Below are 115,094 nucleotides of genomic sequence, written 5' to 3'. Positions count from 1 at the left end.
CTTCCTTAGGTAGCATCCTTGCAGTACTTACTAATCTTACGGTTATCCTTCTTACCATAAAATCACTTGGGATAAAAGGTGTGGCTCTTGGCACCTCTTTTTCTCTGGTTTTGCAGTGTTTGTTTTTGCTGACGGTTGGGGCCATGATTTTAAAAAACCTGCCTTTAAGGTTTTTGCTAAAAAGCCTTTTTACCTTGGGGATAGCCCTTTTAGCCTTGGTCGGGGTTTTGTTTCTCTTAAAAACCTTAGGGCTAAAAAGCTGGAGCTACTTAATCACAGCCATACCGACAGGGGCGGTGGTGTTTTTAGGGGTTTGTAAGGTTTTAGGACCTGAAGAAACTTATCTTTTTTGGGTTAAACTAATAAGAAGATAAAAAAACTGCAAGGAGGCTGAGACATGAAGGCAAGTCCTTATATTTTTCGAGAGTATGATATTAGAGGTAAGGTAGGGCAGGATTTTACCGAAGAGGTGGTAAGGGAAATCGGCAGAGCCTATGGGACGATGGTTAGACGTAATGGAGGAAAAAGAGTGGTTTCTGGAAGAGACGGTAGGCTTTCTTCTCCTGTCCTTCAGGAGGCTTTGATAGAGGGTATTTTGTCCACAGGGGTAGAGGTGTTAAACATAGGGCTTACCCCTACACCGGTTATGTATTTTTCCCTTTTCCGTTTGCCAGAGGTAGACGGAGGAATACAGGTTACCGGTTCCCACAACCCCCCAGAGTTTAACGGGCTTAAAATCTGCTTAGGTAAAGATACCCTTTTTGGAAAACAAATCCAGGCTTTAAAAGAATTGGTAGAAAAGGAAGATTATGAAAAAGGGACAGGAAAGGTAGAAACTATAGAGGTCCTTCCTGATTACATAGACTATGTTTGTGCTAACATAGACCTTGCAAGACCGGTTAAGGTTTGTCTTGACCCTGGAAACGGGGTGTGTGCCTTAACCGCCCCAGAGATTTTTAAACGTCTAAACTGCGAGGTTGAGTGCCTTTTTTGCGAAATAGACGGAAATTTTCCTCATCATTTTCCAGACCCTGTGGTTCCAGAAAACCTTAAATGGTTAAAAGAAAAGGTGGTGTCTGAAGGGTATGAGGCAGGGTTTGGTTATGACGGAGACGGAGACAGGTTAGGGGTAATAGACGAAAAGGGTGAGATCATCTGGGGGGATAGACTGCTTTATGTTTTTGCCAAGTTTTTACTGAAAAAACACCCAGGGGCTAAGGTTATCGCTGAGGTTAAGTGTTCTCGGACCTTTTTTGAAGGGATAAAAAAACTGGGAGGCCTTCCTATCATGTGGAAAACAGGCCATTCCTTGATAAAGAGCAAGATGAAAGAAGAAAAGGCTCTTCTGGCAGGAGAGATGAGCGGACACATGTTTTTTGCAGACAAATGGTTTGGGTTTGACGACGGGGTTTATGCCTCGCTTAGGCTGGCTGAAATCCTTTCTCAGATAGACCAACCCCTTTCTGAGGTTCTCAAAGAATTGCCTTCTATGTATGCTACCCCAGAAATAAGGGTTGAATGCCCTGATGAGGTTAAGTTTAAGGTAGTTGAAAGGCTGGTGGCTAAGTTTAAGCAGGAAGGATTAAACGTAATAGATATAGATGGAGCAAGGATTGAATTTCCTCAGGGATGGGCTTTGGTTAGAGCCTCTAACACTCAACCAGTGCTGGTTTTAAGGTTTGAAGCTGAAACCGAAGAATTCCTCGAAGGCCTAAAGCAAAAGGTTAATCAAGCTTTAGACGAGGTTTTAAAGGAGACAAAACCATAAAAATTACCATAAACCGAGGCGGTTATGGAAAATTTTGAGCACCTCATAAACCTTCTTCCCATTCCTCCTAAGACTAAAAAGGCTATCTGGGCTTTAAAACTGGTTAAATCTTTATGGACCAAAATCTTAGACCAAGAGCTGGTTTTATGCTCAAATCCAGTAAGATATGAAGAAGGAACCTTGATAGTAGAGGTTCCAGACTATTATCGTCTTCAAATCCTTCAGCTAAAAAGCAAAGACCTTTTGCAAGAGCTGGAAAAAAATGTTCCTGAAGAGTATAAACCTATGTTTCTTGACCTCAAACTGGTTATAAACCCTAAACTTTTAGAAGGATTATCCAGAAAAACCAAGTCTATAAACAAATACAAAAAAGACATTTTGGATAAACAGCTTAAAAGCTTAGAAAATATTTTAAAGAATATAGGAGACCCTGAACTTGCTAAGCTTTTTAAAGGTTTATTAAAGAGACATTTTGAAGTAAAAATACAAAACTCAGCTGAATAAAGTTTGCAAGTTTTACAAATACCCCTGGGTTTTACCCCAGGGGGTTTAAGGTTTAAGAAATTTTACTTATTTTCAGGAGCGGCTGCAGGAGCAGCTTCTTTCTTTTCTTCTTTTTTGGCGGCTTTTTTAGCCTTTTTAGCTTTCTTTACTTCTTTCTTTTCAGCTTTTTTCTCAGCTGCAGGGGCAGCAGCCTTTTCAGCTGCAGGAGCAGCCTGCTCAGCTGCAAAAACAGGAGATACTAAAAGAGCTAAAGCAGCAACTAAACCTAATACCTTTTTCATAACCTACCTCCCTCCTTAAGAGTTTTTTTGTTTGGGAAAATTAAAAGCAAGAAACATGCCTAAAATTAAAAAGCTTAACTTTTGGGTTTAAGCAAGGAAATTAGAGAAAGGGTTTAAGAAAAAGGGGGTGCTTATGCAAAAATTGCACAAGTTTTTTTTTGCAAAAATTACATAAGGGTTAGTCTTGTAAGGTAGGGTCTTCCTTTTCTCCGGTAAGGATGGCTATCAAGTCTTTTACGCTGATAATCCCTTGTTTTTTCAAACGATAACCGTTGGCTCCGCTTATAAAGATGCCTTCTTCGTAGTTGCCCAGCCAAGCGGCGCTAAGCTTTTCAGCTATACAAAAGCCTACTTGGGAGGCCTTTTCCCCTTTTTTGCAAGGGGTTAAACAGTTAGACACGCATCCTTTAAAATCTTTATATCCTGCTAAGAATTTTTCTATAAAAGGGGTTTTTACCACCCTTAAAGGATAGCCTACAGGAGAGGTTATCAAGATTATGTCTTCTGGTTTAGCCTTAAGTAAGACTTCTTTATAGATCTGAGGGGCGTCGCATTCGTAGGTGCAGATAAACCTGGTGGCTATCTGTACTCCTGCTGCCCCCATTTCTATATACCTTTTGATGTCCTGATAGCTCCACACCCCACCGGCTACGATAACCTTAAGGTCTCCCCAGTTTTTAGCCTCTTCTAACACCTCTGGCAAAAGGCTTTCTAACTGAAAGCCCTTTTTAAAACAGTCTTCTTTATGAAATCCCTGATGGCCTCCTGAAAGAGGTCCTTCTAAAACCACCGCGTCAGGTAGTCTTTGATAGCGTTTTTCCCAGGTCTGACAAATAAGTTTTAAAGCCCTGGCAGAGGATATGATAGGGATTAAGGCTATGTCTTTGCCTTTTACGTATTCTGGAAGTTTGAGCGGAAGTCCTGCCCCAGAGATGATGGCATCAGCCCCTGCTTCAACGGCGTCTCTTACCATCCTTCCATAGTCTGTAATCGCACAAAGGATGTTTACCCCTATAGCACCTCTTCCTTGGGAGATCTCTTTTGCCTTTTTGATAATCCTGGTTAGGGCTTCTTTGCTATGGGTATTTTCAGGACCTATAGGTCTTCCAAATTTATCTGTTTTGACAAGCTCTGGAAACCTGTAGCCTGTTCCTACTGCAGAGACCACCCCCATCGCCCCTTCTTTAGCCACAGCACCTGCTAAGTTTTCCCAAGAGATACCTACCCCCATTCCTCCTTGGATTATAGGCACATCTAACGTAATCTTTCCTATGGTAAGTTTAGGTAAAGCCATCTTAAGTTTCTCCTTTTTAGACTATTTCTAACATCCTTTTTACGGCGTTGTAAGCCTTGACCCTTATCTCTTCGTCCACTACCACCTCAAACTCAAGGTTTTCAAGCGAGGCTAAAAGGTTTTCCAACGTGATTTTTTTCATCGAAGGACAAACCATTTTTTCTGGGGCAGGGTGATAAAACCTTTTTTCAGGGTTTTGTTTAGACAAGGGATAAAGTAAGCCTACCTCGGTTCCGATGATAAATTCTTGGTTGGGAAGTTCTCTTGCTAACCTAAGCATTCCGCTGGTTGAGGCTACCCTGTCTGCTAAGTCTATTACCTCTGGCCTACATTCTGGGTGGGCGATAAACAAAGCCTCAGGATGGGCTTTTTTTGCCTTTAAAACCTCTTCAGGGGTGAGAAGATGATGAAAAGGGCAAAAGCCTTCAAAGTAGACGATTTCTTTATCTGGATAAAACCTCTGGGTGTATTGGGCTAAGTTCATGTCAGGAAGCATGATGATTTGTTTTTGGGGAAAGGTACCTACTACTTTTACGGCGTTGGCTGAGGTGCAACATACATCACTTAAAGCCTTTACCTCTGCGGTAGAGTTTACATAGGTGACAACCGGTGCGTCTGGATATGTTTCTTTTAACCTGATTACGTCTTGAGGGGTTATCATGTCTGCCATCTCACAACAGGCACTTCCTACAGGAAGAAGGACCTTTTTTTGGGGGGAGACTATCTTAGCGGTCTCTGCCATAAAATAAACCCCACAAAAAACGATAACCTCGGCATCGGTTTTACTGGCTTTAAGGCTAAGCTCTAAAGAATCTCCCCTTAAGTCTGCTATGTCTTGTATCTCAGGAGGTTGATAGTTATGGGCCAAGATGATAGCTTTTCTCTTTTGTTTTAACTCCAAGATGCGTTCTATGAGCTTTTGTTTTTCCATCCACCCCTCCTAAGGGTTTAAACATAGATTTTTTAGTAGAAATATATAGTTTTATCGTTGTTTTTCAAGCAGGTTTTTTAGGTTTTCGTAGCAGGAAAAAGGCACATTAAGGTTGTTTCGTCCTTTTCCCAGCTTAATGTCAGGTTTGTTGGCTCCATGAAAGTCGCTTCCTCCGGTAACGATAAGGTCAAGTTTCTGGGCGGTTTCTAACAAAAACTGGGTAAACTCTTTGGTATGTTCGGTATAGTAAGCCTCAATTCCCATCAAACCTAAATCTTTTAAAAATTTAAGATAGTTATAGAGGTCTGCATAGGAGAGGTTGAGGCTAAAAGGATGGGCTAAAACCGGGATACCTCTGGCCTGTTTGATTTTAGTTATGGCTTCTTCAGGAGAAAGTAAGGACTTAGGGACATAGGCTAAAGCCCCTTTTTTAAGGTATTTTTGAAAGGCCTCTTCAAAGGTTTGGACTATCCCTTTTTTAATCAAAAGTTTGGCGATGTGAAGCCGTCCTAATTCTCCTTGGTTTATAGTTTTTAATTCTTCTAAGGTTATGTCTATCCCTGCTTGTTGGAGTTTTTCTATCATCTTTTGGTTGCGCTGTTCTCGGGCTTGCTGTAAAACCTCTAAGGTGGCTTGTATTTCAGGCACTTCAGGGTCTAAAAAATAACCTAACAGATGAAAATTCCCTGGTCCTTCAATCTTAACGCTTATTTCTACTCCGCAGATAAAGGGAAGGTCTACCTCTTTAGCGGTAAGATAAGCTTCTTTCAGTCCTTGGGTAGTGTCGTGGTCTGTAAGGGCTAAGGCTTGTAATCCCTCTTTTTTAGCCAGCAATACCAATTCCTTAGGGGATAAAGTTCCGTCAGAGGCGGTAGAGTGAGTATGAAGGTCAACCAAGGTCTACCTCCTTTCTTTTTTCTTGTATTCATAAGAAGCTTTGATAAAAGACGTAAAAAGAGGATGAGGGGCTATAGGTTTAGACTTAAACTCAGGATGGAACTGTACACCTACAAACCATGGATGGTCGGCTATTTCTACTATCTCTACCAATTGTTCGTCTGGAGAGGTTCCTGTTATCTTTAAGCCTGCTTTTTCTAAAGCCTCTCGATACTGGTTGTTAAACTCATAACGATGTCTATGTCTTTCAAAGACCAATTCTTGTTGATAGGCCTCCCAGGCTTTAGAACCTTTTAAGAGCTTACAAGGATAAGCCCCAAGACGCATCGTCCCACCCAAATCACACCCTTCCTCTCTTATCTCAACCTTACCTGTGCGGTAGTTGTACCATTCTTTCATCAGATAGATCACTGGATAAGGGGTTTGGGGGTCAAACTCTGTAGAGTTAGCCTCTTTCCATCCTAACACGTTTCTCGCAAAATCTATGACCGAAAGCTGCATTCCTAAGCAAATTCCAAAAAAGGGAACCCCCTTTTCTCGAGCATATTTTATGGCTAAAAGTTTGCCTTCAATTCCCCTTACTCCAAAGCCCCCTGGCACAAGGATACCATCAACATCTCTAAGGAATGAGTCCACGTTTTCTTCGGTAAGCTCGTCAGAGTTTACAAACTTTAGGTTTACCTTTAAACTATTACCCAATCCTCCATGCACTAAGGCTTCGTTAAGGGATTTATAAGAATCCTTAAGATTTACGTATTTACCAATTATCGCTATGGTTACCTCATCTTCTGGATTTTTGTAGATGTTTACTATGTTTTCCCAAAGAGAAAGGTCTGGTTCTCTGGTCCACATGTTAAGATATTCTACGATTTTTTTATCAAGGCCTTCTTGATGAAATACCAAAGGTATTTCATAGATGCAGTCTACGTCTTTGGCGGTGATTACCGCATCGTCTTCTACATTACAAAAAAGGGCTATCTTTTTTTTGATGTCAGGAGGTAAAAACCGGTCGGTCCTACAAAGAAGGATGTCAGGCTGGATTCCTATGGCCCTAAGCTCTTTTACGCTATGCTGGGTAGGTTTGGTTTTTAACTCTCCTGCGGTTTTTATGTAAGGCACATAGGTGAGATGTATAAAAAGGGCGTTGTCTCTTCCAAGTTCATAACCTAACTGTCTTATAGCCTCAAGAAAGGGAAGGCTTTCGATGTCTCCTACTGTTCCACCTATTTCTATTATCGCTACGTCTACGTTGTCTTCAGCCAAACTTAGGATAGCCTGTTTGATTTCATCGGTTACATGAGGGATGATTTGAACCGTGCCACCTAAGTAGGCCCCTTTTCTTTCTTTGGTGATGACCGAATAGTAGATTTTACCTGAGGTGTAGTTGTTTTTACTTCCCATCTGAGCCTGGGTAAACCTCTCGTAATGCCCAAGGTCAAGGTCTGTTTCTGAACCGTCTTCAGTAACGTAAACCTCTCCGTGCTGAAAAGGGTTCATCGTGCCAGGGTCTACGTTGATGTAAGGGTCAAGTTTCTGAAAGGTAACCCTTAACCCTCGGGCTTCAAGCAAGGCACCTATGGCAGCAGCAGCAAGACCCTTTCCCAAAGAAGAAAGCACCCCTCCTGTAATAAAGATAAACTTGGTATGCACGTTTATTCTGTTTCTGGGTTTTCTCATAGTTTCTACACCCCTTTTAATATTTTCCATTTGGTTGAGGTAGTGGTTAAACTTTGCAACCCCTCTTTGGTAACTAAAAAGGTTTCTTCTACCCCTATAACCCCAAGCCCAGGGAAATGAAACTTAGGTTCTAAGGCTATTACCATGTTTTCTTGTAAAACCATTTTTTGTTTTTTTCCTAAAACAGGTGGTTCATCTATCTGTAGCCCAACTCCATGACCTACAAACCCAAGGTCTCCGTCAGAGTTCATAAAATAATGGCCTAACCCTGTTTTTTCAGCCAACTCCTTGGCTTTAGCAAAAACCTCTTCCCCGTTAAGCCCTGGTTTGATAAAAAACTTTAATTCGTTTAGGATAAAAAGACTTGCCTGAAAGACTTCTTGGGCATAGGGAAGTTTTTTAAAACTAACCATCCTGGTTTGGTCTATGTAGTATCCTTGATGATAACCGCTAAAGTCTAACAAAATAGGTTCATCTTGTTTGAGACGTTTTTTTAAGGTTGCACCTCCTGGAAAACCTTCAACCCCCTTACCTCCTTCTCCGGTGTAATAATGGGTAGCCTCAAGCCCCTCTTTACCAGAGATAAGATATCCATAGGTAAGCTCAAACCCATTTAAAGACCTGGTTAGTCCAGGATGACCTAAAAGCCTCAACTCTTTTTCTAAGATAGCACTGGCATCTATTTCTTTCATGCCTGGTTTAAGTTGAGGCAGAGCTCTTTTTAAGGCTTTATCAAGCATTTTGCCTGCCTTTTTGATACACTCTATCTCATAAGCACTTTTCACCGCCCTTACTTCTAAAATAAACCTGTCTATACCGACAAACGTATATCCCCCAAGTAACTCTTGATACCTTAGAAAATCTCTTAAGCTTATTTTCTCTTTTTCTATGCCTATTTTCCCTTTAAGACAGAAAGCGGTTATGTGTAGAGGAAGGTCTTTTAAGGTTTTTAATGGTTCGCAAGGGACCAAGGCCTCTTTTTTAGCCCTTTCCCAAGGCCGGTTGACTAAGAGTTTAACTTCCTTAAGACTTACCAACAAAAAACCTTTAACCAACGTTCCGGTAAAATAAAAGAGGTTTATGGGGTTGGAGATTAGGGCTAAGTCAATCTGGTTTTTAGCAAGTAAAGCTTGAAGTCTTTGAAGGCGGTCCTTTACTTCATCGATTTTTAGGTTCATCTTTGTTTTCTTGTTCCTTTTGTTCTGTTTGACTGGAAACTTCTTGGTCTGTTTTTTTTAACTTTTCGGCAATAGCCAAAACGGTGTTAGCATATGGTTCGCTAATGTTATATTTCATGATGACCGATTTTTTCTGTTCAAGAGTTCCGTTAAGGTTGTATCCTTCTTTTTTAAGATAGTTGGCTATACTGGCTAAGGCATCTTCCATTTTAAAAAGGTCTACCTTGCCGTCTCCATCCCAATCATACCCATAGATTACATAGCTTTTGGGAACAAACTGAGGATATCCAAAGGCTCCGAAAATAGACCCTCTTATAGAAAAGGGGTCCCATTTGTTTTGATAACATATGGTAAGAAAGTATAAAAGTTCGTTGTAGGCCCAGTTGCTTCTTTTGGCGATGATGTTTGAATTTCTTTCGTCGTCAAGAGAAAGGTTTTCGTCATACACAAAATTTTTAAGCAGGTCTTTGTTTCCTGAAAGGGTAAGGCTAAAGAAAACGTTAAAAACAGGAAACTTACCGGTGTTTTGACCTAGGTTGGTTTCAACCAAAAAAATACCTACGATAACCTCTTTGTCAACCCCAAAGATTTTTTCAAGCTCTTCTAAAAAGGTAAGGTTTTCTTGGAGAAAATTTCTTGCTCGTTCAATCCTCTGGTTTTCTAAGAATTGATGATAGGGAAGTTTGGTTTCTTTCCAAGTAAGTCTTTTGATCATCAGGTTAGGCAAGTAGGCAAGCTCAGGAGAGGAAAAAACCTCTTCTATATAGTCTTCAGGCACCTTACCTTTCAGGTCGTTTTTAACCCTATTTTTAAGGTCCTCTACATAGGGTTTAAGCAAAGGGTCATTAGCTAAAACCTTCACAGGTTTTATGGCAGGATGAAAAAGGGTAGCTAAAAGTCCTAAAACCAAACCTAAGATAAGCAAAGAAAAGGTCCAGACTACCCTTCTTTGGCTAAATTGAGTAAAGAGCCCTTTAAAATGCATTCTCTCTCCCTTTCTGTAAGCTCGGCCAATGCCCAAACCTCACCTTTACCTTTAATGACTATTTTAATCCTTTTTTCTCCTTTTTCTATTAGGTTTCTAATGTTTTCTATGATAAAAACATCCCCTTGGGAGATTTTTTCGTAATCTGCTGGATTTTCAAACACTAAAGGAAGGATACCAAAATTAATCAGGTTGCTTCTGTGGATCCTGGCAAAGCTTTTAGCTATCTTTACTCTTACTCCTAAATATCTTGGGGCTAAAGCTGCATGCTCTCTTGAGGACCCTTGACCGTAGTTTTCTCCTCCGACGATCCCCACAGCCTTTCCCTTTTCTTTTAATTCCAAGGCTTGCTTAGCAAACTCTGGGTCTACGTTTTTATAGACAAACTGACTTATCGCAGGAAGGTTGCTTCTCAAGGGCAGAATTTGAGCCCCGGCAGGCATGATGTGGTCGGTAGTAATGTTGTCTCCAACCTTTAACACAAAAACCCCTTCTAAGGTTTCAGGAAGAGGGTCAAAAGGCGGGAGAGGAGCTATGTTTGGTCCTCTTATGATTTCTACCTTTTTAGCCTCTTCTTCTGGTAGCGGAGGTATCAATAAGGTATCGTTGATAAGGAATTTTTCAGGAAGGGTTACCTCTGGATATTCCCCTAATTCTCGAGGGTCGGTGATAACTCCTTTGATGGCAGAAGCTACCGCAGTTTCAGGAGAGACCAAATAAACAAAATCAGGGTTTGTGCCTGAGCGTCCTGGGAAGTTTCTGGTAAAGGTTCTGAGGGAGATAGAGTTGGTCGGAGGGGCCTGTCCCATTCCAATACAGCCTAAACATCCACTTTGATGAAGCCTCGCTCCTCCTTCTAACAAGGATTTTAACCCAGAAAGCACCACCAAGTTTTCAAGCACCTGAAGGGACCCAGGATTTACCTCAAAACTTACGTCAGGATGGACCCTGTGCTTTTCAAGTACCTTAGCTACCACGAGTAGATCTTTTAGTGAGGAGTTGGCGCAAGAACCGATGATTACTTGAGCAACCGGTTTCCCTGCTTCGTCGGCTACTCTTTTTACGTTGTCTGGAGAGGAAGGACAGGCACAAAGAGGTTCTAATTTAGAAAGGTCAACTTCGATAATCTCATCGTATTGGGCGTCTTCATCAGGTAAAAGCTCTACAAAGTCTTGTTCTCTTCCTTGGGCTATCAGCCATTTAAGGGTGACCTCATCTGAAGGAAAAATGCTGGTAGTTGCCCCCATTTCAGTTCCTAAATTACAGATGGTAGCTCTTTCGGGAACGGTTAACTGTTTTATGCCAGGGCCAAAATATTCTAAAATCTTGCCTAAGCCTCCTTTAACCGTAAGTTTAGAAAGGAGATAAAGGGCGATGTCTCTTGCGGTTACCCAGGGCTGAAGTTTTCCTTCTAAATACACCCCTACGATTTTTGGGGTTCTAAGATAAAAAGGTTTCCCTGCCATAGCCATGGCTACATCAAGACCACCGGCACCTATCGCTATCATTCCGCATCCGCCTGCGGTAGGGGTATGGCTGTCAGAGCCTAACAAAGTTTTACCTGGCTTAGTAAAACGTTCTAGGTGGACCTGATGACAAATTCCGTTTCCTGGCTTAGAAAACCAGATACCATAACGTTTGGCGATGCTTTGTAGAAACCTATGGTCGTCTGCGTTTTTAAAATCGCTCTGTAAAATGTTGTGGTCTACATAAGAAACAGAAAGCTCGGTTTTAACCCGGTCTATCCCTATGGCTTCAAACTCAAGATAAGCCATCGTACCGGTTGCGTCTTGGGTAAGGGTTTGGTCTATCTTAATAGCGATTTCTTCCCCTGGGATTAGACGCCCAGATACCAGATGGTTTTCTAAGATTTTGTAAGCCAATGTTTTTCCCATCTTGTCCTCCTAAGAGATTTTACTAAAAGTTTTTTAAATTTCTCCAAAACATTCAGGAAAAAGGGCTTTAAGCCTTTCTAAGATTTTTTCTACCTCGTCTTTTATAGATTTAAACCTTTCTATCTTTAATGAGAAAAGGAAAAATTCAGAAATAGAGAAGGAGGTATAAAGAGAAAGGCCTGTAGAAGGGTGGTCTAAAATAAAGAAAAAGTTGGGAAGAAAAGGAGTGATTTTGAGTAGGTCTTCACAGGCACCTTCTATTTTTACGGTAAACAGGATGTGTTTAGCCTTTAAAAAAGCAGGAAGATAGGCTTTTTCTTTTGTGGTTAAAATTTCTAACAACACGTCTTGAGAAACAAGGATAGAATGTTTAGGCAAAACGTCTTTCAAAAATTCAGAAGGAATTTCTTTTGAGAGGAACAGATAAAGATTTTTAACCAATTTTAGGTCTATGTGTTGAGAAATCAGCTCTCTTAGGGTATACCCAGAAAGGGTAAGTAAAAACTCTCTTTTTCCGATTTCATCAAACTTTATACCTGTAGGGGTGCGCTCTAAGAACTTATAGATAGGACTATCGCTCGAAGCCTTCACCCTTAAGGTAAGATAAAAAAGTTTAAAAGCTTCTTCTAAAGGCAGTTTAAACTGATTTTTTACCGTTAATAAAAACTCTTTCGGTTCCTCTGGTAAACTTCCTATCCAATTAAACTTCATCGGAAAAAACCAGCCTTATATAGAGATTTTTTTAACGTAATGTTTCTATTTTACAATCGATTAACTTTTCTGCAAGGATTAAGTCTTCCTTAAACGTAATCTTAAGGTTTAGCCAAGACCCTTCTACTACATAGACAGGATAGCCAAAATGGTTTAGAAGGGAGCTTTCATCTGAAAAATCCAACCCTTCGGTTAAAGCCCTTTCTAAACAGTTTAACAGAAGTTCTGCCTTTATCCCTTGAGGGGTTTGGATGTGAAAAAGGTTTTTTCTGGGGATGTTGGTTTTTACCAACCGGTTTTCTACCAAGTTTAGGGTGTCTCTTACAGGAATAGCAGGAACGGCTGCACCATAAGAAAGAGTAGCTTTTATTACTTCGTAAATAAGAGATTCAGAGACAAAGGGCCTTACGGCATCATGCACAAGAAAAACCTTAGTTTCTAAAGGAGCAACTTTAACCGCCTTATATACAGATTTTTGTCTCGTTTCTCCTCCTTCTACAACGTTTAAAACTTTTTTTAAGTTAAATTTTTGTATCAACTTTTTAGTATGGTCTAAGTAAGCCTGATGGGTAGCTATGATTATTCCATCTACATGGGAACACTTTTCAAAGGTTAAAAGGGTCCTGATTAAAAGGGGTACCTCTTTTATGTCTAAAAACTGTTTAGGTAAGGCCTCTCCAAGCCTTTCTCCTTTACCTGCAGCAGGTATGACTGCAATTATCATAAGCCTTCTTTAGTTTTTTTCTTTTTAGGGTTAGAATTATAATAGACAAAAAGAGAAAATAAAGGGGAAAAAGATGGCAGGTAATAGTTTTGGAGTTTTTTTTAGGGTGACCACTTTTGGGGAATCTCACGGAAGGGCTTTAGGGGCGATCGTAGAGGGTTGTCCACCAGGTTTAACCCTTACAGAGGAATACATCCAACAAGAGTTAGACAAAAGACGGTCGAAAGAGTTTATCGGACAAACCCCAAGAAAAGAAAAAGACCGGGTAGAGATACTATCTGGGGTTTTTGAGGGATATACTACAGGCACCCCTATAGCCCTGATAGTCTATAACGCCGACGTTAAGTCCTCAGCCTATCAAAACCTAAGGGAGGTTTTTAGACCAGGGCATGCAGATTTTACCTACCATATGAAATATGGAGGCTTTAGAGATTACCGAGGAGGAGGAAGAAGTAGTGGGAGAGAAACGGTAGCGCGAGTGGCTGCTGGAGCGATAGCTAAAAGGATGCTTGAAGAATATGGAATTTCTGTGATAGCTTATACGATAGCCTTAGGTGGGGTAGTGGCTGAAAAAAGAGACCTTTCTGTGGTATACCAAAACCATCTTTATTGTCCTGATGAAGAGGCTTATGTTAAGATGTGTGAAAAGATAGAAGAGGCGCTTAAAGAGGGGGATTCCTTAGGAGGGGTGGTAGAGGTTTTAGCCAAGGGAGTGCCTTCAGGTCTTGGAGAACCTGTGTTTGACAAACTTGAGGCAGATTTGGCTAAGGGATTGATGAGTATAGGTGCGGTAAAGGGGGTAGAGGTTGGGGCAGGCTTTAAGGCTGCAGGACTTAAAGGCTCAGAAAATAACGACCCCATTTCTTCCCAAGGTTTTTTAAAAAACGATGCAGGAGGGATTTTAGGGGGGATTTCCTCTGGACAGGATATTATCTTTAGGGTAGCTGTCAAGCCTATACCCAGTATAAGAAAACCTCAAAAAACGATCAACCTTCAAAAGGAAGAGGTAGACCTTATCATAGAAGGAAGACATGATGTTTCTGCTATACCAAGGATTGTGCCTGTAGTAGAGGCTATGGTAAGAATAGTCCTTGCCGACCATCTTTTAAGACAGCTTGCCTATCTTGCTTTTCAACAAAGATTGCCTTTCCCTAAGTTTTTTGAGTAGTCAGTTTTAACCTAAAAATTTTCGTAAATAACCAGCTTCTATTATCAGGTTGGTGGTTTGAGAAGAAAGCCCAGCTTTTAAGTTTTTTAACATGGCAGAGGTTACCTCTTTATGCTCTTCGTTAGAGTCGTAGTTAAGGCTTAAAGTGTTTAGCAGGTTTAATGTTTTTATGAGTTTAGTTTTTACGTCTTCAGGCATAAGGTCTAAACATTTAGGGTTAAAGTATTGTAGGGCCTTAGACAGGTCGAATTCTAAGTTTTGATAATAATTTTTAAGCTCCTGTAATTCCTCTTTGGTTAAAGCACTTAAACCAAAAATTTCAGGAGGAAGGCCTATAGAGTAGCAGGCAGCACAAAAGCTTATAACCCTGGGAAGGACTATCCCATGCAGACTTCTGGAATAACCAAAAAGTCCTATGTGAAGCTTTCTCATCCTCCGTTTAGGTACATATTTAGCTATCTCGTTTATTGCAGGGGCAAGAGGTGCTATGGTAGCCCTATACTCTTCTGAAATCTTTTGGATGAGCCTTTCACAAAAAGCTACATCTATTTCTGGGATAGGATGCCTTATAAAGGTCTTTACTTTCTTAACCGCTGCGATGACATCTTCTACCGGAAAGTCGTACTTAAAGGCAGACTGAACGGTAAAGGTCTCTACCGAAGAATATTCAGAAAGTACCTTCTCAACGGTATAAGGAGAAAAATTACCTCTAAAAACAGGAGTTCCTACCCCTAAGATAGGATAAATTTCTACCTCGCGGTTAAGAGAAAGTTTTTCCAGCTTTTTTAAGGCTACCTTTACCCCTAACACCGCACTTACCAGTCCATAGTTTAAAGCTGGGTCAGAACGGGCTAAAAATACCCTAAGATAATTAAAATTTTTATCTTTTAAGTATTCTTCTAAAATTTGGTCGACCCCGAAAAAGGATTCTATGTTTTCAAAAAGGGGGATAACGTTGATGGTTTCCGGTAAAAACTCTCCTACCCATTCGGCTATGGTAATGTCTCCTGGATAGATAGGATGATGTTGCAGTCCTGCAATAAAATTTTTATAGTAATAATAAATCCGATTAAGCTCTTTGGCAGAGGTGGTCATCGGAAGGATGACTTCAAAAATAGGAGGGGGATGGTCTTTTAAAAACACCCGAGCTGCATCCATAGATCGAGGGATGCTTTCTAAGGCCTCAACCAAGATTTTAGCTTCGTCTTTTTCTACGGTTGGATTGGGAACCCTCAGGGTGATAAAGCAGTCTCTTCCTAATAGGTGTTTCTTAAAAAAGGTTGGGTATTTACTGTAGAGTTTTTTTACGACAAAGTCGTCTACCTCTTTTCCTTCACTGTCCCACATCTGTTCATCACAACCTAAGTGAGAAAAGGCGTAGTAAGCCTCTTGGATTTCGTCTTCACCTGACATGTCAGGATGTTCTGCAAAAAAAGGCATGGAAACATTGTCAGGATGTTGGGTAGACATAACCCTTGGAATTTTCATAAAACCCCCGTTCTAAAGGAGTTTAGTTAAACAAGACTAACAGAGGTTTCTAATATTTCAAGACTAAGGTCCTCTTTAAGAACCTCAAAAAGGTCCTGAATAAAGACCAGATTTTTAGGGTGAAAATAAATTTTAACCAACCCGGCTTTTGCATCTAAGATGGTAAGACTTGCTAAATGGTCATATCCTTCAAGGATAAACTTGAAAAAGGCAATTTTACAAGGATTGATTTTAAAAAGAAAATACGCACTACGCATGTTTAAAAAGGGAGGGGGGACCTCCCTTTTAGTGGTTTAAAACTAAACTTATGGTTTATTCGCTTTTAGGTGATCTTCCTGGATTTCCTCCGTTAATGACCTTTACTTTTGAAGCCTGTTCGCCTTTTGGACCTTGCACTACTTCAAACTCAACGATCTGACCTTCTTTAAGGGTTTTAAACCCGGACATGTCGATGGCAGAGTAGTGAACAAATACATCTCCGCCATCATCCTTGGAAATGAAACCATAACCCTTCTTCTCATCAAACCACTTAACCTTACCTCTAAACATGTTACTTAAACCTCCTTTAAGTTTTTCTTATGAAAGAAACTTAACCTCAAAAAATTCATTTGTAAAGGGGTAAATTTTAAAATTTTAAAAATTTTTAAAAATACTTAAAAATTGCTAAATTTAAAAGAAAAATGGATGAAAGCACTTTGCTGCTGCTGCTATCACAAAAAATCACAAGTATAAAAGGTATTTTGTTTTACTTTTGGAGGTTGCTAAAGGTTTTTGGTAAGGATAAGATTGCTAATTTTTTCCAAAAGATTAAAATAAAATAAATGGAACTTCGGTTTAAGTCTTTGTTTAATTTTTTAGACCTTTCGGAAAATCCGATTAGAATAAAAAATTTTAGGTATTTTATCTTAGGTCATTTTATTTCTTTTACTGGGTCATGGGCTTATAATACGGCTATCATTTGGCTGGTCTATGAGCTTACTCGTTCTTCGTTTTATTTAGGTATCTTTAGTTTGTTTAACTCTTTACCTATTTTCCTTTTTAGTCTTTTAGCAGGTTTAATCATAGACCGGTTTAACCGCAGAAAACTTTTAACTTTGGTTATTTTTTTAGGTATTTTGCCTTCTTTTCTGTTAGGGTTTGTGGCTCAGGAGGGAAGATTAACCTTTTGGTTAGTAGTGGCGATTAACATGATAGCGGTAAGTCTTTCGGCGGTTGATACACCTTTAAGGCAGGTTTTTATCAGTGAAATAGTTCCTACCAATTATCTTACCAAAGCTATCTCTTTTCAAGCCCTTTCATTTAACACGGCACGTATGATAGGTCCACTTTTAGCCGGACTTATCATTTCTTACGGAAAGCTTTATCAATGTTTCTACTTGAATGCCTTGTCTTACTTACCCTTTTTAGTTTTTCTTTTGTTTTTTATTAAATATGAAGAAACTTACCCAAGAGAACCGATAGAAGGAAGAGGACTGATTGGGGAGTTTAAAGAGGTTTTTTTCTTTTTTAGACAAAACCCAAACATCCCTGCGGTCTTAGGCACTGTCTTTAGTTTTACTTTTTTTGGGGCTTCTATCATCATCCTTTTTCCGGTAATCGTAGATAAAATTTTTGGGGGAGGAGGAAAAGAGTTCGGACATCTTTCTTCTATGGTGGGTATAGGAGCCATCCTGGGTTCTTTCTATGTCATTTTGGGAAAGGTAAAAGATAAACTTAATAAACTTTGGGTTTCAACCTGTGTGTTTGCCTTAGGTGCCTTAGGGGTGGTGTGGTCTAAAGTTTGGTGGTTAACCCTTTTTTGCTGTCTAATGTTAGGTTTTGCCTTTACCAACTTTTATCCGATAGCTAACTCTTATATTCAGGAAAATACCCCTTCAGAGATAAGAGGTAGGGTGGTTAGCTTTTTTACTTTTTCTTTTTTAGGGGTCCATCCCTTAGGTAGTTTTTTAGCAGGGATTTTGACAGAAAAGATAGGGCTGGGTTGGTTAGTATGCAGTTATATGGTCTTTTTGGTTTTAGGTAATTTTTTACTTATTAACATTGCTAAATTAAGAAAATAGATTAATTTTTAGATCAAAAGCTACAAAAAGAGGTTGTTATGTTAGAGGTTGATAAGATTTTAGAAAGAATAAATATTGTGGAATGTGTACAAGATTTAGGTCTTTATGTGCTTGCACTTTCTCAAGATAAGGTCGTCTACCTAAACAAGGTAGCAGAAGAAAAGCTTGGTTATCCTAAGGAAGAGGTTTTAGGTAAAGGGATAAGTTTCTTGTTGTTTTCTTCACCTGAACTGTTATCCGAGCTTAAGACTAACTTGTTAAAAAAACATAAGTTTAAAACGATGGTTAAGTTTTTAAACCAACAAGGTAAGATTATTAACTTGGAGGCTCATTTCTATAAGCTGGACTTAGACCAAGAGGAAAGTATCGTTTTGATGATAGGCAAAGATACAGAAGAGTTGGTAGAAATAAAAGAAAAAGTAGAAAATCTTTACAAAAACCAAAGCTTTACCGAGTTTTTAAGAAGCTTGGTGCATGATTTTAATAACATCCTTCAAAACACCTTGAAATATCTAAAAAGCATTGAAGAAAATATAGATAAACCAGAAGAAGTAAAGAGGTATAAATTTTTAGCCGAAAAAACTTTAAAGTCGTGGATTGACCTTAACAGGCTTCTTATAGACTATACCAAAGGAATAAAAGATATAGTTTCTTCTCAAGTAGAAATGGTTTCTTTTTTGAAAAACAACTTAGATATTTTTCAGATAATCGCCGGTCCTAAAATTCAGGTTCAACTATCCTTAGGCTGCTTATCTAAAGTTTTTGTCCCTGGGGAAGAAACCTTTTGGAGATATATTTTTTTAAACTTTATCAGTAATGCTAAAGAGGCTATTAAAGACGAAGGAACGATAGAAATAAGTCTTTCCTTAAAAACCATAGACAAAAGATACTTAGTTATCAAGATCAGGGACACCGGTTGTGGAATACCTGAAGAAAACTTAGAAAAGATTTTTCAGCCGTTTTTTACCACTAAAAAAGAAAGCAGTGGTTTAGGTCTTTTTTTGGTAAAAAATCATATCGTTAGTTTAGGTGGAAAAATAGAGGTAGAAAGCAAGGTAAACTTAGGGACTACCTTTAAAGTTTTTGTTCCGGTTTTAAGTGCAAACCTTTTAACTCCATCTAAAAAGGTAGAGACAAAAAGACTTAGGATTATCCTTTTAGAGGATGAACCTGAAGTAAGGGCAAGTTTACAAGAGATATTAGAGAGAGAAGGACATCAAGTCTGGGCCTTTCCCAACTACGAAGAATTAGAACAAAAGCTTGATGAGGTCTATTCGCCTGACCTTCTTATCACTGACTATTATATGCCAGGGATAAAAGGTTTTGAGGTTTATCAGATTTTAAAACAGAGGTTTCCTGAACTAAAGGTGTTGTTTTTGACGGGGGATTTATTAAACCTGGCAGAACTGCCTAATTTTAATCTGCTGTTAAAGCCTTTTACTGCAGAAGAGTTGTTGTCTAAACTTAAAGAAATAATGTTATGAACCTATGGTTAGAAGAGTTTTTAAGACATCTAACAGTTGCTAAAAACTATTCCTTACAGACCATAAAGGCCTATAAAAAAGATTTAGAAGGATTTTTAAACCACTGCAAGCATTTAAACATAGAAAATCCTAAGGATTTACAACCCTTTCATCTAAGAACCTATTTAGCAACCCTTAAAAACCTAAAAAAAGAACCTGCAACTCTTGCAAGAAAGGTAAGCTCTTTAAGAAGTTTTTTTAAGTTCCTTTATCAAAAAGGAGTAATAACTAAAAACTTGGCTCTTTATCTGTCCACCCCTCGGGTGTCAAAAAAAATTCCCCGCGTTCCCACAGAAGAGGAGATAAACCGTCTAATAGACGGGTTAAAAGGAGAAAAATTTTTAACCCTTAGAAACAAGGTAATTTTAGAACTTGGGTATGGTTGCGGTTTAAGGGTAGGAGAACTTACCAGCCTAACGATTAAGAACCTAAACCTTGAGCTTAAGTTTTTAAGGGTGTTAGGAAAAGGAAACAAGGAAAGGATAGTTCCCTTTGGGGAAAAGGCCAAACATCTTTTAGAGGTTTATCTAAAGGTAAGGGAAAGGGTGCTTTTAGGCTTAGGTAAAAACCATGAATTTGTTCTTATAAATGCTAAAGGCGACAGACTGACCGACCGTGGGGTTAGATATCTACTTAAAAATTTGGGAAAAACCTATGGTATGGAGTATCTCCATCCTCATACCTTAAGACATTCTTTTGCTACTCATCTTTTAAACGCAGGGGCTGACCTAAGGACCATCCAAGAACTTTTAGGACATGCCTCCCTTCTTACTACAGAAATCTACACCAAGGTTAACTACGAACATCTACTTAGGGTTTATCTTAAGGCCCATCCTCGTGCTAAAAAAGACTAATTTTTCTTGATTTAGATCAAGGAATTTAGGGTGGAGTTTATTATAAAATTTTTGTAAGTGGAAATCTCCTTGGGAGGTTTTATGAAAGTTAGGTTTTTGGGAATGTCTTTGATTTTGGGTGGGATTTTGTTGTTAGTTTTATTTTTAGGTATGCCTAAACTGGTGGCCTATACTAGTAAAAACACTTATTGTGCAAGTTGTCATGTAATGGAAGACCAGTATGTTTCTTTAAGAAAAGCTGGAATACACAATCAACTTAACTGTGTAGACTGTCATCTTCCTCAGGATAACAAAATTAGGCATTATTTTTGGAAAGGGGTTGATGGAACCAAGGATTTGGTAAAGTTTCATTTTAATTTAGTGCCAGAAGAAATAACCATTTCTTCTCATGGTAAAAAAATTGTCCAAGAAAACTGTATAAGGTGTCATCAAGACATGGTTTCCATGATAAATGTGAAGGATAGATATTGTTGGGAGTGTCACGTTAAAGTAAGACACAAAACCAGTGCAAGTTTAGAAACTTTAGAAAAATAAAAGAGGGGAGGCAAGGATGAAAGTAAAGTCTTTATGGGTCGGGGTAGCCGTTTTAAGTTTAGTATCTTTGATAGTCGGGTGTAAACCTCCTGAAAAAACCAAAGCCTTTCGTCAGGAGGCTTTTAAAATAGCTGAAAATGAGATAGACCCAGAGGTTTGGGGAAAGGCCTTCCCCCTGCACTATGAAATGTGGAAAAGACAGTCTGAACCCACCCCTGTAGGGTTAAGTAAATATAAAAAGGGGTGGGACACAGATAAGGTGGTCTACGATAAACTTTCTGAATTTCCGTTTTTAGGTGTGCTTTATAACGGATGGGGGTTTGGTATAGAGTACAATGAGCCGAGAGGTCATTATTATATGATGATAGATCTTCAAGAAATCGACCCATCAAGGACTAAACCCGGAGGGGTTTGTTTAACCTGTAAGACTCCTTATGCTACTGACCTTGAAAAACAATATGGTCCTAAATATTATCATACACCTTTTAAAGAAGCCTTAGGTTGGATACCAGAAAAGCACAGAAATCTTGGGGTAGTTTGTATAGATTGTCATGAACCTAAAACGATGGACCTTCATATAAGAAGGTCTTTTACTTTAGGTAAGGCTTTAAAAGATATCGGGGTAGAAGAAAAAGGTTTAACCCATCAGCAGATGAGAAGTTTAGTTTGTGCCCAATGCCATGTTACCTATGTTGTCCCAAGAGACCAAGACATGAAACCTACAGGAATCTTTTTCCCTTGGCAAGGAAGTAAATGGGGAGATATTAGCATAGAAAACATAATCAAGGTTTTAAAAAGTAATCCAGCTTATGCAGAATGGAAGCAGGCGGTTACAGGTTTTAAATTAGCTTTTATCAGACATCCTGAGTTTGAACTTTATTCAAGAAATTCAGTCCACTGGAACGCAGGGGTTTCTTGTGCTGATTGCCATATGCCATATAAAAGAGAGGGAAGCTATAAGGTAAGTGAGCATAGGGTAATGAGTCCTCTTAAAGATAACATGAGGTCTTGTAAACAGTGCCATCCACAAAGTGCTGAATGGTTAAAACAGCAGGTTATAGCCATTCAAGACAGAACCATTTCTGCTTATCTAAGGGCTGGATATCAAACCGCGGTAGTAGCCAAACTGTTTGAAAAGGTCCATTTAGCCCAATCACAAGGTAAAACCATAGACCAGACCCTTTACAATAAAGCTAAGGACCTTTATCTTGAGGCTATATATAGGGTAATTTTTTTAGGGGCAGAAAACTCGGTTGGTTTTCACAATCCTACCGAGTCTATGAGGATTTTAACAGACGCTTTAGCTTTTGCTTCTAAATCTGAGGCTCTTTTGCGAACCGCCCTTGCAAAAGCAGGGATAGAAGTGCCTACCAAGATAGACCTTGAACTTAATAAATACCTAAACAACAGAGGAGAGAAAAAGCTTAATTTTAAGCCAGAACAAGAGTTTAAAGACCCCTTTGGGATTCAGCAACTTTTTGAAGGGATGCTTTAAGTTTGAGACAGGAGGGGGAGCCCCCTCCTGTTATTATATGGTTTAAGGTTCTATCTTTGTTCCTAAGAGTTCGAGAAATTTAGCCATCCACCAGGGATGGGCTGTCCAAGCAGGAGCGGTTACTATATTCCCATCTACACAAACGTTAGTAAACGTTTCGTTTACTTCGCACCAGATACCACCTGCCAGTATTATCTCAGCTTTGACCGCTGGATAAGCGGTAAGTTTCTTCCCTCTTATTACGTCGGCAGCGGTAAGAAGTTGTGGTCCATGGCATATAGCCGCGATGGGTTTATTTTTTTCGGCAAAATGTTTAACTATCTGAATAACCTTTTCGTTTAACCTTAAGTATTCAGGAGCCCTTCCTCCAGGGATGACCAGACCATCATAATCTTCGGGGTTTATCTGATCAAAGTCAGAGGTTATCCTAAAGTTGTGCCCTCTTCTTTCTACGTATGTTTGGTCACCCTCAAAATCATGGACAGCTGTTTTTACCACATCTCCTGGTTTTTTCCCAGGACAAACAGCGTCTACCTGATGTCCTACCATCTGAAGCATTTGGAAAGGCACCATGGCTTCATAATCCTCTACAAAATCTCCAACCAACATAAGAATTTTTTTTACACCCATGGTCTGACCTCCTAAGGGATTTTTAAACAAAAATAAATTTAGAAAAAACTTTTTCAAGGTCTTTGTATAAACACCTTCTAACTTTAAACCCATTTCCTATTTTAAAAATCGCAAAAAGGTTATAAAATATAAAAGATGAAGACTTTTTTTCGTTATCAGGTAAAGGAATATCTTTTTTATACAACTTTATTTTTTTTGCTCTTTAGTTTTATTATCACCCTGGTTAAAGGGATTTTTGGTCTTCAAAAACTTTTTGAACTTAACCCGTCTTTAAAAGAGGTTTTTCTATATTTTGGGCTCCTTTTTCTTCAATTAATTTCTTTTACTCTGCCTCTTGCAGCTTTTTTGGGGGTGATGTTTGCCGTTCATAGGTTTAAGGAAGAACGAGAACTCTTGGGATTTTTTAGTCTTGGTTTTAGGGTTAAAGATTTTTTAAAGCCACTTCTTTTTTTTATTTGTTTTGTTTTTTTATTGCTTTTTTTATCCTATTTTTATATGGTCCCTTATGTTAAAAAACTACAAAAAATTATGAAGTTTGAGCTTACCAAAAGGCAGTTTGAAGAGCCTTTGACAGAAAAAAAAGCGGTTCCTATAGGAGAAAGTTACGTCATCTATGTAGAAAAGACTAAAAAAGAGAAAGATGTTCAGGAGTTTGAAAGGGTTGTTTTGTTGGAAAAGGGTCTTGAGAAAAAACAGGTTTTTTTGGCAGAAAAGGGAAGGTTATACCCTAAGGAGGGGATATTTACCCTATATCAAGGAGAAGGTTTTTCCTTGTCTAAGGACAAAAGCGTTGAGGTTTTAAAGTTTGGGGAGTATCAGTTTGCTTTGGTTATAAAGGGGGTTTCTCAAGCCCTTGAATTTGGTAGAGGAGAGCTTAGTTTTGTAGAACTTAAGGACAAGCTAAAGGAGGTTAAAACAAATCGTGGACAATGGTTTAGGTATCTTACCGAGTACTGGGATAGAGTTTTTTATCCGTTAAGCGTATTTCTGGTGGTTTTTCAAGGTTTTTTAACCGCACTTTTTATAAAATCGCATAACCGGATTTTTTTATTTCTTACGGCTGTTGCCCTTTATGTGGTATTTTATGTAGGGTATCAGTTTTGTCAATCTTTAGCGGAAAACGGAAAGGTTTATCCTCCGTTAAATTTTGGGCTTTTTTATGTTTCCGTGGGTGTTTTATTGCTGATAGAGACTTGGTTTTTGTTTAAAAAGAGACATTATAGAATTTATCTATGAGACTTAAGCCTAAAATTTATCAAATCTATATTTGGCAGGAGTTTTTAAAGGTTTCGTTGGTTCTATCGTTTGTTTTTGTTGGGTTTTATCTGGTGATAGATTTTTTTGAGAAATTAGGAGATTTTTTAAAGTTCGGTAAGTCTTTTTATCTATTTCTAACCTATATTTTTTGGAAAAATTGGATTAATTTTTACGAGATTTTCCCGTTTGTATTAGGGCTTTCTGGGGTATTGACCTTGTTTTTTTGGGCGAAGACTAACGAACTGCTTGGTTTTCTTTCTTTAGGATTAGCTAAAGGGGTATTACTTTGTGAAATAGGGAAGGCTCTTTTGTTTTTTGGGGTTTTAGGTGGGGTGGTCCTTAATTTGGTCCTTCCTACGGCTACGTTTAAATCTCTTTATACCTGGGAATACAAGATTGTAGGAAAAAAGAAACAACAAGTAGTTTTTGGAGACCAGATTTTTTTGGCAGGAGAAGACTGTTATTTGGTAGCTAAGCCTCTTGAGCAAAAAGGGGAATACTTAGGAGAGATTACGGTGGTGGTGTATGATAAGGATAGAAAGGTTTCTGAGGTGGTGTGGGCAGAAAGTGGGCATTATGTTAAAGGAACCTGGGAGCTTAAGGAGGTTGTGCGACAAAAAAGGGAAAAAGACTTTGCCCCAGAGTTTTTATCTAAGGTTTCTTACCGGTTTTCTTTTGAGCCTGATACCTTAACTATAGTAAAAAAGCCGATCTATTTTCTTTCTATTCCTGAATTGATAGAAAGAGCAAGGTTTTTAGCTAAAGTCAACAGTCCTTTTGAAGAGGTTATCTCTGAGTTGTTTCTTAAGGGGCTTTATCTTTTGCTACCTTTTTTACTTGCTATTTTACCGGTTTTTGTTTTTTTAAGGTTTTATGTGCCTAACGATTGGAAAAAAGGTGCTCTTTTTAGTGTAGGAATTTTTTTTGTAAACTTGATGTATTTTTTGTTTTTTCAAACCCTTTTAAGAAAAGGTTTTATGGTTGGTATCCCTGCACTTGCAGCCTGGGGGATAGGGATGATAATCTGGTATTTTTGGCAAGGTTATCTTGTTTTTTTTAAAAAATCTGGTAAAAATTAGAGAAAATCTTGGTAATAGGGGGTTTTTATGTCTGTAGAAGAAAAGGTTATCGACATCATCGCTCAAAAACTTAATCTTTCTAAGGATCAGGTCAAGCCAGAGGCGTCTTTTATTGAAGACCTTGGTGCTGATTCTTTAGACTTAGTAGAGTTGGTTATGGCTATGGAAGAAGCCTTTGGGATGGAAGTGCCTGACGAAGACGCAGAAAAATTAAGAACCGTCCAAGATGTTATAGACTATGTAAAGTCTAAAGTAGGAAACTAAGGGGATAGAGGTTTTGTCGTGAAAAGACGAGTAGTGGTTACTGGTCTGGGGACGGTTAATCCTCTTGGCATAGGGGTTGAAGAAACCTGGAAAAACATCAAGGCAGGCAAATCTGGTATCGGAAGGATTACTAAGTTTGACCCTTCTTCCCTTCCAAGCCAGATAGCAGGAGAGGTCAAGAATTTTAAACCAGAAGAGTTTATGTCTTCAAAGTTGATATCTCGTATAGATACTTTTATTCAGTATGCCTTAGCTTCAGCTAAGATGGCTTTGGAAGACGCAGGCCTTCCTTTGCAGGACTTGGGTCCTGAAGTTGGCTCAGTGGTTGGGGTTGGGATGGGTGGTGTAGGACAGGTTGAATATTATACTAAGATTTTTGATGAAAAAGGTTATAAGAGGGTAAGTCCTTTTTTTATTCCGATGATTATTCCCAACATGGCAGCAGGGCAGATAGCCATCAACTTTGGGGCCAAAGGTCCCAATCTTGCGGTATGCACGGCTTGTGCGGCAGGTAATCATGCTATAGGAGAGGCCTATCGATTGATAAGAGAAGGACTTGCAAACATCATGATCTGCGGTGGAACAGAAAGTATGATAACACCTTTAACCATAGCCGGTTTTTCGGTTATAAAGGCGCTTTCTACCAGAAACGACGAACCTGAAAAGGCTTCTCGTCCTTTTGATGAGAAAAGAGACGGGTTTGTGATAGCAGAAGGATGTGGCATTTTGATTCTTGAAGAACTTGAACATGCCTTAAAAAGAGGGGCTAAAATATATGCAGAGTTGATAGGCTACGGTTTTAATGCAGATGCCTATCATATGACCGCACCTGCTCCAGACGGAGAAGGAGCGGCAAGGTGTATGGAACTTGCGTTAAAAGATGCAGGGATTTCTCCTCAAGAGGTTGATTATATCAACGCCCATGGCACAAGCACCCCTCTTAACGATGTGGCAGAGACTAAAGCCATTAAGACAGTTTTTGGGGAGCATGCGTATAAGTTGATGGTGTCTTCTACCAAGTCTATGACCGGACATCTTCTTGGTGGTGCTGGTGGGCTTGAAGCGGTTTTAACAGTTATGGCCATCTATGATGGTGTGGTACCTCCTACGATAAATTTAGAGACCCCAGACCCAGAATGCGACCTCGATTATGTGCCCAATCAGGCAAGAAAGGTAGACATCAAGATAGCCATGTCAAACGCCTTTGGTTTTGGAGGCACCAACGCTACGTTGGTGTTTAAAAAATGGGAGGGCAAATAATTTATGAAAATTGTGATAGCTTCAGACCATGCAGGATATTTTCTTAAAGAAAAAATAAAGGATTTTTTGGTCAAAGAGGGGTATGAGATAGTAGATGTAGGTTGTTATTCTCACGTAGCGGTTGATTATCCTGAATATGGGGTTAAGGCTGTAGAAAAGATTTTACAAGGAGACGTAGAAAGAGGTATTCTTATCTGTGGTACAGGGATAGGGATGAGTATCGTAGCTAATAGATTTGCAGGAATAAGAGCGGCTCTATGTCATGAGCCTTTTTCAGCTAAGATGGCAAGACTTCATAACAACGCCAACGTACTTGTGCTTGGCGGAAGGATGATCGGAGACGGGATGGCGGTAGAGATAGTTAAAACCTTTCTGGAAACACCTTTTGAAGGAGGGAGGCACGAGCGTAGGCTCGAACTAATAGAAAAACTTAAAAACTTTAGATGAATGTAATTGGTATAGGAGTAGATTTAGTATATTTACCTAAAATTAAAAGAATTTATTCTATTTATCAAAACCGGTTTTTAGTTAAAGTTTTTCATCCTAAAGAGGTTTCTCTTGCCCTAAAACGCAAAGAACCCTCTGTCTATTTAGCTTCTTCTTTTGCTGCCAAAGAGGCCTTTTATAAGGCTTTAGGGGGTTATCAACCTTTTATCTGGAAGGAAATAAGTCTACTTAGAGACCTAAACTCAGGAAAACCTTTGATAGAAATAGAAGGTAGGGCTTTAGAGGTGTTTAAAAAAAGAGGAGGAAAGGAATGTTGGGTTAGCCTTTCTCATGAAAAGGATTATGTGGTATGCATGTTGGTAATAACCGGATGTGAGGAGGAGTTGGTATGCAGGTAGTAAAGGCCTCTGAGATGAAGGAACTCGATAGATGGTTTATCCAGGAGGTAGGGCTTCCTGCCGAGGTTTTGATGGAAAGAGCAGGGTTGGCTGTGGCTGAAGCCATTCAAGAAGCCTACCCGGTTGATAACTTTTCCCATGTTTTAGTGGTTTGTGGACCTGGAAATAATGGCGGAGATGGAATGGTATGTGCAAGATATCTTGCTAACTTTGGATATGAAGTAGAGGTGGTCTTGGTTTCAGGAAAAGAAACCTATCAGGGAGAGGCCTTGACCAACCTTAAGGTACTTGAGAATTTAGGTTTTATGCCTGAAGAGGTAGGTTATATCGTTGAGTTTAGAAAGATTCTTTATGATTTTTCTCCTGAAATAATAGTAGACGCTATTTTTGGGACAGGACTAAAAAGGCCTATCGAAGGCAACTTAGCTATCATGGTAGAAGAGATCAATTTTTATAGGAAGAATAGAGGATGTAAGGTAGTAGCGGTAGACATGCCTTCTGGAGTTTGTGCTGATACAGGTCAAGTGCTGGGAACAGCGGTTAAGGCCGACCTTACGGTTACCTTTGAGCTTCCCAAGGTAGGGCAGTTTGTCTATCCGGGTAAGGAGCATGTAGGCATCCTTAAAGTTTGTCCTATAGGTTTTTTTAAACCATTGTTAGAAAAAAAAGGACCAAAAAGGTATCTTATCGATTTAAACTGGGCTAAAAAAGTTTTTAAACCAAGAAAGGGCTATACCCATAAAGGGCTTTTTGGCCATCTGCTTGTCTTAGCAGGAAGCAAGGGAAAAAGCGGGGCTGGATTACTTTCTGCGATAGGAGCTTTAAGAGGCGGGGCTGGGCTGGTAACCTTAGCCTCTACTAAAAGTCTTCAACCGGTATATGCATCTATGTTGCCTGAGGTCCTAACCTCAGGTCTTGAGGAAAACCAAAGAGGAGAGGTTAGCTATACAAACCTTGAGTATTTAGTCAGTCTTTGCGAAAATAAAACTGCATTAGTAATCGGTCCTGGACTTGGGTTAAGTGAAGAGGTAAAAAAGCTTTTTTGGGGATTATTAGAGAAGGTCGTGGTTCCTGTGGTGATAGATGCAGACGGTCTAACCATAGCTTCTGAAAACCCAGAAAGACTTAAAGAGATTTCTTGTCCAAAGATACTTACTCCTCATCCTGGTGAGGCAGAAAGGCTGCTTAAGGTATCTAAAAAGGAAATCTTAAGAGACCCCCTTTCTTCGGCTAAGAGGCTTTCTGAAATAACAGGAGCGGTGGTGGTGCTAAAAGGTCCTCATACGGTAATTTCCTCCCCAGACGGAAGGGAAGGTATTTCAGTAGTTGATGTTCCTGGTCTTTCTCAGGGAGGCACTGGAGATGTGCTTTCTGGGTTGATAGGGGCATTGCTTGCCCAGAGGTATGAAATTTTTGAGGCAGCTTGCTTAGGGGTGTTTTTACACGGATGGGCAGGAAATAGACTTTCTTCTGAGAAAGGACCTTTTGGTTATTTAGCTTCAGAGGTAGCTCACAAAATTCCAGAAGTTTTAAAGGAGATAAGTTATGATAGACCTTAGAAGGTTTCCACGGTGTCCTACCAGGCTTAAAGCTTATTTTCCTGGGGATGAAGATGTTTATGAGGTAGTTAACATTTCTTACAAAGGTTGTTTTGTTCGTGGGAAAAAAAACATTTCTGTAAGGAAGATGGTTTTCTTCGAGATAGAAATCCCAGAAATAGGGGTAATTCCTGTATATGGGTTGGTGGTTCATCATGGCACTGAAAAAGAGCCAGGTTTGGGTATAGAGATATTAGAGATAGAAAGACAACTCCTGCCTGTTTGGAATTACTATCTTAAGGCGCTTTTAAACATAGAAGAAGCCAAAAAGGTTTATCAGAAATACTTAGAAACCGCTAAAGAACTCCAGGAAAATTCTTCTGAGAAGGATTGATGTCGTCCTTTTGGGTGGTTGTAGTCTTAGGGATTTTTGGTTTAGTTTTAGGTAGTTTTTTTAATGTGGTTATCTATCGCTGGTCTGAAGGTTTGTCCATAATAAGTCCTATTAGGTCCTATTGCCCTGTTTGTAAAACCGAGCTTAAGTGGTACTACAACATTCCGATTTTGTCTTATGTTTTTTTAAAAGGAAGATGTGCTTACTGTAAAACCCCTATCTCTTTAAGATATCCTTTGGTAGAGCTATTAACCGCCCTTATAGGGATAACTATTTATTTTAAGTTTAAGCCTGTTTATGGGTGGGCAACCTTTTGGGTTTTTTGGTTTTTTTTGTGTATGCTTTTGGTAATAAGCTTTATAGACTTAAGGATTAAAGAAATACCAGACCGGCTTAGTTTGGGGTTGATGTTAATAGGGGTGGTAGCCTCTTTGTTAGGGTTAAATCCTTGGGTTGGGTTCGAAGAAAGTTTAGTATCTATGTTGGCTGGGATAGGGCTTCTTTTTTTGATCAACGAAGTTTATTATCATTTGGCTAAGCGAGACGGCCTTGGTATGGGTGATTTTAAGCTGATGGGTGGTATAGGTGCCTTTTTAGGTTATAAAAGTTTTTACTGGGTACTTTTGATAGCTTCTTTCTCAGGGATACTAATTTTCTTGTTAGTGGTTTTTTGGTATAGGTTCAAAGGGGTTTATAAGGATTTAGACCTAAAAACAGAGATTCCGTTTGGGCCCTTTTTAGCCTTTGGGGCTGCTTTTTATACCTTTTTCTTAGAGTGGTTGTCTCTCCTTTTCTTCTAAAGCATTTCTTTGAACAGGCAGTTTGATGATAATCGAGGTGCCCTTTTCTTCTTTTTTGCAGAGGTTGATGTATCCTTTATGTAGGTTGATGATAGAATATACCATGATAAGACCTGTACCTAAGTCTTTTAAACTTAAAAGGTCTCCTTGGTTTATCTTCTCTGTAATTTCCCAAGGTACACCTTCTCCGGTGTCTTCTATTTTAATAAGTATCCAGTCTTTTTCTCGGTTGATAGAAACAAAGATTTCTCCTTTTTCATGCATAGCCTTGATGGAGTTATCTAAGAGATTAACCCAAACGCGTTTTAACTGAAAATGGTCAAAAAGGCACTGTCCCTCGTCCTCTACTTTAAGATGAAATTTTACTTCAGGATAGGCGATTTCATAAAGAGAAACCACCTCTAAGATGCTTTCTAAAATAGTACCCTTCTCTAAGTTAAGTACAGGATTTTTGGTAAAATAATGAAAATCCGTAGCCAGTTTGCGTAGTTCTTCTATGTACTTTTCTATGATGTTGGTGGTGCGCAGCAAAACCTCTTTTTTTTCTCCTTCTAAAGTTTTTTCAAGCTGTCTTTTTAATCTTTCTACCGAAAGTTTAATAGGGGTTAAAGGATTTTTTATCTCATGGGATACCCTTAAGGCTACCTCTTTCCAGAAAGAAAGCCTTTTTAGACGCTCCTTTTCTTCTAAGTTTTCAAAGATTAATAGATATTCAAGGTTTTTTAGAAACTCCAGCTTAAGAAGGGTAATCCCTAAGCTAACTTCTTTTTCTTCTTTAGACCAAGAAAGGGTGGTGTAAAAAGGTTTAGTAAGGTCTATTTGGGATAAAAGGGTAGGAAGGTTAAGTCTTTCTATTAGTTCTTCGAGGGTTGAGAAACCATAGATTTCTATTAACCTTTTAAGGTTTTGGTTGGAAAATTTGACTTTTAGGTCAGGGGTAAGGACTAAAATCCCTACAGGTAAATGGTCAAGCACAGAGAGTAGATAACGGTTGTAATTTTGTACCTCCTCTTCATATTCTTTAATTTTTTTAGTCATTTCATTAAAGGCTTTTATAAGCCTTCCGACTTCATCGTCTGAAGGGGCGTTGACTTTAATCTCTTCAAGATTAAAATCTTTTTTAGAAATTTTTTGAGCAGCCACCACCAAGTTTTGCAAAGGTTCTGTTAGGTTCCTTCCTATTTTACTTCCTACCCATACTCCTACAAACACTACCAAAAGAAGGACCAGTGTTCCTGCAGCCATCAAAAATTGTTTAAAAGTTTTAAAATATCTTTTTTCTACTATTTCTTTTTCTCCTGTAAAGTCTTCTATTTTTAAAAATTTACCGATGGCTAATAAAAGGGGTTTGCCTGTTTGGTCATAAAAAGGTATAAAGACCCTTAGATAAGGGTTTGAATTAACCAAGGAGACTTCAGAAAGAGGACCTTGAGAGGCTTTTAGTTTCTCTAAAAAAGAAGGGGCGATACCGATTTTTTGGGAAATCTCAGAGGAATAGGTTTTTTTTACCAGGGTGCCTTTCCAGTCAAAAACCTCTATTGAGTCTACCCGCATAAAATAACGATACCTTTCTCTTAAGACCGAACTTTTGATTTCTTCGGTTTGGGTAAGATATTCTTGGATAATTTTTTGTCCTTTAGAAAGAAGGTCTCTTTCGATGTCTTTAATATAGTCTTCAGGTTTTAAGATAACGGTTAAAACCTTTTCTTCTAAGAATTCTTTAAGCCAGTAATCTAAGGTTTTCTTAAAGAAAAAGAAACTACCAAGCACCAACACCAAAGAGGGAAATACAATCGAAATGAAATAGATAAGAAAGAGTTTTATTTTTAAGCTTTTAGAAATTTTTTTTATTCGGATTTCATAAAAAATTTTGATGATATACCGAAAAATGAAGTAGAGGAGAAGAAGGATTAATATGAGGTTTATTTGAAACAGAAGAAAAAGAATAAGGTTCTTTTGAGTAAGGGTAAAAAAGGAAAAGTCAAAGAGATTAAACTCAATCCATAAGGAAAAAAATAGCCCGACTAAAAGTCCTATAAATATCTTATGTTTTTTTAAAAAATCTTTAATTTTGGTTACTAATCTCATCGAGAGAAAAGATTTTTTCTGCTTTTAGACGTATTTTTCGTTCTTTTTTTGTAAATCTTAGGTCTTTAGAAAGGTGGGTTTGATAGCTAATCTCTAAATTAGTTTTGAGATAAAGGGTTGAAAGGTTGTTTTTAACCTGAAACCTTAGAGGATAGGAGTCTAAAGAAAGGATTTGAAGGACAAGTTCCTCTGGGCTTTCAAAACTTTTCAGTCCAAAGTTGTCTTCTAAAAAATAAAGGTTTACTTCTGGGTCATAATAAAGTTTTTGCGTGTATAATTCTTTATGGATAAGCACATCACTTAAAAGAAAACGTTTTTTGAAAAACTCAAAGGAAAAGTTCAGGTAAACAGGATGTTTTTGCTCTTTTAAAGCAAGAACTATTTCTTGAACTGGAAAATTTTTAAAAAAAAGACTTAGAATAAGTTGACTGTGGGATCGGTATATTTTGGCTTGTTTTATCTCTAAAGCCAGAGAAGAACTAAAAAAGAGAAAAAACAAAAAAAGGCTTAAGCAAAGTTTTTTCATAGGTCTAAATCATATCGGGCATGTTTTCTTACGATTTCTTTTTGAGTAAAAAGGACTTCGTAGTCCTTAATCTCAAACTCTTCTGCAATACCTTTAATCATAGACAAAACCTCTTCTCTTGATTTTCCGTGGACCATGGTATATAGATTGTATGGCCAGTCTGGATAGGTTTTACGTAGGTAGCAGTGGGATATATAAGGCCTTTGAGCCAAAAGTTTTCCTATCTCTTCTGCCTTTTCTTCATCTACCTTCCAGGCAACCATCGCATTCCCTTCTATGCCTGCAAGGTTGTGTCTTAAGGTTATGCCAAGCCTGGTGATAACTTTCTTTTTAAAAAGGCTTTTTATTACCTCAAGGACCTCTTCTTGAGAAAGATGGTGTTTTTTAGCTATTTCTAAAAAGGGTTTCTCACAAAAAGGAAGCCCTTTTATTAAATCTTTTAAAACCAGCCATTCTTTTTCAGACAAAACTTCTTTTTTCAAAGGAAAAATACCTTTTTTGTTTTTTAAGATAGCATCTAACTACAATTTTTCAACCAGAGCCTTATATAGGGTGTTTACAAGTTTAAAAGGTCATGTTTAGATCCCTAATCTGAAAGGAGGCCTTAGACTACCTTTTAAGCTCTTGGTCTAAGTTATAGTGATGCCTTGAGGCCCATAACCCTTTTAAGTTTAAGAATAAACTAAGCGATAGGCATTGAAGATAATCTTAGTTATGAGGGGGTATGTTAAGTTTTTAGGAAAAGAAGAGTTTTATAAATCAGAAAAATAGAAGGACTTAATCAATGAGAATAACAAGATTTTTGGGTTAGTTGCTATGGGAGATGATGCAGAAGAAGGGTTGAGACAGAAGTTTTCTCGGGCTTGAGTAGAAATTTTTGTAAATTCCTGGCTTGACATCTTTAAATTTGTTATTATATTATAAATCAATTGATAAGATCGCGGGGTGGAGCAGTCTGGTAGCTCGTCGGGCTCATAACCCGAAGGTCGTGGGTTCAAATCCCACCCCCGCAACCAATTTGCTTCTCTATCTTAAATAATCTTTTTTGAGGTTAAAAGCCTTACATAAAATCTCTTTCGGGAGTAAACTTTTTAAGAGGATTAAAAAGTGAAAAACTTAGAGCGTATTAAAAGGCAAATCTTAAGAACCTTGGCTAAAGATAAGGCTTCTTTTTGGGAGTTGGTAAATTATCAAGATGCCCATTTGGTAGATTTTTTAGAGGCGATAAAGCAACTTCTTGAAGACGGAACAATAAAGTATGAAAAACCTTATTTTTATCTTGCAGTAGGTAGTTTACAAATTTTACCTTATCAAAGTCCAGGATGTCTTTTTTGCTCTCCTTTTGAACAAAATCCTTTTTGGAAACAAATTTTAGAAAGGTTTATAGAGATCACTAAAGACCGTCCTTTACCGACAAGCGACTTTGATCAAGGGTTTATTTTCCCAAAAGATACGGTTAAAAGGACTGCTTTTATATATGAAAGGGGAGACCTTGAAGGTGCTGAGGTTTTTATTTTAGGGGATGACGACTTGATATCTTTAAGTATGGCTCTTACTAAATTACCAAAAAAAATAGTGGTAGTAGAAATAGACGAAAGGATTAATCAATTTATTAAAGAAAAGGCTCAACTTATCGGTTATTCAAACATAGAAGTTTACAGTTACAACGTGATAGAAAAGCTCCCTTCGGAGCTTTATCAAAAGTTTGATGTTTTTGTTACTGATCCAGTAGAAACCCAAAAAGGTTTAAAGCTCTTTGTTTACAGATGTATTCAGGCCTTAAAAGGGGAGGGATCTGCTGGTTATATAGGTTTTACTCACCGAGAGGCCTCTTTGAATAAGTGGTATGATTTTCAGAGGTTTATTTTAGATTCAGGGTTTGTGTTAACCGATATTCTAAGGGATTTTACTACTTATCCTGAAGAGGAAAATCAATGGGAAGATTTTTATAGAACCTATAGGATTATGAAAGAGTTTGATCTGTCGATGCCTGATGTGGACTGGTATAAATCTTGTTTTATCAGGTTTGAGGCGGTAGAGAAACCTAAGGTTTTAAACATAGAAGTTCCTTCCAACGTTGAAGAGCTTTATTTTGACGATGAATCTTGGGCTACACCTTTACCTTCTTATTTAGAAAAAAACATCAAAGAGGGATAAGGCCATGGCTTACAGCACATCAGACTTTAAGAGAGGTTTAAAAATAGAGTGGGATGGAAAGCCATATGAAATTTTAGAGTTTCAGCATGTAAAGGTTTCTAAAAATCAGCCTACGGTTAGAACCAGATTAAAAGATTTAACCACCGGTAGGGTTTTTGAGGTTAACTTTCGTGCAGGAGAAAAGTTTGAAAAACCTGACCTTCAAGAAAAAGAGATGCAGTTTTTGTATAAAGAAAAGGGACAGTATGTATTTATGGATTTAGAAGATTACGACCAAGTTTATGTTAGAGAAGAAGAAGTAGGAGAAGCAGGCAAGTTTTTAAAGGAAAATTTAACCGTTTACATCATCTATTACCGTGGAAAGGTTATAGGGATAGACCTTCCTAACATCGTGGAGTTAGAGGTAGTGGAAACCGAGCCAGGGGTTAGAGGAGACACCGTAGGTTCTGCTACTAAACCAGCTACCCTTGAGACCGGGGCAGTCATACAGGTGCCACTTTTTATTAATAAAGGAGACCGGATTAAAGTAGATACTAGAACAGGAGAATACCTCGAGAGGGCTGGTTAAGTTGGTTACCCTTAAAAAATTGCAACAGTTTAAGGAATATTTAGAAAGTGGTGCCTTTATAGAAGATTTTGAAATGCGGCCTAAGGATGGCCAAGAAGAGATGTTAGATATGATAGAGACTATTTTTCAAATTTGTGAGATAGCAGACGAGGTTATCACCAAACATTTTTACAGAAAATGGGGAGAAGAGGTTTTCAAAAAAACTTCTGAATAAAGAATGGTTTATTTTATCAGGGCAAGAAGCTATTTTAAGTATGTCCAAGACCTTTTAAAAGACTTACATCTTTATAAAACCAAACCAGAGGAGTTTAGAAAAAAGGCTCGAGAAATCTTCCAAACAGGGCTTAAAGCCCTCTGGTCCCTCTCTCAAATAACCCCTCCAGACCATCCACCCTCTTTTCAAGAAATTTGGCAAAAGGCCTTAGAATCAGTCGATCCTGAAGACCAAGAGGTGCTTTTAGAGGCTAAAAAGATAGTCTTTTCCGAAGATAAAGAAATAGACGAAGTTTTTAACACCTTAAAAAACTTTTCTTCAGTCATCCAAAAAACCCTAAAACCCATCCTTTAGTCAGGTTTTGTATTTTTATCTTGTTTTTTGGTGGTTATGTATTATTAATTCATGTATGAAAAAATTATTATTTTATAAGTCTTATGGTGTTATTTTAGGGTTGATTTTTTGGGGTTGGATTTTAGGGATAGGGGTTCTTTATAATAACTTTTCATCACAAAAACAGACTATTCTTGAAAACAATTTAAACGACCGTATTGTCATGTATAATTCTACGATTAATTCTATAAAAAGGCTAACCCAACTTTATGTTACAGGGATAGTAGCGTCTCAAAGTATACAAAACCTTTTTAAAAGTTATAAAGGAGATGAAGAAGTCTTAAGAAATAGGCTTTACCAGTTTCTTTTACCTTTTATTCAGAAATTTCCTGATTTAGGGTTAGACTTGCATTTTCACACCTCTGATGGAAGAAGTCTTTTAAGGATCTATAATCCTTCTGTTTATGGAGACGACCTTACGAGGGAGAGAGAGGATTTAAGATATGTGATGAAACATAAAAGACCGGTTTTTGGGTTTGCATCAGGAAAGGTTTTAAGTGGGTTTAGATACACCGTGCCTTTGATGGATGAGAAGGAAGAATATTTAGGAAGTGCAGATTTTGTGGTTTCGGTTGGCCATTTTGAAAGGTTGGTCAAAGAACTGAGTCCAGACCTATGTTGTAGGTTTATTTTTAAGAAAAAAGAAACGGTAGACAAACTTTTAGAACCTTATAAAAAGCAGTTTTCTCTAAGTTTTTTAGGGGAGGATTGGGTAGAATACCAAGCAAGTTCAAAAAATGAAATCTTTTATAAAGATATTCTAAAAAAGTTATCTCAAGAACCGGCTTTTAAAAAGGCTTTGTATTTAGAAAAAAATCAGGTTTTTGAGTTTAGGCCTAAAAAGGGAGAGGTTTATGAGGTAGTTCTTATTCCTATTACGGACTTTAAGGGGGATACGGTAGGGTTTTTGTTGAATATAAGGCAAGCAAAAGAGCTTGAAGCCTTATATAAAGATTTTTATAAAAACTTCTGGGGGTATACCTTTTTATTGATTTTGATACTGCTTGTTTCTTTTTATACCAATAAGAAGGCAAGGGAGGTATTCTTAGAAAGAAAAAGATTAAACGTGGTTCTTAATTTTATGGAAATCTCGGTTTATACGGTAAAGGATTTTAAAATTACCCTGGTTAATCCTAAACTTCTTAAACTTTTAGGTTATTCGGAAAAGGAGTTGATAGGGAAAAGGGACCATGAGGTTTTTGTAGAGCTGTTAGAACATAAATGTTTGATATGTGAGGCTATAGCTAAGGGAGAGGACTGGGAAGGTGATTTGGTTTTGAAGAGGAAGGACGGTAGTTATTTGATAGCCAACGTTAAGGTGTCTCAGGTAAAAGATGAATCAGGAAAGGTTATAGAGTCTATCGTTTGTTTTTGGGATATAACTTTAAGGAAAAAGTTGGAAGACGCACTTTATTTAGAATCTATTACCGACCCACTTACCAAGTTGTTTAATCGAAGGTTTGTGTCTACTGTGTTAGAAAGTCTTAAACAAAAAGCTGAGGAAACCAAACAACCTTTTTCTGTGATAATGATAGACATAGACAATTTTAAGAGGGTAAACGACATCTATGGTCATGATGTAGGGGATGAGGTTTTAAAAGCTTTGGCTGAGACTTTTAAAAATAACCTTAGGGAACAAGATGTAGTTGGCCGTTGGGGGGGAGAAGAGTTTATCGTAGTTTTACCAGAAACAGACCTGAAAAACGCCGTGATGGTAGCAGAAAAATTAAGAACCGCGGTAGAAGAATTAGAGATAGGGGTTAATAAGATTAAAGTTACCATAAGCTTAGGGGTAAGTGAGTACCTTTTAACCGAAGAGGTTTCAGAACTAATTAAAAGGGCAGACTCAGCCCTTTATTTGGCTAAAAGGTCAGGGAAAAATTGCGTAAAAATTGAAACATGATATTATATAAGACATGGACCAAGAAAGAATTAAAGTTTATTTAGAAGTGCTTGCTTGCCCTAAGTGCAAAGGCGATTTAGAGTTTTTAAACTTTAAAGACAAAGAAGGGTTTTATTGTAAGGTTTGCAAGCTTTTTTATCCGGTAATAGAGGACATTCCGGTGATGTTGGTTGAAGAGGCTTTAAAAATAGAAAACTTAACCTCTTGACATGAGTCATCCAAGACAACCTGCTCCTGTTTGTTTTTTTATAGCTTTAACCACTCAAGACCTTTTTTTGGGAGAACAAGCTCTTACTCATTTGACCTCGCATCTGGGACCGATGTTTTTTTCTTCTGAACCCTTTGATTTTTCTTCTTTTACCTCTTATTACGAAAAAGAGATGGGAAAAGACTTGAAAAAAAGATTTTATTTTTTTGAAAACCTAAAAAGCCCTGATTTTTTGGTAGATTTAAAACACCTTTGTTATCAAATAGAGCTTAGTTATACTACTGAGTCTGGGAAAAGGAGTATAAACCTTGACCCAGGGTATATAGAGCTTTCTAAGGTAGTGCTTTCAACCTTTAAAGACTATGCCCATAGGGTTTACTTAGGTCGAAGTGTTTTTGCTGAGGTGACGTTGATTTATAGAGATAAAAGTTTCGTGCCTCTTCCTTGGACCTATCCAGATTATCAGGCTTTTATCCCGGTTTTTAACCAGGCAAGAGATGTTTATAAGGAGTTAAGAAAGAGAAAAGGATGTTGATAGACCCTTTTGGAAGAAAGATAGAATACCTTAGGATATCGGTAACCGACAAATGTAATTTCAGGTGTATCTATTGCTTTACTCATAAAAATTGGAAATGGTTACCCCATCAGGAAATACTTAGGTTGGAAGAGATAGAAGAGGTGGTAAGGGTAGGGGCTAAGCTTGGGGTTAAAAGGGTAAGACTTACTGGGGGAGAACCTTTGATTAGAAAAAACATAGAAGTTTTAGTAGAAAGGATTGCTTCTATAACCGGGATAGAAGATTTAAGCCTTACGACAAACGGATATTTTCTTGAGGAGTTAGGAGAAAAGCTTAAAAAAGCAGGTTTAAAAAGGTTAAACCTTAGTTTAGATACCCTTAATCCAGAAAAGTTTCGAAAAATTACAGGGGTTGATGGTTTTGAAAAGGTGATAAGAAGTTTAGACTTAGCTTTAGAACTTGGTTTTTCACCGGTTAAGGTTAACGTGGTGGTTATAAGAGGATTCAACGACGAAGAGGTTTTAGACTTAGCTAAGCTAACCATAGAAAAGCCCATAGAGGTAAGGTTTATTGAATTTATGCCTATAGGTGGAAATTCTCTTTGGGATGAGAGCCATATAGTAGAGGTGGTAGAGATTAAAAAGATTTTAGAGGCATACCAACCACTTTTACCTGCTAATTCGGTAGGAGGGGGGCCTGCAAAGGTTTTTAGATGGAAGGGTGCTAAAGGGAAAATAGGACTTATTTCACCAATTTCTGAGCATTTTTGTCATAGATGCAACCGATTTAGGATTACGGCTGATGGTAGGTTAAGGACTTGTCTTTTTTCAGACTTTGAGATAAACTTAAAAACCGCTTTAAGGGAAAAAAAGGTTTCATTAGAGGAGCTTTTTATTCAAGCTCTAAAGGTAAAGCCTGAAAGGCATAATCTAAACTCTACTTTAAAACCTATGAGAGCTATCGGAGGTTAGATGGAAAATAAAGAAGTTCAAGTTTGGTTGAGTGCTGGGACTTTAAAACAGGGATATCCTGATATGGCAGTAAAACTTACTAAGCCCCTTTCTAAAGGTACCTATGTGCTGGCAGAGATGCCCGACGGAAGAAACGAAGTTTTGCTACTTACCGAAGTTTCTTACAAGATTCCTTTTGATGTAGAAGGAATACCTGTGGTTTTGCGAAAGGCTACTTTAAAAGAAATCAGGGAGTTTGAAAAAAAATTAGAAATAGAAGAAAAGGGTAGGGAGTTTTGTCTTCAGTTTGCTAAGGAACTTGGACTTGAGATGAAGTTGGTTAGGGTAGATTGTTTTTTTGACCGAAGCAAAATCATATTTTTTTATACCGCAGATGGGAGGATTGATTTTAGACAGTTGGTAAAGGAGTTAGCCAGAGCTTTAAGGATGAGAATAGAAATGAGGCAGATAGGGGTAAGAAATGAAACCGCCCTTTTGGGAGGTATAGGATATTGTGGAAAGGAGTTTTGTTGTGCTAAGTTTTTAAAATCCTTTGTACCCCTTTCTATCAAGTTTGCCAAAGAACAAGGTCTTATCCTTGACCCTAACAAGATATCTGGTCCTTGTGGAAGGTTATTATGTTGTCTTAGTTATGAGATGGAAGTTTATCGGGAATTTTTAGATAACCTTCCTAAATTGGGAAGTAAAATCAAGATTAACGAGGAATCCTATCGTGTAGTAAAGTACCATCTTTTTCAAAAGTTGGTTTATTTAGAAACAAAAGATGGACAACTGATTACTGTGCCGGTTGAAGATTTAAAGTCTTATATTGTCGAGCATACCGAAGATTTTATCCCTGAAGGTCAACTTAAGACCCTTGAAGAGGAGGAGGCTTGATGCTTATCTATCTTACTACCCCGATTTATTATGTAAACTCCTTTCCCCATTTAGGTCATGCTTATACCACCTTGTTAGTAGATGGGTTTGCCAGGTTTTACAGACTTAAAAATTGGCAGGTTTTTTTCCTTACAGGAACAGATGAGCACGGAGACAAAATTCAAAAAACCGCAAAAGATAAAGGTCTTTCCCCTCAGGCTTTAGTAGATGAAATAAGCCAAATTTTTAAAACAACTTGGGATTATTTTGGGGTTTCTTATAATCGGTTTATTAGAACTACCGAAGAAAAACATAAAAAGGTAGTGCAAGCAGTCCTTCAGCAGCTTTACGAAAAAGGAGAAATCTATCAAGACGAATATGAAGGACTTTATTGCGTAGGTTGTGAAAGATTTTTAACCGCTAAAGAACTTGACGAACAAGGAAGGTGTAGGGACCATCAAAAAACCCCTGAATTGATTAGAGAAAAAAACTACTTTTTTAATTTAGAAAAATATCGCACCTGGCTAAAAGAGTATATTCTGCAAAATGAGCTTATTTATCCTCAATTTTATCGAGAAGAAGTGCTTAACATGTTAGAGGAAGAGCTACCTCCGCTTTGTATCTCTCGTCCCAAAAAAAGGCTTGAGTGGGGTATTGAACTTCCTTTTGATAAAGATTATGTAACCTATGTATGGTTTGATGCCCTTTTAAACTATTTAACAGGAATAGGGTATCCAGAAGACCCAAAATGGGAGGGTTGGTGGAAAGAGGCCCATCATTTTATAGCTAAAGACATCTTGAAACCTCATGCGGTTTATTGGCCTATTATGTTAAAAGCTTTAGGCCTACCGGTATACAAAAAACTTTTGGTGCATGGCTATTGGTTGGTTGATAAGCTAAAGATGTCTAAGTCATTGGGAAACATCGTAGACCCGATTACTTTAAGTAAAACCTATGGTAAAGACCGACTAAGATATTTTTTGTTTAGAGAAATGGCCTTTGGTTATGACGCAGAGTTTAGTTTGGAATCCTTTATAACCAGGATAAACGCGGACCTTGCTAATGATTACGGAAACCTTATTTACCGTACCTTAAACCTAACGGAAAAATACTTTAAATCTCAAATTCCTCCTTTAAGTGAGATTAAAGAGGAAGACCAAGCCTACTTAGACTTAGTAAAAAGAGCTTTAGAGGAATATCACCAACTTTTTGCTGAGCTTCAGTTTCATCGCGCTTTAGAAAGGTTGTGGGAGGCAATCAGAGAAGGAAACGTTTACATAGACAGACAGGCCCCGTGGAGTCTTATTAAAAAAGGAGAACTAAACAGGGCAGGAACGGTGCTTAGGATTTTGCTTGAGGTTATTAAAAGTTTTGCTATAGCCCTTTCTCCGATAATGCCTGAAACTTCATCGGTTTTACTCCAAAACCTTTCTTATAAAGGCCCCTTAACTTGGGAAGAGGTTTTTAACTTTAAGGGATTAAAAGAAGGGACAGAAGCTAAAAAAGGTAGTCCTCTTTTTCCAAGAATAGAAGAAAAGCCAAAGGAGGAAACGGTGTCAGAGCAAAAAACCGAAGAGAAGAGTTTTATTTCCATAGAGGAGTTCAAAAAACTTGACTTAAGGGTAGGAAAAATAGTGGCTGCAGAAAAAATTCCTAATACAGATAAGCTTTTAAAATTGGAGGTTCTCTGCCCAGAAAAAAGACAGATCGTTTCAGGAATAGCTCAATATTATAAACCAGAAGAGTTGATAGGAAAAGAAGTAGTCATTATAGCCAACCTAAAGCCATCTAAAATAAAAGGAGTTCTTTCTGAAGGAATGCTCCTTGCAGCTAAGGATGATAAAGGGCTATGCTTGGTTGCCCCTGAGAAAGAAATAGCCCCAGGGGCTAAAGTAAGTTAAATTTTTAAAATTATCCTGGAGGCCAACCCATACCTCTACCGGCAAGCACATGAAAATGCAGATGAAACACCGTCTGTCCTGCCTCTTCTTTACAGTTTACTACTACCCTGTATCCCCTTTCAGCAAACCCTAAATCCTTAGCGATTTGATTGATAACCAGATATATGTGCCCTATCAGTTCTTTATCCTCTTCGGTGAGTTCTAACAAAGTAGAAAGATGTTTTTTTGGAATTACTAATATATGATAAGGGGCTTGAGGGTTGATGTCATGAAAGGCTATCACCTTTTCGTCTTCATACACCACCTTAGCAGGTATCTCTTGAGTAGCTATTTTACAGAAAATACAACTCATATTCCCTCCCTCTAAACAAGGGTTTTTTAAAAAAATTTATAAAACTTTTGTCTTAAAAATCAAGGGCTAATGGGGCAATTTTTCTATGTTGGTCTCTCCTGTATTTCCTGAATTAGTGTTTTCTAAGGGCTTAAGCACAAAGAGTAGTTGCCCTTCTTCTACCATTTGATTAAGTTTCACACAAATTTCTACGATTTGGGCGTCAAAGGGTGCTAAAACAGGGTTTTCCATTTTCATCGATTCTAAGTTAGCGATTTCTTCTCCTTTATGGACGATGTCTCCTACCTTAAGCGTTCCTCTTTTTGGATTACCTATCCTCCAAACTGTTCCGCTGATAGGTGCTCCTATTTCATCAGGTCTTACTGCCTTTTTGACCTCTTCTTTTTTAGCTCTTGGGGTTTTCACCTCAAACACCCTGGTTTTATTGTTTACCTTTAAGACTACATGTATTACACCGTCGTTTTCGACACCTATAGAGACTAATTCTATGCAATAGGGTTTTCCTTCATAGATAAATTCAACTTTATCTCCTGGTTTTTTGAGCCCTTCTCTCCATACTCTGGTAGGAAGAACTAAAGGAGCATCTCCGTATTTTTCTCTAAATCTTATAAAATCTAAAGCATCTTTAGGGTGCATCAGATATAGGATAAACTCTTCTTCAGTAGCCTTTCTCCCAAGTTCATTTTCTAAATTTTTTCTTAAAGCTTCTATGTCTTCGTCAGGAATAGCCTCCACAGGTGAGGTTTCTTTTCTCTCTTTTATTTTGTTTTCCCAATCATCTCCAAAGGTACTTTTATACACCCAGTCAGCAGGCCAACCTACGGGCATCCTTCCGTAATGACCAAGGATAAGATTTTTGAAGTCTCCTGGAGCGTGTTTAAACAATTGTAAAAGTTCTTCTTGTTCCCAAGGTTCCATCGCTGAAAAATCTTGGTTCTTTTCTTCTACAAATTTTTTAAGAAGTTTTATTACGTGTTTAACCCCTTCTTCTCCCATTTCTTTAGCGTATCTGTTAACGATACCGCTACAGGTTACCCAAGTGATTTGTGACCCTGGAGTAACATCAAAATATTTTACTATTTGGTTGTAAAGGGACATGACTTGAAGGATATAAGGCATGAGGTTTAGGAATCCCCCTTTTTCTGCCTGTTCAAAGGAGCTTGGGAAGGCTCCTCCTGGCATCTTATGTCTGGTGACCATGTGGTCAAAACCTTTGAAAGGAGATTCAGCCCATTCATAATCTCTTATCCATTCTCTTACTTTTTCTACAGCTTGTTCTGAAGCCTTTCTGTTAAGGTTGACAGGAATACCTTCTTCTCTGAAAATAGCCTCAACCGCTAAGATAGGAGAATGGCCGTAAAACCTTACCAAAGTATCCTCTTCTACATCTATGATCTTAGCTCCTGCTTTAGCAGCGGCTAAAAGCACAGGAATAGCAAGACCGTCGGTGATATGACGATGGTAGTTGATTACCAAATCAGGGTATTTTTGTTTTATGGCATCTATAAGCTCGGTAATCGAAGAGACTGTTCCTACTCCAGCCATGTCTTTAATACATAATACTATTTCATCTACCCCACCGCAGAGGTCTACTATCTCATCTACTACCTTAAGGTAATACTTGGTATCAAACCAAGGGGCTACTGTGTAGGAAATGGCAGGTTCAAAGAGCCTCCCTCTTTTCATCACCACTTCAGCTACAGGACGCATGTTTCTTATATCGTTTAAGAAGGAAAAACACCTCCATACATCTATATCTACTACTTCTACTACATATTCTATGATGTTTTTAGGATAAGGTCTATAACCCCACATGTTGGTTTCTCTTATAAGGGTTTGTAAGAGGACGTTAGGCATAAGTTCTCTTAGAATGGCTATCTCTTCAAAAGGGCTTTCTCTTCTATTCATAATACCTACATGCCATCTTGCCCCTCCATGGCATTCTGCCGCAAAAAGTCCCATTTCATTATAGTAAGGAGCAAGAGTTTTTAAGTCATATATCCTTAATCTGTTTTTATAGTCAGACTGTCCTGCATCTCTCATTCCTACAGAAACAAAACATACTCCAGGCAATTCTCTTACTTTTTGAACTATCTCTCTTGGGCTCATCCCCGGTTTTACAAACACGTAATCCATTTTTTACCCCCATGTGTGGAATGTAATTTTACATCCAATCTTGAGGCCCTAAGGCTGAAATTTCTGCTACATACCTAGCAATTTTTAAAACTTCATCGTCTGCTGTTTTTTCTTTTACCATAGAAAGAAGCTCTTCGTGCCTTTCCTCTATAAACCTGGTAGAAAATTTACCTTCTATGAAGTCAGGATGTCTGATGATGCTTAAAAGCAACGGGGCGATGGTTTTTATTCCCTCTACCCTTAATCCTCGGCTTAAAGCTCTGTCCATTACTCTGATAGCTTCTGTTCTGTCTGCCCCGGCTGACATAACCAACATGATAAGCGAGTCGTAATAGGGAGGAACATCTGCTCCTTCATAAACTCCAGAGGCAACCCTTATCCCTGGACCTTGAGGAATTTCAAGTCTGGTGATGGTACCAAAAGAAGGATTAAAGGTTTTAGGGTCTTCGGCGTTAATTCTTACTTCTATGGCATGACGGTTAGGATGTATGTCGTCTTGTTCAAATGGAAGGGGATGACCTTCAGCGATAGAGAACATCAGGCTTACTAAATCAAGTCCGGTAATTAATTCAGTAACACCATGCTCTACTTGAAGCCTAGTGTTAACCTCAAGAAAATAAAATTTGTTGGTTTTAGGGTCTAACAGAAATTCTACCGTTCCTACTGAGTGATAACCTATTTCTCTCATCAACCTTACGGCTGTAAAACATATTTCTTGTCTTAAGTCATCGGAGATGCTTGGGGAAGGTGCTTCTTCTAAGATTTTTTGATTTCTTCTTTGCAAGGTGCATTCTCTTTCAAAAAGATGTACTACATGTCCGTGCTTGTCGGCACAAACTTGGACCTCTATATGTCTACCGCTTTTAATATACTTTTCTACTAAAAGGGTCTCATCTCCAAAGGCTTTTTTAGCTTCCGATTTTGCCTTTTCAAGGGCTATAGGTAATTCTTCTGCGCTTTCAACCCTTACCATTCCTTTTCCGCCACCACCAGAGGCGGCTTTTATCATGATGGGAAAATCTACTTCGTCTTCTTGCATCCATTTTAAAATGTCTTCTACTGTTTTTACGTTTAAAAGTCCGGGAATGGTAGGCACGTTTGCCCTTTGGGCTATCTTCTTTGCCCTGATTTTATCTCCCATAAGCCTTATGACCTCAGGAGGAGGGCCTATCCATACAAGGCCAGCCTGTTCTACCAGTTCGGCAAAGTCAGCGTTTTCTGCTAAAAAGCCCCATCCAGGATGTATTGCATCACATTTCGTTTCTAAGGCAACTTTTATAATTTTTTCCATGTTTAAATAAGAATCATGAGGAGGTGCCTCTCCAATATGTACCGCTTCATCAGCTAAAAATACATGGTAGGCCAGTCTGTCAGGCGTACTATAGATAGCAACAGTTTTAATCTTTTTATCTCTGCAGGTATTCATCACCCTTACTGCAGGAACTCCCCGGTTGGCTATCAACACTTTATTGATCTTTCTCATAAGTCCCTCCTAGATAATTTTTAAAGTTTATAATTGACATCATCATTCTTAAAAAAAATTCAATAAAAACAAATAATCTATTTTTGGTAAAAATCAATCATTTTGATAAAAATTTTCTATAAAAGCTATAATAACCCAACATGCGATCGATGATGATAGAGGCTGCAGAACGTACAGAAAGATGGTTGTAAGGGTCAAGTCTACCCCAAATAGGTTCTAAGAAATAATCACATTTTTCTAAAAATTCCTCTGTGAGGCCCCAGGCTGTTCCTAAAACGATAATTATCGGTTTTTCCCATAAAAAATTTCTTAGTTCTTCAAACGAGATGGGGTTCCTTTTAGGTGAAGCATCAGTTCCTACTAATAAAGGTTTTTCTCCTTCTATTTCTTGGACGTTAGTCAAAGCTTCTTCGAAGGTTGAAAAAATTTTTAATAGTTTTAAAGCCTCTTTGCGTAGAGGGTTATAGTTAGCACCTCCACCTTCAAGCCAAAAAGTTAAAAGCTCTTGAGCTAATTGTCTTTGGTCTTCAAGGGGTTGGACTAAGTAAATTCCCCTTAATCCATAGGTTCTTCCAAGTCTTGCTAAATCGTGAAGGTCAATGTTAGCGACAGCTGAGGCTACAACTTCTTTTCTTTTATTATAAACAGGATAATGAAGAAGAAAGAGATATACCCTTTGTTTTTTTAAAAGCTCAGCCAGAAATTGCAAGTCTTCTTTTGAAAGTTGAGCCTCTTTTAAAAGCTGAGGTCTTTTTTTAAGGGTCAATTCTAAAGATTTTTGTCTTCTATAGGCTTCTATGGCTGCATGGTTTCCGCTTAGAAGTACTTCTGGGACCTTTAACCCCATAAACTCACTTGGCCTGGTATAACAGGGATATTTTAAAAGTCCAGAAGAAAAAGATTCTCTTTCTACCGAGTCTTTTTTCCCTACCACTCCCGGTATTAGCCTGGCTACACATTCAATTAAGACTAAACTTGCTACTTCACCGCCAAAAACCACATAATCTCCTATAGAGATTTCTTGGTCTACCAAGCAGTCTTTTATCCTTTCATCTATCCCTTCATACCTTCCACAAACAAGTATTAAATGTTTTTTCCGAGCAAGGTCTTCGGCTATTTTTTGGTTTAACAATTCTCCTTGTGGAGAGAGATAAATCACCCAAGGATTAGGACTTTTTTCTTTAAGAAAATTTATAGCTCGGTAAAGAGGCTCTGGTTTAAAAACCATTCCCTCTCCACCACCAAAGGGTTCGTCGTCAACCACACGATGTTTGTCTTGACAAAAATCTCGTAAGTTAAACAGGTTAACCTCTAAAAGTCCTTTTTTTAAAGCCTTTCCTAAAAGACCAACTTTTAAAGGGCTTTCAAAATATTCGGGAAAGATGGTAATGATGTCTATTCTCATGATTATTATTAAAAACTAAGGTTTTTGAGCTTCTACCAAATCTTCTATGTTTTGCACCAAGATACTTTGGTTAGAAAAGTCTAGTTCTATTACATATTCTCCCACCAGAGGCACATAAAATTCAAAACCTTCTTTAGTTTTGACCAACAAAAGGTCATATTCTCCCATCGGCATAACTTCTTTTACTTTACCCCAAACCTTACCTGAAAGATCTTTTACTGAAAAACCTTCAATCTGATAATAATAAAATTCGTCTTCTAAAGGTTGAGGCAAGTCTTCTAAACTTACATAAAGCTTTTGGTTGGTAAGGGTTTTTGCTTTTTCATAGTCTATGTCTTTAAACTTTACTATAAAAACATTAAAACCAGGACCTTTTTTAATAGATTCGACCCATAGTTCTTCATAAGAAGCTTCAGATAAATAGAATTTTTCAATTTGAAAAATAAGCTCAGAAGATAAGACCAAGGGAGAGACTTTTACCTCTCCCTTAAGTCCATGGGTGTTTAAGATTTTAGCAAAGGGGACTTTCACTATTCGATGATTTCTAACACAACTCTTTTACGAAGTTTACTGCCTGCAGCCCCTAAGATGGTTCTAATAGCTTTAGCAGTGCGACCCTCTTTGCCTATGATTTTACCAAGGTCTTCTTTGGCAACCCTTAATTCAATAACAGAGGTTTGTTCCCCTTCTATTTCGTTAATCTGAACTGACTCTGGCTTATCAACCAGCACTTTAGCGATGTTCTCCACTAAATCTTTGAGTTTGCTCATCTTCTACCCTCCTATCTCCTAGCAGTTTGGATTTGCGCGTTATTTGTCTACCTTTATCCCTATCCTCTTCAGAAGGGCTCTTACCGTCTCTGTAGGTTCAGCTCCTCTTTCAAGCCAAGTTTTAACCTTTTCTTCGTTTATTTTAAACTCATAAGGTTGTTTTAAAGGGTCATAATATCCCAAGATGTCTAAAAACTTTCCGTCTCTGGGAGAACGAGAGTCTGCTGCCACTACCCTATAAAAAGGCTTCTTTTTTCTTCCAAATCTCATAAGTCTTATCCTGACTGGCACTTTTCCCCTACCTCCTTAAAAAATTTTTAGCTTTAATATTTTAACACCTATTTTATTTTTTACAATTGTTTTAAGCCCCAAACATTCTTCTAAAGACTTGCTGCAATCTTCCTGGTGTTTTCATTTGTTTTAAAAGTTTAAGCATTTCTTCATAACTTCTTAGCAGTTTGTTTACGTCTTGGACGGTGGTTCCACTACCTTTGGCTATTCTTCTTTTTCTGCTTGCATTGATAATTTTAGGATTTTTTCTTTCTTGTTTAGTCATAGAGTTGATGATGGCTTCCATCCTTAAAATCTCTTTTTCGTCAAACTCAAGCTGGTTTAATTTTTTACCAACCCCTGGTAAAAAGCCAAGGATATCTCTCACAGAGCCTAATTTTTTAATCTGCCTAAGTTGTTCTCTTAGGTCTTCTAAATCAAACTCAAGTTTTTTAATTTTCTTTTCAAGCTCCTTAGCCTTCTTAAGGTCAAAGGTTTCCTGAGCTTTTTCTATTAAGGTTAGAACATCTCCCATTCCAAGGATCCTACCTGCAAGCCTTTCAGGATGAAAGACCTCTAAGGCATCTACTTTTTCTCCTACTCCCAAAAATTTGATAGGACAACCGGTTATTTCCTTTATAGAAAGAGCAGCACCACCTCTTGCGTCTCCTTCCATCTTGGTAAGAATAATACCTGTTACCCCTACCTTTTCTTGAAAAGTTTTAGCAACGTTTACCGCATCTTGTCCCATCATAGCGTCAGCTACCAATAGCACCTCTGAAGGATTAAAGGCTTTTTTAAGCTCGATCAACTCTTCCATCAATCTTTCGTCTATATGCAATCTACCAGCCGTATCTATAATGACTACATCTCTTCCTTCTTTTTTAGCCATTTCTATGGCATTTTTGACGATTTCTATAGGTGTTTCCCCAGGTTTGGCTTCATAAAAAGGTACTTCTATCTTTTGAGAAAGGACCTTAAGTTGCTCTATAGCTGCAGGACGATAAATGTCAGCAGACACAAGTAAAGGGTGATGGCCTTTCTTTTTTAAATATCTTGCTAGTTTAGCCGCGGTGGTAGTTTTTCCAGAACCTTGAAGACCAGCCAGTAAAATTCTGGCTGGCTTAGGTCCGCCAAGGTCAAGCCCTTTGGCCTCTTCTCCAAGGGTTTTAACCAGTTCTTCATAAACGATTTTTACCACTTGCTGAAAGGGGGTAAGACTTTCGGTTACCTCAGAAGAAAGACACCTTGCCTCAACCCTTCCTATAAAATCTTTTACTACCTTATAATTAACGTCTGCCTCAAGCAAAGCCAGACGTATTTCTCTCAATCCTTTTTTTATCTCATCAGGACTAAGTTTTCCTTTATCTTTAAACTTATTTAAAGCCTCTTCCAACCTTTGACTTAATCCTTCAAGCATCTTCTACCCCTCTTTTTTTAACAATGTTTTGATATGTTTTTAAAGTTTAATCATTATTTCCTTTAGGTCAACGGCTTCTATCCTATCCAAAATCTTGGTCTTCCTATGTCTAAATGGACAAACCTTCCAGGATAATATCCTACCCCTCCTAACCCCAGGTTTAAAGCAACCTTTACTATATTTTCTAAAGGTATCTCCGGTAGAAAGCAGTCCACCGCTTTTCCTACCGTATGTAGGCTGTTCTGAACCACCCCTGAAGTGGTTTTTCTTAAAAATTCGTTGGTTTCGGGAGCCCTATAGCCTGAAACTAAACATATGGGAGTATCAATCTCAAGGTTTTGAGTTATTAAAAACAAAAGGTCAAAAAGCTTTATGTCTATAGGATAAACCTCTCCGGTCCGGTGATCCCTAAAAATATAAAAAAGAAGCGAGACCTCTTTTCCCCGATAATCTCCGTTAATCCAGTAAGTGGCTTCAATCGCTTCTTTAGTATGTATATTGTAAACCTTAAGAGTTCTTTCCGGAAACAGCCAAAGATCCCCAAAAGATAAGACAGGTTTTACTAAAAACAATCCTAAAGTTTTAAGAAAAGTCCTTCTAGTAAACATTTGAGGTTTAATGTGAATTTAGAAGTTGGGCTAATTTTTGGTCGTATCCATAGAGGTCTTCAAAGTAATAGATATAAGGTTTTTTAACAGAGACGGTAAAATAGACCAGATAAACAGGTATAGGAGGGTTAAGAGAAATATAGATGGTTTGGTTGGTTTTTAAGGCATTAATAAATCTCTTTTGGTCCCATCCTTTTACATAACCCATTGATATCAAAAAATTGGCTAATTCAACCGCTTTTTGAACCCTTACGCAACCTGAGCTAAAGTCTCTTTTTGAATATTTAAAAAGATTTTTTTTTGGGGTGTCGTGAAGGTAAACATCAAATGGATTAGAAAATAGAAATTTAACCTTTCCTAAAGCATTACCATTTCCTGGAGGTTGAACCAATTGAAAAGGTAATTTAGAAGGTTTTAAGGTTTCCCATTTTATTTGAAAAGGGTCTATTTCTGTTCCGTTAGCATAGACTTTTATCCCTTGTTTTAAAAGAAACTCAGGGTCTTTGGTAAGTTTAGGAAAAAAATCTTTTTTGTATACGTTAGGTGGAATATTCCAAGGAGGGTTTAATACCATATGGGTTATTTGGCTATAAAGCACCGGGGTTGGTCTGAAATCTTTGGAATTGCTTTTCCCTATGATAACAGGACTATAAAACACCACCTTTCCGTTGTTTACCAAAAAAAGGTCAAAAGAAGGAAGGTTTACCCAAACATATACGGTTTCTGGTCTTTTCGTAGGTAACCATCTAAATTTCTCTAAGTTTAGACTAATCTGAACAACCCGCTTCTTAGGTAAAAGGGTTAATAACCTCACGGTTTTACTGTCTATTATCCCGTTTGGTTTTAGCTGTTGCGCCCTTTGAAACCTTTTTACTGCTTCCTTAAGTTCATGATCATAGACTTCGTTTTCATTAAAACTATCTAAATATCCAAGTAAATAAAGCCTTCTTCTTATCTCCGGAATCAACGAACTTTGTTCTCCTAATGTAAGTGATTTATTGAGCTTAAGCTCTACCGATTGGGTTGCCTCTATAATTTCTTGATACCGTCTTAAATAGTCTTTTAACACTTGATATTCTTCAAACTCAGGGGCTAAGGCTGTAAAAAGGTCTTCTAATTTATCTTCGTTTAAAAGGGTAACTAAAGTATCTACTACTATATCTTTTTTCTTAGAAAAACTAACCAGAGCCAAAACTTTATTAGGGTTAACTTTTCCATAATAGATATGATAGGCGAGTTTAATCAAGGTATCTGTAAGTTTTAATTCTTGTTCTATAGAAAATTTTTCTGTTTTTTCTAAAAGGTCTATCTGATAATCCTTGGGGTTTAATCCTTCGCGCATAGAATTAACGATTAAGTTTTCGAGTTTCTTTTTGTTGGTTTCATTCCAAATAGGGTTAAAACCTAACTTTTGGTAGAGGTTTATTATCTGAGAAGGATAATTAAGAGAAGCTTGATAAGCCTTTATATTTTCAAGGCTGAACTCTTGGGCATAGTTTATTCCGGTAAAATAAAACAAACACCCAAAAATAAAAAATAGAAACTTTTTCATATAAATGAAAACTTTCCTAAAAAATTTTTCAAAAATTTAAAATATAGCATAAAAAAACTACTTAACAACTAAAAAAGGGGTCAAAAATGTTTCGTTATATAACATAGTGTCCCTTTTATTACGTAAAAATTTTACCGGGAAAGGTATGTTAGTTCACAAATTCAATCTCATTAAATCCTCTTAATTAACCTCCTTAAGTTCATCCTCTCATTCATCTCTTTCAAGATCAAGTATAATAATCTTTCAGGAAGTAGGAAGGCACGAAAAGTAAATCTCTGGTATAAAAACCGTTTGCATAGTCTTTTTGTTTAGAAATTCTTTTATAGGTTGGTTTTTGTTTAAGTTTTGTTAAAATAATGGTATCAAATCTTTAGAGGAGAAAAGGATGGGATATTATTTGGTTACAGGTGCAGCAGGGTTTATAGGATGGAGGGTAAGTGAGTTTTTATTAAGGGATGGAGAAAAGGTATTAGGGGTAGATAACTTAAACCAGGCTTATGATGTTAAGTTAAAGGAATGGAGGCTTTCTCAGTTAAAAAGTTTTGAAGGGTTTAGGTTTCACAGGCTTGACCTGGCTAACTTTGAGGCGGTAAGATTACTCTTTGAGACCTATCCGATTAAAGGGGTTATTCATTTAGCCGCAAGGGCAGGGGTAAGGGCAAGTTTAATCGACCCTTGGGTATATGTAGAAAGTAACGTTAAGGCCACTTTAAACCTTCTTGAGGCTATGAAGGAGTTTGGTGTTAATAAGATGGTGTTAGCCTCTACTTCTTCTCTTTATGCTGGGCTTAATCCACCTTTTGATGAAGAATTAAAAGTTAATAAACCTCTTTCTCCTTATGCAGCAACCAAAGGCTCTGCCGAGCTTTTAGCTTATACTTACCATCATCTTTATGGATTAGATATTACCGTTACCAGATATTTTACGGTTTATGGCCCAGCAGGAAGACCTGACATGAGTATTTTTAGGTTTATAAAATGGATTTACGAAGAAAAACCTATAGTCGTTTATGGAGACGGCACTCAAGCAAGAGATTTTACTTATATAGATGATATAGCTAAAGGAACCCTTCTTGCTTTAAAACCCTTAGGCTATGAAATAATCAATTTAGGGGGGGGAAAAAATCCTATTTCTATAAATCAGATTATAGAGTTGCTTGAAGGCTTATTAGGGAAAAAAGCCAAGATAGAATATCGTTCCTTTCATAAGGCAGATATGAAGGTAACCTGGGCAGAGATAGGTAAGGCTAAGAGGCTTTTAGGGTGGGAGCCTGAAATTTCTATAGAAGAAGGGCTGAGAAGGACGGTTGATTGGAGTCTTAAAAACATAGACCTTATAAAGGCGGTAAAACTTGAGGCAGAATAGTCGTGAAGCCCTGATTTTTTATGCCAGAATTTTAGCAGAAAAAGGGTTGGTAGTAGGGTCTGAAGGTAATTTTTCCGTGAAAGCTAAATATGGGTTTTGGATAACCCCCTCTGGAAGGATAAAACAAAACTTAACCCCAAAAGATTTGGTTTTTGTAGGTTGGGACCAAAGTTTTATCAATGGATGCCCATCTTCTGAATGGGGGATGCATTATTTGATCTATCAAAAAAATTTTAAAGCCAACGCGGTTATACATACCCATTCTCTATACACCTTGATTATGAGTGCAAAAGGATTTGATTTTTATGGTTTTAGTCTGAAAGAGGCGGAACTTTTGTTAAAAAAAATGGCTAAAGTCCCCTTTCTATCTCCTGGTTCTAAAGAACTTTGGGAAAGGGTAGGGGAGGCCTCATTGACAAGTAAAGTCCTTCTTTTAGAAGGACACGGAGTGGTTGCTTGGGGAGAAACGATAGAGGAAGCGGTTAGTTTGTGTGAAGTTTTAGAAAAGTTATCTAAGTTTGAATTTTTTAAAAATTTAGGTTAAAAGGGAGGATTTTATGGAAAGGATTAGGTCTAAGCTCTTTTATCAAAGAGCTTTAGAGGTTATCCCTGGAGGGGTAAACAGTCCTGTTAGGGCTTGTAAGGCTGTAAAGTCAGACCCGGTTTTTTTTGAAAGAGGAGAAGGGGCTTATCTGATAGATGTTGATGGCAATAGATATATAGACTATGTAGGGTCTTGGGGACCTCTTATCTTAGGACATTCCCATCCAGAGGTAATCGCAGGGGTTTATTTTGCTTCTAAAAGAGGAACAAGCTTTGGGGCTCCAACTTGGCAGGAAGTAGAGCTTGCTGAGTTGATAAAAAACGTCGTGCCTTCTATTGAAAAAATCCGTTTGGTTAATTCAGGCACTGAGGCTACGATGAGTGCCATAAGGCTTGCCAGAGCCTATACTAATAGGAAAAAAATCATTAAGTTTGAAGGCTGTTATCATGGCCACGTAGACGCCCTGTTAGTAAAGGCTGGTTCTGGGCTTGCTACCTTTGGTATCCCCGCAAGTCCAGGAGTCCCTGAAGAGCTTGCTTCTCATACCCTAAACCTACCATTCAATCACTTTGATAAGGTAGAAGAGGCTTTTGAAAAGTTTGGAGAAGAAATAGCCGCTGTGATCGTTGAGCCTGTACCTGCTAACATGGGAGTTATCCCTCCTAAAGAAGGTTTTCTTAAGTTTTTAAGAGATATAACTAAACAATATGGAGCTTTACTTATTTTTGATGAGGTTATAACTGGTTTTAGGTTAGCCCTTGGAGGGGCTCAAGAGGTTTACAAGATTACCCCTGACCTTACCTGTTTAGGAAAAATTATAGGAGGCGGCCTTCCTGTAGGTGCCTATGGAGGAAGGGCTGAAATCATGAGTATGGTGGCTCCTGAAGGACCGGTTTATCAAGCCGGAACCCTTTCTGGTAATCCTATAGCTGTGGCTGCAGGCCTTGCGACCCTAAAAGAACTTTTAAAACCTGGGACTTATGAAAGACTTAATCTTATGGCAGAACGCTTAGAAAAAGGTATAAAAGAGTCTTTAGAAGACCTTGAACTTAATTATCGTTTACACAGGGTTGGGTCTATGCTTACCCTCTTTTTTACCGAAAAAGAGGTCGTCGATTTTAATACAGCCCTTAATTGTGATACCGAGCTTTTTGCGGTCTTTTGGCAAAAGATGTTAGAAAAAGGCGTTTATCTTCCTCCTTCTCAGTTTGAAGCCTGGTTTGTTTCTTTAGCCCATGGAGAAAAAGAGATAGAACATACCGTAGAGGCAGTATACAAGGTGCTTAAAAAATTAAAAAAGGATTAAAGAATAAGGGTTGCATCCCCATAAGAATAGAAACGGTATTTACGTGAGATGGCTTCCTGATAGGCTTTAAAGATGAGGTCTCTTCCTGCAAAAGCACAAACCAAGAGAAGTAAAGAAGATTTAGGAAGATGGAAATTAGTAATCATGGCAGAAACTACTTGAAAGGTAAACCCTGGACAGATGTAAAGGTCGCATAACCCTTTATAGGAAATTAATCCTTTTTGAGCGATAAACTCTAAGGTTCTAACCGTAGTTGTGCCTACGGCAAAAATTCTTCTTTTTTCTTTTAAGGATTTTTTTATCTCTTCTACTACCTCTTCTTCTACTTCTATATATTCAGGTGCTACTTGGTGCTTTCTTATGTCTTGGACTTTTATTGGGGCAAAGGTGCCATAGCCTACATGCAGGGTGATAAAGTTTATTTTTACCCCTTTTTCTTTAAGCTGGTTTAGAAGGATGGTATCAAAGTGAAACCCTGCGGTAGGTGCTGCAATAGCCCCCTCTTTTTGGGCATAAACAGTTTGGTATCTTAATAAGTCTAAATCTGTAGGGTCTCTTTTAATGTAGGGAGGTAAAGGAGCTTTTCCATATTTATAGATTAGGGTTTCTAAAGGCTTGTCTGCTTTGAGCTCAACCAAAAACCTTCCACCTTCTAAAGGTTCTATTACTTTTATGATAATTTCTTGAGCCGTGATTTGCGTTCCTTTTCTTATTCGTTTCCCTTTGATGAGGGCTAAAGTTTGAAAAGAGAGCCCTTGAGGTTTTTCAAAAAGAAGAACCTCAGCCTCCCCCCCTGTAGGTTTTATACCTTTAAGCCTGGCAGGGAATACCTTTGTGTTATTAAGTATTAAAAGGTCTCCCTTTTTAAAATATTTTTCTATCTCAGCGAAAGTTTGATGGAAAAAAAACTTTTGGTTCTTCCTGTCTATAACTAATAGACGAGAACTTTTTCGGTCTTCTGAAGGAAAATAGGCTATTAACTCCTCAGGAAGAGGATAATCGTAATAATCTAACCTAAACTCCTCAGGAATAAACCCCATATTATTTTTATACCAAAAACTTTAGACTGTAGAGCCTAATTAAAGATAGATCGCAGGAACACTCTCAGGGGCTAACAAGTCTTCTATGGTTTCTCTTCTTCTTGTGATAAAGAATCTATCCCCATCTACCAAAACTTCAGGTACTCTAAGACGAGAGTTATAGTTAGAACTCATCACAAATCCATAAGCTCCAGCACTCATGATAGCAAGCAAATCTCCTCTTCTAAGTTTTGGCATCTTTCTATCTTTAGCAAAAAAGTCGCTGCTTTCACATATTGGACCTACGATGTCTACTACCACCTCTTCTACATCTTTTTTTTCTTCTAACGGCACTATTTTATGATAGGCTTGATAAAAAGCAGGTCTTATTAGGTCGTTCATTCCGGCATCTACGATAACAAACTTTTTCTCTATGTTTTCTTTGTTGTAAAGGACTTTGGTAACCAATATTCCTGCATTACCAACGATTACCCTTCCAGGTTCTAAAATAAGGGTTGCTTTAAGGTCTTTGGCTTCTTTTATGATAGCTTCAGCGTATTCTTCTGGTAAGGGAGGTTCTTCGTTGTTATAGATAATGCCAAGACCTCCTCCTAAATCTAAGTATTTAAGCTCTATTCCTAAGGAGGTAATTTCTTCCCAAATTTTTTTAAGACGATACAGAGCATCTTTAAAAGGAGCGATAGAAGTTATCTGAGACCCTATGTGGGCATCAAGCCCTATCGGATTTAAAAAGGGATGGTCTTTAGCCTTTTTGTAAGCTTCTACTACCATTTCTTCAGGTATACCAAATTTATTTTTTTTAAGCCCTGTTGAGATATAAGGGTGGGTTTGTGGGTCCACATCAGGGTTTACCCTTAAGGCAAAAGGAGCTGGTTTGCCAAGTTTTTTAGCAACCTCTCCTAAGACCTCAAGCTCCTCTAAACTTTCTACATTAAACATAAGTATGCCTGCAGAAAGAGCCATCTCCATTTCTTTTTCGGTCTTTCCTACCCCTGAAAAAACTATCTTCTGAGGAGGAATTCCTGCCTTTAAGGCCCTTTGAAGTTCTCCGCCAGAAACTATATCAGCCCCTGAGCCTAAGCTTCTTAATAGAGAAAGGATAGCTAAGTTAGAATTGGCTTTCACTGAATAACAGATAATATGATCTACCGAAAGAAAAGAATTTTCAAAAACCTTAAAATGTCTTTTTATCGTTTGAGCAGAATAAATATAAACCGGGGTTCCTACTTCTTCTACAATTTTTTTGATAGGCACCTCTTCACAAAATAGCTCCCCATTTTTATACCCAAAATAATGCATGATTCTAACCTCTTTTAAAATTTTTTAAAATTTTTTTAAATATACATAAACCCTGGTTGTTTGTCAATCTTTTTGTGGTTACTATGTGGTTACTATTTTGAAATGTCACATTGGTAAAATATCCTCCAGAAGAAATTATTAAAAAATAAGAAATGAAAAGAGTATGGATAAACTTAGAGATATACACGGCGGTTTTAAGCTTAGCTATGAAAATTTACATCAGAGACTAATAAAAGAAGGGCTTTATTAGCAGAGAAGGAAGCGGAAGGTTTATAGGAGATGTAGAAGGATGCCGAAGGATGGTATGTTTGAAGAGACTGGACTCTTTTCAATATAGATGGATTAAAAACATTCATGAACCTTGGTGTTAGTTGTCATGATAGATGATGCTGAAGGATATGTTTTGAGAAGAAGGAAGGTGAAAAAGAGAGATGGAGAACATCAAAAGATCATCCTTGGAGGAAGACTATAAAACTTTGACGTTTTAAACTGGGAAGAAATTATGACATTGACATTAGTAATGACAGCCAAATTGAGGGTTTTAAAATTTGGTCTTTGCATACTAAAAGGTTTGGTTTCAAAGTAAAGGGTGAGAAGTTTTTAATACCTAAAAGTTTAGATAGGTTGGAAAAAGTAAAATTCGTAATAAAATAGTGCTGAAGTTTACAAAGGGAGGGAAAATAAATGTTAGAGGAAAGTCAGGTTATTAAGGTTAGGTTTGAAAAACTGGAGAAACTTGAGTCTATGGGAATAAAGGCTTATCCTAACGATTTTCGTCCGAAGGATAAGGCAAAATATATAAAAGAAATTTACGAAGGGTTAAGTCCTGAAGAAATAGAAAAAAAGACCCAAGAATTTGTAGTAGCAGGAAGAATAATGGCAAGAAGAGAGATGGGGAAACTTGTTTTTGCCCATCTACAGGATGATACAGATAAAATTCAAATTTTAATCGCTAAAAATGAGCTTCCTCAAGAAGATTTTGAGTTTTTTAAAAAGTTTATAGACATAGGCGATATCATCGGTGTTAGAGGAAGGATTCTCAAAACCAAGACTGGTGAAATTACCATCTTAGTAAAAAATTTCAAGCTTTTAACCAAGGCTCTTAGGCCTTTACCTGAAAAATATCATGGGCTTAAAGATACTGAATTAAGGTACCGTATGAGATATGTAGACCTTATCATGAACCCTAAGGTCAGAGAGATTTTTAGGACAAGAACTCAAGTTATACATTATATAAGAGACTATTTTATTTCTCAGGGGTTTTTAGAGGTAGAAACCCCGATGATGCATCCTATTGCAGGAGGAGCGGCAGCTAAACCTTTTATTACCTACCATAATGCCCTGGACATGAACCTTTATCTCAGGATAGCCCCTGAGCTTTATCTTAAAAGGCTTGTCGTAGGTGGTTTTAACAAGGTTTTTGAGCTTAACAGAAATTTTAGAAATGAAGGGGTGTCAAGTAGACACAATCCTGAATTTACCATGCTTGAGTTTTACGAGGCCTATGCCACCTATGAAGACCTTATGAAAAGGACTGAAGAATTGTTTTATGGACTGGCTTTAGACATAAAGGGTAGTTCTAAAATTGTTTATCAAGGACAAGAAATAGATTTTACTCCTCCATGGCAAAGGATTGAATTTTTGAAATCACTTATAGAGTTAGGAGGAGTCCCTGAAGAAGTACTTTTTGACAGAGAAAAGCTTATCAAGTTTGCTAAAGAAAAAGGTATAGAGTTGAACCTAAAGGACCCACGTATAGGCAAATGGTGGACTAAGCTTTTTGAAGAGTTGGTAGAGCCTAAACTTATTCAGCCTACCTTTGTGGTCAAGTTTCCTGTAGAGGTTTCTCCTTTAGCCAGAAGAAGTGATGAAAATCCTGATTTTGCAGAAAGGTTTGAACTTTACATTGCAGGAAAAGAAGTAGCTAACGCCTTTTCAGAGTTAAACGACCCCAGAGATCAAAGAAAGAGGTTTGAAGAACAGCTAAAATTAAAAGACATAGATGAAGAAATACCGCCAGAGATAGACGAAGATTTTATTCGGGCGCTGGAGTATGGTATGCCACCATGTGCAGGAGAAGGTATTGGGATAGACCGAGTGGTGATGCTTTTTACCGACAGCCCTTCGATAAGAGAGGTTATTCTTTTCCCTCATCTTAGGCGTAAAGAAGACCTTTAGAGAGCTTCGAATGAGGTTTTCTAATAACTGGAGGGTGTGGTTAGCTTTTAAATATGTTTTTTCTCGGAAAAGAGAACGTTTTACAGGTATCATAGCGATTATTTCGATTTTAGGAGTAGCCCTTAGCGTTGGTGCTTTAACCGTAGTAAACGCGGTGATAACCGGGTTTAAAGAAGCGGTAGCTGAAAAGATTTTAAGCCTAAACCCTCATATTACCATCACCTTTTGGAACCCAGACCTGGCCTTAAAAATTAAAACTTTAGTAGAAAAAGAAATACCTAAAAATGAACTGATAAGCCTTCAGGAAACCTCTTCTGTTCAGGGATTGATTATTGCTCGTTCCCATCCCATAGGGGTAGTTCTTAAAGCCTCTAATTTTAGTGGTTTACAAAGAGAAAGAGGTTTTAAAGTTTTCTATGTAGAAAAAAAACTTTTAAACAGTCAGATACCCCAAGGAAGCCTTCCGATAGTGGTGGGTAAAAAACTAAAAGATCGTCTGGGATTGGAAGTGGGTGACGTTTTAAATTTTATGAGTGCTGAGGGTATGTTTACCCCCTTTGGTTTTGTCCCCAAAATAATAAACCTTAAGATAGTAGGGTGGTTTGAAACCGGGGTCTATGACTTTGACTTAAGCTTAGTATTTGCTCCTTCTGAGGTCTTTTTTGCTTACTTAAACCCTGTTAATAGGTCTTTAGAGGTTAAACTAAAAGACCCTTTTAAATCACAAATATATAAAGAAAGATTGGTTGCTTCTTTAGGTTTTGAGGCTCAAATCCTTGATTGGCAGGAATGGAACAGAAATCTTTTTGCTGCCCTTAAGATGGAAAAACTTGGTCTTTTTGTGGTATTAAGCCTTATGATTGCCGTTTCCCTTTTTACGATAATCGCCGCGATGGTTATGCTTGTTTCTGAAAAAAAGATGGATATAGCCATTTTAAGAGCACTTGGCGCTTCTTCGAAGGATGTGATGACCTTGTTTTTTTATAGCGGATTTTTGTTTGCCTTTATAGGTGTGGTTTTGGGATTAGTTTTAGGAAGTAGCCTTTGTATACTGCTTTCTAAATACCCTGTGGTTAAACTACCGAGTGATGTTTACCCGGTAGAATATATGCCTGTTTCTCTAAAATTTTTTGACATAGTAGTCATCGTTTTTGTTTCTATGTTTATAAGTTTGGTAGCCTGCCTTTATCCTGCCAAAAAGGCTTCTGAAATCATGCCTGCAGAGGTCTTACGTCATGGATAACCTTCTGGTTTTAGCCTTAAAATCGGTTTCTAAAAAATATAAGTATATAAACGAGGAGATTGAAATTTTAAAAAAAATAGACTTAGAGGTTTACCAAGGAGACCTTATCGCGGTAGTAGGACCTTCTGGAGTAGGAAAGACAACTTTATTAAACCTTATGGGAACCCTTGATCAACCTACTGGTGGAGAGATATATTTTTTAGGGAAAAAAATAGATTATAGTCAAGAAGATGCCCTTCTCCAGATAAGAAAAAAGATCGGATTTGTTTTTCAACTACACCATCTTTTACCAGAGTTTACGGTTCTTGAAAACGTTATTCTTCCTGGGTTAATCGCTAATTTAAAAAAAGAGGAATGCAAAACCAAAGCAGAAAACCTTTTAAAAAAATTGGGAATTTTTCATAGAAAAGACCATAAACCTTCTACCCTTTCTGGAGGAGAAAGACAAAGGACGGCTATTGCAAGAGCTCTTTTTTTAAACCCTGTAGTGGTGCTGGCAGATGAACCTACCGGTAACCTTGACCCGGTAAGTTCAGAAGAGGTAATAAATGCTTTTCTAACCCTTAATCAAGAGTTTAATACCGCAGTAGTAATGGTGACCCATAACTGGGAGCTTGCTAAAAGGATGAAAAAAATCTTTTTGCTAAAAAACGGTTTTCTGGTAAAATGGGAAAGAGGAACTTTTTAAAAAGGCTTGAGGCTTTGAAAAAGACGCTTTTGCTTTTTATTTTATTATTTGGATGGTGGATAACCCCACTGCTTTGTGCTCAAACTAACTTCCTTATTTATTCAACCAAATCCTTAGGAGAACCTAATAGCAGTCAGGTTTTGGAAGCTTACCTTAAAGACCTAAAAGAGGCTTTACAAGAAGAAGGGTTTCTTTTAGAAAAAAAGTCCCTTTACGAAAAAGAAGCTAAAGCCTTTTTAAAAACAGGTATTTATGAAGGAATAGCTGAGATTAAATGCTTTTTAATAGGAAATAATGTAAGTTTGGAATGGAAGCTTCTTTTGCCAGGTGAGAAAAGACAATATTTTAACGTAGTAGGTGAGGTTGGGAACTTAGAGCACCTTATCTCCCAAACGATTATCTATCTAAAGAGCATTTTTGAGAAAAAAGAATTGATAGAAGAAATAAGATTAATCGGGAATATGAGAATTAAGGAAGACCTGCTTTATCCTAACATTGCTACCAAACCCGGAGATATCTTAGATTATAAAAAATTAAACACAGACCTTAGAAATCTATATAAAATGGGCTATTTTGAAAACATAGAAATTAAGTTAGAAAAAGGGATAAAGGGTGTAATAGTGATTTTTGAGTTTAAAGAAAATCCCTCTCTCAAAGAGATGGTGTTTAAAGGAAATAAACAGATAAAAACAGAAGACCTTTTAAAGATTATTGACTTTAAAGAAGGCCAGGTGCTTACCTCCAAAGATTTAGATAAAGTTATCGAAACCGTTAAGGCTTATTATGAGCAGTTAGGCTACAGCGGAACAGAAGTAAACCTAAATTTAGAAAAGGTTTCTCAAGCCCAAGTAAAACTGATAGTTGAGGTAAAAGAGGGCAAGAAAAAGTATATTAAAAAGATAGATTTTGTTGGAAACAAAGCTATTGCGGAAAAGGAGTTAAAAGGCTTCCTTTCTGTATCCGAAAAATCGGTGTTTTCTCCTATCAAAAAGGCAACTCAGTATTTAAGAACCTTAACTACCCCTGAACCCTTAGCTGAACCAGGGGTCTATAATTTAGCTTTTCTTTATCGAGATTTAGGAAAAATAGAAAGTTTTTATAAAAATCGTGGTTTTATTGACGTAAAGGTGGGAGAGCCTATTATTAAAGAAGAGGAAGACGGGGTAGTGATCAAAATTCCTATAGAGGAAGGAGAACAGTATAAGGTAGGAAAGGTTGAGATAAAACAGGACCTTTTCCCAGAGGATAAAATTTATCAGAAGTTAAAAACCTTGCCTGGCAAGGTTTTTAGTTTAGAAAACCTAAAACAAGATGAAAGCATTCTTACCCATCTTTTTGCAGATTATGGATATGCCTATACTAAGGTAACCACTGATTTTGACAAAGACCCTAAGGCTAAGGTTATTAACATAAGTTTTAAAGTAGATAAAGGTCCAGTGGTTTATGTTAATAGGATCGAGATAGAAGGAAACACTAAAACCAGGGACAAGGTTATTAGAAGACAAGTTGCGATAGCCGAAGGTTGGCCTTACAGCGAAAAGAGGATAGAAGAAAGCGAGGTAAGGATAAGAAGGTTAGGGTTTTTTGAGGACATAAAAATAGAAAAAGAAAAGGCTGCTAAGGAAGAGGAAGTCAATCTTAAAGTAAAAGTAAAAGAGATGCTTACCGGGTCTTTTGGTATTGGTGGTGGTTATAGTTCCTATGATAAGTTTATGCTGATGTTAGATGTAACCGAAAGAAACTTCTTAGGTAAAGGCCAAAGGTTAAACGTATCTGCAAGACTTGGTACTAAATCCAGCCGTTATTCTATCAATTTTTACGACCCTTACTTTAGAGATACCAGATATTCTCTTGGATGGTCTCTTTATAACTATGAGATAGAGTACGACGATTTTACTAAAGATAGTAAAGGGGCATCTCTAAAAATAGGTTATAATCTTACTTCTAAGCTTTCAGCTTACGTCGGATATAGATTAGATTATACCCAATTAGAAGACCTTTCAAGTAATGTAGCTAAAATCATCTTAGAGTCTAAGGATATTAAATTTACCAGTGCTTTTCAGTTTGGTGTGAGCTATGACTCAAGAAACAGGTATTTTATGCCTACTAAAGGGTGGTATCATGGTTTAGACTTTGAGGTAGCAGAAAAATGGTTAGGCGGGGATAGCAACTACATTAAGATAGAAGGAGAACATCAGGTTTATGTTCCTTTTTATAAGTTTACCTTTCATGCAGCCCTTGGTTATGGTTATTTAACCGAAGGAGGAGCAAGGAAAATTCCGGTTTATGAGAGATTTTTCTTAGGTGGAATAAACTCTGTAAGAGGATATAAGTATGGTGACATTTCTCCTCGGGACCCTGATACAGACGACAAAATAGGAGGTACTAGAAAGCTTTATACTCAGTTAGAGTTTATTTTTCCTCTGATCAAACATATAAACCTAAACGGAGTGGTTTTTTATGACATGGGAAACGTGTGGGATAAAAATACGGAATTTCAGTTTTCAGACCTTAGAAAAAGCGTAGGAGTAGGGTTGCGATGGCTTTCTCCCTTTGGACCTTTAAGGTTAGAATGGGGTTATAACATAGATAAAAAGCCTCGCGAAGATTCAAGTAATTTTAACTTTAGCATCGGCGGAAACTTTTAAAATTTTTGACAAAGTCAATTTTTTGACATAAGCTTTTAATCTTTATACTTCAAGTATAGTCAGCCAAACCTTTTTTAAGGGGACTAACTGGTTTACATCTTTTAGATGGATATTCTCTTTGATAAAGGGTCTTATAATTGAAAGGTATAAAAAATACCTTGATCAAAGTAGTATAAACAGAAAAAGTTTTCCTTCTTATTTTTGAGAAAGAAAAAATTTCCCCGAAGTAGGAAAAGTTTTTCTTTTTTCTTTTTTTAACCCAGCATTTTAAGAGATTTTGAGGTTTGCAAGAATAGGCATGATTTTTGTTTATAAAATAAAAAAGAGTTTTAAGGATTTAGATAAGAGGGGGGTATGAAGGGAATTCAGATTAATCCTCAGCTTGGTTTACTTGAGGCGTTAGAAGCGGCTCAACTGCTTGACAGAAGGCTAACGGTTACTACCAACAATTTGGCTAATGTTGATACTCCAGGTTATAAAGAAGACAGGTTGAGTTTTCAAGAGGTTTTGATGAAAAAAATCGGTCCCAAGGGAAGAAGGGCTTTTAAAGAAACTGTTCCTTATTTAAACAAAGAACAGGGGATTTTAGAACATACTCAAAATCCTTTGCATTTTGCCATCGTAGGAGAAGGTTTTTTTAAGGTTCAAACCCCTAATGGAATAGCCTATACTAGAGCAGGAAATTTTACGTTAGATACTCAGAGAAGGTTGGTTACCCCAGAAGGTTATCCGGTTTTGGTAAACGGTGCGCCCCTGGTGGTTGACCCTGGAATGGCAAAAGGTGGGCTTATCACGATGGATGATTACAGACTTCAGGTATCTCCTGACGGAATTTTGTCTATAGATGGAACCGAGTTAGGAAGGTTTGATGTGGTTACCTTTCAAGACCCAACCAAACTTAAAAAGGTAGGAGAAAACCTATACATAGCAGAGGGGACAGAAGAAACTCCGGCTAATAATTTTGAGGTGAGACAAGGCTTTTTAGAAAAATCTAATGTTAATCCTGTAAGGGAGATGGTAGGTTTGATAGAGATACAAAGAACCTTTCAGGCAGTCCAAAAGACTATCCAAGGCTGGGATGAGGCTACGGAAAAACTTTTGGGTTTAAATAGATAGTTTTAAAAGGGGGATAAAGGATGATAAGAGGACTTTGGAGTGCTGCAACAGGGATGCAAGGACAGCAGTTACAGCTTGATGTGATAGCTAACAACCTTGCTAATGTAAATACCGTGGGGTTCAAAAAAAGTAGGGTCGATTTTGAGGATTTATTTTATCAAAATTTAAAGCTTGCCGGTGCTTTGACAGCTGACGGAACCCAGGTTCCTGTAGGAATGCAGATAGGTCTTGGGGTAAGGCCTGTAGCAGTCCCCAAACTTTTTACTCAAGGCGAATATCAGCTAACCAACCAAGAGCTTGATTGGGCTATAGAGGGAAGGGGTTTTTTTAGGGTAATCATGGGGGGAGAGGAATATTATACCAGGGCAGGAAATTTTAAGCTTGACCGCGATGGTTATATCGTCACCCCTGATGGTGCAAGGCTACAACCTGAATTTGCTGTTCCTCAAGGCACGGCAAGGATTGAGATTACCCCTGACGGAGTTATTACTGCTCTTGGACCAAGAGGAGAGACCTTAGCCCAGGCACAACTTACCATTTACGACTTTACCAACCCTGCAGGTCTTTATGCGGTTGGAAGAAATCTTTTTAAACCAACCGATGCTGCTGGAGATGTGATAGAAGGAAATCCTGGACAAAACGGGTTTGGAACAATAGCCCAGGGATATCTTGAGATGTCTAACGTAGATATAGTAGAAGAGATGGTAAAAATGATCATTACGCAGAGGGCTTATGAGTCTAACTCCAAAGGGGTTTTAACCGCAGACCAACTTTTAGAGATAGCCAATAACCTTAAGAGGTAAGGTTAGATGAGAAGGTTTGGTTTGGTTTGGGTTTTAGTAGTTTTTTTCTTTAGTTCTTTAAGGGCAGAAGATTTTTATACACCAGAAGACTATAAAAAAATCTTTTTAAAAGAAATAGAGGCAAGGTTAGGTAAAGTTTATCCTAATTTAAGCTTAGAAAGGTTTAGTGTAGAACCAAGGAATGTCAAAGTAGAAAAAAACATCCCGTATAAAGCTAATTTTTTAGGAAGGGCTGGGCTTGGGTCTAATACTTTAGTTTTGGTGTTTTTTAAAGAGGGAAAAGAAGCCCTAAGGATTAGAGTTTGGGGTTATGTGGAGGCTTATGTCCCTGTTTTGGTTTTAACCAAGCCTTTAGAAAAAGGAGAGGTAATCAGAGAAGAACATGTGGTCTTTGAGAAAAAGCCCCTTTCTAAACTTCCCCAAGATGTGATTTTACAAAAAGAAGAGGTTTTAGGTAAAGAATTGAGGACTAGCCTTAAACCTAATGTGGTCTTAAGAAAGTCCTTTTTAGCCGAAGCCCTTTTAATAAAGAGAGGACAAGTGGTGGTGATTACAGCCAGAGGCAAGGGATTTTTGGTGCAGGCTAAAGGGAAGGCCTTACAAGACGGAAGAAAAGAAGAGATGATTAAGGTAAAAAACCTGAGCAGTAATAAAGAGGTCTTAGGAAAGGTAGTTTCATCAAAAGAGATAGAGGTGGTGCTCTGATGAAAATCTCAAAAATTTGGCTTTTGGGATGTCTATTCTTTTTATGGGGGTGTTGGGAGTTTGATCCTAAGACCCCTCCGACCCCTCCTCCACCGCCTGAGGTAAGCGTTCAAGTAGAAGAAGGAAGATATTTAAGTAAGGGTTCTCTTTATAAAGAAGGAAGAGACTTGTACGCCTATGCTGACAAAAGGGCAAGGTTCGTAGGGGATATTTTAACCGTTAAAATCGTGGAGACCTATCAGAGTTCTAATACAGTAAGTCAAAAAAGCGGAAAAAGTAGTTCTGCTTCAGCAGGTATTTCAAACATTTTAGGGTATGAAAACGAGATAAAAAGCAGGTTTTTGCCTAATGCTGCAGATTTAGGGACTTTGTTTAAAGGGGAAATGAGCTCTTCCACTTCTGGTCAAGGTCAAACTGCAAGGCAAAGTAAGATTGTGGCTACTTTAAGCGCAAGGGTGGTTAAGGTTTTACCTAACGGCAACTTAGTAATTCAAGGGGTAAGGACGATTAAAAGAAATAGAGACCTTGAGTATATAACCCTTACAGGAATAGTAAGACCAGAAGATATAGCCGCAGATAATTCGGTTCTTTCTACCCAGATTTCAGACGCTTACATAGAGTATAGCGGTAAAGGACCCAATAGCGAAGCTGCAAGCGGACCAGGTATTATCACCAGACTTTTACAACTTTTCTGGCTGTTCTAAGGAGGAAGTATGAAGAAGATATGCTGTTTTTTAATCTTATTAATTCTTTTCTTGGTAGAACAGGCCTTTTCTGTAAGGCTAAAAGACATAAGTGAAGTAGAAGGGGTAAGAGGTAATTTTTTGGTAGGTTATGGGTTAGTGGTTGGTCTTAAACAGACCGGAGACGGAGACCAGACCAAGTTTACCGTGCAGTCCATAGTAAACATGCTTGAAAGGTTTGGTATTTTAGTCCCTAAGGAACAGGTAAAATTAAAAAACGTGGCTGCGGTGATGGTTACTGCCTATCTCCCTCCTTATGCTAGGCCTGGACAAAGGATTGACGTAGAGGTTTCTGCTATAGGGGATGCGAAGAGCCTTCAGGGGGGGACGTTGCTTATGACCCCTTTAAAAGGTCCTGACGGACAGGTTTATGCCTTAGCTCAAGGTCCGATTTCTATAGGTGGTTTTGGTGCCCAGGGAGGTGGGGCTCAGGTGCAGGTAAACCATCCTACCGTAGGTAAAATCCCTAACGGAGCCATCGTAGAAAGGGAGGTTCCGATGGAAGACCTAAACAGCCTCTCAAAAATAGTCCTTACTTTAAAGACTGAGGATTTTACTACTACTGCAAGGACGGTAGAGAATATCAATGCTTATTTAAAAGGAAACTATGCCAAGGCTTTAGACCTTAAAAACATAGAATTAACCGTTCCTCCTAATTATCAAAGAAAGGTAGTAAAGCTTTTAGGAGAGATAGGTAACCTTGAGGTAATACCTGATGCTCCTGCTAAGGTGGTGATAGACGAAAAAACCGGGACGGTTATCATCGGAGAAAACGTAAAGATTGCAAAGGTAGCGGTAGCCCATGGAAATTTAAGCGTAGAGATTAAAGAAACCCTAGAGGTTTCTCAGCCCTATCCTCTTTCCCCTGGAGAGACTGTGGTTACTCCTAGGACGGAGCTACAGGCTAAGGAACAGAAGGCAAAGATTGTGGTTTTAGAAGAAGGGGTAACCTTAGGAGAACTGGTGAGGGCGCTTAATGCGGTAGGGGCAACCCCAAGAGAGCTTATCGCTATCTTGCAGGCTATAAAAGCTGCAGGTGCTTTACACGCAGACTTGGTAATCATATAAAGGGGTTTATATATGAAGGCTTATGGTATTTATTACCAAAACCTTAAGGAGATAAACACTTTAGCTAAAAAAGACCCTAAGGCAGCGCTTAAAACCCTTTGCAATGAGTTTGAGTCGCTTATCTGGTATGAAATTTTAAAGAATTTTGATCAGTCTATATGGAAAAGCAATCTTTTTCCTGAAACCCTTGAGAAAAAGATTTATCAAGATTTTCTTTATCAAGAAGTAGGAAGGACATTAGCCGGAAGGCCAAAAAGTTTAGGAGACTACCTTTATCAAAATCTTTTAAAAAGTACCTATCTAAAGAACAGAATAGAAAAATCCGATAAATAAATAGGGAGGTGATTTTAGAATGGTGAGAAAAGAGTTGATCGAGTTAAAAGAGACATTAGAGAAAGAAAAAAGAGCACTTATGAAGGGTGCGGTAGAGGAAATACTTAAATGGGCTTCTTATAAAGCAAGACTGGCTAATTTTTTAAAAGATAAAGATTTTACCAAGGAAGAGCAAGAGATGTTAAAAGAAATTTTTCAGATAAATGAGAAAAATAAGCTGATAATCCAAGCAGGGCTTAATTTTGTAGAAGAGGCTTACAGTTTTTTGAGTAATATGCTTTGCCAGCAAAAGACCACCTATGGTAAGGTTTCACATCAATCCCCAAGGGTTATTTCCAAATCAGCTTAAGAGTGTTTTATGGCTGGGCTTACAAGTACTTTAAACATCGCTAAAAATTCTTTGCTTGCCTTTCAGTTGGCTACCCAGGTTATAGGACATAACATTTCTAACGTAAACAACGAAGCCTATTCTAGGCAAAAAGTAGTGGAAACTACTTATCCTCCAAGCCCTTCTCCTGTAGGACCTATAGGCACTGGAGTAAGGATAGACTACATAAAACGATACTTTGATAGTTTTTTAGAAAGAAACCTTAACCTTAAGTATACTGATTTTGGACTTTATAATGCAGAAGAAGCTGGGCTTAATGTTTTAGAGAGCCTTTTTAACGAGGTAACCGAGGGAGTAGGACTTACTTCCGTTTTAAAGAACTTTTGGGCTTCTTGGCAATCCTTAGCCAACGCTCCTGAAAACTTGGCTGCAAGAACACAGGTTTTGGAAAACGGAAAATTGATAACCGAGATTCTTAAAAGCAAGTTTCAAGGTCTCAGAGACCTTGAAACTCAGATAGGTCTTAAATTGAAAAACATGGCAGATAACATCAATAAAATATCTTCTCAAATTGCCGAACTAAACTTACAGATTACCGCCCTTGAGTCTGGTGGAAAAACCGCTAATGACCTTAGAGACCAAAGGGATGCCCTTATTAGACAACTTTCTCAGTTAGCTTCTATTCAGTATTTTGAAACCAAAGAAGGTGCATATAATGTAGTTTTAGGTAAAGGTTTTAATTTGGTAAACTTAGATAGAACATGGAAGCTTGAAATTTCCGGGACTGACCTGTATTGGGTCGATTCTTCAGGGGCAAAAGTGCCTCTTTCAAGCAAAGAAGTGTCTTCTGGAGAATTAGGTGGTTGGTTAAGACTTCTGGAACAGCTCTCAGATAAATACAATTATGAGTATGTCTCAGGAAACAAAATAAACTATAATCTTTTCGGAAAATTGATTTCGGAAGGTGATAAACTTTCAGACTTAGGCCTTTCAGGTATAGTAAACTTTAATATTACAGGCACAGACCACCTTGGAAACAGTGTTTCAGGAAGTATTAGTTATGACCTTACTACCACTCCTAATGCTACCTTGAGAGATCTTTTAGATAAAATAGAGGAGCTTTATAATTACACGGTTAAAGCCTACATAAAAGATGGGAGGCTTTTTATAGAGGACAACTTTAGAGGACCTGGTAAACTTGAGTTCTCTATGAGTGGTCCTGTTGATTTTGGAGGTTTTTCAGACCCAGCTTATCAAAGGAGGGTGGAAGAGCTAAATTTAGCCGGAAAGTTAAAACTTTTTGGTGAAGAACTGGTAAAAGCAGTTAACGAACTTCATACCCAAGGGGTTGGATTAACCTTCTATGAAGGAGAGCTGGAAGGGGCCTACTCTGTCAAACAATATCTCAAAGAACTGCCGTATTTTTTAGACCTTTCTAAAAATCCTTCAGGTACAGAATTAACAGGATTTTTTTATGTTTGGGTTAAAAATCCTCAAGGGCAGATAGTTCCTGTAAAAATTTCGGTTGAAGGTTTAAGCGTAAACGCTACTCTTGATGACCTGGCAAATAGAATTAACGAAGGCCTACAGCAGGCAGGTTTTTATGATCCTGCAAACCCGAACGCTCAGTATCTTAAAGCTTTGGTAAGAGGAGGAAAGCTTGTTTTTCAGGCTAAAGAAGGTTTTGCTTATGCCTTTTCAAACGATACTTCAGGTATTCTTCTTTCTACAGGAATAAACCTGTTTTTTTTAGGTACAGACCCAGAAGACCTGTCGGTAAACAATGTTTTCGTGCTCAAACCAGAGTTAATAGCCTCAGGCAAGATGGACTTAGCTTCTTTTAGAACAGAAACTTCTCTTTTTAAGGTCTATAAAAGCTTTACTACGATAGATGCTAATCAAACTTTTGATAATAGTCTTAGCAAAATTTTTCTTAGGTTTTATGACGATAAAATCAACCAGGTATCGCTGTTTGACCAAAATCCATCAAACGAAAAGGTGTTTTTTGTATTAGAAGGAAACGTCTCAGAAGAGATCAAGCTAACAGACCTTGGGTTTGCCAATAATACTATCATAACCTATAACGGGACCCTTTATGATGGAACGGCTGTAAGCGGAAGTTTTCAAGTTTCTCCCTTTTCTACGGTAAAAGACCTTATGAATAGTATAAAAACTACTTATAATAATACGGTTGAGGTTTATATAAAAAACGGGATGTTGATCATAGAAAATAAAAACCCTGGCGATAGTAGTTTAACCTTTAATTCAGATGAGTTAGCTCAAAACACCTACTTTGGTTCTTCCTATAGATGGAACCTTTCTCCTTCTGGTGAGTATTTTGTAGAAGTTTCTGTAAGAACAAACGAAACTTTATCGTCTATTTTTTCTAAAATAGACAGGCTCCCTTATATTAGAGCATACATTGACGCAGACGGAAAGGCAGTCATTAGCCTTGAACCCAACCAGACCAAAACCTATGCCTTTGAGATAGGTGATAACAGTTCAACCAACGGATTTATAGATTTTTTGACTACACAAAATATGTATATACCTTCGTTTAGAGGAGACCCAGATGTTAGTATTAATAGAGTTTCTACCGGTTTTGAAGACTTTATCTTAGATAACACAAGAGAAGATTATCTTTCTTTTTATCTCTTTGATAAAAAGGGAGATTACATAGACACCTTTAGAATAAGGCTTGATGACGGAAAAACTATTTTAGACGTGATAAAAGAGATTAACTCTCCTGAAAATGCACGTTATGGGCTTTCTGCAAGGCTTGATAGGGAGGGGAAACTGATAATAGAAACTACTGGTCTTTACCAGACAGCAACTTTTGTAGTTCAAGACGAAACCTCATACGGAACCAACTATATTCAAAAAAGCTTTGACCAAGGGTTTATCAATAAACTTAAAGGTTATGAGTTTAAGCGAGGGGACAACAGAACAGCCCAGGCTATAGCTGACCTTGCTTCTGTTACCAGAAAAAGTCTAAATTATGCCACCCTTGAAGACTATTATTCAAGCTTGATAGGAGAGGTTGGGGCAGCCACTAAGGCGGTAAAAGATAGTAAAAGCTTCTTAGAAACCCTTATCTCACAGATAAAGGCCATAAAAGACAGTGTTTCTGGAGTTTCTTTAGATGAGGAGATGACAAACCTTATAAAATACCAACAGGCCTTTGCTGCAGCGGCTAAACTTTTAACCTCAGTAGAGGATATGTTAGAAAACCTTATTAACGCTAAACGTTAAATTTTGAGAGGTTAAAACCATGAGGATAGGGTTTAATACCAAATATAACAGCGTGCTTGCCGACCTAAACCGTCTTTCTTCTGAATTAAACCTTACCCAGCTTAAAATTTCTTCCGGTAAGAATTTTACCAGACCTTCTGATAGCCCTTCTGACGTAGTCATTTCCCTTAACTATAAACAAGGTATCAACAGGATAGAAAAATACCAAAAGGCTATAGATGAAGGCCTTGCCTTTTTAAAAACACAAGAAGCTACTTTAGGTCAGGTTGAAGACTTGGTGGCAAGGGCTAAGGTGCTTGCCATCCAAGCAGCGAACGCAACCCAGGATATAAACGCAAGGAAGGCCACCGCAGAAGAAATAGATAAAATTTTTCAGGCAGTTTTATCTTTGGCTAACTCTCAATTAGGAGAAAAATATCTTTTTTCAGGACAGAAAACCAGCGGTTTCCCTCCAGGGGCTTTTCCTTTTCAGTTAACCAAAGAAACCCTTCCTAACGGACAGACAATAGAAAAGGTGGTTTATAACGGTTCGGTTGAGGATTTTTCTATAAGCTATGATAAAGGTATGCAGATAAAACTGGGAGAAAACGGACAAAAAATATTTATGGATTCAGGAATTTTTGAAACCCTTATAGGTTTAAAAAGGCTTCTTTTAAAGGATAACCAAATAGACTATCAACAAGAAACCTATAACATCCAGGAATTTATAGGAAAGCTTGACGAGGTTTATAACCATATTGCAGCCAAAAGAGGTTTGGTAGGGGCACAGATATCCCATCTTGAGACCAAAAAAGAGCTGTATATAGACTTTAAACAGACCTTAGAGAATAATTTAGGAGAGGTTGAAAGCGCTGATTTGGCTGAGCTTGCAACCAAGATGCAACAGCTTTCTATTGCCTATGACGCAGCATTAAAGGCTACCGCTATGGTAAGTGGTATGAGCCTGGTTAAGTATGTTTAAAGTTTAGTCCAAGTGGGAAAGAGGAAATTTTTTCCCGAGATATAAAGATGGGTTAGGTGAGAGTTTAAGTGAATAAGGTATATTCCATAGCCCTGAGGACCTTCCCCAAAGGCAAGGAGATAATCTCCAGTTGGAGAAAAGGTAGGGTCTTCTAACCGGCCTTTAAAAAGGATCTTTTTTACATTCCCAGTATTAAGGTCATGTAAAATCAAATAGGTCAAACCTCCTCCCCTTGAGAGGTAGAGAACTTTATCTTCCTTTGGTGAAAATCTGGGAGAGGTATTATAAGCCCTGATGGTAGAAATTTTTTTATCTTGTTTAGTTTCTAAGTCAAAAAGATTTATGGTAGGTTTTCCTGTTCTGCGGTCATGAACATAAAGAAGCTTTTTTCCATCTTTCGAGACATCAGCTACTTGGTAGACCCCACCTCCTTTTAACATCGGTTCAAGGCTCTGCTTTTCTAAACTAAACCTATAGATCCCTATTTCTCCTTGGTATTCTATGGTTAAGAAAAGATTTTTTTCATCTGGGCTCCATACAGGGGTAGAGCTTATACCCTTTATCCAAAATACCTTGGTTTCACCTGTTTTAAGGTCTAAAATCTCTAAAGCATATTGTTTTTTTTCATAGACTAAGTAGGCAATCTTTTGGCCAGAGGGAGAAAACTTAGGGAATAAAATAAGAGGGGCTGTCCTTAATTCCTTAGGGTTTTCTTTGGAAAAATCAGAGAGGTATAACCGGTCTTTTCCTAAGGACCTTTTTACAAAGGCTATTTTAGAGTAAGCTATACCTTTATGGTTAGAAAGTTCCTCTATCACTTTATCTGCAAGAAGATAAATAAGCCTTTCTGATTGAGAAAGCGTACCTTCTAAACGGTATTCTTTTATGATTTTTTTCTCAACCAAGTCTTCAAGTTGAGCCGTAAGGGTTATTCCGGAAGAGGTTAGAGTAAAACTTCCTGTGAGATAATATTCTCTGGATAACGATTGAGAAAAAGGAGGGTTAGGGGTTGCCAGCACAAAAAGATGGAGATTAATCATTTTTCTTAGAAGAGGAGTAAGTTTGGCTGAAAGAGAGGAATCTCCTTTAAAATCAGGAACCCTAACCAAAACTTTTCCAAAAGATTGACCTTCGACAGTGATAACAGGGATACCCTCTGAGGTCTCAGAGGCCTTAGCAGGAGATATTCCTGCTAAGGCTAAAAAGAGAAGTAAAATCCACCATATAAGTCTATTTTTCATAAGATCCGTTTTCCATCTTTACTACGTCTTCAAACTTTATGTCCATACCAAGGATTCCGATGATTTCTTCGTATTTATTTCTTATAGGTATAGAAAGAGTGATGCAGAGATTTCCTGTGATTCTCGAGGTATAAAATTTAGAAATATAAGTTTTCCCTGTTTTCAACGGCACTTTAAACCATTCTCTATTTTCAAAAGTTTCAGTTCTAAGAAGTTCTTCAAATTTCTGGAGGTACTCTATGTCATTACTTACACCTATGATTGGTTTGCCTTCAGTATCTACTATATAGATAAACTGTACATAAGGATGTTCTTCTAAAAACTTTTTAAGCACAGGCTTTATTTCTTTTGCCTGTAGGGTAGATATTTCTTTTTCTTGTGAAAGGTCCTCAAGATAATGGGACATAAGCTGGATTACATAATCTCTTAGGTGGTCAAGCTCAGACACAAAGAGTTCAGGAAGATATTTTTTGGTATAAGCCAGCATTTCTTCGTTTGAAATAGGGGTAACCCTACCTTTTTCGTATTCCTCGATGATTTTTTTGTAAATTTTTGCCACTCCTGGGTGCCTTTTATCGATTTGTTTTTCTCCAGTAAGCCCAAAATGCATGTTAATCCAGTAAGCAATACCAGCGGTTCCGCTTTTATCAGTAATGATAATTTGAATAGGCCTTTTAAGCACCCGTAAGGTGTCAAAAGAGTTGTAAATTTCTTCGTTTTTTATCAATCCATCTATATGGATACCTGCTTTAGTAGCGTTAAACTCTTCTCCCACCAAAGGCTGTCTTGAAGGTATTTTTTCATGAAGTTCTTTTTTATAATAATTTACGATGTCTGTAATTACTGAAACCTCCATTCCATCGGTTGTGCCTTTTAAAGCAATATATTCAAAAACCATGGCTTCAAGGGGGGTATTACCGGTCCTTTCTCCTATACCAAGAAGGGAGGTGTTAACATAAGTACATCCGTAAAGCCAGGCGGCGGTAGCATTTATTACCGATTTGTAGAAGTCATTATGGCCATGCCATTCAAGTAGTTCTTCAGGAACCCCAGCCTCTTCTATTAAAGCCCTTATAAGCTTAGGCACGCTTACAGGTAAGGCGGCTTCAGGATAAGGCACCCCTAAACCTAAGGTATCGCAAAGTCTTATTTTTATATCTATCCCACTTTCTTCTCTAAGTTTCATAAGCTCTATAGCAAAAGGTATCACAAATCCATAGATGTCTGCCCTGGTAATATCTTCAAAATGGCATCTTGGACGGATACCTAAGGAAAGGGCCTCTTTGATTATAGCCAAATAGTCCTCTAAAGCTTGTTTTCTAGTTTTTTTGAGCTTTAAAAAAATGTGGTAATCAGAACAAGAGGTAAGAATACCCGTTTCTTTAAGACCGGCTTCTTTTACCAATTTTAGGTCATTTTTATTAGCCCTTATCCATCCTGTTATTTCAGGGTATTGGTATTCTAAAGCGAGACATCTTTCTAAGGCCTCTCGGTCTTTTTGGGTATAGAGGAAAAGCTCAGTCTTTCTTATTATTCCTTTAGGTCCGCTGAGTTTGTGTAAAAATTTATAAAGGGTTTCTATTTGTTCAGGAGTATAAGGTACCCTTGCTTGTTGACCGTCTCTAAAAGTAGTATCAGTTATGTAAAAATTTTTAGCCGGCTGGGGAGGAATATATTTTCCATCAAAAAAAATCCTGGGAGGTTCTACATAAGGAAAAAAATCTTTAAAAAGATTTGGGTTATCAGTGTCTCTTAAGATGTAATTTTCCTTGTTAGGTTTAAATTTTAGCATTCCAGAACCCTTTATTTACCAAGAGGTAATTAATTTAAAACCTCTTGGGCTGGGGTATTTTTATCCCGCCTTTAAGGGTAAGGGTTTTCCCCAGCAGGCGGTATTACCCTTACCTAAAGAATTATTAAATTTTAAATTTAAAATCAATTGGTTAAAAATCAAGTTATAGATGGGAGCTGTAAAATTTTCTTATCAAACAGAACGGGTATAAAATTTTTTTTCGATGAATAAAAAGTAGATGACCTCCTACTTGAGGACTTGTAGGGGGTATATTTTTACAAAAATTTTTAAACTTATTAACCCAAAGGGGGGTTGACAAATCTTTTTTTAGTAGGATTATAAATCTTCAATATGAGCTTAAACTTAGAAAGGGTAATAAAGGAGATGGATAACACCTTTAAAATTTTCCCTGCAGAAAGGACCTATGGTGTAGAGTATGCCATTAGAGATATCGTTGAGGCTTCGTTAGAAGCCAAAAGAGCGGGAAAAGACCTTATCTGTCTTAACATAGGAGACCCGGTTAAATACGGGTTTAAAACACCAGAGCATATCGTTAAAGCAGCTTGTGAGGCTCTTTTAAACAATCTAAACTCTTATTCAGAATCTACCGGAATATCTGAAGCTATAGAAGCTATAAGAGGTTATGCCCTTAAGAAGGGTATTAAACCGGTGGATATCTACATCACGCAGGGGGCATCTGAAGCAATAGAATTTGCTATTTCAGCCTTAGCAAATCCTGGAGATAACATTCTTTTGCCTTCCCCTTGTTATCCTCTCTATCAGGCTATAGTAGCTAAATTTCAGATCGAACCTCGCTTCTACTATCTTGACGAAGAGAAAGACTGGGAAATAGAGATAGATTCTATAGAACCTTTAATAGATAAAAGGACCAAAGCTATAGTGCTTATAAATCCCAACAATCCTACAGGAGCAATTTATTCTAAAAAGACTTTAGAACAAATTTTAGACATAGCAGAAAGATACCATCTTGTGGTGCTTTCTGATGAAATCTATGACCAATTTGTTTTAGAAGAGGATTTAGAGCATGTTTCTATAGCGGCTTTAACAGATGAAGTCCCTGTGATAACTTTTAATGGTCTTTCTAAAAACTATTTTGCTCCTGGGTTTAGAATAGGTTGGGGTATAGTTTCTGGCCCTGAAGAAATGCTTAAAGATTACATAGAGGCTATACATAAACTTGCCCGTACCCGCCTTTGTGCTTCCCATCCTCTTCAGTTTGCCATCCCAGCAGCCCTTAACAATGAAAACCATTACATAAAACAGGTAATCTTTGAACTTAGAAAAAGAAGGGACCTCTTAATAGATGGAATAAACCTTATTCCTATGCTTTCTTGTGTAAAACCTAAAGGGGCTTTTTATGCTTTTCCAAGGTTTGAAATTCCTGGGATCCAAGATTTAGATTTTGTTAAAAGGTTGATTTTAGAAGAAGGGGTGGTATTAGTTCACGGTAGTGGCTTTGGTCAAAAACCTAACAGCCAGCATTTTCGTATCATCTTTCTTCCAGAAGAATCTGTAATTATAAAGGCTTTAGAAAGGATAGAAAGGTTTGTGAAGAAATTTCTTTAGACATGAGGATCCCTTCGGTTAATGAAGTTAAAGAACGTCTTTCTCGGCTTTATCCAGGATATCCCTTAAGTTATTTTACTGAACCTGCACGTAGGGTAACCAATTTTATAAGGGAAAAATGGCAAAAAGGTGAGTTAAAAGAGCTTACCGAGGAATGTCTTTTAAATTATATCAAACAGGTTTTTGAAGATTATGAAAAACCCTCTTTACAAAGAGTAATTAATGCTACAGGAGTAGTAATCCACACCAATTTAGGAAGAGCACCTTTAGCAGAAAAAGCTATAGAAGAGATAGTAAAAGTAGCTAAGTTTTATAGTAACTTAGAGTTTAACTTAGAAGAAGGAAAAAGGGGAAGTAGATATGTTCATGTAGAGGAAATCCTTAAAGAGATTACCGGAGCAGAAGGGGCGATAGTAGTTAACAACAACGCCTCAGCCGTCTTGATATCTCTTAATACATTAGCTTTTGGGAAAGAAGTCATCGTTTCCAGGGGCGAATTAGTAGAAATAGGCGGTTCATTTAGGATTCCTGAGGTAATGAAATGGGCTGGCTGTATCCTTCGTGAGGTAGGAACTACCAACAAAACCCATCTTTATGACTACGAAAAAGCTATAAACGAAAATACAGGATTACTACTTAAAGTGCATAAGAGCAACTTTGCTATCGTTGGTTTTACTAAAGAAGTAAGTTCAGAAGAGTTGGTAGTCTTAGGAAGAAAATACAACTTACCGGTAATGGAGGATTTGGGAAGCGGTTGTTTGATAGATTTGTCCAAATATGGGTATCCAAAAGAACCAACGGTTAAAGAAATATTAGCTGCAGGGGTAGACATCGTTACCTTTTCTGGGGACAAACTTTTAGGTGGTCCTCAAGCAGGTATTATCCTTGGTAAAAAGGATCTTATAGAAAAAATCCGAAAAAATCCTTTAAACCGTGCTTTGAGGATAGATAAACTTACTTTAGCAGGCTTAGAAGTCACCTTAAGACTTTATCGAGACGAAAACTTAGCCAGAGAGTACATTCCTACTTTAAAAATGATCCTAACCCCTAAAGAACAACTTAAAAAAGAGGCTATTAAACTAGCTAATCGTTTAAAGAAGCTTGGGCTAGAAGGGTTTCAGTTTAAAGTGCTGGAAAGTTCAGGAAAGACCGGAGGTGGTTCTTTGCCTTTGTTAGACTTACCTTCTTTTGTAGTAGGGGTTTATTCAGAAAAAGTTTCTCCTCAAAGGTTGCAAGAATTTTTAAGAAAAAACCAGCCTCCTATTATTACTAGGATAGAAGAAGATTTTTTGGTAATAGACCCAAGATGTCTTTTTAAACAAGATTATCCAGAAATCTTAAAGGCCTTTAAGAGGTTAAAAGATGGGGTTTAAAGTTCCTGCCAACTGGGATTGGTTTTTCCCATATCTAAAAGAAACTTTTTCTGGAGAAGGTTTAACCCCAGAAGACCTTTTTATCCATTCTACCACAGACCTCTTAAAAATCTATCCCAATCAAAAGCTTTTACCACTTTTATTGATGGAAAGATTTTTATTGGAAAGGGTAGAAGGTAATATTTTTAAAAAAGAAATATTATCTTTAGTACTTGAAAGAGAAAAAGTAAAAGGATATCTTTTGAAATTATCAAAAGAATTTAATCCTAAATTGTTAGAGTTTTCGTTAATTAACATAGAGGAAAACCTGTTTTTTTATCCCCTTTCATGGGGAGGGTTTAACAAACTTCTTTTTTTGTTATGGAAACAAGAAATTCCTTTTTTAGCTGTGGAAATAGAACTGGGAAGTCTTAACGATTATCACCGGTTTTTAGAACCCCCTCAGCGTTTAGACTTCAGTAGGTTTACCTTACAAACTCAAGAAAGACTTAAAGATTATCTTCCTTTTGAAGATTTAAGTTTAGTTGAAGAGATTGAAGAAAAATTTTTGGCAGAAGGAGATTTTTTACTTTTAGCAGACAAAAAAGGACCTATCCCAGAGGATTTGTTTAAAGATATAAAAATATTAATAATAAAGGAAAGTCCCCAAGAGTTTTTATTGGTTGGAAAAGGTGATGTTAATAAACTTTTAGAGAGAGTTGAGGCTCTTTTTAGAAAAGTAGGGATCCTTTCTAAGGAGATTTGGAGGGTTTATCAAGTAGAAGGGGCTTCTCCTTTGATGTATGCTCTTTCGGCCCTTGAACATGCAAGAAGGCTAAAAACAGAACAAAAGGTGTTTTTTGAAGGGTTTACCTATCATGTTTTAGGAGACCTTTATTATGAATGGGAAGATTTAGGCAAGGCATTAAAATATTATGATTTAGCAGAGGGTTTTACTAAACAGCCTATAGAGCTTGCTTTGAGTAAAGGGGCTATTTATTATCTCTTAGGGGAGTTTGACCAGGCAGAAGAGATATTAAAGTCCCATCTTTGTGGATGTGAAAAAGAAGACCCTGCCCTTCATTATAACTTAGGGTTGATTTATTATCAAAAAGAGGCCTATGAAAAAAGTAGATACCATTTTTACAAAGCTCATCTTTTGGAACCAAAAAATACTCTTTTTAGAGAGGCTTTAATAAAGTTTTTATGGGATACAGGGGCTTATCAAGAATTAGAAGAGGTCTTTTCGGGTATCGATGACTTAACACCTAAAGAACAATTATATTTAGGAAAGCTTTATTTTTATCAAAAGAAATATGAGCAGGCCTTTGAATTGTTAAAAAGGACATTAAATCTTCCAGAAAGAGACGGAGAAACTTTAGGCTTTTTGGCCTGGCTTTATGTTTATTTCAACAAAGAAAAAGAGGTTTGTGATTTATTAAAAGAAGAGGCAAAAAAACTTCTCACTGAGAAAGAAAAGAAAAAGTTAATAGAAGAGTTTGGAATTGAGTTTAGATGAAACTAACGGTCTTAGGCTCAGGCACTGGATGGATAAGGCTTGACAGAAATGCCCCAGGCTATCTATTAGAAGAAGAAGGTTTTTTGTTGGTTCTTGACCTGGGATATGGGGTTCTAAAACAGTTTTTGAAACTGGGGTACAAGTTAGAAGACATCTCAGCGATTTTCATTTCTCATTTTCATCCAGACCATATTTCTGACATCATCCCTTTCTTTTTTGCCAGTAGGTATAAACTTGGGTATAAAAGGGTTCAACCGGTATATGTTTATGCTCCTGTCGGTTTTTTTAGCTTCCTTGAGAAATTAAATCAAGCCTTTAACCGTTGGGTTGAACCACCTAAGGAAGCTTTTAAGTTGGTAGAGCTTCCGTTGGTAGAAAGCTACGAATTTTTAATAGGGCCTTTTAAAGCTAAAACATCCCCGGTGAAACATAACCCAGAAAGCATAGCTATAAGATTGGAATCCCAAGGGAAAAGCCTTGCTTATTCTGGAGATACAGGTTTTTGTGATACCCTTATAAGACTTGCCAAAAAAGCAGATATACTTATTTTGGAATGCGCTAATTCAGAGGACCTAAAAGTAGAAGGGCATCTTTCTCCTGAAGAAGCTGGAATGATTGCAGAAGAAAGTAAGGTAAGCAAACTTGTTCTTTCTCATTTTTACCCCCATAGTGAAAAAAAAGAAATACCAGCTATAATAAAGAAGTACTTCTCAGGCGAAGTAATTTTAGCTAAGGATTTTACAGTTCTAACCTTATGAAGGTCCTTAAGATAGTTTGGCAAAAAAGTAAAGAAGAGAATCCTTTTGCAGAAAGAACTAACCTAACTTATTTAAACTTAGAAAGAGCCCTTAAAACCTTAGAACCTATTTTATTTGGGATGGGAATTAAGGTTGAATTTGAAAAAAGAGAGGTTGAAAAAAGGCCTCAGGATCTTAAGGATTGGGAAAAAAGGGTTTGGATAGAAGATAAACCGATAGAAGACCTTTTAGACATAGAGACAAGACAGAGTTTCTGTTTCGGAATATGTGGGAAAGTATGCGATGTGTTGTGTAAGGACAAGATAGAAGAGATACCTGAGCATCTTATACTTACTGCGGTTTTTAATGTGATACGAGAAAAGTTTAACATAGGGGGATTATATCATGGAGGGAATAGACCCTAAAATTTTAAATAAGTTAAAACAAAAGGTCCAAAAAGAAATTGCTTTAAAAGAAATAGAGACTACCGAGTATTGGTTAAACGAGCTTTTAAAGGTTTATCAGAAAAATCATCAAAGTTTAGCTGATTTTAAGGCTGAGGTTAGACAGTTTATAGACCGAATGAAAAATCGTTTAGAGGTCTTAAAAACTAAAGGATATTAAAGGAGAAAAAGATGAAGTACATCAGCACCAGAGGAGGAATGGAAAAAATCCCTTTTAAGCAGACTGTTTTTGAAGGGCTTGCGCCTGACGGTGGTTTGATAATTCCTGAGAAGGTTCCAAGATTAACCCCTGAAGAGCTAAAAACATGGAGCACCCTTTCTTATCAGGAACTTGCTTTAAATGTTTTTAGGTATTTTGTAGACGATATTTTAGAAGATACCTTAAAAGAAATCATCTACCGTTCTTATCAAACTTTTAGAACCAAAGAGGTTACCCCGGTAGTAAAAATAGGAGACATTTATATTTTAGAACTTTTTCATGGTCCTACTTGGGCTTTTAAAGACGTAGCCCTTCAATTTTTAGGGAACCTTTTTGAAAAACTTTTGTTAGAAACAGGAGAAAAGATTAACATCCTTGGAGCTACTTCAGGAGATACTGGTTCTGCAGCCATCTATGGTGTTAGAGGTAAAAAGAACATAGCCATTTTTATTCTTCATCCTCATCGTAGAGTTTCTGAAGTCCAGGCTTTGATGATGACCACTGTAACCGATGACAACGTTTTTAATTTAGCGATAGAAGGTACCTTTGACGATTGTCAAGCAATAGTAAAACAGATTTTTATGGATTTGGATTTTAAAAGAAGATACAGGCTTACAGCCATAAACTCGATTAACTGGGCAAGGGTTATGGCACAGATGGTTTATTATTTCTGGGCTTATTTTAGGGTTTGTGAAAAAGAAGGGGTAGAACAGGTTATGTTTTCGGTCCCTACTGGAAACTTTGGAGACATTTTTGCCGGTTACTTGGCAAGGAAGATGTTAGGAGAAGAAAGGGTTCCTAAGTTGATTTTAGCTACCAATGAAAACGATATCCTTTATAGGTTTGTTAACTTTGGAGATTATTCAGTAGGGCAAGTAAAGCCTACCATCAGCCCTTCCATGGACATACAGGTAGCTAGCAACTTTGAACGCTATCTTTATTATCTATTAGGAGAAGACTCAGAAAAGACAAAACAGGCTATGGAAAAGTTTGCTTCTGAAAAGACTTTAAAGTTTGACCAAAACATAATTGAGAAAATCCAACAAGACTTTCTTTCCGACCGAGCAACTGAAGAGGAAACCTTTGAGACTATCAGAACTTTTTATGAGAATACAGGGTATATTCTTGACCCTCATACTGCAGTAGGAATAAAGGCAGCTTATCGGTTTAAAAAGGACATACCTATAGTTTGTTTAGCTACCGCCCATCCTGCTAAGTTTCCTGAAACAGTAAGTAAGGCTTTAGGTATAGAGTTTGAACTTCCTGATGAGATAAAAAAACTTTATCATCTTCCTCAAAAATATGACATATTATCCGCCTCAGTAGCCAAAGTAAAGGAATATATTGAGTATAAAGCCGTTTAAGATTTAAGTATAAAAAACGAAAAAAATAACCGAAAAATGAAATTAAATAAACTGAAAATTGTGGTTATTTTGGGTTTTTTAGTCTTAGTTGTCGTTTGGTATGCCGTTAAAAGAACTTATTTTTTTAATGAATTAGCCGGTTTGATTTTTTCCCCATTTTGGAAGGGTTCTACCTATTCTGGGGAAAAAAGTAGAAGTTTTTTAGAAAATTATTTTTTTTTAGTAAACCTTAGAAAAGAAAACGAAAGGCTTAAAGAGGAGAACCTGCTTTTAAAAGCTCAACTGGCTCAATATAAAGAAAGGGAAAGGATTTATTCAGAATTAGAGAAGTTTTATCGTATATCTTCTCAGTTTAACTATCCAAAGATTGCTGCTCGTATTATCTACAAACCTTTGGATTATTTTTCAGACATCATTTTTATAGACAAAGGAAGCAAAGATGGAGTAATGCCTCAAATGCCTGTTTTGGCTATGGCAGGAGGTGAGGCGGTGGTTTTAATAGGTCAAGTGGTAGAGGTTTATAATTGCTGGAGTAAGGTTATTTTGATAAATCATCCCTCTTTTGCCGCAGACGTTAAGGTTATAAGAACAGGAGATCGAGGTATTTTAAGAGGAAGGTCTGAATCCCATCCTTTTGTGTATTATTTACCAGGTGATGCTCAGGTTAAAGAGCAAGATGAAATTCTCACTTCAGGCCAAGATGGTCTTTTCCCTCCGGGTATTTTGATAGGAAAAGTAGTTCAGGTATCTAGAGACCCAACCCAGAGTGTTTTTAAAATGGCTGAAATAGCACCTTTGGTAGATCTTTATCGAATAGACTTAGTGTTTGTTTTGGCTAAAATTCCTGAAATCAATTTTTAACCATGAATTTTAAAGAATTTTTGGGAATAGGAGTTCTTTTAGCCTTTTTGGTTCTTTTTTTAAAGGGTTTTTTACAAAGTTTTTTCCTAAGTCCTTTGGGTAATCCTTTTTTAGCCATAGCTTTAGTTTTTCTTAGTTATAGAAAGGTTAATTTGTGGCTATGGGTTTACCTTTTGTTTTTGGGTTTTATAAGTGGAATAGAGACTAATCAGGAGGTTTTAACCTTAGGTTATTTTTTGATTTTGGGTATATTCTTTGATTGGGTTAAGGGATATTTAGACCTAAACTCTTTCCGTATCAAATTTTTCTTTTGGGGGGCTAATCTATTGTTTTTTTTTGCAATAAAACTTTTTCTTTTACTTTGGACGGTGCATTTTAGTTTCGCTTTAAGTTTTTGGGTCTTTCAAGTAAAAAAGTTGATACATTTTACTTTATTTACTCTGTTTTGGGCTTTTGGGATTGATTTTTTTCTTAAAAATTGGTTAGTCAAAAAAGAAGAGATCTAAGTGAATGAAAAGAAGGGCTTTTTTAATCCAAGATTTTGCTAAGGCTAAACAAAAGATTTTAAATTCTGAGTTCTGGGATAAAAGACTTTTTTGGGCTAAAGTTTTGTTGATCGTTATTTTGATCATTCTCTGGGGGAGATTTTTTTATTTACAAGTCATAAAACATTCATACTATGCTAAAAAAGCTAAATCTCGCTCAGTGGTTAGTTATGTAATAAAAGCCCCTCGAGGAAATATAATTACTGCAGATGGGGTGGTGGTAGCTACTAATAAAGCGGTTTTTAATCTTTATATAGATGTTGAAGCGGTTAAAGATAAAGAAGATGAGGTTTTATATAAATTAAGCAAACTTTTGCAGGAGGATTTTGGTAGTTTAAAAGAGCAATTTTATCTGCTTAAAAAAACTTCCATAAGTCGAGTGCTTTTAAAGTCTGATTTGCGCTGGGATGAAGTAGCTAAGGTTATGGTAAGGCTTTACTATTTACCTGGGGTAAGCGTAGAGGTAGAGTCTGAAAGATATTATCCTTATGGAGAAGCTTATTTCCATTTGATAGGTTATGTTTCTAAAATTACTCGAGAAGAATACCTCAAACTTAAAGACAAAGGATATCATGTAGAAGACCTAATAGGAAGAAAGGGATTAGAAAGGGTTTTTGAAACAGAACTTAAGGGTAAAAACGGAGTGGTGGAGATAGAGAGAGACGCCTACGGTAGATTAGGTAGAGTAATTTCACGAACAGAGCCTGTAGCAGGAAACGACCTTTTTTTAACCATAGACCATAATCTTCAGCTTACAGCTTATGAATTATTGAAAGGTAAAAGAGGGGCTATTATCGCCCTTTCTCCTTTAGACGGTGGTATTTTAGCTATGGTTAGTTCTCCTTCTATAGACCCTCAAAAGTTTATTTCAGGTTTTTCTAAAGAGGAATGGCAGGCCCTTTCTTCTGCTAAGGAAAGCCCTTTTTTGAATAAGACTTTAAAGGGTTATCCTCCAGGATCAACCTTTAAAGTTATTACTGCTTTAACAGCTTTAAGAAAGGGGACTATAACCAATACGGGACAAAGTGTTTTTTGTCCTGGATATTTTAATTTTGGTAGTAGAACCTTTAAATGTTGGGAACACCGAGGACATGGCACAGTGGGATTGATAAAGGCTATAGCGGTGTCTTGCGATGTATATTTTTATACCTTAGGGACTAAGCTCGATGTAGACGACATAGCTAAAATTTCAAGAGAGTTTGGTTTAGGGCAAAAAGCTTTAGGTTGGGTAGAGGAGGACTTAGGGCTTGTTCCTGATAGAGAATGGAAAAAGAAGAGATTAAAACAGGATTGGTTCCCAGGGGAAACGGTAGTCCTTTCTATAGGACAAGGGTATTTATTGGTGTCACCTATCCAATTAGCCAGGCTTTATATGGCCATAGCAAACGGTGGTTATTTATACCGTCCTTATGTAGTAAAAGCTATTCAAAGGATAGACGGAAGCAAGATAGAATTTCAGTCAGTTTTAGAAAAAAAGATAGATATAAACCCTCAGCATTTAGACTGGATAAGACAAGGACTTATCGAAGTGGTTAAAGCTGGAACGGCTAAGTCTGCTGCTCTTCCAGGAATAATGGTTGCAGGCAAGACAGGAACCGCTCAAGTGGTTTCTTCTAAAGCAAAAACTAAACATCTTGAAAACCATGCCTGGTTTGTAAGTTATGCAGGAAAGGATACCCCAGAGATAGTTAGCACGGTTTTTGTAGAACATGGAGGCCATGGAGGAGGTGTAGCTGCTCCCCTTGCGAGAGAGCTTTATAAAGTGTTTTTTAAAATTTCTACCCCTCCCACTCAGACCTCAGAAGAAGGAGAAGGGTTACCAGAATTAGAAGAGGGATTAGAGAACCCCTATATAGAGGGAGAAAATGCAAGTGAAGGAAGATAACTATCAAGAGGCAGTAAGAAGAAATTTAAAAGGTTTTTTAGTGGTTTTAGCTTTGTTTTTTTTAGGGAATGTTCATCAGTTTTTTATTGCTGAAAGCTTAGGATTTTTTATAAAAAATTTGTTATGGCACATTGTAGGTCTTTTCCTCTTCTTTTTTTTGGTTTTTTTTACAGATTATAAAAAAATCTCTTTTCAGATGGTATGGTATGCCTATTGGGGTTTAAACTTTTTGTTGCTGGTCATGCTAATTTTTCATAAAAGATGGCTTAATTTAGGTTTTATCTCCATCCAGCCTTCAGAATTTATAAAATTTATTTTAGTTTTGTTGATAAGCCTTTATCTTAGCCGAGAACCTAACGAAGTGATTTCTACTAAGAAATTTTTTAAACTAGTCGGTCTTATTGTTTTACCTTTAATTTTAATCCTTCCTATGGACTTGGACTATGCCTTTATCATGGGGGTTATGTTTTTTTCTTGGTTGCTTTTTATAGGAATCCCTAAGAGGATTTTAGGGTTGCTTTTAGTGTGCGCGTTTGTTTTTTCTATAATAGCCGTTCCTATAGGATGGCAAAAGCTAAAGCCACATCAGAAAGGAAGGATTTATGGGTATCTTGACCCTGAAAAATATGCGAAAACCTGGGGTTATCAGTTGAACCAATCGCTTATCGCCATAGGTTCTGGTGGTTTGACAGGGCAAAAGTTTTATAAAGGTTGGTCTACTCGCTTGGGATACTTACCTGCTAAACATACTGATCTGGCCTTTGCTGTTTGGGCAGAAACTTGGGGGTTGTTAGGAGTTTCGGTTTTTTTAGCTCTTTACGGGTATTTAGTTTATTTTGGAATTTGTGTTTCTCAGTTTACCAAAGATTGGTTTGGAAAATATTTAAGTTTAGGTATAAGCTTGATTTTACTTTGGCAACTATTTTTTAACATAGGTGGTTGTTCAGGTTTATTACCTATGACCAGTATCCCTGTACCTTTTTTAAGTTATGGCGGATCTATCACGATTTCGGTTTATATTTTACTGTATTTGCTATTTAACGTGGCCATAAAAAAGTATTTCTTTAAATAATTTTATTTTTTATAACTTTCTAAAACTTGACTTTTTAAAAATTTATAATACAAATTTAGCTTTAAGATAGTTAAAAAAGTCTAACTAAAGGAGTGGGTGAAAGATGATAAACGTGGATTTTACTCTTTTTATTCAAATTATTGAAGCTTTGATTATGACTTTTATTTTGCACCAAATTTTAATTAAGCCTGTTATGAATGCCATGCAAAAAAGAGAGCAGCATTTTGCAAGCTTAGAAAGAGAAACTAAGGAGCTTTTAAACTCAGCGGAGGAAATTATCAAAAAATATGAAGAAGAGCTTGCCAAAGCAAGGGCAGAGGGAGCCCAAAAGAGAGAGCTTTTGAAGGAAGAGGCTCGTAAAATTGAGAAGGATTTGCTTTCCAAGGTTTTAAAAGAAGTAGAAGAATACAAAAATCAGTGGTCTCAAGAGTTTTCTAAACAGCTTGAGGGAATTAGAAAGGATTTGCAGGGCCGTATAGAAGTCTTTGCAGGTTTGATCGTTGAAAGAGTTTTAGGGAGGAAGGTATGATAAAGGAGAGAAAAATGATTTTATTTGGTTTAACTGTTTTGTTGTTTGGTGCTGAATTGGTTTGGGCTGCTGGTGGGGCAGAAGGTGGTTCTCATGGAGTAACCCCTACCCAGTTAAAGAATCTTTTTTGGTTTACTTTAAACTTTATAGCCTTGGTAATTATTCTTTATAAGTTTGCCAGGAAGCCTGTAGTGAGTATGTTTAAATCTCGGCAAGAAAACATATTGCGCCAATATAATGAACTTTTAGAAAAGAAAAAGGAAGCAGAGGCTAAATACTTAGAGCTCCAGGAAAAGGTTAAAAACTTAGAAAAAGAGGCTCAGGCTATCTACGAAAATTATGTAGCCCAGGGGTTAAAAGAAAAGGAAAGAATTATTGAAGAGGCTAACCTTCAGGCAGAGAGGATTAAGCAACAGGCAGAACTTTACATTCAGCAAGAGATAGAAAAGACTAAAAACATATTGAGAGAGGAAGTTGCGGAGGCTGCAGTTAAATTAGCTGAAGAACTTTTAAAGAAGAATATTACTGAAGAAGATCAGAGAAAAATTTATAAAGAATTTATAAACGAAATTAAAGGGAGGGTGGTTCATTGAAAGGAATAGTCATAGCCCTAAAGTATGCTAAAGGTTTTTTTGCGGCAGCTAAAGAATTAGGTAAAACTAAGGAGTTTGGGGAGCAGCTCGGTAAAATTAAGGAGTTGCTCGACTCGATGCCTGAGGTTTTGCAAGCCTTGCAAAGCCCTATTTATCCACCTGATTTAAAAATGGAGGTGGTAGAGGAGCTTTTAAAGGCCCTTCAGGTTGACCCTGAAGTGGAAAGGTTTTTGAGGTTGTTGGTAGAAAAAAGAAGGATACAGTTGATAGGAGAAATATTTACCCTCTATCAAAGCCTGCTTGATGAGGAATTAGGGGTGGCAAGAGGAGAGGTTTATACTTCTTATCCTCTAAGTGAAGAAGAGGTTAAAGAGTTGCAAGAAGTTTTAAAAGGCTTTCTGAAAAAAGAGGTTATTTTGGAGCCTAAGTTAGACGAAAGTATTTTGGGTGGTGTGAAGGTAAAGATAGGTGATTTGGTTTTAGATAGCACTATTAAAACTCAGTTGGAAAAATTTAAAGAAATCATAAAAGGAGAGGTGCTGTGATGCAGGGGATAAGGGTAGAAGAGATTAGCGATTTAATCAAAAAAAGGATTGAGGAGTACGAGAAAAAGATAGACTTAAACGAGATGGGTGTAGTTATCTCGGTGGGTGACGGTGTTGCCCGTGCCTTTGGTTTGAGAAATTGTCAAGCTATGGAGCTTATCGAGTTTGTAGAAGCAGGAGAAATGGGAATTGCGTTGAACTTGGAGTTTGACAACGTGGGTATCCCTATTATGGGTGATGCTACCAAGATTAAAGAGGGTCAAACGGTAAAAAGAACGGGAAGGATTGCTGAGGTTCCGGTAGGAGAGGCTGTTATTGGAAGGGTTATAGACCCCTTAGGAAGACCTCTTGACGGAAAAGGTCCTATCCAAGCTAAGGAGTTCAGAAGAATAGAGGTAAAAGCCCCTGGTATCATTAAAAGAAAACCTGTTCATGAGCCTATGTACACCGGTATTAAGGCTATTGATGCTATGACTCCTGTCGGAAGAGGACAGAGAGAGCTTATTATTGGTGATAGACAAACTGGAAAAACTGCCATTGCTATAGATGCTATTTTAGCTCAGAAAAATTCAGACATTTATTGTATCTATGTAGCAGTGGGACAGAAAAAGTCGAACATAGCTCAGATAGTAGAAGTTTTGCGTAGATACGGGGCTATGGAATATACCACCATCGTAGTAGCGGCAGCATCTGACCCAGCTACTTTGCAGTATATTGCTCCTTATTCTGGATGTGCTATCGGTGAATACTTTAGAGATACGGGTAGACATGCTTTGATTATATATGATGACCTTTCTAAACAGGCTAATGCCTACCGTGAAGTGTCCCTTCTTTTGAGAAGACCTCCTGGACGTGAGGCATATCCTGGTGACATCTTTTATAACCATTCAAGACTTTTGGAAAGAGCGGCTAAACTCCATGATAATTATGGTGCCGGGTCTTTGACTGCATTACCTATTATTGAAACTTTGCAGGGAGACGTTTCTGCCTATATTCCTACCAACGTTATTTCTATTACTGACGGGCAGATTTATTTGGAGCCTGGTTTGTTCTTTGCCGGTATTCGTCCAGCTATTAACGTAGGTCTTTCTGTTTCTCGAGTTGGAGGTGCAGCTCAGATTAAAGCTATGAAGCAGGTAGCTGGAAGGTTAAGGCTTGAACTTGCTCAGTACAGAGAATTGGCGGCTTTTGCGCAGTTCGGTTCAGAGCTCGATAAGGCTACTCAGAGGGTTCTTCATAGGGGTGCCCGTTTGGTAGAAATTTTGAAACAACCTCAGTATCAACCTCTTCCGGTAGAAAAGGAGGTATGTATCCTTTTTGCTGGAACAAGAGGGTTTTTAGATGAGATGCCTTTAGAAGTTTTAGGCCAGTATGAGAAAGAATTGTACGAGTTTATCGAGAGTAAATATCCTGAGATTTATAAAGAAATAAGGGAGAAAAAAGAAATTTCTCCTGAATTAGAGCAAAAGATGACTCAAGCGTTCAAAGAATTTAACGAACTTTTTAAGAAAAATAATAATATTGAACCTGTGCCTGTTCCATAAGAGATTGAGAGGGTTTTGAGCTGGTTGATAGATAAAGGGGGTAAAAATGCCTAATTTAAGAGATATTAGAAAAAAGATAGATGCGGTAAAGAAGATAGGTCAGATTACCAAGGCCATGAATATGGTGGCCTCTGCTAAGCTTCGTTCTATCCAAAGGAGATTGGAAGGTTTTAGACCTTACAAAAACAAATTTGAAGAAGTTATCGGTAATCTTATTAGTTCTGGCGGTATAAATCCCCAGAAGATAGAATTACTTCAGGTAAGAGAGGTAAAGAAGGTTGGTATTATTTTAGTTTCTGCAGATAGAGGCCTTTGTGGTGCTTTTAACTCTATGTTAATAAAAGAAACAGAAAAGGCTATATCTAAGTTTAAAAAAGAGGGAAAAGAGGTAGAGTTAATTTGTGTAGGTAGAAAGGGTGCTAGTTATTTTGCTAAAAGAGCAACTATTAAAGAAGCTTATACAGATGTGATGGGTAAGGTTCTTATCCAAGATGCTAGAAAGATAGCTCGTTCAGCGATGAGAGCCTACTTAAACGGAGAATGGGATGAAGTTTATATTGTGTATGGTTATTTTGTAAACCTTATAAAACAAATTCCTAAGGTAGAAAAACTTTTGCCTTTAAGCTTTGAACCTAAAGAAACAGAAGAACCTAAGAAAATGACTTATTCTTATATTTATGAACCTGAAGAGGAAGAACTTTTACCTGAAATCTTACCTCTTTATGTAAACACCGTTGTGTTTGCTGCTATGCTTGAGACAGCTGTTAGTGAACAGGCAGCTCGTATGACTGCTATGGATAATGCTAACAGGGCTTGTGGAGATATGGTGAGACAGTTAACCCTGCTTTTCAACAAAACAAGGCAAGCCTCTATTACTAAAGAATTGATGGATATAGTTGGTGGTGCTGAAGCTATCAAAAAAGGTTAACAAATATTAAAAGCTTTTAGGAGGTTAAAGTATGGCTGACAAAGTAATGGGAAAGATAGTTCAGGTTATGGGTCCAGTTGTAGACGTTGAGTTCCCTCCGGGACAGGTTCCTAAACTGCTTGATGCGTTAAAGGTGACCAATCCAGCTATAGATGATAGAGAGTGGAACTTAGTTTTAGAGGTAGCTCAACAGTTAGGAGATAATGTAGTACGTTGTATCGCTATGGATACTACAGACGGATTGAGAAGAGGTCAAGATGTTTGGGCAACAGGGGAGCCTATTAAAGTACCTGTAGGTAAGGCGACCCTTGGAAGAATTATGAATGTGGTAGGAGAGCCTGTGGATGAGGCTGGTCCGATTAATGCTGATAAATATTATCCTATCCACAGACCAGCTCCGGCTTTAACTGAACAGGATGTTACCATCAAGGTCTTAGAAACAGGGGTTAAGGTTTTTGACCTTCTTATTCCCTTTCCTCGTGGTGGAAAGATGGGAACCTTTGGTGGAGCAGGGGTAGGCAAGACCGTCGTTATGATGGAAATGATCCATAACATTGCCATGGAGCATGGTGGTATTTCTGTTTTCTGTGGAGTTGGAGAGAGGACCCGTGAAGGTAATGACCTTTACTTAGAGATGAAACACTCTGGGGTTATTGATAAAGCGGCGCTGGTCTATGGTCAGATGAACGAACCTCCAGGAGCTCGTGCAAGAGTTGGTCTTACTGGAGTTACTGTAGCTGAGTATTTTAGAGATGAAGAAGGTCAGGACGTGCTTTTATTCATAGACAACATCTTCCGTTTTACTCAGGCAGGTTCTGAGGTTTCTGCTATTCTTGGAAGAATTCCTTCTGCGGTGGGTTATCAACCTACTTTGGCTACAGACTTGGGTGCTTTACAAGAAAGAATTACCTCTACCAGTAAAGGTTCTATTACGTCTGTGCAGTGTGTTTATGTGCCTGCAGACGACTTGACAGACCCAGCTCCAGCTACTACCTTTGCTCACCTTGACGGTACAGTGGTTTTATCCAGACAGATTGCAGAGCTTGGTATTTATCCTGCCGTTGACCCGTTGGATTCTCAATCTCGTATTCTTGACCCCAACGTTTTAGGTTGGGAACATTATACCGTTGCTCGTCAGGTGCAACAGGTATTACAGAGATATAAAGACCTTCAGGATATTATCGCCATTCTTGGTGTAGAGGAACTTTCTGAAGAAGACAAGATCATCGTTGCCCGTGCAAGAAAGATCCAAAGGTTCCTTTCTCAGCCCTTCCATGTAGCTGAACAGTTTACAGGTACTCCTGGAAGGTATGTAAAACTTGAAGATACCATCAGAGGATTTAAAGAAATCTTAGAAGGAAAACATGACGACTTGCCAGAACAGGCTTTTTACATGGTTGGAACCATAGAAGAGGCAGTAGAAAAAGGTAAGAAGTTATTGGAGGGCTAACGGAGGGATAAATGGCTAAGATTTTACTTGAAATAATAACCCCAGATAGGGTAGTAGTAAGTGAAGAGGTAGACATAGTTACTGCCCCAGGAGTTGCTGGAGAATTTGGCGTTTTAGCCAACCACGCTCCTATGGTGGCAGCGGTTAAGATCGGTCCTCTTCGCTACCGTGTTGGAGATAAAGAGGAGTGGGTGGCTATAAGCGGAGGTTTTTGCGAGGTATTTCAGAACAAAATAACTTTTTTAGTAGAATCAGCAGAAAAAGCTTATGAAATAGACGTAGAAAGGGCTTTAAAAGCAAAAGAAAGGGCAGAAAAGAGAATACAACAGTATATGGCCCAAGCAGAAAAGATAGATTATGCAAGGGCAAGGGCTGCCCTCCAGAGGGCTTTAACCAGGCTTTTAGTCGCAGAAAAAGGAAAAACTGGCGTTCCAAGATAAAATTTAGTTAAAACATTTTGAGGTCCCTGAAATTTTTCAGGGACCTCAAATTTTTTTTAAAGTTGCAAAAGTCAAAAATTCGTCGTTTAATTTTTTCACTTCGAAAGTCTTATAATTTAGAGATTTTACAAAAGTTAAGCCTAACTATTTGTGAATACATAGAAAATTTACTTTTTTATCAACAGACTGAAAAAATAGTCTATTATTATCCAAAAAACGGAGAGGTTTCTCTGGTCTTTTTGATGGGAAAAGATTTAATAAATAAAAAAGTTTATTTACCCAAAACTTGGGTTCAAGAAAAAAATTTAACCTTTCATCAAATCTATAGTTTTTCTGACTTGAGACCAGGTCCCTTTGGTTTATTAGAGCCACCGGTTGAACATCCTAAGATAGAGTTAGAGAAAATAGAGTTAATTTTTGTTCCTGGGGTAGCCTTTGATTTAACCGGAGGGAGGATAGGTTATGGTGGAGGTTTTTATGATCGGGTTTTATCTAAAGTAAAAGGATTAAAGATAGGGGTAGCCTTTTCTTTTCAGATATTTGATAAACTTCCTTTAGAAATTCATGACTGTAAAGTAGATATTTTGGTTACAGAAAAGGGGGTAATTCGATGCAAGATTTAAAAGAACTTTTAAAAAAAAATTACGAAAATATATTAACCAAACTACAAAAGGCTTGTTTAAAGGTTGGTAGACCGTTAGATGAAGTTAGAGTATTGGCTGCCTCTAAAGGTCAGAGTATAGAAAAAATAAGAACAGCTTATGAACTTGGAATTAAGCTTTTTGGGGAAAACTATGTTCAGGAAGGTGAGGCTAAAATAAAAGAACTTTCATCCTTAGAGATAGAGTGGCATTTTATAGGAAGACTTCAGACCAACAAAGTTAAAAAGGCTTTAGGTCTTTTTTCGGTTTTACACACCTTAGATCGTTATGAATTGGCGAAAGAACTACAAAAACAAGCTGATAAACTAAACAAGGTAGTCCCTGTGTTAATCGAAATAAACATAGGAAAAGAACCAACCAAAGCTGGGATTAAGAAAGAAGAAGTGGAAGAATTTTTAGAAAAGATTTTAGGATTTAAACGAATAAAAATCATTGGCCTTATGTGCTTGCCTCCTTATAAAGAAAAGCTCGAAGAAGTAAGACCGTATTTCATAGAGATGAGAAAAATTTTTGATAGTTTAAAACCTTATTTAGGGGAAGATTTTAAAGAGCTTTCTATGGGCACAAGCCATGATTATCCTGTAGCCATAGAAGAAGGTGCAACCATCATCAGAATAGGAGAAGCTCTCTTTGGTAAGAGAGAATGTAAATTGTAAAAGAATCTTTTTTCCTGAAAGAAATTCTATTTTGTTTATTCTTATCAGTGGTTTTATCTTAGGTCTTTTTTTAGGTTTTTTGGGGATTCCGTGGTTTGTAGCCCTGGCAGGGATAATCTTTTATTTAATCTTTACTTATATCATTTATCAAGAAAGAAATTGTTTAAAAGTAGTAGTTTTTGGGGTGGTTTTTTTTCTATCTTTGATTTTTAGCCAAACCTTTTGGGAACCTCGGTTTGATAAGTCTTTACAGACAAAAGAATTAGAGAGCTACGTGGTTATAGAAAAAGTAGAACCTTATTTTGAGGGTTATTTGGTTGAGGCCTATCATTCAGAAAAAGGAAAAATAATTTTTAAAACCGACGGGTTAGTTTTTGTTCCTGGAGATGAATGCCTTTTGTGGTTAAAACCTAAAGTTTTAAAGGAATACCTACTTCCCTTTTCTTTAGAAAAAGGTTTACGTCTAAAAACTAAAGGGTATGAAGAAGAATTATCTTTGGTAAAAGAAAAAGGCTGGGTTTGTAGGTCTTCGGAAAGTTTTAGCTGGGAAAGGTTTAGGTTTAAACTTTTTGAGTTTTCAGAAAGGCTTAATCCAACGGCAAAGGGTCTTTTTCAGGCTTTGGTTTTAGGGGTAGAAACCAATCTTCCAGAAGAATTTAAGGAAAGGTTAAAAGATCAAGGACTTTATCATCTTTTAGCCATCTCAGGTTTTAACTTAGCGGTAATGTTTGGATTAGTTTATAATTTGAGTTTTTGGTTGCTTCGTTTAACTCCGGTATTCAGGTGGGAATATCCTTTACAAAACTTAGCCTGTTTTACCGCCCTTCCAGCAGCCTTTGTTATTGTCGTTTTTTCAGGATTTTGTCCCTCAGCCTACCGAGCTTTTGTTTTTTTGGTGATTTATGTACTATCTCGTTTATTTTTTAGAGGGACCTCTGGATTGATGGTCCTTTTTCTTACGGCAGGTTTAATCCTTCTTTTTCAACCTTATCTGATAGGTAACCTCTCTTTTCAACTTTCCTTTCTTGCAACCTTAGGTCTTATTTTAGGAGATAGATTTTATAAATTTTATTTATTTTCATATATAACCGCTTCATCTTATGAGAATAGATGGTATTATAAAATTTTAATTTGGATAGTCTATTCTTCTTTTATTTCTGGGGTAGTAAGTGTATTGCTTATGCCTTTTATTTTTTCTATCAGTGGAAAATTTCCTGTAGGAACGGTTTTAAACAACTTATTGGCAGGTGGTTTTTGGAGTTTGGTTTTTATTCCTGGGTGTATTTTGACGGCTTTTATTTCTTTTGTTTTTCCAGAAATCGCTGTAAATCTCGGAAATTTAATAGGTAAAATTTTTGATTTATATACTTATCTACCTTTCTGGGAAGGATTTTTTACTTTAAGTCTGCCTTTAAACCTTTTTTGTTGTTTATGGTTTATTTTTATCATTTTAGGAGTTATTGTTTGGAAATTAAACTCTAAAAAGGTTTTTTTTAGCTGTTTAATCTTCTTTTTCTCAACATTAGGTTTAGTTTATTTTTTGTTTAAAAACATAAACTATTTTGTGGTTTTAGACGTAGGTAGAGCCAATGCGATGATTTTTAAGGCTAAAGACAAATATCTTATGGTAGATACTGGTCCTAATTTTACTGTAAACGGTAGTTTCAACTGGACAAAGTTTTATTTAGAGCCTACTTTAAGAAAACTCGGGGTATCATTGATAGAAATTTTGATAGTTTCTCATCCTGACCTTGACCACAGCGGAGGCTTTAACACTCTTAAAAAAGATTTTTTAATAAAAAAAGCGATAACCGGAAGATTTACGCAAGAAGACTGGCAAAAGGTAAACCTTATTTATCCTTTAGAGGAAATATCGGTTCCTCAGGGTTTTAAAATAGGAGATACAGAGGTTTATCTTTTTCCTGGAGAGGAGTCATATGAGGACCTAAACCGAGAAAGTTTGGTAGTAGTTGTGGAACATAAAGGGTTTACGGTGTTTTGTCCTGGAGACATAGACGTAGAAAGGTTTTATAGATTAAAAGAAGAAGGTGAACTTTTCCCGGTTGAGGTTCTTGTTTCTCCTCATCATGGTTCTAAAAAGGGTATAAATCAGGAGATTTTGACTTGGTTAAAGCCTAAAGTAGTTTTAACTTCAGGGAGAGGGCCTTATCATCCCCATCCAGAGTTTAAATCTTTGCTTGAGAAACAAGAGATCCCCCATTTTTCTACTTCTGAAGAAGGTACCCTTTATGTTTTTCCAAAAGATGATTATTTTATAATATGTTTAGAAAAAACAAGGAGAAAAGATTTTGGGCTTAGGCTGTTTTTTCCTTTGGTGCCTTATTATGTGGTTACTCAATCTTGTAAAACCTTTGATTATCATAAAAGTTGGGAGATAATTAATCCATAGGATGGTATTATGTTATCAAAAGAGTATGAGACCTTTGAACATGGAGCAGACATAGGAATAAGAGGTTATGGTAAAACTTTAGAAGAGGCGTTTTCAAACTTATTAAAAGCCCTTTTTAGTTTAATAGGGGAAGAGGTTGATTTCGAAAGGGTTAAGGCCCAGCAAAAGATTGAGATAAAATTAGCATCAGATTTTTTAGACGAGTTAGTAGTGATTTTTATCAATAAAGTGTTAAGCTTGTTTGCTTTAGAAAATATCTTTTTTAAAGAATTTAAGGGAAAAATTGAGGAAACCGAACAGGGAGTAAGGTTAGATGGAGTCCTTTTAGGAGAGGATTATTCTCCAGATAGGTTTGGTTGTGGTGTAGAGGTAAAAGGAGCTACCTTTACTTTGGCGAAGGTAGAAAAAAAAGATGACCTTTGGATAGCTCAATGTGTGGTAGATGTATGATACCACGATAAAATTTTTTAAAAAAGGAATAACTTTATGGGGAAAGTAATCATCGTAGGAAGACCTAATGTGGGAAAATCTACACTTTTTAACACCCTTATCAGGGAAAAAAAGGCTATAGTTGAAAGAACCCCCGGGGTAACCAGAGATATAATAGAAGGTTATCTTGAATTAGAGGAAGGAAAAGGGGTAAAGTTGATGGATACTGGAGGGATAGAATGGGGAGAAAAAAGATTTTTTAGTGAGGTTATCCGAAATTTGGTAGATAAAGCTTTAGAAGAGGCTGATTTGGTGCTTTTTGTGGTGGATGCTAAACAAGGGTTAACCGAGGGAGATAAAGTTATCGCAGAATATTTAAGAAAAAAAGATAAAAAAGTTTTATTGGTTATAAACAAGGTAGAGGCAAAGGAGGATAAGGAAAGAACTCTTGAATTTTATGCTCTTGGTTTTCCTGAGATAATTTCAATCTCAGCCAAAAACAATAAAAATATAAACGAATTAAAAGGGTTGATAAAGAAAAGAGTAGAAGTCTTAGAAGAACATTTACTTCAAGAGGAGCCCTTAAAAATAGCAGTGCTTGGAAGACCTAATGTAGGAAAAAGCACGCTTATTAATCGGCTTTTAGGATATGAAAGGATGATAGTATCTGAAATACCTGGTACTACCAGAGATTGTGTAGACGTGCTATTAAAGTTACCTACAGGAGAAAATGTCTTATTGATAGATACTCCAGGGATAAGAAGAAGGACTAAAGTGGAAGAAAGGGCTGAAAAGTTTAGTGTAGATAAAGCTTTAACTACCCTTGAAAGAGCTGATGTGGTGTTGATGGTTGTTACTGCAGAGGAAGGTATCACCAATCAAGACCAGAGGTTATTAAGACAGGTATACAAACATTACAAAGCTTGTATTCTTTTGGTGAATAAATGGGATCTTTTTGACGGTAAGAGAGAGGCTGGAAATCTACTTTTGGAAAATGTAAAACATGGAGTAAGGTTTATGCCCTGGTTGCCTATTCTTACTGTTTCAGCGAAAACAGGAAGAAGGGTTAAAGAAATTTGGGGCGTCTTAAAAGAGGTGATGGACCAATATAACTTGCGAGTAAATACAGCTTTAGTTAATAAACTTTTAGAAGATTTAAAGGAAAATCATAATTTTTCGGTAAAAGGAAAAAGGCTCAAGTTTTACTATGCTACCCAGACAGAGGTAAGGCCTCCAACCTTTGTGGTTTTTGTTAATCTTTACCCAGAAGAATTACCTAAAAGTATAGAAAAGTTTATTAGAAATAGCTTTCAAAAACATCTTAATTTTGATAAAGTTCCTATCAAGGTGGTTTTTAGACTAAGGAGTTGATTCGGTTGTAGTAATGGGTTGGATTTGAGAGTTTTGTTGAGCAGGCTGGTAATGGATTACTAAACTGATTCTTCTATTCCTTGGGTCAGATGGGTTATCTTTGATTAAAGGAAGGTTGTCTGCATATCCTACTACTTCTTTTATCTTTTCTGGTGGAACACCGTTTTTTTCTAATTCTAACATGGCTGAAAGGGCTCTGGCAGTAGAAAGCTCCCAGTTGCCTACTTTCCCCCTTCTTGAGGGTACAGCATCTGTATGTCCCTCAAGACTTATAGTCCCAGGGACATCTTTTAGTTCTTGGGCTAAGGTTTTAAGTATTTCTTTAGCTGAGGTAGTTAACTCTGCGCTTCCGCTTTGGAACAAGGGTTGATTAGTAAGCTCTACTATTTCTATGCGGATGATTTTTTCTTTTTCTGAAATTTCTTGAGTTTCTATCAAGATGTGTTCTTTAAGAGATTTTAGCCTGGTTTCTACTATTTTTTTTTATTTTTTCTTCTTCTTTTTTTAGGTCAAACTTAGCCTCAGGCATAATTCCGCTTTGTTCGCTTTTAAGGGTTCCTTTTCGATAATACTCCATCAACATACTTACTCCAGCCTTTTCAAAGATATTGAATTTCCTAAAATAGGCTGCCACTTGGGCTTTTTGTTTAGGTTCCATGATGCTCACCAACCACATCAAAAGGAAAAAGGTCATCATACCTGCTAAAAAGTCAGCATAAGCGATTTTCCAAGACCCTCCGTGATGGCCTCCTACTATTTTTTTTACCTTTTTGATGATGATGGGAGGGGTGGTCATGACTTATTTTTTACCTTTCATAAGGTTTTCAAGTTCTTCAAAAGAAGGCCTCATATGAGGAGGAATGGTCCTTCTGGCGAATTCAACCGCTATTTGAGGAGCTCCACCTCCTATAAAATAAACGATAGCAGTTTTAATAACATTAAGGTATTCCTTTTCTTGATTACAAAAAAACTCTAATTTTTGAACAAGCGGGGTTAAAAATCCATAACAGGTTAAGATACCGATAAAAGTACCGGCAAGGGCGATAGAAAGATGATGACCTAAAACCTCAGGAGGTTCATCTATTTTTCCCATCGTTAAAATTATACCTAAAACCGCAGCTACCAAACCTAACCCTGGCATAGAATCCGCAAGTTTCTCGAGACGATGTACCGGCTCTAAGTTTTCATGATGGATGATTTCTATTTCGTTTTCTAAAAGTGCTTCAAGCTCAAAGTGGGTGATGTTGGTGGTTAGGATAGACCTAAAGGTATTTCTGATAAAGTCTAAGGCATGATGATTAGCAAGCACCGTAGGGTAGGATGAAAATATTTTGCTTGCCTCTGGATTTTCTATGTCTTGTTCTATAGAAATCAACCCTTCTTTTTTAATTTTTCTAAAAATATCGTTTAAAAGAAGGAGTAAGTCCACGAAGTCTTGTTTTCCGTAAATTTGAGGTTTAGTGAGACCTTTAATAGAGTACTGGATAACGCCTTTTAAGGCAGATTGGGTTGAGGCTGCAAGTAAAGCTCCTGCTGCTGCCCCAAAGATGATAAGCCATTCTACAGGTTGGATAAGCACCGAAAAATTTCCATGTTCTAAGGCGTAACCACCAAAAACGCAAACGATAACTACTATAAAACCTACAATAGAGGGCATTTAGAGCTCCTTCATCTCTCGGATGATTTCTCTTTCCTTTTGCAGGATAAAAAAACTTAATTTATCTTTAATATCTTTGGGCATGTTTATGAACTCAACGGCTACTTCGTATTTTTCTTCCTTAGGGTTGCACCTTACCACCTTACCATAAAGATAAAACCCTACAGGTTGATAAATGTCTAAAACCGTTTTTATTTCTACAAAATCCCCGATTTCAAAAGGTTCTTTAGTAAGAAACCTTATACCTTTTTCACTTAGGTTTACCTTTTGATAAGGTAGTTCGTTAAAACCCTCTTTTTCTCTGGACATAAGGTTGATAAGATAGTCGAGCTTAGCATTTATAAGTCTTAACCAAGAGTTAAGAGCTTCGTCTATGGTGTCCTTGATAGGAATATAAGAAAATATAGTAGTATCTCCTACTACATGAGCTACTTTATTTTCTATTTCAGACGGTTCAATTTTAGTAACCTTTAAAGGTACAACTACATCAATTCTTACCGCTTCCCTTTCCATAATACCTCTTTAGGATTTTATAAAATAAATCGGAAATATTTAAAAAAACTTAAAATCAAAGTTTAATGTTTCAAATTTTTCTATTTTTGGAATTATATAATTAATTTTTAGGGTTGACAAGACAAAAAAATTAGTATAATAGTTTATTAAAAATTCAAAAATAAATTTTTAGGAGGTGACCTTATGCATCATCAAATTTATGTAGTGGGGCACAAAAAACCTGATACTGATTCTGTGGCTTCTGCTATAGTTTTTGCCTATCTTTTGAACGCCTGGAAAAAAGCAGGCTGTAAAATTATTAAAGTAGAAAAAGAAGCCGTGCCTGTGATCCAAGGAGAACCCAACGCAGAAACTAAGTTTGTTTTAGAAAAGTTTGGAGTAGCTGTGCCTGAAATTATGACAGACGGTGAGGGAAAGACCATTGCTTTAGTCGATCATTCTGACAAGGTTCAGAGTGTTGATAACATAGACAAGGCTGAAATCGTAGCAGTAGTAGACCACCACAAGATTGGAGATGTAACCACTCCTAATCCAATCTTTTTTGTTAACTTCCCTGTAGGTTGCACGGCTACTGTTTTGAAGTTCCTTTTTGATAAAACAGGAATAGAAATACCTAAAGAGATTGCTGGTCTCATGTTAGCCGCTATCTTAAGTGACACCGTAGTTTTCAAATCTGCTACTACCACCGAAGCAGATAAAGAGGCAGCCGAAGCTTTGGCTAAGATTGCTGGTATAGACGACATCGTAAACTTTGGAGTAGAAGTAAAATCTAAACTTTCCGATGTTTCTGGTATGTCTGCTAAAGACATCATCATGAGGGACTTTAAAGATTACAACATGAGCGGTAAAAAGGTAGGTGTAGGTCAGATTGAATTGATAGACCTTAAAACCGTAGAAAGTAGATTTGATGAAATTTACGATGAGCTTAACAAAATTAAAGTAGAAGGTTCTTACCATTCTGTAGTGTTGATGTTAACCGACATCATGAAAGAAGGTACTGAATTGATGGTAATTACTGACGAACCTAAGATCGTAGAGATTACTTTTGGTAAAAAATTAGAAGGTAAAAGCGTTTGGTTACCAGGGGTTATGAGCAGAAAGAAAGAGGTAGTTCCTCCTTTAGAAAAAACTTTTACTAACCTCTAAGAAATAAAAAGGGGAGGGAGTATATCCCCCCCTTTATTCTATTTTTAAGCTAATATCAACCGCTTTAACCGAATGGGTTAAACTTCCTGCAGAAAGATAATCAACCTCAAGCTTGGCAAAATCTTCTATATTATCTAAGTTAATACCTCCGGAAACTTCGATTTTAAGGTTTGGATTATAAGCTTTGATAAGGTCTTTAGCTTTTTGGATAGCCTCTGGGGTAAAATTATCTAAAAGAACGATGTCTACAGGGGCTTTAGCTTTTAACAGAAATTCTAACTCTTCTAACGATTTTACCTCGATTTCTATCTTTAGATAATGAGGTAATTTTTTTAGTGCTTGAGGGATTTTTTCTATTCCTCCTAAGACTTTAATATGGTTATCCTTTATCAGGATACCATCTGACAGGGAAAAACGATGATTTTGGGCTCCTCCCACCCTTACGGCGTATTTTTGTAAAACCTTTAAGCCTGGAAGGGTTTTTCTTGTATCAAGTAAAACTGTTTTATAAGGGCTAAGTTTTTTAACCATCTTTCTAGTATAAGTAGCAATACCAGAAAGGTGTTGAAAAAGGTTTAAAACTATTCTTTCAGCTTTTAGTATGCTTTTTACTTTTCCTTCCACCGTGCCTATTTTAGTATAGGCTTCTACCTCCTCTCCTTCATGATAATACCATAGTGTTTTTATTTCTGGGTCGATAAAGGCAAAACCTTCCTCTACTACCGAAGTTCCACAAACGACTAGAGGTTCTTTAGCTAAGAAATAGGCTTTTACTACAGGATTTTCTTTGATTACCAATTCAGTGGTTAAGTCATAAAAAGGAAGGTCTTCTTCAAAGGCTTGCACCAAGAGATTTCTGATTTTCCACTTTTCTAACATTTTTTAAGGTCAATCCTCTGGAAAAATTAAATAAAAGTCTTAATTTTTATCATAACTTGAAACGATAATATGTAAAGGGTCCTGAGGACTTAGTTAAGGAGGTCTTTTATATGGAAGAATTAAAGGAACAGAGGTTAGAAGAAAAACCCAAAACTCAAGAAGAGTCTCAGGTTAAAGAAGAAGAGGTTAAATATTGGAAAGATTTAGCCTTAAGATATGCAGCTGAAATAGAAAACCTTAAGAAAAGTTTTAAAAAAGAAAAGGAAGAATATTATAAATTTGCTTTAGAAAACCTTTTTAAAGAAATATTACCTTGTATAGATAATTTGGAAAGAGCTTTAGAAGCCTTTTCTACTACTCAAAACATAGAGGCCTTAAAACAAGGGGTTGAGTTAACCTTTAAATCTTTAATTACTACCCTTGAAAAATTTGGTTTAAAACAGGTTTTTCCTTCTGTAGGAGAACCTTTTCATCCCTTTTATCACGAGGCTCTTTCTACCGAACCTCATTCAGAGGTACCTTCTGGTAGTATAACCAAGGTATACCAAAAAGGGTATACCTTACACGATAGGTTGATAAGGCCTGCTTTGGTTTGTGTTTGCATGGGTAAAAAAACGGAAAAAAATTCGTCTAAAGAAACAGAAGAGAATATAGTAGAAAACGAATAAAAATTAAAAGGAGGGTTAAAGAAATGAGTAAGGTACCTATAGTGGGTATTGACCTTGGCACTACCAACTCTTGTGTAGCTATATTTGAAGGTGGTGAACCAAAGGTAATTCCTAACAGAGAAGGAACAAGGACTACACCTTCGGTGGTAGCATTTCAAGAAAACGGAGAGATATTGGTTGGTCTTCCTGCCAAAAGGCAGGCTATCATTAATTCTGAGAATACCATCTTTGGTATTAAAAGATTGATGGGAAGAAAGTTTAACGACCCTGTAGTGCAGGAATGGAGTAAAAAGGTGCCATATAAAATAGTAGAAGCACCTAACGGAGACGCTCATGTAGAGATTAGAGGTAAACGTTATAGTCCTCCTGAGATTTCTGCTATGATTCTTAGAAAGATTAAACAAGATTTAGAAGAGTATTTAGGACAAGAAGTAAAAGATGTAGTTATTACCGTTCCTGCCTATTTTGACGACAGCCAGAGGCAGGCAACTAAAGATGCAGGTAGGATTGCTGGTTTAAACGTTATTAGAATTATCAACGAACCTACGGCTGCTTGTTTAGCCTATGGTCTTGAAAAGAAAAAAGAAGGATTAATCGCTGTTTTTGATTTGGGAGGAGGAACTTTTGATATTTCTATCCTTGAAATAGGAGATGGCGTTTTTGAGGTTAAGTCTACTTCTGGAGATACGTTCTTAGGTGGCGAAGACTTTGATATGAGGATAGTAGACTATATCGCAGAGGAATTCAAAAAAGAGCATGGTATAGACTTGAGACAAGACAAGATGGCATTACAGAGATTAAAAGAAGCGGCTGAAAAAGCTAAAATTGAGCTTTCAAGTACTTTAGAGACTGAGATTAACCTTCCTTTTATCACCGCCGATGCTACAGGTCCTAAACATTTAGTGATGAAACTAACCAGGGCTAAGCTTGAAAGTTTGGTAGAGGACCTAATAGATAGATTAGAAGAACCCTGTCGTATTGCCATGAAAGATGCAGGTATTACTCCTAAAGACATAAGCGAAGTTATCTTGGTTGGTGGTATGACCCGTATGCCAAGAGTTCAGCAAAAGGTTAAAGAAATTTTTGGTAAAGAGCCGGTTAAAGGGGTTAATCCTGATGAAGTCGTGGCCATGGGAGCTGCTATCCAGGCTGGAGTGTTAAAAGGAGAGGTAAAAGACGTGCTTCTTTTAGACGTAACCCCACTTTCCTTAGGAATAGAGACTTTAGGTGGTGTTTTTACGGTAATCATTCCAAGAGGAACTACTATACCTACTAGAAAGAGTCAAATTTTTACTACTGCTACCGACAACCAGACAGCCGTTACCATCCATGTATTACAAGGAGAAAGGCCTTTAGCTAAAGACAATAAAAGTATCGCTAAATTTGATTTAGTAGGTATTCCTCCAGCCCCGAGAGGAGTGCCTCAAATAGAGGTTACTTTTGACATAGACGCAGACGGTATTTTACATGTTACCGCTAAAGACTTAGGTACTGGAAAAGAGCAGTCTATCGTAGTAAGACCTGCTTCAGGTCTAAGTGAAGAAGAAATTCAGAAAATTATTAAAGAAGCAGAACAATTTGCTGAGGAAGATAGAAGGAAAAAAGAACTTGCAGAAGCTCGCAATCAAGCAGATAGCCTTATCTATTCTGTAGAAAAGACTTTAAAAGAACTCGGAGATAAGGTACCAGAAACACTTAAGAAAGAAGTAGAAGAAAAAATAAATCAACTAAGAAAAGCTATGGAAGGAGAGGATTTAAACGAAATAAGAAGGACAAGCGATGAGTTAACCCAGGCTTCTTACAAACTTGCAGAAATGCTTTATAGAGAAAAAGCGTCTTCTGCTTCTCAAGGTGGGGCTTCTTCTAAAGAAGAAACTAAGAAAAAAGGCGGAGATGATGTAATAGACGCAGATTTTGAGGAAATGAAATAAACTTCAAGGGGGCTAAAACGCCCCCCTTTCTTCTTTGAAAGAGGGCTTTAGGTGATTACTCATTCAAAAAAAATAGCCATTACCTTAGGTTGTCCAGCAGGTATAGGTCCAGAAGTAATCCTTAAGTCTCTTGATTATTTTAAAAAAAATTTTCCTGAGATATTAAACCATCTTTTAATCATAGGGGACGAAAAGGTTTTAAAAGAAAGGGCTTGCTGGTTAAAGGTTGAATTTCCTAAAGAGGTAGAAGTTTTATCCCTTTCTGAACTAAGCATCCAACCTGGAAAGCCTTGTATTGAAGGCTTTTTAGCCATGAGCAGTTTTGTTCAAAAAGCTATAGAATTAGCTAAAGAAGGGAAGATAAAAGCTATCGTTACTGGACCTATCAGTAAAGAGGGATTAGAAAAAGTTGGGGTCAAACATAAAGGACATACAGAATGGCTGGCTAAAGACCTTGGTTCTAAAGAGTTTGTCATGAGTTTTTATGGAGAAAGATTAAAAGTCTCTTTGGTTACCACCCATATTCCTTTAAAAGAGGTCTCAGAAAGAATAACCACCGATAAGGTCTTTACTACGGTAAAACTTTCCTATGAATTTTTGTTAAAACTTGGGGTGGATTATCCTAAGATAGCTCTTTGTGGGGTTAACCCACACGCAGGAGAAGGAGGTCTATTAGGTAAAGAAGAAGAGACGGTTTTAAAAGACGTTATAAACCTTTGTCAAGAGGCAGGGTTCCCTGTGTATGGTCCTTATCCGGCTGACAGCCTCTTTTTCTGGGCCTATCAGGGGCGTTTTGACTTGGTAGTAGCGATGTATCATGACCAAGGATTGGCCCCTTTTAAACTTATTCATTTTGAAGACGGAGTAAACCTTACCTTAGGACTTCCAGTAGTAAGGACCTCTCCTTGTCATGGGACTGCCTATGATATTGCAGATAAAGGTATAGCTAATCCTTCAAGTTTTATTCAAGCGATAAAGTTAGCCTATAAACTTTCTCGAGCTTAATCTTTTCTTGATTTTTAAAAAATTTTAAGTTAAAATTCATAAATTGATGATAAAAAAATTGCGTTTTGGCATCCTTTTACTTTTTTTAGTCCTTTCGTTGTTTGGCTTTTTCTTGGTAAACATAGACTTTTTGCTCAATCAACCTTGGTTTAAAGAGCGACTTTTCAAATTTCTCAAAGCCAGCCAACAGATAGATTTACAATATGAAAAGATAAAGGTAGACCTTTTTGAGGGAAAGGTAAAGGTTAAAGAATTAAGTTTTAAAAATAAGTCTTATGAAATAGAAGTTCCTGAGGGCACTGCGGTTTTTTCTTTGTCTAAGATTTTTCGGTTAAATTTTTTCCCCGAAACACTTCAGCTAAAAAAACTTAGACTAAAGGCTTATTTTTCTCCGAAGCCTTTTAACCTTTATCGGTTAAGAGATCAGCTAAAAGGTATGGGTCCTTTTGTTCTTCAAGCTAAGGAAGCAAGGATTGACTATGAAACCCAAATAGGCTGGTTAACCTTTGAGAAAACAGACCTATTTTTTAAGATAGACAAAAACCAAGCTCTATGGGAATTAATCTCTTTAAGCAGTCCTTTGTTTAAAGAAGCTGAGATAAAGGGAAGACTAAACCTTTCGACCCTTTTTTTAGAGAACTCTGTTAACTTGAAAGCCTTTGACTTTAACGGTCTCTCCAAGTTTAAAGACCTTCCTATAAACCATCTCTCTTCAGACTTGATGGCAGAACTTTCTTTAGAAAAAGAGACCCTTAATCTTTCCTTTCAGCTACTAAACCCTCAGTTGGTTTTAAAAGAGGCTCCTAAGGAAAGGTTGTTAGGTGGGCTTATTACTGGGGTGCTGATTTATCAACCAGATATACTTAAGTTGGACTTAAAAAAAATAGTTTTTAGAAATCCTTATATAGAGGCACAAGGGGAATTTTTAAAGAAAAAAGACTCGATTAGCACCCGTTTTAAGGTTAAAAGACTTGATTTGGAAGAGGTTAAAAGGATAGGCCTGCTTTATTTTGAAAAACAAAAGGAAGTAAAAGAGGTTTTTGATTTGGTTGGTGGAGGGATTTTAGAAGAGATAGAGGTTGATTTGTCTGGTAAAGATTTTAAAGACTTGATTGACTATAAAAAAATAAAGGCCAAGGGAAGATTAAAAGAAGGAAAGATAATCCTTGGTTTTCTTCCTTTAAACTTAGAAAAGGTAACAGGAGAGATAGGTTTTGTAGAAGGAAGGCTTAATTTTAACGGCACCTTAGCGATAGAAGAACAGATTTTAGGAACAGTAAAGAACTTTGGTTTAGTCCTTTCTAAGAAACAACCTGAAGTTTGGTTAGAAGGGACTATCACTGGTAAAGCTGAAAAGATTAAAAACCTGGTATTAAACTTCGAGATGTTTAAATCTTACCAACAAAAGATAAAAGATTTTAAGACAGAGGGAAACTTGGTATCTAATATAGAATTGAAAGGTCCTTTGACTGACCTTAATCTAAAGGTTGGCTTAGTTTCAGAAGATATGATTTTAACCTTACCAGATTATAGAGCTTCCTTACAACTTAAAACAGCAGACCTGGCTTATTATAGAAACAGGTTATTTCTTTCTAATTTGCATTTACTCACCGAAGGTTTAAACCTAAAAAACGGAATGGTAGATTTAAACTTTAATTCGATGGATGTGTGGGTTAAGGTTTTGGGATTAACCATCAAACCCGCTTTTATAGAGGTTTTAGAAGAGAAGCAAGAAGAGATAGGGGCGTTTTTAAAAGAAAGAAAACTTCAGTTTGAAGCTTTAGAAATAGAAGAAGGTTGGTTTAAGGGTAATCTGAACCAGTTGACCCAAGAACAAACCAACCTAAAACAAACTATTTTAAACAACCTATACCTAAAAGGAAAGGCGAGTAAAGTAAGTTTGGTTCAAGAGGAAAAGGGGGAAAGGTTTGAAGGCTATACAGAATACATTCCTTTAGTTTGGCAGCAAGGGGTTTTTGAGTTTGGAGAAGCCCCGTTAGAAGTTGAAGGCTCTGCCTTTATGGTTAAAGGCAAAGTTTTCGGGGAAGAGGTATACTTAGAAGTCAAAGGTGAGCTAAAAGAGGGGTTAAAGACAAAGATAGAAAAGCTTTTGGGGCTTGATAAGGGTTCTTTTCAATTAAAAGCTCCGATAAAAATAGAAAGTTTAGCCTTAGGGTATAAAAAAGAAGAAGTTAAAACTAAGGGAAATTACCAGATTTTAGATAAAGAGATATCTTTAAATTTAGAACAAACTAAAGACCAGACGTTTTTGTCTGGGAGTTTTATAGGAAAAGAAAGCCAGCAACATTTTTCAGCGAAGTTATCCAAAACTCAGGTTGACTTAAACCTTCAAGGAAAACTTAGGTTAGAAGAACTTGTCTCTATTTTTGCTGAAATTCCTTATCAAGCTGAAGGATGGGTAGAAAGCCATCTGTCTTTAAATTTTAAAAAAGATAAAGACTTTTTAGATTCCTTGATAGACAGATATTTAAACAAAGAGCTTTTGGTTAAGGAGGGTTTAGTAAGATTTCAAGGGGTTAAGGTTAAAGATTCGTTAGGGATTGATGGTGAGATAAAGATTAACCAAGACTTATTGGTTTATGGAAATTTTAAAGTAGAGTGGGATAATTCTACAGTTTTAGCCGATTTAAAACTTGATAAAAATCCTAAATCTCTTCTGCTTACAGGAGGTTTTAAGGCTGAAAAGATAGACCTAAAAAAATTGGTAGGTGTGGGCAACGAGCAAAAAACTTCTAATAAAGAAAGTAAAAAGGATTTTTGGGAGTATTTTAAAGGGGTTCCGTTAATAGCAGATATCAAAATAGGTGCAGATAAATTAATATTCCCTACGTCTCATGAAATGGAACATCTTAGTTTAGAGGTAAATCTAAATACGAAGGCCAAACTTTTATGGGTAAATCTATCTAACGCTAAATTTTGTGGAATAGGGGTAGACTTTATCTATTCTCTTTCAGAGGGAGTTCATCAGGCTTTTGTAGACCTTTTACCTTCAGAAGGAGACTTTTTAGACCTTTTCTCGTGTCTTTATCCTGAGGAGATGCCTAAGGTTATATTAGAAGGTCCATATAAGATGAAAGGTTATGCTTATTTGGAAGGAGATAATGAGGAGCTTCTTAAAAATACGCAGGGAGAATTAACGATTAAGTCCAAAAAAGGATATGTCTATCGAGCCCCTCTTGTAGCGCATCTTTTGGGATTTTTAAGCCCTATAGACCTTTTTAGCGGAAAGGTTCCTAACTTAGAGAACCAGTTATTACCTTATGAAGAATTAAATTTCAGGTCTAAGTTAGAGGATAAAACCCTAATCATAGATGAAGCCTTTCTTTCTGCCTCAGGGTTTAGACTTTTTGGAGAAGGACCGATAAACTTGACTAACAAGCAACTTAACCTTACTTTTTACGCCTCGCCTTTTAAGACAGTAGATGTTATCATAGAAAAAATCCCAAAGTTAGGCCCTTGGGTGCTTGGTAAACCAAGAATGCTTGTATATATTCCTTTACAAGTAATAGGTACTTATGATAACTACACCATCGTCCCGTTGCATCCTAGTAGTATAGGAAAGGGGGTTTTTAACTTTATTTTTAGGCTTTTTGGAATTTCGGAAGATTTTTATCAAAAAAATCCCAAAGTTAACCTTAACATAAAAAGTAAAAAAGAAGAGCTTTTAAAAGGAAAAGAGGAAATGACCCGTTGAAAAAGCCAGTTTCTATCCTTTTTGAAGATAAAAACCTTTTGGTGGTCAACAAACCTGCAGGTATAGTAGTCCAAGGGGCAAGAGATTCAGAGATATCTTTGTTAAAAACTTTAAAAGATTTTATAAAAAGACGAGACCAAAAAGAAGGAGGGGTATTTTTAGCGGTGGTTCATAGGTTAGATAAACCTGTTTCTGGGGCGTTGGTTTTAGCCAAAAGAACTAAGGCAGCTAAGAGGATCTCTGAAGCCTTTAGACAAAAAGAAGTGATTAAATTGTATGTAGCCGAGGTAGAAGGTAGTTTAAAAGGTCAAAGTTTAATTAAGACTTATCTCAAATGGGACCAAAAGGCTAAAAAGGCTTTAGTTTTTGAAGAGCATCAAGAGGGGGCAAAAGAAAGTTTAACCTATTATGAGGTCTTAGAATGTAGAAAAAAAAGGTCTTTGGTGTTGCTTTTTCCCATAACTGGGAGAAAGCATCAGCTTAGGGCAGTTTTAAGTTATCTTGGTTTTCCTATCGTAGGGGATGTGAGATATGGAGCCAAAACCTTGGTTTTAAAAGGTAAGGCTATCGGTTTACATGCTTGTTTTTTACGTTTCCCTCATCCTATAACCAAAGAACCTTTGGAATTTTTGGCCCCATTTCCTGAATATTTTTCTCTTGGCAATCTTGACAAAACCTTAAACTTGGGGTTTTTTAATAAAAAGTTCGAAGCTTTAAAAAATTTTTATAAGGAGTAATCCTTGGAAAAAACACAACAAAACGAAACACAGTTACCTGTATTATGTGCTACTTGTGCTTGGAGAGAAGTTTGTGCTAAAAAGTTCTCCTTTGACAATACTCAACCTTTAAAATGTCCTGACTATTCTCCAGATGTTAAACTTTTAAAAAATTTAAGGAAGGAGACGGAGGTTGATAAGACAGAAGATTAAAGAGGTTATAGAAAAAGCGGTAGAGTCTACTTTTGGAAAAATAAACTTACCTAATTTTGAAATAGAAACTCCTAAAAAAGATTCTTTTGGGGATTATGCTACCAACATAGCTTTTGTCTTAAAAAACACTGTAGGATTGTCTCCCATAGAGATAGCCGAGAGGCTTACTACAGAACTTCTAAAAGAAAAAGACCTTTTTGAGAAGGTAGAGTTTGTTAAGCCGGGATTTATTAATTTTTGGGTATCTCCTCGGTATTATTTTGAGAACCTACTTAAGGCTATAGAAGAGAAAGACGATTATGGACGGGTTGATATAGGAAAAGGCAAGAGGGTTTTGGTTGAGTTTGTCTCAGCCAATCCTACAGGTCCACTTCATATCGGCCACGGAAGAGGGGCAGCCTATGGAGATTCTTTAGCAAGGGTGTTAGCCTTTACTGGTTATTCAGTGACTAAAGAATATTATATCAACGACAAAGGCACCCAGATGGATATTTTAGGTGAGTCTGTCTATCTTAGAGCTAAAGAATTAAAAGGAGAAAAAATAGATTTTCCCGAAGACTTTTATAAAGGGGCCTATATCTATGATATAGCTAAAAAGGTTTTGACAGAGCATCCTAATCTATTAGAGTTAGAAAAAGATAAAGCTATAGTAATTTGTAGAGAGATAGCAATAAAAACCATTCTCGAAGATATAAGGTCAGACCTTGAAAGGTTTAGGGTAGTTTATGACAACTGGTATTCAGAAAAAAGCCTTTACGAAAGGGCAAAGGTAGACGAGTTGATAAATCTTTTACAACAAAGAGGCTTGATTTATGAGAAAGAAGGAGCTTTATGGTTCAAGTCTTCTGCATTTGGAGACGAAAAGGATAGGGTGTTAATACGTTCAAACGGAGAATATACCTACTTTGCAGGAGACATTGCTTATCATTATGAAAAGTTTGTAGACAGAGGGTTTGAACTTGCTATTAATCTTTGGGGAGCAGACCATCATGGATATGTAAAACGTTTAAAGGGTGCCCTTAAAGCCTTAGGTTTAAATCCAGAAGCCTTAGAGGTTATTCTTATTCAGATGGTTAACCTTATAGAGGGTGGTGAGTTAAAAAGTATGTCCACCAGGCAAGGAGAGTTTGTAGAGTTAAAAGAACTTTTGGACAAGGTAGGGGTAGATGCTACGAGATATATATTTTTGAGTAGGTCTTCTGACTCTCCTTTAGATTTTGATATAGATTTAGCCCAAAAGCAATCTCAAGAAAACCCTGTTTATTACGTGCAGTATGCCCATGCTAGGATATGTAGTATTTTTGAAAAGGCAAAGGAGCAGGGCTTAGAAAAAATAGACTGGGAAATGGTGGATTTTAGTGTTCTTTCGTCAGAAGAAGAGATAGCCCTTGCTAAGAAGATAGAAGAGTTTAAAGAGGTGGTGGTATCTGCAAGCCGGTTTTTTGCACCTTATAAGCTTACTTATTACTTGTTAGACCTTGCTAAACAGTTTCACGAGTTTTATACCAAACATCGAGTGCTTTCAGAAGATAAAGAGCTAAGTTTAGCCAGACTTGGTTTATGTTTAGGTTGCAAAGTAGTTTTAAAAAATGGTTTAAACCTTTTAGGGGTTAACGCTCCAGAAAGAATGTAAAAAAGGAGGTTACAGATTATGGAGGGAAAGAAGGTTAAAATAGAGGTAAGTCGGGTAGCTTTAGTTTTTATCATCCTTTTTGGTTTATGTTTATTGGTTTGGAGTTTTATCATAGGGGTTTGGGTAGGAAGTAAAATAGGTCCTAAAGAACAGGAAAACGCCACTTTTGAAACTGCTGCTATCAATGTTACTCAATCCTCTCAACCAACCAACGAAACCGTAACCCTCCCACCTCCTCCACCTGCTAATGCAACCGCTGAGCAGCCTGTTGACTTTAAAGATAACGCTTCTACTCAAGCCTTTGTACCACCCCCTCAACCTGTATACCAAGAAAATAAAACCGAAGCTAAAATAACAGAAAAAAAGTCGGTAGTTAAGTCTAAAGAAATTGAAGTAAAGGAACCTACTAAACCAAAAGAAACAACCTCTAAGACTAAAGAGGTTGCTCAGCTCTCTAACCAGATAAAAAAAGGAACCTTTGGGCTTCAAGTAGGAGCTTTTTCTCAGAAAGAATCTGCTGAAAAGTTAAGAGCCTTAGCTGAAAAGAAAGGATATCCAGTTACGGTAAAGGCTGTAGCTTCTGAAGGGAAAACCCTTTACAAAGTTTATGTAGGTAGATACTCTAATAGAGAAGAAGCAGAAAAGGCAGTTTCGAAAGTAGCCTCTGACCTTGGGGTAAGTAAACCTTTTGTGGTAGAGCTAAAATAAGTTTTGGTGAGAAGAGGATTTTAATTTGATAAGAAAGGCCAAACTTTCAGATATAAAATATATCTATAAACTGATTTTACATTTTTCTAAAAAAGGGGATGTTATCCCTAGGCCTTTATCAGAGTTATACGAACACGTGAGGGATTTTTTTGTTTATCAAGAGAAGGATTTGATAGTAGCTGC

At 37.3% G+C, this 115,094-nt stretch carries 113 protein-coding genes and 1 tRNA gene (2 of these 114 running past the window's edge); 78 read left to right on the top strand and 36 right to left on the bottom strand.

The features are described 5' to 3' along the window. The 3 genes in view from murJ to F1847_RS06670 are tightly spaced (at most 24 nt apart) and all read left to right on the top strand, a layout consistent with a single transcriptional unit that may run on beyond the window. Positions 1-374: the final stretch of a murein biosynthesis integral membrane protein MurJ gene (gene murJ, locus F1847_RS06680; protein ID WP_150072301.1), read on the top strand. It extends 1,171 nt beyond the left edge of the window; 374 of the gene's 1,545 nt are visible here — the last part of the coding sequence; its start codon lies off the left edge, out of view; its stop codon occupies positions 372-374. Between the two features lie 23 nt (positions 375-397). After that, positions 398-1,768 (top strand): phosphomannomutase/phosphoglucomutase, encoded by a 1,371-nt coding sequence (locus F1847_RS06675; protein ID WP_150072300.1) that lies wholly within the window; start codon positions 398-400, stop codon positions 1,766-1,768. A gap of 24 nt (positions 1,769-1,792) precedes the next feature. Next, positions 1,793-2,272, top strand: coding sequence for a DciA family protein (locus tag F1847_RS06670; RefSeq protein WP_150072299.1), 480 nt, complete (start codon positions 1,793-1,795; stop codon positions 2,270-2,272). Between the two features lie 62 nt (positions 2,273-2,334). Here F1847_RS06670 and F1847_RS06665 read toward each other — a convergent pair whose 3' ends face one another. From F1847_RS06665 to ispD, 10 genes are all read right to left on the bottom strand, one after another. After that, positions 2,335-2,553 carry a hypothetical protein gene (locus F1847_RS06665; RefSeq protein WP_150072298.1) on the bottom strand — a complete coding sequence of 73 codons (219 nt, stop codon included), beginning with the start codon at positions 2,551-2,553 and terminating at the stop codon, positions 2,335-2,337. Positions 2,554-2,731: 178 nt separating this feature from the next. Then, positions 2,732-3,847, bottom strand: coding sequence for a nitronate monooxygenase family protein (locus F1847_RS06660; RefSeq protein WP_150072297.1), 1,116 nt, complete (start codon positions 3,845-3,847; stop codon positions 2,732-2,734). Between the two features lie 16 nt (positions 3,848-3,863). Continuing rightward, complete coding sequence (gene nadA, locus F1847_RS06655) at positions 3,864-4,778, bottom strand: quinolinate synthase NadA (protein WP_150072296.1); 915 nt, start codon at positions 4,776-4,778, stop codon at positions 3,864-3,866. A gap of 51 nt (positions 4,779-4,829) precedes the next feature. After that, positions 4,830-5,675: a PHP domain-containing protein gene (locus tag F1847_RS06650; protein ID WP_150072295.1), complete on the bottom strand. Its 846-nt coding sequence runs from the start codon at positions 5,673-5,675 to the stop codon at positions 4,830-4,832. A gap of 3 nt (positions 5,676-5,678) precedes the next feature. Then, entirely contained in the window at positions 5,679-7,352 is a 1,674-nt protein-coding gene (locus F1847_RS06645; RefSeq protein ID WP_150072294.1) for a CTP synthase, read from the bottom strand. Positions 7,353-7,357: 5 nt separating this feature from the next. Next, positions 7,358-8,530 carry a Xaa-Pro peptidase family protein gene (locus F1847_RS06640; RefSeq protein WP_150072293.1) on the bottom strand — a complete coding sequence of 391 codons (1,173 nt, stop codon included), beginning with the start codon at positions 8,528-8,530 and terminating at the stop codon, positions 7,358-7,360. Next, positions 8,511-9,515 (bottom strand): lytic murein transglycosylase, encoded by a 1,005-nt coding sequence (locus F1847_RS06635; RefSeq protein WP_150072292.1) that lies wholly within the window; start codon positions 9,513-9,515, stop codon positions 8,511-8,513. The genes F1847_RS06640 and F1847_RS06635 overlap by 20 nt, the downstream gene beginning before the upstream one ends. Further along, entirely contained in the window at positions 9,470-11,410 is a 1,941-nt protein-coding gene (locus F1847_RS06630; RefSeq protein ID WP_150072291.1) for an aconitate hydratase, read from the bottom strand. The genes F1847_RS06635 and F1847_RS06630 overlap by 46 nt, the downstream gene beginning before the upstream one ends. A gap of 33 nt (positions 11,411-11,443) precedes the next feature. Next, complete coding sequence (locus tag F1847_RS06625; RefSeq protein WP_150072290.1) at positions 11,444-12,121, bottom strand: hypothetical protein; 678 nt, start codon at positions 12,119-12,121, stop codon at positions 11,444-11,446. A 31-nt stretch (positions 12,122-12,152) separates the two neighbouring features. Continuing rightward, positions 12,153-12,845 (bottom strand): 2-C-methyl-D-erythritol 4-phosphate cytidylyltransferase, encoded by a 693-nt coding sequence (gene ispD / locus F1847_RS06620; RefSeq protein WP_150072289.1) that lies wholly within the window; start codon positions 12,843-12,845, stop codon positions 12,153-12,155. Between the two features lie 73 nt (positions 12,846-12,918). Here ispD and aroC point away from each other — a divergent pair, with 73 nt between their 5' ends. Then, positions 12,919-14,013: a chorismate synthase gene (aroC, locus tag F1847_RS06615; protein ID WP_150072288.1), complete on the top strand. Its 1,095-nt coding sequence runs from the start codon at positions 12,919-12,921 to the stop codon at positions 14,011-14,013. Between the two features lie 6 nt (positions 14,014-14,019). On the opposite strand, the gene ppcA is transcribed toward aroC, so the two are convergent. Genes ppcA through F1847_RS06600 form a run of 3 tightly spaced genes read right to left on the bottom strand, consistent with a single transcriptional unit; the run spans position 14,020 to position 16,050 of the window. Further along, positions 14,020-15,501: a phosphoenolpyruvate carboxylase gene (ppcA, locus tag F1847_RS06610; RefSeq protein WP_150072287.1), complete on the bottom strand. Its 1,482-nt coding sequence runs from the start codon at positions 15,499-15,501 to the stop codon at positions 14,020-14,022. A 26-nt stretch (positions 15,502-15,527) separates the two neighbouring features. After that, positions 15,528-15,758: a DUF4911 domain-containing protein gene (locus tag F1847_RS06605; RefSeq protein WP_150072286.1), complete on the bottom strand. Its 231-nt coding sequence runs from the start codon at positions 15,756-15,758 to the stop codon at positions 15,528-15,530. A gap of 55 nt (positions 15,759-15,813) precedes the next feature. After that, a complete protein-coding gene (locus F1847_RS06600; RefSeq protein ID WP_150072285.1) occupies positions 15,814-16,050 on the bottom strand; it encodes a cold-shock protein in 237 nt (78 codons plus the stop codon). Positions 16,051-16,322: 272 nt separating this feature from the next. Between F1847_RS06600 and F1847_RS06595 the strand changes: the two genes are divergently transcribed. The 5 genes from F1847_RS06595 to F1847_RS06575 all read left to right on the top strand — a co-directional run bounded on the left by F1847_RS06595 (position 16,323) and on the right by F1847_RS06575 (position 21,967). Further along, a complete protein-coding gene (locus tag F1847_RS06595) occupies positions 16,323-17,561 on the top strand; it encodes an MFS transporter (RefSeq protein WP_150072284.1) in 1,239 nt (412 codons plus the stop codon). A 38-nt stretch (positions 17,562-17,599) separates the two neighbouring features. Continuing rightward, positions 17,600-19,045, top strand: coding sequence for an ATP-binding protein (locus F1847_RS06590; protein ID WP_150072283.1), 1,446 nt, complete (start codon positions 17,600-17,602; stop codon positions 19,043-19,045). Continuing rightward, the gene (xerA, locus tag F1847_RS06585; RefSeq protein WP_150072282.1) at positions 19,042-19,938 is read left to right on the top strand and encodes a site-specific tyrosine recombinase/integron integrase; all 897 of its coding nucleotides are present in this window, start codon (positions 19,042-19,044) and stop codon (positions 19,936-19,938) included. Before F1847_RS06590 ends, xerA begins: the two co-directional genes overlap by 4 nt. An 81-nt stretch (positions 19,939-20,019) precedes the next feature. Beyond that, positions 20,020-20,472 (top strand): cytochrome c nitrite reductase small subunit, encoded by a 453-nt coding sequence (gene nrfH, locus F1847_RS06580; RefSeq protein ID WP_150072281.1) that lies wholly within the window; start codon positions 20,020-20,022, stop codon positions 20,470-20,472. Between the two features lie 16 nt (positions 20,473-20,488). Next, complete coding sequence (locus F1847_RS06575) at positions 20,489-21,967, top strand: ammonia-forming cytochrome c nitrite reductase subunit c552 (protein ID WP_150072280.1); 1,479 nt, start codon at positions 20,489-20,491, stop codon at positions 21,965-21,967. 42 nt (positions 21,968-22,009) lie between these two features. On the opposite strand, the gene F1847_RS06570 is transcribed toward F1847_RS06575, so the two are convergent. Next, a complete protein-coding gene (locus F1847_RS06570) occupies positions 22,010-22,597 on the bottom strand; it encodes a DJ-1/PfpI family protein (protein WP_150072279.1) in 588 nt (195 codons plus the stop codon). A 135-nt stretch (positions 22,598-22,732) separates the two neighbouring features. Here F1847_RS06570 and F1847_RS06565 point away from each other — a divergent pair, with 135 nt between their 5' ends. Genes F1847_RS06565 through F1847_RS06525 form a run of 9 tightly spaced genes read left to right on the top strand, consistent with a single transcriptional unit; the run spans position 22,733 to position 30,034 of the window. Then, positions 22,733-23,833 carry an LptF/LptG family permease gene (locus F1847_RS06565; RefSeq protein WP_150072278.1) on the top strand — a complete coding sequence of 367 codons (1,101 nt, stop codon included), beginning with the start codon at positions 22,733-22,735 and terminating at the stop codon, positions 23,831-23,833. Then, positions 23,830-24,933 (top strand): LptF/LptG family permease, encoded by a 1,104-nt coding sequence (locus F1847_RS06560; RefSeq protein WP_150072277.1) that lies wholly within the window; start codon positions 23,830-23,832, stop codon positions 24,931-24,933. The genes F1847_RS06565 and F1847_RS06560 overlap by 4 nt, the downstream gene beginning before the upstream one ends. Before the next feature lie 27 nt (positions 24,934-24,960). Continuing rightward, positions 24,961-25,197 (top strand): acyl carrier protein, encoded by a 237-nt coding sequence (gene acpP / locus F1847_RS06555; protein WP_150072276.1) that lies wholly within the window; start codon positions 24,961-24,963, stop codon positions 25,195-25,197. A gap of 18 nt (positions 25,198-25,215) precedes the next feature. Beyond that, positions 25,216-26,457 carry a beta-ketoacyl-ACP synthase II gene (gene fabF, locus F1847_RS06550; RefSeq protein WP_150072275.1) on the top strand — a complete coding sequence of 414 codons (1,242 nt, stop codon included), beginning with the start codon at positions 25,216-25,218 and terminating at the stop codon, positions 26,455-26,457. A 3-nt stretch (positions 26,458-26,460) separates the two neighbouring features. Next, positions 26,461-26,904 (top strand): ribose 5-phosphate isomerase B, encoded by a 444-nt coding sequence (rpiB, locus tag F1847_RS06545; protein WP_150072274.1) that lies wholly within the window; start codon positions 26,461-26,463, stop codon positions 26,902-26,904. Continuing rightward, positions 26,901-27,302 (top strand): holo-ACP synthase, encoded by a 402-nt coding sequence (locus F1847_RS06540; protein ID WP_150072273.1) that lies wholly within the window; start codon positions 26,901-26,903, stop codon positions 27,300-27,302. Before rpiB ends, F1847_RS06540 begins: the two co-directional genes overlap by 4 nt. Then, on the top strand, positions 27,293-28,861 hold the full coding sequence (locus F1847_RS06535; RefSeq protein ID WP_150072272.1) for an NAD(P)H-hydrate dehydratase: 1,569 nt from the start codon (positions 27,293-27,295) through the stop codon (positions 28,859-28,861). The genes F1847_RS06540 and F1847_RS06535 overlap by 10 nt, the downstream gene beginning before the upstream one ends. Continuing rightward, a complete protein-coding gene (locus F1847_RS06530; protein ID WP_150072271.1) occupies positions 28,848-29,234 on the top strand; it encodes a PilZ domain-containing protein in 387 nt (128 codons plus the stop codon). The genes F1847_RS06535 and F1847_RS06530 overlap by 14 nt, the downstream gene beginning before the upstream one ends. Further along, complete coding sequence (locus F1847_RS06525) at positions 29,234-30,034, top strand: A24 family peptidase (RefSeq protein WP_150072270.1); 801 nt, start codon at positions 29,234-29,236, stop codon at positions 30,032-30,034. The genes F1847_RS06530 and F1847_RS06525 overlap by 1 nt, the downstream gene beginning before the upstream one ends. Here the strand turns inward: F1847_RS06525 and F1847_RS06520 are convergent. The 3 genes from F1847_RS06520 to F1847_RS06510 are packed head-to-tail and all read right to left on the bottom strand — an operon-like array spanning position 30,005 to position 33,130. Further along, entirely contained in the window at positions 30,005-32,122 is a 2,118-nt protein-coding gene (locus F1847_RS06520; RefSeq protein ID WP_150072269.1) for a PAS domain-containing sensor histidine kinase, read from the bottom strand. The two genes, F1847_RS06525 and F1847_RS06520, sit on opposite strands and share 30 nt — an antisense overlap. Continuing rightward, on the bottom strand, positions 32,100-32,648 hold the full coding sequence (locus tag F1847_RS06515; protein ID WP_150072268.1) for a DUF4390 domain-containing protein: 549 nt from the start codon (positions 32,646-32,648) through the stop codon (positions 32,100-32,102). Before F1847_RS06515 ends, F1847_RS06520 begins: the two co-directional genes overlap by 23 nt. Then, positions 32,645-33,130: an Lrp/AsnC family transcriptional regulator gene (locus tag F1847_RS06510; RefSeq protein ID WP_240702773.1), complete on the bottom strand. Its 486-nt coding sequence runs from the start codon at positions 33,128-33,130 to the stop codon at positions 32,645-32,647. The genes F1847_RS06515 and F1847_RS06510 overlap by 4 nt, the downstream gene beginning before the upstream one ends. 457 nt (positions 33,131-33,587) lie before the next feature. Between F1847_RS06510 and F1847_RS06505 the strand changes: the two genes are divergently transcribed. The 11 genes from F1847_RS06505 to metG all read left to right on the top strand — a co-directional run bounded on the left by F1847_RS06505 (position 33,588) and on the right by metG (position 42,335). Beyond that, a tRNA-Met gene (locus tag F1847_RS06505) sits at positions 33,588-33,664 on the top strand. A 91-nt stretch (positions 33,665-33,755) separates the two neighbouring features. Continuing rightward, positions 33,756-34,805 carry a bis-aminopropyl spermidine synthase family protein gene (locus tag F1847_RS06500; RefSeq protein ID WP_150072267.1) on the top strand — a complete coding sequence of 350 codons (1,050 nt, stop codon included), beginning with the start codon at positions 33,756-33,758 and terminating at the stop codon, positions 34,803-34,805. 4 nt (positions 34,806-34,809) lie between these two features. Continuing rightward, a complete protein-coding gene (gene efp, locus F1847_RS06495) occupies positions 34,810-35,373 on the top strand; it encodes an elongation factor P (RefSeq protein WP_150072266.1) in 564 nt (187 codons plus the stop codon). 1 nt (position 35,374) lies between these two features. After that, positions 35,375-35,587, top strand: a complete 213-nt coding sequence (locus tag F1847_RS06490; RefSeq protein WP_150072265.1) for a hypothetical protein — start codon at positions 35,375-35,377, stop codon at positions 35,585-35,587. Between the two features lie 3 nt (positions 35,588-35,590). Next, positions 35,591-35,941 (top strand): hypothetical protein, encoded by a 351-nt coding sequence (locus F1847_RS06485; protein WP_150072264.1) that lies wholly within the window; start codon positions 35,591-35,593, stop codon positions 35,939-35,941. A gap of 55 nt (positions 35,942-35,996) precedes the next feature. Further along, positions 35,997-37,883 (top strand): diguanylate cyclase, encoded by a 1,887-nt coding sequence (locus F1847_RS06480; RefSeq protein WP_150072263.1) that lies wholly within the window; start codon positions 35,997-35,999, stop codon positions 37,881-37,883. A gap of 13 nt (positions 37,884-37,896) precedes the next feature. Further along, positions 37,897-38,091: a Trm112 family protein gene (locus tag F1847_RS06475; protein WP_150072262.1), complete on the top strand. Its 195-nt coding sequence runs from the start codon at positions 37,897-37,899 to the stop codon at positions 38,089-38,091. 1 nt (position 38,092) lies between these two features. Beyond that, entirely contained in the window at positions 38,093-38,626 is a 534-nt protein-coding gene (locus tag F1847_RS06470) for a DUF4416 family protein (protein WP_150072261.1), read from the top strand. Beyond that, positions 38,620-39,579 (top strand): GTP 3',8-cyclase MoaA, encoded by a 960-nt coding sequence (gene moaA / locus F1847_RS06465; protein WP_150072260.1) that lies wholly within the window; start codon positions 38,620-38,622, stop codon positions 39,577-39,579. The genes F1847_RS06470 and moaA overlap by 7 nt, the downstream gene beginning before the upstream one ends. Then, entirely contained in the window at positions 39,580-40,455 is an 876-nt protein-coding gene (locus F1847_RS06460; RefSeq protein ID WP_206202390.1) for a regulatory iron-sulfur-containing complex subunit RicT, read from the top strand. After that, a complete protein-coding gene (metG, locus tag F1847_RS06455; RefSeq protein WP_206202389.1) occupies positions 40,455-42,335 on the top strand; it encodes a methionine--tRNA ligase in 1,881 nt (626 codons plus the stop codon). Before F1847_RS06460 ends, metG begins: the two co-directional genes overlap by 1 nt. A 10-nt stretch (positions 42,336-42,345) precedes the next feature. Here the strand turns inward: metG and F1847_RS06450 are convergent, their stop codons facing one another. The 10 genes from F1847_RS06450 to F1847_RS06405 all read right to left on the bottom strand — a co-directional run bounded on the left by F1847_RS06450 (position 42,346) and on the right by F1847_RS06405 (position 52,331). Next, entirely contained in the window at positions 42,346-42,687 is a 342-nt protein-coding gene (locus F1847_RS06450; RefSeq protein WP_150072258.1) for a histidine triad nucleotide-binding protein, read from the bottom strand. A gap of 66 nt (positions 42,688-42,753) precedes the next feature. Continuing rightward, a complete protein-coding gene (locus F1847_RS06445) occupies positions 42,754-44,823 on the bottom strand; it encodes a biotin/lipoyl-containing protein (protein ID WP_150072257.1) in 2,070 nt (689 codons plus the stop codon). Between the two features lie 28 nt (positions 44,824-44,851). After that, positions 44,852-46,306, bottom strand: coding sequence for an acetyl/propionyl/methylcrotonyl-CoA carboxylase subunit alpha (locus F1847_RS06440; RefSeq protein ID WP_150072256.1), 1,455 nt, complete (start codon positions 46,304-46,306; stop codon positions 44,852-44,854). Positions 46,307-46,403: 97 nt separating this feature from the next. Then, the gene (gene trmD / locus F1847_RS06435) at positions 46,404-47,711 is read right to left on the bottom strand and encodes a tRNA (guanosine(37)-N1)-methyltransferase TrmD (protein ID WP_150072255.1); all 1,308 of its coding nucleotides are present in this window, start codon (positions 47,709-47,711) and stop codon (positions 46,404-46,406) included. Between the two features lie 15 nt (positions 47,712-47,726). Further along, positions 47,727-48,242, bottom strand: coding sequence for a ribosome maturation factor RimM (rimM, locus tag F1847_RS06430; RefSeq protein WP_168194286.1), 516 nt, complete (start codon positions 48,240-48,242; stop codon positions 47,727-47,729). Further along, positions 48,242-48,481: a KH domain-containing protein gene (locus F1847_RS06425; protein ID WP_150072253.1), complete on the bottom strand. Its 240-nt coding sequence runs from the start codon at positions 48,479-48,481 to the stop codon at positions 48,242-48,244. The genes rimM and F1847_RS06425 overlap by 1 nt, the downstream gene beginning before the upstream one ends. A 39-nt stretch (positions 48,482-48,520) precedes the next feature. Continuing rightward, on the bottom strand, positions 48,521-48,772 hold the full coding sequence (gene rpsP, locus F1847_RS06420; protein ID WP_150072252.1) for a 30S ribosomal protein S16: 252 nt from the start codon (positions 48,770-48,772) through the stop codon (positions 48,521-48,523). Between the two features lie 70 nt (positions 48,773-48,842). Beyond that, a complete protein-coding gene (gene ffh, locus F1847_RS06415; RefSeq protein ID WP_150072251.1) occupies positions 48,843-50,171 on the bottom strand; it encodes a signal recognition particle protein in 1,329 nt (442 codons plus the stop codon). Between the two features lie 77 nt (positions 50,172-50,248). Next, a complete protein-coding gene (locus F1847_RS06410) occupies positions 50,249-50,779 on the bottom strand; it encodes a DUF882 domain-containing protein (protein ID WP_150072250.1) in 531 nt (176 codons plus the stop codon). Between the two features lie 7 nt (positions 50,780-50,786). After that, complete coding sequence (locus tag F1847_RS06405) at positions 50,787-52,331, bottom strand: murein L,D-transpeptidase (RefSeq protein ID WP_150072249.1); 1,545 nt, start codon at positions 52,329-52,331, stop codon at positions 50,787-50,789. 385 nt (positions 52,332-52,716) lie between these two features. Between F1847_RS06405 and F1847_RS06400 the strand changes: the two genes are divergently transcribed. From F1847_RS06400 to hemL, 3 genes are read left to right on the top strand one after another with little or no spacing between them, the layout of a single operon-like run. Beyond that, positions 52,717-53,697 (top strand): NAD-dependent epimerase/dehydratase family protein, encoded by a 981-nt coding sequence (locus tag F1847_RS06400; protein ID WP_150072248.1) that lies wholly within the window; start codon positions 52,717-52,719, stop codon positions 53,695-53,697. Continuing rightward, positions 53,684-54,241, top strand: coding sequence for a class II aldolase/adducin family protein (locus tag F1847_RS06395; RefSeq protein WP_150072247.1), 558 nt, complete (start codon positions 53,684-53,686; stop codon positions 54,239-54,241). The genes F1847_RS06400 and F1847_RS06395 overlap by 14 nt, the downstream gene beginning before the upstream one ends. Positions 54,242-54,254: 13 nt before the next feature. Further along, a complete protein-coding gene (hemL, locus tag F1847_RS06390; RefSeq protein WP_150072246.1) occupies positions 54,255-55,547 on the top strand; it encodes a glutamate-1-semialdehyde 2,1-aminomutase in 1,293 nt (430 codons plus the stop codon). Here the strand turns inward: hemL and queA are convergent. After that, complete coding sequence (gene queA / locus F1847_RS06385; protein ID WP_150072245.1) at positions 55,544-56,587, bottom strand: tRNA preQ1(34) S-adenosylmethionine ribosyltransferase-isomerase QueA; 1,044 nt, start codon at positions 56,585-56,587, stop codon at positions 55,544-55,546. The genes hemL and queA overlap by 4 nt on opposite strands. Positions 56,588-56,626: 39 nt before the next feature. Next, positions 56,627-57,886 carry a diaminopimelate decarboxylase gene (gene lysA, locus F1847_RS06380; protein WP_150072244.1) on the bottom strand — a complete coding sequence of 420 codons (1,260 nt, stop codon included), beginning with the start codon at positions 57,884-57,886 and terminating at the stop codon, positions 56,627-56,629. 684 nt (positions 57,887-58,570) lie between these two features. Here lysA and lysS point away from each other — a divergent pair. The 13 genes from lysS to flgL all read left to right on the top strand — a co-directional run bounded on the left by lysS (position 58,571) and on the right by flgL (position 73,952). Continuing rightward, complete coding sequence (lysS, locus tag F1847_RS06375; RefSeq protein ID WP_150072243.1) at positions 58,571-60,064, top strand: lysine--tRNA ligase; 1,494 nt, start codon at positions 58,571-58,573, stop codon at positions 60,062-60,064. 10 nt (positions 60,065-60,074) lie between these two features. Then, positions 60,075-61,307: an FtsX-like permease family protein gene (locus F1847_RS06370; RefSeq protein ID WP_150072242.1), complete on the top strand. Its 1,233-nt coding sequence runs from the start codon at positions 60,075-60,077 to the stop codon at positions 61,305-61,307. Then, positions 61,300-61,995 (top strand): ABC transporter ATP-binding protein, encoded by a 696-nt coding sequence (locus F1847_RS06365; RefSeq protein WP_150072241.1) that lies wholly within the window; start codon positions 61,300-61,302, stop codon positions 61,993-61,995. The genes F1847_RS06370 and F1847_RS06365 overlap by 8 nt, the downstream gene beginning before the upstream one ends. A 14-nt stretch (positions 61,996-62,009) precedes the next feature. Continuing rightward, positions 62,010-64,643 (top strand): outer membrane protein assembly factor BamA, encoded by a 2,634-nt coding sequence (gene bamA / locus F1847_RS06360; protein ID WP_168194285.1) that lies wholly within the window; start codon positions 62,010-62,012, stop codon positions 64,641-64,643. 354 nt (positions 64,644-64,997) lie between these two features. After that, entirely contained in the window at positions 64,998-65,759 is a 762-nt protein-coding gene (flgF, locus tag F1847_RS06355; protein ID WP_150072239.1) for a flagellar basal-body rod protein FlgF, read from the top strand. A 20-nt stretch (positions 65,760-65,779) separates the two neighbouring features. Next, complete coding sequence (gene flgG / locus F1847_RS06350; protein WP_150072238.1) at positions 65,780-66,562, top strand: flagellar basal-body rod protein FlgG; 783 nt, start codon at positions 65,780-65,782, stop codon at positions 66,560-66,562. A gap of 6 nt (positions 66,563-66,568) precedes the next feature. Further along, entirely contained in the window at positions 66,569-67,267 is a 699-nt protein-coding gene (gene flgA, locus F1847_RS06345) for a flagellar basal body P-ring formation chaperone FlgA (RefSeq protein ID WP_150072237.1), read from the top strand. Continuing rightward, positions 67,267-67,971 (top strand): flagellar basal body L-ring protein FlgH, encoded by a 705-nt coding sequence (locus F1847_RS06340; RefSeq protein WP_150072236.1) that lies wholly within the window; start codon positions 67,267-67,269, stop codon positions 67,969-67,971. The genes flgA and F1847_RS06340 overlap by 1 nt, the downstream gene beginning before the upstream one ends. 9 nt (positions 67,972-67,980) lie before the next feature. Further along, complete coding sequence (locus F1847_RS06335; RefSeq protein ID WP_150072235.1) at positions 67,981-69,078, top strand: flagellar basal body P-ring protein FlgI; 1,098 nt, start codon at positions 67,981-67,983, stop codon at positions 69,076-69,078. A gap of 12 nt (positions 69,079-69,090) precedes the next feature. Beyond that, the gene (locus F1847_RS06330) at positions 69,091-69,411 is read left to right on the top strand and encodes a hypothetical protein (RefSeq protein WP_150072234.1); all 321 of its coding nucleotides are present in this window, start codon (positions 69,091-69,093) and stop codon (positions 69,409-69,411) included. 19 nt (positions 69,412-69,430) lie between these two features. Continuing rightward, entirely contained in the window at positions 69,431-69,760 is a 330-nt protein-coding gene (locus tag F1847_RS06325; protein ID WP_150072233.1) for a hypothetical protein, read from the top strand. Between the two features lie 9 nt (positions 69,761-69,769). Beyond that, positions 69,770-72,991, top strand: a complete 3,222-nt coding sequence (gene flgK / locus F1847_RS06320; protein WP_150072232.1) for a flagellar hook-associated protein FlgK — start codon at positions 69,770-69,772, stop codon at positions 72,989-72,991. A gap of 19 nt (positions 72,992-73,010) precedes the next feature. Continuing rightward, complete coding sequence (flgL, locus tag F1847_RS06315) at positions 73,011-73,952, top strand: flagellar hook-associated protein FlgL (protein ID WP_150072231.1); 942 nt, start codon at positions 73,011-73,013, stop codon at positions 73,950-73,952. On the opposite strand, the gene F1847_RS06310 is transcribed toward flgL, so the two are convergent. Next, positions 73,949-75,193 (bottom strand): hypothetical protein, encoded by a 1,245-nt coding sequence (locus F1847_RS06310; RefSeq protein WP_150072230.1) that lies wholly within the window; start codon positions 75,191-75,193, stop codon positions 73,949-73,951. The two genes, flgL and F1847_RS06310, sit on opposite strands and share 4 nt — an antisense overlap. Further along, a complete protein-coding gene (locus F1847_RS06305) occupies positions 75,183-76,985 on the bottom strand; it encodes a cache domain-containing protein (RefSeq protein WP_150072229.1) in 1,803 nt (600 codons plus the stop codon). The genes F1847_RS06310 and F1847_RS06305 overlap by 11 nt, the downstream gene beginning before the upstream one ends. A 351-nt stretch (positions 76,986-77,336) precedes the next feature. Here F1847_RS06305 and F1847_RS06300 point away from each other — a divergent pair, with 351 nt between their 5' ends. From F1847_RS06300 to der, 23 genes are all read left to right on the top strand, one after another. Further along, on the top strand, positions 77,337-78,572 hold the full coding sequence (locus F1847_RS06300; protein ID WP_240702772.1) for an aminotransferase class I/II-fold pyridoxal phosphate-dependent enzyme: 1,236 nt from the start codon (positions 77,337-77,339) through the stop codon (positions 78,570-78,572). 2 nt (positions 78,573-78,574) lie between these two features. Next, a complete protein-coding gene (gene selA, locus F1847_RS06295; RefSeq protein WP_150072228.1) occupies positions 78,575-79,945 on the top strand; it encodes an L-seryl-tRNA(Sec) selenium transferase in 1,371 nt (456 codons plus the stop codon). Further along, positions 79,935-81,443 (top strand): lipopolysaccharide assembly protein LapB, encoded by a 1,509-nt coding sequence (locus tag F1847_RS06290; RefSeq protein ID WP_150072227.1) that lies wholly within the window; start codon positions 79,935-79,937, stop codon positions 81,441-81,443. Before selA ends, F1847_RS06290 begins: the two co-directional genes overlap by 11 nt. After that, positions 81,440-82,201: an MBL fold metallo-hydrolase gene (locus tag F1847_RS06285; RefSeq protein ID WP_150072226.1), complete on the top strand. Its 762-nt coding sequence runs from the start codon at positions 81,440-81,442 to the stop codon at positions 82,199-82,201. Before F1847_RS06290 ends, F1847_RS06285 begins: the two co-directional genes overlap by 4 nt. Continuing rightward, positions 82,198-82,605 carry a DUF2703 domain-containing protein gene (locus tag F1847_RS06280; protein ID WP_150072225.1) on the top strand — a complete coding sequence of 136 codons (408 nt, stop codon included), beginning with the start codon at positions 82,198-82,200 and terminating at the stop codon, positions 82,603-82,605. Before F1847_RS06285 ends, F1847_RS06280 begins: the two co-directional genes overlap by 4 nt. Then, positions 82,586-82,804: a hypothetical protein gene (locus tag F1847_RS06275; RefSeq protein ID WP_150072224.1), complete on the top strand. Its 219-nt coding sequence runs from the start codon at positions 82,586-82,588 to the stop codon at positions 82,802-82,804. The genes F1847_RS06280 and F1847_RS06275 overlap by 20 nt, the downstream gene beginning before the upstream one ends. A gap of 11 nt (positions 82,805-82,815) precedes the next feature. Next, positions 82,816-84,207 (top strand): threonine synthase, encoded by a 1,392-nt coding sequence (gene thrC, locus F1847_RS06270; RefSeq protein ID WP_150072223.1) that lies wholly within the window; start codon positions 82,816-82,818, stop codon positions 84,205-84,207. A 36-nt stretch (positions 84,208-84,243) separates the two neighbouring features. Beyond that, on the top strand, positions 84,244-85,068 hold the full coding sequence (gene mreC, locus F1847_RS06265; protein ID WP_150072222.1) for a rod shape-determining protein MreC: 825 nt from the start codon (positions 84,244-84,246) through the stop codon (positions 85,066-85,068). A gap of 2 nt (positions 85,069-85,070) precedes the next feature. After that, entirely contained in the window at positions 85,071-85,574 is a 504-nt protein-coding gene (locus F1847_RS06260) for a hypothetical protein (RefSeq protein WP_150072221.1), read from the top strand. 4 nt (positions 85,575-85,578) lie between these two features. Next, the gene (mrdA, locus tag F1847_RS06255) at positions 85,579-87,498 is read left to right on the top strand and encodes a penicillin-binding protein 2 (RefSeq protein WP_150072220.1); all 1,920 of its coding nucleotides are present in this window, start codon (positions 85,579-85,581) and stop codon (positions 87,496-87,498) included. Beyond that, the gene (locus F1847_RS06250) at positions 87,479-88,570 is read left to right on the top strand and encodes an FtsW/RodA/SpoVE family cell cycle protein (RefSeq protein WP_150072219.1); all 1,092 of its coding nucleotides are present in this window, start codon (positions 87,479-87,481) and stop codon (positions 88,568-88,570) included. The genes mrdA and F1847_RS06250 overlap by 20 nt, the downstream gene beginning before the upstream one ends. A 103-nt stretch (positions 88,571-88,673) precedes the next feature. Next, complete coding sequence (locus tag F1847_RS06245) at positions 88,674-89,099, top strand: hypothetical protein (RefSeq protein ID WP_150072218.1); 426 nt, start codon at positions 88,674-88,676, stop codon at positions 89,097-89,099. Then, entirely contained in the window at positions 89,096-89,692 is a 597-nt protein-coding gene (gene atpF / locus F1847_RS06240) for a F0F1 ATP synthase subunit B (RefSeq protein WP_240702771.1), read from the top strand. The genes F1847_RS06245 and atpF overlap by 4 nt, the downstream gene beginning before the upstream one ends. After that, complete coding sequence (atpH, locus tag F1847_RS06235; protein ID WP_150072217.1) at positions 89,689-90,237, top strand: ATP synthase F1 subunit delta; 549 nt, start codon at positions 89,689-89,691, stop codon at positions 90,235-90,237. The genes atpF and atpH overlap by 4 nt, the downstream gene beginning before the upstream one ends. Then, positions 90,237-91,781 carry a F0F1 ATP synthase subunit alpha gene (gene atpA / locus F1847_RS06230; RefSeq protein ID WP_150072216.1) on the top strand — a complete coding sequence of 515 codons (1,545 nt, stop codon included), beginning with the start codon at positions 90,237-90,239 and terminating at the stop codon, positions 91,779-91,781. The genes atpH and atpA overlap by 1 nt, the downstream gene beginning before the upstream one ends. Positions 91,782-91,827: 46 nt before the next feature. Further along, a complete protein-coding gene (gene atpG, locus F1847_RS06225; RefSeq protein ID WP_150072215.1) occupies positions 91,828-92,709 on the top strand; it encodes an ATP synthase F1 subunit gamma in 882 nt (293 codons plus the stop codon). Between the two features lie 31 nt (positions 92,710-92,740). Continuing rightward, positions 92,741-94,159, top strand: coding sequence for a F0F1 ATP synthase subunit beta (atpD, locus tag F1847_RS06220; RefSeq protein WP_150072214.1), 1,419 nt, complete (start codon positions 92,741-92,743; stop codon positions 94,157-94,159). An 11-nt stretch (positions 94,160-94,170) separates the two neighbouring features. Further along, positions 94,171-94,599, top strand: a complete 429-nt coding sequence (locus F1847_RS06215; RefSeq protein WP_150072213.1) for a F0F1 ATP synthase subunit epsilon — start codon at positions 94,171-94,173, stop codon at positions 94,597-94,599. Positions 94,600-94,661: 62 nt separating this feature from the next. Next, positions 94,662-95,222, top strand: coding sequence for a 5-formyltetrahydrofolate cyclo-ligase (locus F1847_RS06210; RefSeq protein ID WP_168194284.1), 561 nt, complete (start codon positions 94,662-94,664; stop codon positions 95,220-95,222). Further along, entirely contained in the window at positions 95,210-95,917 is a 708-nt protein-coding gene (locus F1847_RS06205; protein ID WP_150072211.1) for a YggS family pyridoxal phosphate-dependent enzyme, read from the top strand. The genes F1847_RS06210 and F1847_RS06205 overlap by 13 nt, the downstream gene beginning before the upstream one ends. Beyond that, complete coding sequence (locus F1847_RS06200; RefSeq protein ID WP_150072210.1) at positions 95,892-98,327, top strand: ComEC/Rec2 family competence protein; 2,436 nt, start codon at positions 95,892-95,894, stop codon at positions 98,325-98,327. Before F1847_RS06205 ends, F1847_RS06200 begins: the two co-directional genes overlap by 26 nt. A gap of 9 nt (positions 98,328-98,336) precedes the next feature. Then, positions 98,337-98,777 (top strand): archease, encoded by a 441-nt coding sequence (locus F1847_RS06195; protein WP_150072209.1) that lies wholly within the window; start codon positions 98,337-98,339, stop codon positions 98,775-98,777. 36 nt (positions 98,778-98,813) lie between these two features. Next, positions 98,814-100,127: a ribosome biogenesis GTPase Der gene (gene der / locus F1847_RS06190; protein ID WP_150072208.1), complete on the top strand. Its 1,314-nt coding sequence runs from the start codon at positions 98,814-98,816 to the stop codon at positions 100,125-100,127. Here the strand turns inward: der and F1847_RS06185 are convergent. The 4 genes from F1847_RS06185 to F1847_RS06170 are packed head-to-tail and all read right to left on the bottom strand — an operon-like array spanning position 100,116 to position 102,297. Then, positions 100,116-100,565, bottom strand: coding sequence for an OmpA family protein (locus F1847_RS06185; RefSeq protein WP_168194283.1), 450 nt, complete (start codon positions 100,563-100,565; stop codon positions 100,116-100,118). The genes der and F1847_RS06185 overlap by 12 nt on opposite strands. Before the next feature lie 10 nt (positions 100,566-100,575). Beyond that, complete coding sequence (locus F1847_RS06180) at positions 100,576-100,923, bottom strand: flagellar motor protein MotB (protein ID WP_150072206.1); 348 nt, start codon at positions 100,921-100,923, stop codon at positions 100,576-100,578. A gap of 3 nt (positions 100,924-100,926) precedes the next feature. Next, entirely contained in the window at positions 100,927-101,784 is an 858-nt protein-coding gene (motA, locus tag F1847_RS06175; RefSeq protein WP_150072205.1) for a flagellar motor stator protein MotA, read from the bottom strand. Then, positions 101,785-102,297: a PilZ domain-containing protein gene (locus F1847_RS06170; protein ID WP_150072204.1), complete on the bottom strand. Its 513-nt coding sequence runs from the start codon at positions 102,295-102,297 to the stop codon at positions 101,785-101,787. A gap of 183 nt (positions 102,298-102,480) precedes the next feature. Between F1847_RS06170 and F1847_RS06165 the strand changes: the two genes are divergently transcribed. Continuing rightward, on the top strand, positions 102,481-103,443 hold the full coding sequence (locus F1847_RS06165; protein ID WP_150072203.1) for a manganese-dependent inorganic pyrophosphatase: 963 nt from the start codon (positions 102,481-102,483) through the stop codon (positions 103,441-103,443). A 33-nt stretch (positions 103,444-103,476) separates the two neighbouring features. Here the strand turns inward: F1847_RS06165 and nadC are convergent, their stop codons facing one another. Continuing rightward, positions 103,477-104,322 carry a carboxylating nicotinate-nucleotide diphosphorylase gene (gene nadC / locus F1847_RS06160; protein ID WP_150072202.1) on the bottom strand — a complete coding sequence of 282 codons (846 nt, stop codon included), beginning with the start codon at positions 104,320-104,322 and terminating at the stop codon, positions 103,477-103,479. Positions 104,323-104,432: 110 nt separating this feature from the next. Here nadC and grpE point away from each other — a divergent pair, with 110 nt between their 5' ends. The 9 genes in view from grpE to F1847_RS06115 are tightly spaced (at most 51 nt apart) and all read left to right on the top strand, a layout consistent with a single transcriptional unit that may run on beyond the window. Then, positions 104,433-104,990 (top strand): nucleotide exchange factor GrpE, encoded by a 558-nt coding sequence (grpE, locus tag F1847_RS06155; RefSeq protein ID WP_150072201.1) that lies wholly within the window; start codon positions 104,433-104,435, stop codon positions 104,988-104,990. Positions 104,991-105,013: 23 nt separating this feature from the next. Further along, positions 105,014-106,921, top strand: coding sequence for a molecular chaperone DnaK (gene dnaK, locus F1847_RS06150; RefSeq protein ID WP_150072200.1), 1,908 nt, complete (start codon positions 105,014-105,016; stop codon positions 106,919-106,921). A gap of 51 nt (positions 106,922-106,972) precedes the next feature. Then, on the top strand, positions 106,973-107,926 hold the full coding sequence (gene pdxA / locus F1847_RS06145; protein WP_240702770.1) for a 4-hydroxythreonine-4-phosphate dehydrogenase PdxA: 954 nt from the start codon (positions 106,973-106,975) through the stop codon (positions 107,924-107,926). A 46-nt stretch (positions 107,927-107,972) separates the two neighbouring features. Next, positions 107,973-111,641 (top strand): AsmA-like C-terminal domain-containing protein, encoded by a 3,669-nt coding sequence (locus F1847_RS06140; RefSeq protein ID WP_150072199.1) that lies wholly within the window; start codon positions 107,973-107,975, stop codon positions 111,639-111,641. Next, positions 111,638-112,378 (top strand): RluA family pseudouridine synthase, encoded by a 741-nt coding sequence (locus F1847_RS06135; RefSeq protein ID WP_150072198.1) that lies wholly within the window; start codon positions 111,638-111,640, stop codon positions 112,376-112,378. The genes F1847_RS06140 and F1847_RS06135 overlap by 4 nt, the downstream gene beginning before the upstream one ends. Before the next feature lie 3 nt (positions 112,379-112,381). Then, complete coding sequence (locus F1847_RS06130) at positions 112,382-112,570, top strand: hypothetical protein (RefSeq protein WP_150072197.1); 189 nt, start codon at positions 112,382-112,384, stop codon at positions 112,568-112,570. Next, entirely contained in the window at positions 112,551-114,203 is a 1,653-nt protein-coding gene (gene argS, locus F1847_RS06125) for an arginine--tRNA ligase (RefSeq protein ID WP_150072196.1), read from the top strand. Before F1847_RS06130 ends, argS begins: the two co-directional genes overlap by 20 nt. Before the next feature lie 18 nt (positions 114,204-114,221). Further along, positions 114,222-114,911, top strand: coding sequence for an SPOR domain-containing protein (locus F1847_RS06120; RefSeq protein WP_150072195.1), 690 nt, complete (start codon positions 114,222-114,224; stop codon positions 114,909-114,911). Positions 114,912-114,936: 25 nt separating this feature from the next. Then, positions 114,937-115,094, top strand: the beginning of a protein-coding gene (locus F1847_RS06115; RefSeq protein ID WP_150072194.1) for an N-acetyltransferase. 295 nt of this gene lie beyond the right edge of the window; only the first 158 of its 453 coding nucleotides appear in the window; it begins with the start codon at positions 114,937-114,939; the stop codon falls past the right edge of the window.

Source organism: Thermodesulfobacterium sp. TA1, assembly GCF_008630935.1.
Classification (GTDB): Bacteria; Desulfobacterota; Thermodesulfobacteria; order Thermodesulfobacteriales; family Thermodesulfobacteriaceae; genus Thermodesulfobacterium.
This window is presented reverse-complemented; position numbering and strand designations above follow the sequence as displayed.

What these genes read in the sequence shown, in the direction of transcription:
- F1847_RS06195 (WP_150072209.1), top strand. Translation starts at nt 98,337, where the DNA reads ATGTTATCAAAAGAGTATGAGACCTTTGAACATGGAGCAGACATAGGA.
- nrfH (WP_150072281.1), top strand. Translation starts at nt 20,020, where the DNA reads ATGAAAGTTAGGTTTTTGGGAATGTCTTTGATTTTGGGTGGGATTTTG.
- F1847_RS06260 (WP_150072221.1), top strand. Translation starts at nt 85,071, where the DNA reads ATGAATTTTAAAGAATTTTTGGGAATAGGAGTTCTTTTAGCCTTTTTG.
- aroC (WP_150072288.1), top strand. Translation starts at nt 12,919, where the DNA reads ATGGCAGGTAATAGTTTTGGAGTTTTTTTTAGGGTGACCACTTTTGGG.
- thrC (WP_150072223.1), top strand. Translation starts at nt 82,816, where the DNA reads ATGAAGTACATCAGCACCAGAGGAGGAATGGAAAAAATCCCTTTTAAG.
- atpF (WP_240702771.1), top strand. Translation starts at nt 89,096, where the DNA reads ATGATAAAGGAGAGAAAAATGATTTTATTTGGTTTAACTGTTTTGTTG.
- lysA (WP_150072244.1), bottom strand. Translation starts at nt 57,886, where the DNA reads ATGCATTATTTTGGGTATAAAAATGGGGAGCTATTTTGTGAAGAGGTG.
- F1847_RS06300 (WP_240702772.1), top strand. Translation starts at nt 77,337, where the DNA reads ATGAGCTTAAACTTAGAAAGGGTAATAAAGGAGATGGATAACACCTTT.
- F1847_RS06285 (WP_150072226.1), top strand. Translation starts at nt 81,440, where the DNA reads ATGAAACTAACGGTCTTAGGCTCAGGCACTGGATGGATAAGGCTTGAC.
- F1847_RS06625 (WP_150072290.1), bottom strand. Translation starts at nt 12,121, where the DNA reads ATGAAGTTTAATTGGATAGGAAGTTTACCAGAGGAACCGAAAGAGTTT.
- F1847_RS06205 (WP_150072211.1), top strand. Translation starts at nt 95,210, where the DNA reads ATGCAAGATTTAAAAGAACTTTTAAAAAAAAATTACGAAAATATATTA.
- F1847_RS06525 (WP_150072270.1), top strand. Translation starts at nt 29,234, where the DNA reads ATGTCGTCCTTTTGGGTGGTTGTAGTCTTAGGGATTTTTGGTTTAGTT.
- F1847_RS06310 (WP_150072230.1), bottom strand. Translation starts at nt 75,193, where the DNA reads ATGAAAAATAGACTTATATGGTGGATTTTACTTCTCTTTTTAGCCTTA.
- ispD (WP_150072289.1), bottom strand. Translation starts at nt 12,845, where the DNA reads ATGATAATTGCAGTCATACCTGCTGCAGGTAAAGGAGAAAGGCTTGGA.
- F1847_RS06520 (WP_150072269.1), bottom strand. Translation starts at nt 32,122, where the DNA reads ATGAGATTAGTAACCAAAATTAAAGATTTTTTAAAAAAACATAAGATA.
- trmD (WP_150072255.1), bottom strand. Translation starts at nt 47,711, where the DNA reads ATGAGAATAGACATCATTACCATCTTTCCCGAATATTTTGAAAGCCCT.
- acpP (WP_150072276.1), top strand. Translation starts at nt 24,961, where the DNA reads ATGTCTGTAGAAGAAAAGGTTATCGACATCATCGCTCAAAAACTTAAT.
- mrdA (WP_150072220.1), top strand. Translation starts at nt 85,579, where the DNA reads ATGAAAAGAAGGGCTTTTTTAATCCAAGATTTTGCTAAGGCTAAACAA.
- F1847_RS06410 (WP_150072250.1), bottom strand. Translation starts at nt 50,779, where the DNA reads ATGTTTACTAGAAGGACTTTTCTTAAAACTTTAGGATTGTTTTTAGTA.
- flgG (WP_150072238.1), top strand. Translation starts at nt 65,780, where the DNA reads ATGATAAGAGGACTTTGGAGTGCTGCAACAGGGATGCAAGGACAGCAG.
- grpE (WP_150072201.1), top strand. Translation starts at nt 104,433, where the DNA reads ATGGAAGAATTAAAGGAACAGAGGTTAGAAGAAAAACCCAAAACTCAA.
- F1847_RS06640 (WP_150072293.1), bottom strand. Translation starts at nt 8,530, where the DNA reads ATGAACCTAAAAATCGATGAAGTAAAGGACCGCCTTCAAAGACTTCAA.
- xerA (WP_150072282.1), top strand. Translation starts at nt 19,042, where the DNA reads ATGAACCTATGGTTAGAAGAGTTTTTAAGACATCTAACAGTTGCTAAA.
- F1847_RS06515 (WP_150072268.1), bottom strand. Translation starts at nt 32,648, where the DNA reads ATGAAAAAACTTTGCTTAAGCCTTTTTTTGTTTTTTCTCTTTTTTAGT.
- F1847_RS06645 (WP_150072294.1), bottom strand. Translation starts at nt 7,352, where the DNA reads ATGAGAAAACCCAGAAACAGAATAAACGTGCATACCAAGTTTATCTTT.
- F1847_RS06635 (WP_150072292.1), bottom strand. Translation starts at nt 9,515, where the DNA reads ATGCATTTTAAAGGGCTCTTTACTCAATTTAGCCAAAGAAGGGTAGTC.
- F1847_RS06165 (WP_150072203.1), top strand. Translation starts at nt 102,481, where the DNA reads ATGCATCATCAAATTTATGTAGTGGGGCACAAAAAACCTGATACTGAT.
- flgF (WP_150072239.1), top strand. Translation starts at nt 64,998, where the DNA reads ATGAAGGGAATTCAGATTAATCCTCAGCTTGGTTTACTTGAGGCGTTA.
- F1847_RS06330 (WP_150072234.1), top strand. Translation starts at nt 69,091, where the DNA reads ATGAAGGCTTATGGTATTTATTACCAAAACCTTAAGGAGATAAACACT.
- F1847_RS06530 (WP_150072271.1), top strand. Translation starts at nt 28,848, where the DNA reads ATGATAGACCTTAGAAGGTTTCCACGGTGTCCTACCAGGCTTAAAGCT.
- F1847_RS06365 (WP_150072241.1), top strand. Translation starts at nt 61,300, where the DNA reads ATGGATAACCTTCTGGTTTTAGCCTTAAAATCGGTTTCTAAAAAATAT.
- F1847_RS06475 (WP_150072262.1), top strand. Translation starts at nt 37,897, where the DNA reads ATGGACCAAGAAAGAATTAAAGTTTATTTAGAAGTGCTTGCTTGCCCT.
- F1847_RS06325 (WP_150072233.1), top strand. Translation starts at nt 69,431, where the DNA reads ATGGTGAGAAAAGAGTTGATCGAGTTAAAAGAGACATTAGAGAAAGAA.
- F1847_RS06425 (WP_150072253.1), bottom strand. Translation starts at nt 48,481, where the DNA reads ATGAGCAAACTCAAAGATTTAGTGGAGAACATCGCTAAAGTGCTGGTT.
- hemL (WP_150072246.1), top strand. Translation starts at nt 54,255, where the DNA reads ATGGAAAGGATTAGGTCTAAGCTCTTTTATCAAAGAGCTTTAGAGGTT.
- F1847_RS06535 (WP_150072272.1), top strand. Translation starts at nt 27,293, where the DNA reads ATGCAGGTAGTAAAGGCCTCTGAGATGAAGGAACTCGATAGATGGTTT.
- nadC (WP_150072202.1), bottom strand. Translation starts at nt 104,322, where the DNA reads ATGTTAGAAAAGTGGAAAATCAGAAATCTCTTGGTGCAAGCCTTTGAA.
- der (WP_150072208.1), top strand. Translation starts at nt 98,814, where the DNA reads ATGGGGAAAGTAATCATCGTAGGAAGACCTAATGTGGGAAAATCTACA.
- F1847_RS06480 (WP_150072263.1), top strand. Translation starts at nt 35,997, where the DNA reads ATGAAAAAATTATTATTTTATAAGTCTTATGGTGTTATTTTAGGGTTG.
- F1847_RS06140 (WP_150072199.1), top strand. Translation starts at nt 107,973, where the DNA reads ATGATAAAAAAATTGCGTTTTGGCATCCTTTTACTTTTTTTAGTCCTT.
- F1847_RS06590 (WP_150072283.1), top strand. Translation starts at nt 17,600, where the DNA reads ATGTTAGAGGTTGATAAGATTTTAGAAAGAATAAATATTGTGGAATGT.
- F1847_RS06405 (WP_150072249.1), bottom strand. Translation starts at nt 52,331, where the DNA reads ATGAAAAAGTTTCTATTTTTTATTTTTGGGTGTTTGTTTTATTTTACC.
- F1847_RS06120 (WP_150072195.1), top strand. Translation starts at nt 114,222, where the DNA reads ATGGAGGGAAAGAAGGTTAAAATAGAGGTAAGTCGGGTAGCTTTAGTT.
- F1847_RS06340 (WP_150072236.1), top strand. Translation starts at nt 67,267, where the DNA reads ATGAAAATCTCAAAAATTTGGCTTTTGGGATGTCTATTCTTTTTATGG.
- atpD (WP_150072214.1), top strand. Translation starts at nt 92,741, where the DNA reads ATGGCTGACAAAGTAATGGGAAAGATAGTTCAGGTTATGGGTCCAGTT.
- F1847_RS06675 (WP_150072300.1), top strand. Translation starts at nt 398, where the DNA reads ATGAAGGCAAGTCCTTATATTTTTCGAGAGTATGATATTAGAGGTAAG.
- selA (WP_150072228.1), top strand. Translation starts at nt 78,575, where the DNA reads ATGAGGATCCCTTCGGTTAATGAAGTTAAAGAACGTCTTTCTCGGCTT.
- motA (WP_150072205.1), bottom strand. Translation starts at nt 101,784, where the DNA reads ATGCCCTCTATTGTAGGTTTTATAGTAGTTATCGTTTGCGTTTTTGGT.
- F1847_RS06575 (WP_150072280.1), top strand. Translation starts at nt 20,489, where the DNA reads ATGAAAGTAAAGTCTTTATGGGTCGGGGTAGCCGTTTTAAGTTTAGTA.
- F1847_RS06275 (WP_150072224.1), top strand. Translation starts at nt 82,586, where the DNA reads ATGGAGGGAATAGACCCTAAAATTTTAAATAAGTTAAAACAAAAGGTC.
- F1847_RS06600 (WP_150072285.1), bottom strand. Translation starts at nt 16,050, where the DNA reads ATGTTTAGAGGTAAGGTTAAGTGGTTTGATGAGAAGAAGGGTTATGGT.
- F1847_RS06470 (WP_150072261.1), top strand. Translation starts at nt 38,093, where the DNA reads ATGAGTCATCCAAGACAACCTGCTCCTGTTTGTTTTTTTATAGCTTTA.
- F1847_RS06560 (WP_150072277.1), top strand. Translation starts at nt 23,830, where the DNA reads ATGAGACTTAAGCCTAAAATTTATCAAATCTATATTTGGCAGGAGTTT.
- F1847_RS06370 (WP_150072242.1), top strand. Translation starts at nt 60,075, where the DNA reads ATGAGGTTTTCTAATAACTGGAGGGTGTGGTTAGCTTTTAAATATGTT.
- F1847_RS06440 (WP_150072256.1), bottom strand. Translation starts at nt 46,306, where the DNA reads ATGAGAAAGATCAATAAAGTGTTGATAGCCAACCGGGGAGTTCCTGCA.
- F1847_RS06335 (WP_150072235.1), top strand. Translation starts at nt 67,981, where the DNA reads ATGAAGAAGATATGCTGTTTTTTAATCTTATTAATTCTTTTCTTGGTA.
- F1847_RS06540 (WP_150072273.1), top strand. Translation starts at nt 26,901, where the DNA reads ATGAATGTAATTGGTATAGGAGTAGATTTAGTATATTTACCTAAAATT.
- F1847_RS06180 (WP_150072206.1), bottom strand. Translation starts at nt 100,923, where the DNA reads ATGACCACCCCTCCCATCATCATCAAAAAGGTAAAAAAAATAGTAGGA.
- F1847_RS06665 (WP_150072298.1), bottom strand. Translation starts at nt 2,553, where the DNA reads ATGAAAAAGGTATTAGGTTTAGTTGCTGCTTTAGCTCTTTTAGTATCT.
- atpA (WP_150072216.1), top strand. Translation starts at nt 90,237, where the DNA reads ATGCAGGGGATAAGGGTAGAAGAGATTAGCGATTTAATCAAAAAAAGG.
- flgL (WP_150072231.1), top strand. Translation starts at nt 73,011, where the DNA reads ATGAGGATAGGGTTTAATACCAAATATAACAGCGTGCTTGCCGACCTA.
- queA (WP_150072245.1), bottom strand. Translation starts at nt 56,587, where the DNA reads ATGGGGTTTATTCCTGAGGAGTTTAGGTTAGATTATTACGATTATCCT.
- moaA (WP_150072260.1), top strand. Translation starts at nt 38,620, where the DNA reads ATGTTGATAGACCCTTTTGGAAGAAAGATAGAATACCTTAGGATATCG.
- F1847_RS06250 (WP_150072219.1), top strand. Translation starts at nt 87,479, where the DNA reads ATGCAAGTGAAGGAAGATAACTATCAAGAGGCAGTAAGAAGAAATTTA.
- F1847_RS06400 (WP_150072248.1), top strand. Translation starts at nt 52,717, where the DNA reads ATGGGATATTATTTGGTTACAGGTGCAGCAGGGTTTATAGGATGGAGG.
- F1847_RS06215 (WP_150072213.1), top strand. Translation starts at nt 94,171, where the DNA reads ATGGCTAAGATTTTACTTGAAATAATAACCCCAGATAGGGTAGTAGTA.
- F1847_RS06670 (WP_150072299.1), top strand. Translation starts at nt 1,793, where the DNA reads ATGGAAAATTTTGAGCACCTCATAAACCTTCTTCCCATTCCTCCTAAG.
- F1847_RS06595 (WP_150072284.1), top strand. Translation starts at nt 16,323, where the DNA reads ATGGAACTTCGGTTTAAGTCTTTGTTTAATTTTTTAGACCTTTCGGAA.
- atpG (WP_150072215.1), top strand. Translation starts at nt 91,828, where the DNA reads ATGCCTAATTTAAGAGATATTAGAAAAAAGATAGATGCGGTAAAGAAG.
- F1847_RS06280 (WP_150072225.1), top strand. Translation starts at nt 82,198, where the DNA reads ATGAAGGTCCTTAAGATAGTTTGGCAAAAAAGTAAAGAAGAGAATCCT.
- F1847_RS06170 (WP_150072204.1), bottom strand. Translation starts at nt 102,297, where the DNA reads ATGGAAAGGGAAGCGGTAAGAATTGATGTAGTTGTACCTTTAAAGGTT.
- flgA (WP_150072237.1), top strand. Translation starts at nt 66,569, where the DNA reads ATGAGAAGGTTTGGTTTGGTTTGGGTTTTAGTAGTTTTTTTCTTTAGT.
- rpiB (WP_150072274.1), top strand. Translation starts at nt 26,461, where the DNA reads ATGAAAATTGTGATAGCTTCAGACCATGCAGGATATTTTCTTAAAGAA.
- dnaK (WP_150072200.1), top strand. Translation starts at nt 105,014, where the DNA reads ATGAGTAAGGTACCTATAGTGGGTATTGACCTTGGCACTACCAACTCT.
- nadA (WP_150072296.1), bottom strand. Translation starts at nt 4,778, where the DNA reads ATGGAAAAACAAAAGCTCATAGAACGCATCTTGGAGTTAAAACAAAAG.
- F1847_RS06445 (WP_150072257.1), bottom strand. Translation starts at nt 44,823, where the DNA reads ATGGATTACGTGTTTGTAAAACCGGGGATGAGCCCAAGAGAGATAGTT.
- ffh (WP_150072251.1), bottom strand. Translation starts at nt 50,171, where the DNA reads ATGCTTGAAGGATTAAGTCAAAGGTTGGAAGAGGCTTTAAATAAGTTT.
- F1847_RS06245 (WP_150072218.1), top strand. Translation starts at nt 88,674, where the DNA reads ATGATAAACGTGGATTTTACTCTTTTTATTCAAATTATTGAAGCTTTG.
- flgK (WP_150072232.1), top strand. Translation starts at nt 69,770, where the DNA reads ATGGCTGGGCTTACAAGTACTTTAAACATCGCTAAAAATTCTTTGCTT.
- F1847_RS06290 (WP_150072227.1), top strand. Translation starts at nt 79,935, where the DNA reads ATGGGGTTTAAAGTTCCTGCCAACTGGGATTGGTTTTTCCCATATCTA.
- F1847_RS06565 (WP_150072278.1), top strand. Translation starts at nt 22,733, where the DNA reads ATGAAGACTTTTTTTCGTTATCAGGTAAAGGAATATCTTTTTTATACA.
- ppcA (WP_150072287.1), bottom strand. Translation starts at nt 15,501, where the DNA reads ATGAAAATTCCAAGGGTTATGTCTACCCAACATCCTGACAATGTTTCC.
- F1847_RS06460 (WP_206202390.1), top strand. Translation starts at nt 39,580, where the DNA reads ATGGAAAATAAAGAAGTTCAAGTTTGGTTGAGTGCTGGGACTTTAAAA.
- F1847_RS06450 (WP_150072258.1), bottom strand. Translation starts at nt 42,687, where the DNA reads ATGAGTTGTATTTTCTGTAAAATAGCTACTCAAGAGATACCTGCTAAG.
- lysS (WP_150072243.1), top strand. Translation starts at nt 58,571, where the DNA reads ATGTTAGAGGAAAGTCAGGTTATTAAGGTTAGGTTTGAAAAACTGGAG.
- mreC (WP_150072222.1), top strand. Translation starts at nt 84,244, where the DNA reads ATGAAATTAAATAAACTGAAAATTGTGGTTATTTTGGGTTTTTTAGTC.
- efp (WP_150072266.1), top strand. Translation starts at nt 34,810, where the DNA reads ATGGCTTACAGCACATCAGACTTTAAGAGAGGTTTAAAAATAGAGTGG.
- F1847_RS06570 (WP_150072279.1), bottom strand. Translation starts at nt 22,597, where the DNA reads ATGGGTGTAAAAAAAATTCTTATGTTGGTTGGAGATTTTGTAGAGGAT.
- F1847_RS06630 (WP_150072291.1), bottom strand. Translation starts at nt 11,410, where the DNA reads ATGGGAAAAACATTGGCTTACAAAATCTTAGAAAACCATCTGGTATCT.
- F1847_RS06660 (WP_150072297.1), bottom strand. Translation starts at nt 3,847, where the DNA reads ATGGCTTTACCTAAACTTACCATAGGAAAGATTACGTTAGATGTGCCT.
- F1847_RS06305 (WP_150072229.1), bottom strand. Translation starts at nt 76,985, where the DNA reads ATGCTAAAATTTAAACCTAACAAGGAAAATTACATCTTAAGAGACACT.
- F1847_RS06605 (WP_150072286.1), bottom strand. Translation starts at nt 15,758, where the DNA reads ATGCGTAGTGCGTATTTTCTTTTTAAAATCAATCCTTGTAAAATTGCC.
- metG (WP_206202389.1), top strand. Translation starts at nt 40,455, where the DNA reads ATGCTTATCTATCTTACTACCCCGATTTATTATGTAAACTCCTTTCCC.
- F1847_RS06485 (WP_150072264.1), top strand. Translation starts at nt 35,591, where the DNA reads ATGGTTTATTTTATCAGGGCAAGAAGCTATTTTAAGTATGTCCAAGAC.